Source organism: Streptomyces sp. NBC_01198, from assembly GCF_036010485.1.
GTDB lineage: Bacteria > Actinomycetota > Actinomycetes > Streptomycetales > Streptomycetaceae > Actinacidiphila.
Genome location: NZ_CP108568.1, coordinates 7668520 through 7780093, shown reverse-complemented (window position 1 = coordinate 7780093; position 111574 = coordinate 7668520). Strand labels below are relative to the sequence as shown.

Genomic DNA, 111574 nt, shown 5'->3' with positions numbered 1-111574 from the left:
CCGTGCTGCCGTCCCGTCGATGAGCTTCCCCCGGACCGGGCCGGCGGCGGTGCGAGGCGTACGCACTTGCGAGTCGCAGCCCGCCCCATGCCTCGCAGAGGCCGGACAATAGGCAGTTGCGTGCTTGCATCTGCGTTTGTGCAATTGGTGCGGATGGGTACCCGTCAGGTGGGGAGGTGGTAGCCAGTGACGCAGTCTCTTGCGGCCGGTCCGCTGGCCGAGGTCGCGCTGTCCGGCGACATCGCCCGCCCGGCCCGGCTCACCGTCGCCGGTCTGCGCCGGTGGCCGCAGCGGCGGGTGCGGGTCGGGTTCGAGTGCGCGACCAGCGGAGCGCAGCGCCATCGCTTCGAGGGCCCGCTGCTGTACGACGTCCTGTCGGACGCCGGTCCCGGCTTCGACCCGGCGCGCCGCAAGGACCGGCTGCGGTTCCTGATCGCCGTCACGGGTGCGGACGGGCATCACGCGCTGCTGACCTGGGCGGAGATCGATCCCGACTTCGCCCGCGCCCCGGTGCTGCTCGCGGTGCGTATTGACGGCACGCCGCTGGACCTGGCGGGCCCGCAACTGGTGCTGCCCCAGGACCGCTGCGGAGCACGGCACATCAGCGCCATCACCACCATCGCGGTCGACGGCGGATACGGACGGCGGAGGTAGCGGCGCACCAGCAGGTCAGCCGGTCCCCTACCGCGCCTCGACACCGGCGGTCACCAGCGCTGACGTCCGCGGATCCCGGGCCGGCGACGGCCGATCGCCGGCGACATTTCCGCTGAAATGAGGTGTTCCCGGGAGCCGTAGGGGTCGCCCCGCCGAGAGTAGGGGCAGACTTCCCGTCATGACCTCTCTAGCATTCACGACATGACGGTTCTGCCCGACGACAGGATCTCACCGGCCGCCGAGTTCCCGGGCGCCACGCGTGAACAGTGGCAGCAGCTGGTCGCGGGTGTGCTGCGCAAGTCGGGCAAGGAGGTGTCCGGGCCCGAGGCGGAGCAGGCGCTGTCGACGACGGTGGACGGCGGGCTCCTCGTCCGCCCGCTCTACACCGCCGAGGACGGCGCCCCCGATCTCGGACTGCCCGGCTTCCCGCCGTACGTGCGCGGCAGCAGGCTGCTCGGCGGCTGGGACGTGCGCCAGAGGCACCTTCTGCCGGACCCCGCACGGACCAACGAGGCGGTCCTCGCCGACCTGGAGGGCGGCGTCAGCTCCCTGTGGCTCGCGGTGGGCGGCGCCGGTCTGCCGGTGGCCGACCTCGGACGCGCCCTGGAGGGGGTCTACCTCGACCTGGTGCCGGTGGTGCTCGACGCCGGCCCCGACACCGGCGCCGCGGCCCGCGAGCTGCTGCGGCTGTACGGGGACCGGGGCGTGGAGCCCGGGCAGGCCCGCGGCAACCTCGGCGCGGACCCGCTGGCGTACGCGGCCAGGACCGGCACGGTCCCCTCCTACGACGACGCCGTCGCGCTGGCCGGCCTGGCCCGCGAGCAGTACCCGGGGCTGCGCGCCCTGACCGTGGACGCGCTGCCGTATCACCAGGCCGGGGCGTCGGCGGCCCAGGAGCTCGGCGCCTCGCTCGCCACCGGGGTCGCCTACCTGCGCGTCCTGACGTCCGCCGGTCTGGACGTCGAAGCGGCGCTGGGACAGCTGGAGTTCCGTTACGCCGCCACCGCCGACCAGTTCCTCACCATCGCCACGCTGCGGGCCGCCCGCCGCCTGTGGTCGCGGGTCGCCGAGGTCACCGGGGTCCCGTCGGCGGGCGGGCAGCGCCAGCACGCCGTCACCTCGACGGTGATGATGACGCGCCGCGACCCGTACGTGAACATGCTGCGCACCACCCTCGCAGGCCTGGCCGCCGGGGTGGGCGGCGCCGACGCGCTGACGGTGCTGCCCTTCGACGAGGCGCTGGGACTGCCGGACGCCTTCGCGCGCAGGATCGCCCGCAACACCTCCGCGATCCTGCTGGAGGAGTCGCACCTGGGGCGCGTCGCGGACCCGGCGGGCGGCTCCTGGTACGTGGAGCGGCTGACCGAGGAACTCGCCCGCGCCGGCTGGGCGTTCTTCCAGGAGCTGGAGGCGGCAGGCGGCCAGGAGAAGGCGCTCGGCTCGGGCCTGGTCGGCGAGCGGATCGCCGCCACCTGGCAGGCGCGCACGCGCGAGCTGGCCACCCGCCGCGAACCGGTCACCGGGGTCAGCGAGTTCCCGCAGCTCGCCGAGCGCCCGGTCCGCCGGGAGCCCGCTCCGGCCCGCGCCGCGGGCGGCGGCCTGCCGCAGGTGCGGCGCGACGAGGCGTACGAAGCGCTGCGGGCCCGGTCCGACGCCCACCTGGCCACCACCGGTGTCCGCCCGAAGGTCTTCCTCGCCGCGCTCGGACCTGCCTCGGCGCACACCGCACGCGTCTCCTTCGCCTCGAATCTCTTCCAGGCGGGCGGGGTCGAGCCGGTGCACGACCCGGTGACGGTGGATGCGGAGACCGTCGCCTCGGCCTTCGCCGCGAGCGGCGCCGACGTCGCCTGCCTGTGCTCGAGCGACGCGCTCTACGCGGAGCAGGCCGAGGCGGTGGTCGGAGCGCTGCGCTCGGCCGGGGCGAGCTGGGTCTGCCTGGCCGGACGGCCCGGCAGCCTGCCGGGCATCGACACGTTCGTGTTCCTGGGCTGCGACGCCGTCGCCGTCCTGTCCACCGTCCTCGACCGCGCGGGAGTGGCGGCGTGATGCAGATCCCGGACTTCTCCCGGATCCCCCTCGGTCCCGGCACCCCGGTGGAGGTGGCCGAGGACCAGTGGCGCTCCGCCGTGAAGGAGACCACCGGCAGCAGCGAGGCCGACCTGGTGTGGGAGACCCCGGAGGGCATCGGGGTCAAGCCGCTGTACACCGGGCGCGACCTGGAGGGCCTGGACTCGCTCGGCACCTACCCGGGCATCGCGCCCTTCGTGCGCGGTCCCTACCCGACGATGTACGTCAACCAGCCCTGGACGATCCGGCAGTACGCGGGATTCTCCACCGCCGAGGAGTCCAACGCCTTCTACCGGCGCAATCTGGCCGCGGGCCAGAAGGGCCTGTCGGTCGCCTTCGACCTGCCCACGCACCGCGGCTACGACAGCGACCACCCGCGGGTGACCGGTGACGTCGGCATGGCGGGCGTCGCCATCGACTCGATCTACGACATGCGCCAGCTCTTCGACGGCATCCCGCTGGACCGCATGACGGTGTCGATGACCATGAACGGCGCGGTGCTGCCGGTGCTCGCCCTCTACATCGTGGCCGCCGAGGAGCAGGGGGTGCCGCCGGAGAAGCTCGCGGGCACCATCCAGAACGACATCCTCAAGGAGTTCATGGTCCGCAACACCTACATCTACCCGCCGCGGCCCTCGATGCGGATCATCTCCGACATCTTCGCCTTCACCTCGCACAAGATGCCGCGCTACAACTCCATCTCCATCTCGGGCTACCACATCCAGGAGGCCGGGGCGACGGCAGACCTGGAGCTGGCGTACACCCTTGCCGACGGTGTGGAGTACCTGCGGGCCGGGCAGGGCGCGGGACTCGACGTGGACGCCTTCGCCCCCCGGCTGTCCTTCTTCTGGGGCATCGGGATGAACTTCTTCATGGAGGTCGCCAAGCTGCGGGCGGCCCGGCTGCTGTGGGCGAGGCTGGTACGGCAGTTCGACCCGAAGAACCCCAAGTCACTGTCGCTGCGCACCCATTCGCAGACCTCCGGCTGGTCGCTGACCGCGCAGGACGTCTTCAACAACGTCACCCGGACCTGCGTGGAGGCGATGGCGGCGACCCAGGGCCACACGCAGTCCCTGCACACCAACGCGCTCGACGAGGCGCTCGCCCTGCCCACCGACTTCTCGGCGCGCATCGCCCGCAACACCCAGCTGCTGCTCCAGCAGGAGTCGGGCACCTGCCGGGTGGTCGACCCGTGGGGCGGCAGCGCCTACGTCGAGCGGCTGACGCACGACCTGGCGCGGCGGGCCTGGCAGCACATCCAGGAGGTCGAGGCGGCCGGCGGCATGGCGCAGGCCATCGACGCGGGCATCCCGAAGCTGCGGGTGGAGGAGGCCGCCGCGCGCACCCAGGCGTGGATCGACTCGGGCCGGCAGCCGGTGATCGGCATCAACAAATACCAGGTGCAGACGGACGAGAAGATCGACGTGCTCAAGGTCGACAACTCCTCGGTGCGTACCCAGCAGATCGCGAAGCTGAGGCGGCTGCGCGACGAGCGGGACGAGAGCGCCTGCCAGGGGGCGTTGCGGGCGCTGACCGAGGCGGCCGGGCGCGAGCCCGGGACCGGTCTCGACGGCAATCTGCTCGCGCTCGCGGTGGACGCCGCGCGCGCGAAGGCCACGGTCGGCGAGATCTCCGACGCCGTGGAGCAGGTCTACGGACGGCACGCGGGCCAGATCCGTACCATCACGGGTGTGTACCGCAACGAGGCCGGCCGGTCGACGGCCGTGGACGGCACCCGCGCGCTGGTCGAACGGTTCGAGGAGGCGGAGGGGCGCCGGCCGCGCATCCTGGTGGCCAAGATGGGGCAGGACGGGCACGACCGCGGTCAGAAGGTGATCGCCACGGCGTTCGCCGACCTCGGATTCGACGTGGACGTCGGCCCGCTGTTCCAGACGCCCGCGGAGGTGGCCAGGCAGGCGGTCGAGGCCGACGTGCACATCGTCGGTGTCTCGTCGCTGGCCGCCGGGCATCTCACGCTGGTGCCCGCGCTGCGCGAGGAGCTGGCAGCGGAGGGCCGCGAGGACATCATGATCGTGGTGGGCGGTGTCATCCCGCCGCAGGACATTCCCGCGCTGCACGAAGCGGGCGCCGCGGCCGTCTTCCCGCCGGGCACCGTGATCCCGGACGCGGCGCACGACCTGGTGACCCGGCTCGGTGCGGCCCTCGGCCACGGGGAGCTGTAGCCGCGGCATGCCCAAGGATGTCGGCGACTACGTGAAGGGCGTGCTGGACGGCCGGCGGGCCCTGGTCGCGCGGGCGATCACCCTGGTGGAGTCCACCCGCGCCGACCACCGCGCTCAGGCACAGCAGGTGCTGACCGAGTTGCTGCCGCACAGCGGCGGGGCGCGGCGGATCGGCATCAGCGGGGTGCCCGGCGTGGGCAAGTCCACCTTCATCGACGCCTTCGGCACGATGCTCACCGGCCTCGGGCACCGCGTCGCGGTGCTGGCGGTGGACCCGTCGTCGAGCAGGACCGGCGGCTCCATCCTGGGCGACAAGACCCGGATGGAACGGCTCGCCGTGGACCCGGCGGCCTTCGTCCGCCCGTCGCCGAGCGCCGGCACGCTGGGCGGCGTGGCGAAGGCGACCCGGGAGTCCATGGTCGTCATGGAGGCCGCGGGCTACGACGTGGTGCTGGTGGAGACGGTGGGTGTCGGGCAGTCGGAGACCGCGGTGGCCAGGATGGTGGACTCCTTCCTGCTGCTCACCCTCGCCAGGACCGGCGACCAGCTCCAGGGGATCAAGAAGGGCGTGCTGGAGCTGGCCGACGTGATCGCGGTCAACAAGGCCGACGGCCCGCACGAGCGGGACGCGCGCGGGGCCGCCCGCGAACTGGCGGGGGCGCTGCGGCTGATGCACCCCGCCGACGCGTCCTGGACGCCGCCGGTGCTCAGTTGCAGCGCCCGCGAGTCCACCGGGCTGGACGCGGTATGGGAACGCCTGGAGCAGCACCGGGGAGTACTGGAGGCCGCGGGCCGGTTGGCGGCCAAGCGGCGCGACCAGCAGGTCGACTGGGCGTGGGCGATGGTCCGTGACGAGGTGCTTGGCCGGCTGCACGGCCATCCGGCCGTCCGCGCGCTCGCGCCGGCCCTCGAGGAACAGGTACGTACCGGGACCATGACGGCGGCGGTGGCCGCGGAGAGCCTGCTGAACGCCTTCGACGGCGGCGGGACACCGCCACCGCGGTGAGGCGGGCCCGGGCCGCCGTACCGGGTCACCGCAGCCCGGTGCGCGCGGCCCGCGTCACAGCAGCCGGTGCGCCTCCGTATCGGAGACCGGCGCGCCTGCGGTGATCCCGTGCAGGACGTGCGCCAGGACCTCGGCGCCCCGCACCACCCGTGGTCCCGGCCTGTTGAAGTAGGCCGGGCCGTCCAGCACCCACACCTGCCCGGCCCGGACGGCCGGCAGGTCGTCCCAGGCCGGATGGTCCGCCAGCAGGCCGGCCTCCTTCAGAGTGCGCTCGGGCGGGAAGCCGCACGGCATCAGCACGATCACCTCCGGCGCGGCCTCGATCAGCGACGCCCAGTCCATGGAGCCGGTGTGCTCACCCGGCTCGGCCAGCAGGGGCTCGCCGCCGGCGCAGCGGATCTGCTCGGGCACCCAGTGCCCGGCCGGCCACAGCGGGTCGAGCCACTCGATCGCGGCCACCCGCGGCCGCGGCCGGCCCGACACCTGGGCCCGCACGGCGGCGAGGCGCCTGTGCAGTTCGGCCACCCGGTGGACCGCGACCTGCGGCACGCCCAGCACGTCGCCGACCTGCTCCACGCAGGCCAGCACGTCGGCCAGCGTCCGCGGTTCCAGGCTGAGCACCCGGGGCCCGTCGCCGTCGAGCACCCGTACCGAGTCGGCCGCCGCCCCGTAGGAGACGGCACAGACCTGGCACAGGTCCTGCGTCAGCACCACGTCGGGCGCCAACTCGCCGAGCAGGCCGGCGTCCAGGGTGTAGAGGGAGGACCCCTGGTGGGCCGCGCCGCCCACCGCCTGCGAGATCTCGCGGCTGCTCAGCGCGTCCGGGTCGAACTCCGCGGCCGTCACCACCGGCACCCGCGCGACCACCTCGGGCGGCCAGTCGCACTCGTGGGTACGTCCGACGAGGCGGTCGCCGAGGCCGAGTTCGGCGACGATGTCGGTCGCCGCGGGAAGCAGGGAGACGATACGCATGCCCGAACGTTAGACCGCCCGTGTCCCCCTCCGCAGCGGTGAGGCGGCATCCCGCCGGCCGCCCTCGCGATACTCTGCAGGCGAACGCGAGTTCGTCGCAGAGGGGGGCCCGCAATGAACCGGCTATGGGGACTTCGCGGCACGGAGGGCCTGTACGTCACCGCCGTGGGCTGCCTGGCGGTGCTCGGCGGCGTCCGTGGCACGGGCCTGCCCTACGGCGTGGCGATCCTCCTGACCCTGCCCTGCGCCATCCTGGCGGTCGTGGGCATCTACGGCGGCTACGCGTTGCTCAAGGCGGTGGGCGGCCTGTGGATGCCGGTCACGCGCGGCGACGGCAGTGACGCGGCCTGGCTCAGCGCCGGGAGCGCCACGCTGAACGCCGTCCTGCTGGTCGCCGCGGCGCTCGCCAACGTCTTCCTGATCGAACTCTTCCGCCGGCGCCGTCGCCGTCTCGCTCAGGGGTGAGATCGCCGCGGCCGCCCCTGGCGGCGCTGTCTAGGCTGCGGGGATGACCTCGCAGCGTTATCTCTCCGACCTGTTCTCGCTGGACGGCCGCGTCGCCGTGGTGACCGGCGGCAGTTCCGGCATCGGCCGAGCCGTCGCGGAAGCTCTCGCGCGGGCGGGGGCGAGCGTGGTGATCGTGGCACGCAGGAAGCCGGAACTGGTCGCGGCGGTGGACGAGTTGACGGCGGCCGGCGGCCGGGCGGCCTGGGTGAGCGCGGATCTGGGCACCCGCGCCGGGGTGCGCGCGGCCGCCGAGCAGGCGGCCGGGGTCTTCGGGGAGCCCGACATCCTCGTCAACAGCGCCGGAATCAACCTGCGGCCGCCGATGGACGAGCTGGACGACGACGTGTGGGACGCCACCATGGCGGTGAATCTGGAGGCGCCCTTCCTGCTGGGTCAGCGGTTCGGGCCCGGCATGGCCGAGCGGGGCTTCGGCCGGATCATCCACATCACCTCCCAGCAGGCGCACCGCGCGTTCGTCCAGAGCGGCGCCTACGGGGTCTCCAAGGGCGCGCTGGAGTCGCTGGCCCGCTCGCAGGCCGAGGCGTGGTCACCGCACGGTGTCACCTGCAACACGCTGGTGCCCGGCTTCGTCATGACCCCGCTCAACGCCAGGCTGTGCGCCGACCCGGAGAGGGTGGCGGCGCTGGCCGCCCGCACGCTGACCGGACGCAACGGCCTGGCAGCGGACTTCGCCGGCGCCGCGGTCTTCCTGGCCGGCCCGTCGTCCGGCTACGTCACCGGGCAGGCGATCTTCGTCGACGGCGGGCTGTCCGTCCACTGAGCGCGCCACGGGACGGTCGGCGGAATACATGATCCACCCCCGGCGCTGAGGGAGTTCATGACATCCCTGCGCACACTCGGCTCCTCCGACCTCAAGGTCTTCCCGCTCGCCCTCGGCGGCAACGTCTTCGGCTGGACCGCCGACGAGGCCGCCTCCTTCGCCGTCCTGGACGCCTACGCGGCGGCCGGCGGGAACTTCGTGGACACCGCGGACTCCTACTCCGCCTGGATAGACGGCAACGCGGGCGGCGAGTCGGAGACCATCATCGGCAAGTGGGCCAAGGCCCGCGGCAACCGGTCCGACATCGTCATCGCGACCAAGGTCAGTCAGCACCCGGACTTCCCCGGCCTGTCCGCGGCCAACATCAAGGCCGCCGCCGACGCCTCCCTGCGCCGTCTGGACACCGACTACATCGACCTGTACTTCACCCACTTCGACAAGACCGAGGTGCCGGTCGAGGAGATCGTCGGCGCCCTCGACGAGCTGGTGAAGGCCGGCAAGGTCAGGCACATCGCGGCGTCCAACATCACCCCCGAGCGGCTCCAGGCGTCGCTGGACTTCTCCGACCGCGAGGGCCTGGCCCGTTACGTGGCGCTCCAGCCGCACTACAACCTGGTCTCCCGGGACACCTACGAGGGCCCGCTGCAGGACCTGGCCGCGCGCGAGGGCCTCGCGGCCGTCCCGTACTTCGCGCTCGCGTCCGGATTCCTCACCGGAAAGTACCGTCCCGGCGCGACAGTCGACAGCGCCCGCGCCGGGTCGGCCGCCAAGCACGCCGGCTCCGAGCGCGGCCGGCGGGTCCTGAGCGCGCTGGACGAGATCGCCGCCGCCCACGAGGTGCAGGTCGCCACGGTCGCCCTCGCCTGGCTCGCCGCCCGGCCCACCGTCACCGCGCCCATAGCCTCCGCCCGGATCGCCGACCAGCTCCCGGCGCTGCTGGGGGTCGCGGACCTGACCTTGACGCAGCAGGAGCTCGACCAGCTCACGCAGGCCTCCGCCTGACCACGTGCCGGGGCCGGAGCGGGGTCACGCCCCGCTCCCGGCCCCGAGGCCGAAGGGCCACGCCTCGATGTCCTGGTAGCGGATCGGTCCACGGCTGCGGCCGAAGTCGCTGCCGACCAGGTGGAGCCGCCCGGCGAGCCAGCGGCGGCCGCTGAAGTCGGCGATCCCCTCGGCCAGCTCGCCCACCGAGGCCGCATCCCCCCGGCGGGCCCGGGCGAGCGTCAGATGGGGGCGCAGCGGCCGGTCCTCGAAGGCGACACCGCAGCTGCTGACCACGGCCCGTACGTCGGCGGCGAGCAGGTGCAGCTCGTCGAGGTCCCCGTCGACCCCGCTCCACAGCACCCGGTCGTCGAAGCTTCCGCTGCCGCGCAACGCCAGCCGCGGTGCCCGCCGGTCGGCGGCGAGGGCGGATAGCGGCGGGCACAGCGCCGGGACCACCTCGGCCGGCAGCTCCCCGAGGAAGGCCAGGGTGATGTGCCAGTCCTCGACGCGGTTCCACCGCACGTGCGGATGGCTGTCATAGGCGGGGCGCAGGGCGCGGGCCAGTTCCTCTTTCGCGTCGTCGGGCGGCGCGAGCGCCAGGAACACCCGAAGGGTCGCGGGCCGGGTCTCTTCGTTCACACCGCACTTCGTACCGCACCGGGCGGGCATGTGCGGCCCGCGGGGGTCAGGCCAGGGCGCCCTTCGCCGAGTTCCACAGCACTCCGCGGTTCACGCGGTCGGGGTAGCGGGCGAGCATCGTCTCGTACAGCTCGCCGAAGTCCTTCGCCTCGTCCGCCGCGGCGGAGAAGTCCAGGATGTAGCGGCGCGTCAGCTCGATGTCCTCGGGCTGTCGGGGTCCCCGTCCCGCTTGTGGCCCGACACCAGATACGTCGGGTCCAGCCCGGCGACGGTGTCCAGGGCCTTGAGCCAGCTGTCGCGCCCGGCGCCCCTGGACTCGGCGAGGTACATGTGGACCTGCCCGTAGACGGCGTCGCCGGCCACCACCAGGCCGAGCGAGGGGACGTGCAGGGCGCTGGTGCCGTCGGTGTCGGTGTGGCCGAGCTCGATCGCCCTGAGCTGCTCGCCTTCGACGTCGATGGTGCCGTCCGCAAGTGCCTCCGCGACGATGTGCCGGTCGGAGATCTGAGCGGGGAAACGCGGCTCCCAGAAGGCGTCGAACCACTTGGGGCCCCACTGGGCGCCCATGAACTCGGCCACGCCCTCGGCCGCCACGAACTTGGCCTGCGGGAAGCGGTCGAGGACCGCGGGCGCGCCGAAGAAGTGGTCCCCGTGCGCGTGGGTGACGAAGACGGTGGTCACGTTCTTGCCCTGCGCGACGACCCAGTCGGCCAGCAGGCGGGACTCGTCGACGGTCATCAGGGGGTCCACCAGGACCGCGTCCCGCTCGCCGTAGATGAGGGTGGACGCGGTCGGCGACCACATCCGCTGGTCCTCGCCGGGTGGCAGGTCGTCCGAGACGGCCGGCTTGGACGGGGCGACGTAGACGGAGTAGGCGAGTCCTGTCATGGGCGAACTCCCGCGGTCGGAGTCGAAGGGGGCGGCTCACGGACGCGAGTGCCCCGTACTCAGCAAAACGCCTCTTCGAGGCCGCTGCCACCGCAGCGGAACGGCCCCGGCCGTCGTGCGCCGACGCCGAGGGGGCGCCGGGTCACCGCTCCGCGACGGGCTGCTGGGCCCAGACCGTCTTGCCCTCCATGTTGTACCGCGTGCCCCAGTTGTCGGCGACGCTGGAGACGATGAAAAGACCGCGGCCGGTCTCCTCTATGGTGCGGACGTGCTTGACATGCGGGGAGCTCGAGGCGGTGTCGCTGACCTCGCAGGTGAGCAGGCGGTCCATGATGAGCCGCAGCCGTATCGGGGCGGCGCCGTAGCGGACGGCGTTGCTGACGAGTTCGCTGGCGATGAGCTCGGTGGTGTAGGCGGTCTCCTCGTCGATGCGCCAGGCCTCCAGCTGCCGCCGGACTTCGGCACGCGCCATGGGGGCCGCCTCGGGGTCGACAGGCAGCGAACGCGTGAGGATCTGCTTCTGCGGCAGCGCCTCCGGGCGCGCCAGCAGCACGAGCTTCTCCTTGTCCTCCGGGTTCAGGAGCGCGTAGGCGATCTTGTCGCACAGGTCGCCGAGCGGCCGCGAGGCGCTCTCCCCCAGCAGCTCGGCCACCGACGTCGACTTCACGTCGATCTCCTCGTTGGCGATCGCCAGGGTGCTCCCGGCCGGCAGTCTGACGGTGGTGGCAGGAAACGGGGCGCTGCCCGGCGGGGCCAGCGGCGGACTCCCCGAGACGGGCAGGCTGACCGCGGTGCCGTCGGGGTGGACCGCGAGGGGCTTCGGAAGCCCGGCGCGGACGATCGTGCACTCCTGCTCGACGGAGTCGTACACCGCGATCAGGCAGCCCGCGCTCAGCGGCTCGCTGTGCAGGGGGTCCCCCGCCGGCAGTGCGGCGCGCTCCTCCGCGAGACGGGCCGCGGTGTCGCTCAGCCGCGCCATCAGCTCGTCCGGCTCCAGATCCAGCGCCGCCAGCGCGTGCAGGGCGGTCCGCAACTGCCCCATGGTGGTGGCGGTGGCCATGCCCCGCCCGGAGACGTCGCCGACGATCAGGGCGGTGCGCGCCCCCTCCAGCTCGATCACGTCGAACCAGGCGCCCCCGCCGCCGAGCCCGGGGATGTGCAGGCGGGCGATGTCCACCGTGGACGGCGAGGCGGGCCGCTGGGGAAGCAGCCGGCGCTTCAGCGTCCTGGCGATGGTCCGCTCCTGGGTGTAACGGCGGGCGTTCTCGATGCACAGCGCGGCATGGGCGCAGACATCGGACGTCAGGTCGATGTCCTCCTCCTCGAAGAGCTCCTCCCCGTCGGCCCGGTAGAAGCTCACCAGACCCAGCGCCTGGCCCCGCACGGCAAGCGGGGCGACGATCAGCGAGTGGACCTCGGAGTCGCTGATGGCCTGGGCGCGCGCCTGGTCGGCCGCCAGCCAGACGCTGTCCGCGTCGACCGGGACGAGCCGCGGACGCAGGTCGGCCAGCACCCGGGAGAAGGGAGTCGCGTACGGCAGCCTTCCCACCTCCCCCACCGGGTGCGCCGACACCTTGCCGATGAAAGCGGCCCGCCGCACGGGTATGTCCCGGGCGACCGGGACCAGCGGCGGCTCCTCGCCCCGCACGACGTCCTCGATGACCTCGACCACCACGATGCCGCAGAAGGCGGGCACCACCGCGTGCGCCAGCTCCTCGCAGACCGCTGTGACGTCCAGTCGCTCCCCCACCTGTTTGCGTACCTGTTCCAGAATCTTCAGCCGCTGGAACGCCCGATCGCGGTCCGTGACGTCCAGGGTGGACGCGACCAGACCCAGGATCTCGCCGTCGTCGTCCTCCAGCCGCGCGTAGGAGACGGCGTAGACCCGGTGCTTGCCGTTGCCGCCGCCGGTGGCGGAACGGACGATCCGGTCGGGCTCCGCCTCGCCGGTCGCCAGCACCCGGCGGGCCGCCGCCTCCTCCTTCTCGGGTTCGGCGAACCGATAGGCCTCGGTGAACACCCGGCCCAGCGGCGATCCGGAGTCGGAGTCCCACAACCTGCAGGTCTCGGTGTTGGCGCGGACGATGCGCAGCTGGTCGTCGAGCACGTGCAGACCCATCGGCGAGTGGGTGAACATGACCCGCAGGATCGCCAGGTCGGACGCCGAGATGGTGTTCGGACGGGCGGCGCGTACCTCCCACACCACAGAGGACCCGGACAGCACGGGCTTGACCAGCGCATGGTCCACGACGCCGCATCCGCGCTGCTGCTCCTCGCCCACCGCTTCGCGCACCAGTGGGCCCACCGGCCGGCCGACGATGTCCTCCGCCGGGCGCCGGAACATCGCGCAGACCGACGGAGCGCACTCCAGTACCAACCCGGTGTCATCGATCCGCATGAGCAGGTCACTGTTCGCCATTGCTGCACCTCGCTCCTCTCCCCCGGGTATGAGCAGCAGGGCCGCCCAGCCACAGGGACGGACGCCGAACGGCACAACGAACCCACCTACCCATGGTGCAATCGGCGGGTGCCGCACCGCCAACGCTCAGCGAGCCCTCCGCCCCGGCCGCACGCCTTCGGGCGGCCGGGGCGGTTACCAGGGCAGGGGTGCGCCGCGGTCGGCGAACGTGCCGGTCGGGCCGTCGGGGCCGATCGTGGCGTACCGGACGATGGCTTCGGCGCCCTCCTCCGGGCTCTGGATGCCCTGCCCGGTCATGCCGTGCAGGTCGGTGGCGCTGAAACCGGGCTCCACCGCGTTGACGCGCAGCTGCGGCAGGCCCTTGGCGTACTGCGCGGTGAGCATGTTCACCGCCGCCTTCGAGGCGGAGTACACCGGGGTGACGTGGTGGGACTCCGGCCGCCCGCTGTCGGTGACCACGCCGAAGGAGCCCAGCGAGCTGCTGACGTTCACGATGACCGGCGCGTGCGACTCCTGGAGCAGCGGAAGGAAGGCGTACGTCACCGCCATGAGGCCGACGACGTTGACGTCGAGGACGGCCCGCAGGTGGGTGGCGGCCGCGGCGCCGATCACGCCCTCGAAGACGCCGGCGTTGTTGACCAGCACGTCGAGCCGTCCTTCGCGGCGCCGCAGCTCCTCGGCCGCCGCGGTCACGGACGCGTCCTCGGTGACGTCGAGCACCAGCAGTCCGGCGCCGAGTTCCGCGGCGGTCACCCGGCCGCGTTCGGCGTCACGGGACCCGATGTAGACGGTGTGGCCGAGCTTGATCAGGCGGCGGGCGGTCTCCCTGCCGAGGCCCTTGTTACCGCCGGTGACGAGCATGATGGTCATGAGCATGATCCTTACATGGCGAGCGCGACGTGCCCGGGGGCGCGGCGCTGGGGGTGATGCCCACCGTGTGCGGCCGCCGCGGGAGGTGGCAGTACCCCCTCGTTCCTGGGGCCGGCAGGGACACCCACCGCCGGCCGGAACGGAACCACGGTGGGAGGCATGGACGGCACGAACGCGCTCGGCGACTTCCTCAGGGCCCGCCGCGAGCTGGTGGGGCCGCAGGAGGTGGGCATTCGCGGCGGCGGCGGACTACGACGGGTGCCTGGCCTGCGCCGGGAGGAGGTCGCGACGCTGGCCGGCATCAGCCCCGACTACTACCTGCGGCTGGAGCAGGGCCGCGACCGCAACCCCTCGGCCCAGGTCCTCGACGCGCTGGCCGAGGTGTTCCGGCTGGACGCCGACGCGACGGCCTATCTGCACCGGCTGGCGCAGCCCGCTCCGCGGCGGCGCCGGGCACCCCGGCAGGAACGGGTGCCGGTCAGCATCCGCCGGCTCATCGACGGCTGGACGGCCAACCCCGCCTACGTGCAGAACAAGTTCTCCGACCTGCTCGCGGTCAACGCCCTGGCGGCGGCACTGTCGCCGAACTACGCCCCAGGGGTGAACCTGCTGCGGGCGGCCTTCCTCGATCCCGCGGAGCGCGAGCTGCGACGGGACTGGGAGGAGGCCACCAGCGAGGGCGTGGCGAGCCTGCGGGCCCATGCGGGGCCCGACGTGGACGATCCGCGGCTGGTGGAACTGGTCGGGGAGTTGTCGGTGCGCAGCGAGCGGTTCCGGCGCCTGTGGGGCCGCCACGACGTACGCCCCAGGGTGGGCCGGGTGAGCAGGCTGACCCACCCGCAGGTCGGGGAGCTCGACCTGCGGGCGGACAAGCTCACCGTCGGCGGCACCGGCGAGCTGGTCCTGGTGGTCTTCCAGGCCGAGCCCGGAAGCCGCAGCGCCGAACTGCTCGCCCTGCTCGGCAGCCTGAGCGCTTCCGGTCGCGCCGCTGACCCGCCGCTCGGTGGGCGCGAGGACCGGGGGCCCGCGGGATCCGGCCCGTCGCGCGGCGGCGGGCAGAACGCCTCCGGCAGGAGCTGACGCGGGCGGCCCCTCGCCGGGGGAACGGCCGGCGGCCACACCGCTCTGGGGCCCCGCGTGGCAGGGTGGAGGCATGTGCGGCCGATACGTCTCCACCCGAAGCCCCGCCGAGCTCACCGGGCTGTTCGATGTCACCCGCGAGCCGGAACCCGAGCAGCTGCTCGAGCCGAGCTGGAACGTCGCGCCGACCGACGGGGTGTGGGCCGTGCTGGAACGGGCCGACCGCGACACCGGCGAGGTGCTGCGGCAACTGCGGGCACTGCGGTGGGGTCTGGTGCCGTCCTGGGCGAAGAGCCTCGACATCGGCGCGAAGATGATCAACGCCAGGGTGGAGACGGTGCACGAGAAGCCCGCCTACCGGCGCGCGTTCGCCAAGCGACGGTGCCTGCTGCCCGCCGACGGCTTCTACGAGTGGCAGACCGAGCCCGCGACCGGCGACCGCAAGGCCCGCAAGCAGCCGTATTTCATCGCGCCCGAGGACGGCGGTGTGATGGCGCTGGCCGGGCTGTACGAGTTCTGGCGTGACCCCGAGGCCGCCGAGGACGATCCCGACGCCTGGTGGCTGACCTGCACGATCATCACGACCGACGCCACGGACGCGGCCGGCCGCGTCCACCCGCGGATGCCCCTGGCGGTGAACGCGGAGGACTACGACGCCTGGCTGGACCCCTCCCACCAGGACGCCGACGACCTGCGGGCCCTGCTGACCTCCCCCGCCGAGGGACGTCTGGACGCCCGCGCGGTGAACACCGCGGTCAACAACGTCCGCAACAACGGCCCCCACCTGCTGGACCCCGCCCCGGACAACGGCTGAGCTCCCGCCGCGGAGGGGCCGGCAGATGGGACGGCGGGGTCACCCGGACCCTTTCCGTGCGCGGGTGTACCGGGCGATCTCCTCGTCCAGCAGACGGCCGACCAGGGCGCCGCCGAAGACCACGACGCCGACCCCGACGAGCCAGGACTGCAGGACCAGGACCGTGCCGATCGGCCCGTAGGCGACGGCGTTGGACGCGATCAGCGGGGAGAAGACCAGCCGGGAGAAGACCCGCAGCCCCAGCAGCCCGAGCAGGGTGGCGACCGCGCCCGGCAGCAGCGCCCCCCAGCGGACCCGCCCGCCCAGCAGCACGTGCTGGGACCACCACAGGAACACCACGGCGCCCAGCGACGCACCGACCCCACCGCCCGGGGACCGGCGCGCCAGCGTGGTGGTGGCGGTGACGAAGAGGAAACCGGTCAGCACGGTGAGCCACACCGCGTGCCGCCACACCGCGTGCCAGCGGGCCGGGGCCAGGTCCCAGACCTTCTCGTAGCCGGTCTGCACCGCCCCGCCGAACGTCAGACCGAAGACGGCCAGAGCCGCGATGCCGAATCCGGTGGTGGATCGCAGCGCCTGGCTCGGCCGGCTGAACAACCGCTCGACCTGGGTTCTGGCGTCCCCGGAAACCCCCAGCCCCTCCCCCAGCCACTGGGCGAACCCCCGTCCGCGCTCGGGCTCGGCCGAGGCGACGATGATGAGCAGCGGCACCAGCGTGAGCAGTCCCAGCGCCGCGAAGCCCAGCGAACGCTGTCCCAGCTCCATGTCGCTGCCACGCCGCCATCCGCGCCCCACCGGCGAGTGCCCGACCGCCCGGCGCAGCCGTGCGATCCGGGAGGGGCGGCCGGGGGCACCGGAGGATTGCATCGCCATACAGGTGATCTACCACCGCCGACGACCCCTCCCGGGGAGGGCACGACGTCGAAGTCCGCCCAATCCCCGGACCGCCGTTCAGTACAGTGAGGTGATGGAACCGGCTGGTCTTGAGACGTTCGACGTTCCGTTACCCGCACTGACCTTCACCGAAGTGCCGCTCGCACCGCGGCCCGTACTGCACGGCGTGCCGGGGCACCATCTGGTCCACGGGCGCGTCTATCTCGGAAACATCCACGTCACCCCGCTCAACGCCGCGGGAGTGGAACGCTGGAGCAACGAGGAGATGGCCACGCACGCCCGGCATCTGTCCGGGCAGGCCCGCTTCTGCCTGCTGAGCACGGCAGTCAACTTCCACCACCACGATCACCACCCCGTGCTGCAGGCCTGCCTGAACATCCAGCTCCGGGAGGACCCGCCGGCCGGTGGCGGGACACCTGTGGTGTTCGACCTGTATCCACCTGTCATGACGACACCGGTGAAGTCGACGTCGTCGTCGAGACTGCGGACCGACTTCAAGTTCGCTGCGTACGAGCGCACCGACGGGACCGAGGCCGAGGCCGCGACACCGTACGTGGATGCCGAAGGCCAGGGGTGCAGTGACGCGCTGTGGAATTTCACCCGCCGGTCGAATCAGCCCCTCGCAGGCCACTGCCCGGTGCGGATGGTGATCCAGATTCCCCCGCACGGCTCGTACCGGGCCTTCCTCGGGCTCACGGCCAACGTGCTGAGCAACAGGATCACCAAACACGACGGAGAGATGCCGCCCGAATTCAGGTCGGTCGAGCTGCACGGGTGAGGAACGGCCGCTACAACCCGCCGATGAAGGTGAAGGCACCCCAGTCGCCGTACCCGGGGAATGCGGCCCTGGTCGTCTGCTGGGCGGACCGGTAGGCGTCCCGTTTCGACGTCCCCCGGCGCAACTCGGCGTAGAGCTGTCCGAAGAAGGTGTCGGCGACGTCGGGGGCGATGGGCCACAGGGCCCCGATCACCGTCGCCGCACCGGCCAGCATGAAGGCAGCGGGCAGGCCGCGCAGGCTGTCGTTGCGGTCGAAGCGCCCCATGGCCGACTCGCAGGCGCTCAGCGTCACCAGCGAGACGTGCCGCAGGTCGCACTGGACGATGTCGTGCGCGTAGAGCCGTCCGTCGTCGCCGTCGGAGCCGTCCAGGTACAGGCACTGGAACCAGGCGGCTTCCGCGTCGTGCGAGCCGTGCGCGGCGATGTGCAGATACGTGGCGTCCGACAGTTCTTCGAGGACCCCGCGCGGGGTCGCGCGGTCGCCGCCGAGCAGATGGGATTCGGGGTAGTTGCGCGCCAGCGCTCGCACGTGATCCTTGATGAGGGGCTGGGGTGCGAAGCCGAGCGCGGCGCCGCCCCGCTCCGGTCCGACGATGAGCAGCCGGGCCTGCCCCGCCGGTTCCACGGTGGCGGCGCGCTGGAACACCGCGTCCGAGGGGACCGTGGTGACGATCCAGTCGTCGGCGAGCGGCCTGCCGCCGTTCTCCAGCACGGCATAGGGGAGGTAGTGCAGCGGCCCGTGCGGCCAGATGCACAGGTGCCGGCAGCCCTTCTCGTACCAGTGGTCGAGGAAGTCCCGGTTCGGGCCTCCGAGCTCTCGGTACAGCGAGTTCAGGAGCCGTCGGGTCCGCTGGGTGGCCGGTCTGCCGAAGGCGTCCTCGCGGACCGCCTCGCGGACGGTGGCGACCGACCACGCGGACATGTGCAGCGTCTGGGACGAGCCGGATTCGGGGTCGTAGTAGGAGAACGCGGACCCCGGCTCGTCGAGGTCGGCTCTCCAACAGCCCCACTCCTCGCGGGTGATCCACATACCCACGGTGCGGGCCTCGGGGAAGGCAAGGTCCCCTGGCGGTGCCGCGTTCCGCTCGCCGAGGAAGAGCGAGATGAGGACCGTGTCCTCCGGAAGGCTCCGTTGCAGGAGGTGCGGGTGCTCGACGGCCTGCCAGGGAGTTCCCCGGCGGATCGCCGTTTCCTCGATGGACCGCGTGAGCGCGTGATCGACGGCCCGCCGCAGCCGGCTGGCCCGCGCCCGGGGCAGCACCCGGCCGGAGGTCTCATGGCCTCCGGCGTAGGCGAGGTCGGTGAACTCGGCCGGGAAACCCTCGCGAAGGGCTCCGGCCGTCGTGGAGTCGACCCCCGCCACATACGGCCCCTCGCGCCGCTCCAGCTCCCGCAACTCGCCGAGCATGCGGGCGGTCGGAGCAGGGATCGGGAAGGGGCCCGGGGTCATGGCGGCATACGAGAACTCGAGGCCCTTGAACAGATGGTGGTGAGCGAGACCGGGCCAGCTGTCGAATCCCCGCCACATCAGACGCTCGACCACGACACCCAGCGACCAGTACAGTCCCGCCCGGTTCTCGTCGAAGACCGCAGGCAGGATGGGCACGAGATCCGCGGCCAGCGCCGTTCCATGGATCGCGGCGGTGCCCGGCTCGTCCCCGCTGTAGTCGCGCACGCAGCGCAGGGCACGCAGGAGGAGGTCCGAGACGATCTCCGGCCAGCTCCAGCTCCGCGCCAGACGTGCGATCACCACCGCGGCGTCCGAGTAGATCCACAGCGCACCGAGGAGGTCTCCTGCCTCCTCCCGGCTCTTCCCGTAGTCCAGCGACACGTTCGCCTCGGCGTAGTCGACGCAGTCGAAGTGTTCCGCGGAGAAGGCGGGATCGAGGTCCCGGCTCCGGGACAGGATGCTCCTGGCGAGGTCGCAGGACTCGGTGTCCAGATGCACGGCGAGATGGACGAGAGTGGCTGCCCGCTCGCGCGGCGAGTGCTCCTCGCCGGAGACGATCCGCTCGGCCAGCACCTCCGCCTCCGGTGCCGACACCGACCCACTGCCCGGGCAGCTCGCGAAGTTCTCCGCGAACGCGTGGATGACGCGCTCGCACACCGCGATGCGGCGCGGCACGTTCCCGTTCTGCCCGGTCAGTTCGCCGACCCGCGCCCACAGCTCCGCCAGCAGTTGCCGCGGGAGGCCCGGTCCGGCCCAGGGCAGCAGCGAGGCAAGCAGGTCGTCCACGTCGTCCTCCGACCGCGGAGGACGTTCGAGAACACGCCGCACGAGCAGTTCGCGGACCGACGCGTCGCTGCGGTTCTCGCCGAACGCCAGGTGGAAGTAGAGCGAGCGGGCATACAGGCCGGGCGCCCTGTCCTCCTCCAGGTGCACGAGCGCCCGGGAGGCCAGGGCGCTCAGCAACCGGCCCCGATCCGCCGGCTTCCCGGACAGGACGGCCTGGACGTGATGGCAGGTGGCCAGATACGCGAGGCACAACCCTTTGACATGTCCCTTGCCGAGGCGTGCCCCGCGCTCGAAGGAGTCCATCGCCGCGGCAAGTGCCGACGAGGGAGCGGGCATGACCGCGCTCTGGCCCGCCAGGTACTGCGTGGGGTCGGTCAGCGCGGCCGTGTTCTCGTGGCTGAGCCACTGGTTGAGCGACGGCCATCCCCGTGCGCTGTTCTCGATGTAGGGCGTTGCCAGCAACTGACCCGCCGCGTTGAGGGTTTCTGCGAGTTCCTCCACTTCGCGCGGTCTGGCCGCGCGGGCCACCCGCGAGCGGCACCGGCCATCCAGGATCTCCCGTTGCCGCTCGACGACGGCGACCGCCTCGGCCAGCCGGCGGCCGTCCGGTCGTCGGCACAGGATCCTTCTGGTGAGCTCCACCAGGATGTCGGCCGCCTGCCACCACGGAGAGGCCAGCGAGGCGCCGGCATGCTCACGTGCTCCGGCCTCGGCGAGCTTGGCCATGGTCCAGGCCACGTCGTCGTTCCCGCGCCCCATCTCCATGTCGGCCACGGACCACAGCACAAGCCGCTGGTCGGCGTCCAACACCGCGCCGCCGGCGAGCCACTGCTGGACGGCCTCGTCCTCGGGGACGACACGCTGGGAGACGTCCACCGCCAGCACGAACAGGTCGCTCACCGGCGGACCGATCCGGACCGGCTCCGTCTCCCCGGCAGATCTCCGCGCCTGCTCCGGGACTTCCATGACGGACCCCCACCCGTGTCGCCGCCGACTCCTGTACCGGCAGCCGGGCACGACTCGCCCAGCGCAGCCTTACATGAATACGTTTGTCCCTCATTGACGGTTCCCGGGCGCCGCCGGCCCCTATCATGCACGTATGTTCGATTCCTTCCCTCCCCCGGCCCGCTCGCGCCACGAGGAGCTCCCCGCGGACTGGCCCTTCCGCCTGACCCGCGCCGAACCGCCCGGGGAGGGCGACCCGTGCTCCACCAGGCGGCGGGACGTGGTGGTGGCCACCCGTGACGGCGGTTGGGAGGAGGGCGTGGTGTGGGCGTGGAGCGGCCAGGGCCGTCCCCCAGTGCGGTGGCGGTGCCAGCTGGAAGTCGGCGGCCACATCAGCTGGTACGTGCACGACGAACTGCTGATCCACCCGGTCGAGCGGGGCCGCTGATGAGCCACCTCGCGGGTGGCGCTCCCGACGGGGCGCGGCCGCGGCCCCGGGCTACAGACCGATCCAGTAGCGGCGCTTGAGGCCCGCGTCGGTGGTGCGGACGTCCTCCAGGACGCCGCCGTTCCGTTCGATCGTGCGCGCCGACCCGGTGTTGCCGTCGTCGCAGGTGAGCAGGACCCGGTCGAGGCCGAGCGCACGGGCCTCGGGCAGCACCGCAGCGAGGGCCCAGGTGGCCAGGCCGCGCCCGCGGGCGGACGGGCGGACGCTGTAGCCGATGTGGCCGCCGAGGTCGAGCAGGTAGGCGTTCAGGTAGTGCCGCAGATCGATGGCTCCCAGATACCTGTCGCCTTCCACGATCCACCAGTGGGTCGCGTGAACGCGACCTTCCCCCACCGCCAGCGAGGTGTCCGACTGCCGCTTCAGCCGCTCGACCCAGATGGCGAAGACCTCGGGGCTGCCGAGGTCTCCGTCGGGCGCCAGGCGCAGACCCGTGCCGTCCTGGTGGGCACCCGGCGGCCACTCGGCCAGGGCGGCGAGCCACGAGGCGTGAAGTGCGCAGGCGGGGGTGATCAGTTGGGGCACGCGGGCGACGCTAGCAGCCCTCCCGCCGCCGGTTGCCGAGGGGTTCAGAAACCGAGGTCGGACAGACCCGGGTGGTCGTCTGGCCGGGTGCCGAGGGGCCAGTGGTAGGCGCGTTCCGACTCCTTGATCGGGAGGTCGTTGATCGAGGCGATGCGCCGCCGCATCAGTCCGTTCTCGTCGAACTCCCAGTTCTCGTTGCCGTAGCTACGGAACCAGTTGCCCTGCTCGTCGTGGCACTCGTACGCGAAGCGCACCGCGATGTGGTTGCCGTCGAAGGCCCACAGCTCCTTGATGAGGCGGTAGTCGAGCTCCTTGGCCCACTTGCGGGTGAGGAAATCGACGATCTCGTCGCGGCCGGTGACGAACTCACTCCGGTTGCGCCACTGGCTGTCGGGCGTGTAGGCCAGGGAGACCTTCGCGGGATCGCGGGAGTTCCAGCCGTTCTCGCCCTGGCGTACCTTCTCCACGGCGCTCTCGTGGGTGAAAGGGGGTACGGGAGGTCTCGCTGCCATGAGGACTCCAAGCGTCGACGGACTTCCTCCGGGACCGGCGCACCGGACGTACGAGGACGCCCTCCACGGCACCGGATCCCACCATACCCAGGAGTCACGTGGCGGGCGCGTCGACCGGAATCCGTGATTCCGGACAGGCCCCTGGCTGACAGGGGCTTTTCTCCGACCGCCGCCGGCGCTACTGTCGTCCCCGATCCGATCTTCGATCCACTCAACGTTATCTGCCGGCGCTGGAGCCGACGCGGACGCGGAGCCCTACTCCGCCCCTTCCGCGTCACCTGGACGACTCCTGACGGCGGGAGCGGCGCCCGCACGCGGCGTCGCGCTCCCGGACCGTCCCACCGCGCAGCGGAAGGTCCACCGTGACACCGCGACACCGCTTTCGTCGCATCGCACCACCTCTCGCCCCTACCCCCCGGGGGTATCACCGCAGCACGCCTGCGCAACCGGATGGCCCCTCCTACCGTTCGGCCCTGCGCACCCCAGGGGCAAGGGCCTTCTACCTGGCTGCGGCACCTGCCCGGGTCGGGATCGCCATGGCCGGCCTCGGAATCGTCTGGATGGTCCACGCCGAGACCGGGTCCTTCGGGGCCGCCGGCCTGGTCACCGCCTCCTTCGCCGTGGCGGAGACCCTGATGGGCCCGCAGACGGCGCGGCTCATGGACCGCCGGGGACAGTCGCGTGTCCTCGTCCCCCTGCTGTGCGCCCATGCCGTGGCCGTCGCCGCCCTGGTCGCCCTGGCCCTGGCGGGGGCGCGCACACTGCCGCTGATGGCCGCCGCCCTCGCTGCCGGCGCGACCATCCCGCAGATCGGAGCGCTCGCCGCCGCCCGCTGGTCGGCCTTGCTGCGCGGCAGGGCCGAACTCAGGGCGGCCTTCGCCCTCGAGACGATCGGCAACGACACCGCCTACCTCCTCGGTCCGGGCCTCGCGGTGCTGGCGGCAACCCGGCTGCACCCGGCCGCGGGTTCGGCCCTGGCCGGCGTGCTGGTCGTCGGCGCCGGGCTGGTCTTCGCGGCGCTGCGCGGTACGGCCCCGGCGCCTGCCGCCGCTCCGCGGGCGGACCGTACGGCCGCCCGCGGGCCGAGGACGCTGCTGACCCGGAACTTCGCCACGCTGCTGGCCGTCAATCTGGCGCTGGGCGTGTTCTTCGGCTCGATGCAGGTCTCGGTGAGCGCCTTCGCCGACGTCCACCACGCCCCCGCGGCTGCCGGCTTCCTGTACGGGCTGATGAGCGCGGCAAGCCTGCTGGGCGGCCTGGCGTACGGGCGGCGCCGCCCGCGCACCCCGCCCGCCGGCCAACTGCCGCTGATCCTGACCTTCCTGGCCTGCGCGTCGCTGCTGCCGCTGGCGGCCGGCGCCCCCTGGCAGCTCGGTCTCGCCCTCCTGCTTCCCGGTGCGGGCGTCGCTCCGCTCATCATCACCTCCTCGACGCTCGTCGAGTCGGTCATGGACCGGTCAGTGCTGACCCAGGCCTTCACCTGGGCGAACTCCGCGAGCGCGGCCGGTATCGCCCTCTCGGCCGCCGCGGTCGGCCGGCTCGTGGACGGCCCTGGCGGCCCACGAGCCGGCTTCGCCGTCCCCCTTCTCGCCCTGACCGCGACGGCGGCCCTGACCTGGTCGACCCGTCACGCCCTCACCGCGGCCGCCACGGCGTCCTGACCGCCGGCGCCGCAGCCCGTTCCGACCGGCTCCCGCCGGCCGGCCGGGCCGGCGAGGCCGGCCGTGACGGCCGCGGGTAGCCGCGCGGCGCCGCGTCAGCGAGCGGCTTCGCCGGGATCCGCCGACGTGGCGGCTGCGTCCCGCGTCTCGGCCTCGCGCTGGATCCGCTCCGCGATCCGGCGAATGCGCTGGAGCCGGGCGTCCCAGTCATGGCTGACCTGGCCCAGCTGCACCACGGCGACGCCGAGCTGCGCCTGGTCGACGTGGTAGAGCTTCTCCCGCCCCGCGACCGTCGGGTGCACCAGGCCGGCCCGTTCGAGAACCGCGAGGTGCTTGGCGATCGCCTGCCGAGTCACCGGCAGTTGCTCGCTCAGGCTGGTGGCGGTGCCGCGCCCGTCGGCGAGCAGCAGGTCGAGCATGCGCCGGCGGGTCGGGTCGCCGATCGTCGACCACAGCTCGTCGTCCATCGTCGCGCTCACGCGCCCGCACTGACCCGCTCGGCGTACGCCGGCAGCCGCGGCAGGAAATGGTCCCAGCCCTTGGTGTGGTCGGCATGCCACACGGCGGCCTGCCGCGCGTCGCCGGCCCGCTCGCGGAAGCCGGTCTCGGTGAAGCGCAGGCGGGTGCCGTTGCCGGACGGTTCCAGCTCGATGACCACGAGCAGGGAGTTGCCCGGCGACGCCGTCTCCCCCTCCCCGTGGGTCCACCTGAAGGAGAAGCGCCGGAAGGGCTCCACCTCGGCGACGGTGAACCGCTCCCGCTTGCCCTCGACGGGATCGCCGAAGCCGACCCACCCGGGATCGCCTGGGGTCGGCGTGAACTCCGCCTCGTCCGTCCACCACTGCGCGACGTGCTGCGGGCTGCTGACCACATCGAAGACCACCTCGGGCGGCGCCTCGATGTACAGCTCACGTTCGATCCTGTCGTAGTCCACGACGGCATTCCTTTCCGTACGTATGCGGTTCGCGGCCCGGTTCGCGCTCAGCAGGCCGGTGCCAGGCGCTATTTTCCGGTGCCCGCCGACTTGACCTCGACCAGGACCACGTTGACCTCGCCCGCCAGCAGCTCCCAGGCGTGATCGAAGGCGTCCTCCTGCCAGACGACCGCACCGGGGTTCAGATCCACGATCTGCGCCGTCCCGTCCGGCCAGGTCACCTTCTGCCGCCCGGAGCCGAGATTGACCACGACCATCGGCGCGTGCGAGTGCATCGCACTCTCCCAGCCGTGCGAGGCGCGCGCCTGGATCACCCGGACGTGTTCGTTCTCGAACAGGATCTGGTGCGCGTCAGGATCCACGACCGTCGCGTGCTGGGGCTGCCGGTCCGAGGACGGGGGTGGTGCGGAAAGGGAGGTGTCCACGATTGCGCTTCTCCTCGCGCTTGGTGCAACCATCGGTTGCCTAAAGGTATCCCGAGCCCCGGGGATGCGCAACCAATCATTGCACTCGGCGGCGCTCCGCCCGCCGAGCCGCCACAAGCGGATCATCTAGGGTGATCACATGGCCACTACCAGTGCGCGCCGGCGCCCGGTCCGGTCGTGGTACGTCCTGGCTGCGGTGGTGTTTGCCGTGGTCATGGCCGGGACCACACTTCCGACCCCGCTGTACGGGCTCTACCGGCAGGAGATCGGATTCTCCGAATTCCTCGTGACGGTGGTCTTCGCCGTCTACGCGGGCGGTGTCATCGCCGCGCTGCTCCTCGCGGGCAACTTCTCCGACGTCGTGGGCCGGCGCCCGGTGCTGCTGGTCGGGGTGGTCCTGTCGATGCTCAGCGCGGTGTGCTTCGTGTTCGAGGGCGGACTGGGGTGGCTGTTCGTCGGGCGCCTGCTCTCGGGATTCGCCGCGGGACTCTTCAGCGGCGCCGCGACCGCCGCCATCACCGAACTGGCCCCTGCGGGGCAGCACGGACGGGCGGCGCTGACCGCGACCGCCGCCAACATGGGCGGTCTGGGATGCGGGCCACTCATCGCCGGGCTGCTTGCGCAGTACGAACCGCACCCGCTGCGGTTGCCCTTCCTGGTCCACCTGGCACTGCTCGTCCTGTGCGGCGGCGTCCTCCGGGCGATACCGGAGACGGTGGACGTCCGCCGCCCGAGGCCGCCGCTGCGCCCCCAGGGCATGGTCGTACCCGCGCAGGTCCGCGGTGTCTTCTTCCCCGCCGCTCTGGCCGCCTTCGCCGGCTTCTCGGTGCTCGGCCTGTTCACCGCGGTCTCCCCGGCCTTCGTCGCCAGGTATCTGAACGTGCACAACCTCGCCGTGTCCGGCGTGATCGTCCTGACGGTCTTCCTCTCCTCGATGGCAGGGCAGGTGCTGATGGGCCGCACCGGACCGGTACGCGCCCTGCCGCTGGGCTCCGCGGTCCTGACGGTGGGGCTGTTCCTCATCGGTGCCGCGCTGCTCGCGAAGCTGCTGGCCGTGCTCATCGTCGGGGCGGTGGTCACCGGCCTCGGCCAGGGTCTGGCGTTCCGGGCGTCGGTGACGAACGTGAGCCGGGTCGCCCCCGAGGAACAGCGCGGCGCCACCCTCTCCGCGCTGTTCGTCGCGGCCTACGTCGGCATCTCCCTACCGGTGGTCGGCATCGGCGCGGTGGCCGTCGCGGTGGGCCTGCGCACCGCCGGCGTGATCTTCGTGGCCTGCGTGATCGTCCTGTCGACCGCGGTCGCCGCACACCTGCTGCGGCACCCGATGCCGGCCGCCTGACATCGCGGGTCGCCGTGGCCGGCCCGCCGGGGGTCACGAGCAGGGTGCGGACCAGGGCGCGGCGGCGCGCGCGGGTCGGCCGGTGGCGCGGTGCCGTCCGTCACGGCCTGGTCAGCGGGGCGGTCCTGGCGGCTTCGAGCGTGGGATACACCTGGAGAACGCGGTCGAATCCGACCAGCTCGATCAGCCGCCGCACCGCCGGCTGCGGCCTGGCGACGCGCAACTCGGTGACACGCTGCACTTCGAGCAGCACCCGCAGCAGGCTGGAGTCACCGAAGGTGACCTCCGCGGCGTCGATGATCAGGCAGGGTGAGCCGGCTGCGGCGGCGCGCAGTTGCCGGGCCAGCGGTTCGAGGTTCTCGATGTCGAGATCCCCTTGCGGGGCGACGACCGGGATCCCGGACGGGAGGCCGTCGACGGCGCTGTGGCGTTCCATCGTCATGGCCCGCGTCTTTCCCCTGCCGCGGCGCTCATGCACCGCGGCAGGAATCCTGCGGGGCGTCCAGGACGGCCTGACGCGGGGTCAGGCGGCCCTGATGAGTTCGGCCCGGCCGAAGAGCAGCGCGTAGCCCGCGGGCAGACCGGCCAGGAGGCGGTCGAGCGTGTCGGGGCCCGCGAGGCCGGCGACGGCGGCGAGCACGCTGCCGGTGTTCCAGCGGGCGACCGCCGGGCCTGCGCCGGTGCGCTCCGCGAGATCCATGACGAACTCCCGGCCGTTCAGCCTGGCACCGCCGGGCTCCTGACGGGTCAGCACATCGGCGGCCGCCGGGGGAAGGCAGGCTGCCAGCTCCGTACGCTCGCTCGCGGTCAGCATCCGTCCCAGCGCGGCGAGCACGTCGCGGACGACGACCTCGGCGCTCTCGCGGGAGGGGTAGGCGCCGTCGTAGCGGACTCTCTCCAGGAACTGGCCGAACGTCATCTCGCGCGCGGACCCGGTCAGTGCGCTCTGGTGCATGTGGCGCTGCCTCTCTGTCAGGCGTGATTCGTGGAGCCAGGGCCATGTCCCTGGGAGCCCGCGGCGCTGCGGGACGCGGTCAGGACGCGGAGCGATCGGGCCGGGCAGGAGCTCCCGGCCGGCCTCCGCCTGAGGTCGCACTGAGCCGTCTTCCCCGGCTGTCGCGGGTCATGCCCCCGCGCCCGCGGTTTTCCAGAGGCGTACGGCCGGACGGTCCTGACCCCGGGCGCGGGCGGAGCGGTGCCGCCGGAAGGCCGGCCGCTGCGCTGGGGTATCCGGGGTAGCCGCCCGCTATGACAACAGGCGTGACGCTCGGGGTGGAAGAAGAGTTCCTGCTGCTTGACCGCCGGACCGGGCTGCCCGTGCCCCGCGTCCGCCAGGTGCAGGAAGCGGCGGAGCACGAGCGGGGCGTGCGGCGCGAAGAGGTCGACAGCGAACTGCTGCAGGCCATGGTGGAGGTCGCCACGCCGGTGTGCTCCGAACTGGACGAGGTCGCCGCACATCTCGTCAGGTTCCGCCAGGCGGTGGCCCGCGCGGCAGGCGACGCGCACTGCCGGCTCGCCTCGACCGGCGGTGCGCCGACCGCAGGCCGGGCGGCGGTGCCGGTGACCGGTGAGCGCCGTTACCAGGAGATGCGGGTGGACGCGGCGCGGCTGGTCGACGAGCAGCTGATCTGCGGCATGCACATCCACGTGGCGGTGCCCGACCGCCACGCCGGTGCCGCCGCGCTCGGCCGGCTGCGGCCCTGGCTGCCGGTGCTGGTGGCGCTGGGGGCCAACTCGCCCTTCTGGGAGGGGCGCGACACCGGGTTCGCCAGCTGGCGCACGGTGGTCTTCGGCCGCTGGCCGGTGAGCGGCGCGCCGCCGTTCTTCTCCGGCGCCTCGCACTACGAGGAGCGGGTGGCCGCGCTGCTCGGCACCGGCGTGGTCGCCGACCGCCACCAGCTCTACTGGCACGCCCGGCTGTCCGACGACTACCCGACGCTGGAGGTCCGCGCGCCCGACGTGCAGCTGGACGTCGGCAGCGCGGTCACCCTCGCCGGAATCGCCCGCGGTCTCGTGGTGACCGCGCTGCGCGAGGGCCGCCGGGGCGCCCGCCCGCTGGACCCGCCGGCCAGCGTGCTGCAGGCCGCGGGGTGGCACGCGGCGCGCCGCGGGCTGAGCGCCGACCTGGTCGACCCGCGCACCGAGACCCCCTCCCCGGCCGCCGACGTGGTCGGCGCCCTGGTGGAGCGGATCACACCGGCGCTGAAGGAACTCGGCGACGTCGACCGGGTGACGGCGGGCGCCCAGCGGCTGATCACCGAGGGGACGGGGGCGGCGCGGCAGCGTGCCGCGTTCGCCGCGGGCGGCACGAAGGCACTGCTCGACCTGATCGCGCCCGAGCCGCAGGAGTCGCGGGACTCGCGGGAGCAGGCGCCGGGAGTCCCGGACCAGCGCCCGGAAGCCGATCGCGAGGCCCGCGTCCAGTGATCGCAGGCCGCCAGGCGGCGACGTCCGGAACCTCGCGACGTTTGTGCCCGGCGGCTGCGGACAGCCGAACGAGCGACGAATCCGCCAACAGCTGTCGAAGGAGCCGGTCATGAGTGCTTCCACTGGATCGATCACAGCGGCGCAGCTGCCCGATGGCGACGTCGTGGCGCTGCTGCTCGAGCAACACACCCGTATACGGAGCCTGTTCGGCCGCGTCTCGGCCGCGCAGGGCGAGGAGCGCAAGCACGCTTTCGACGACCTGCGCGCGCTGCTGGCCGTCCACGAGGCGGCCGAGGAGCTGGTCATCCGTCCGGTGGCCAAGAAGGCCGCGGGCCAGGAGGAGGCCGACGCCCGCAACGCCGAGGAGAAGGAGGCGGGCAAGGTCCTGAAGAAGCTCGAAGGCATGGACCTGTCCAGCTCCGAGTTCGAGACGACCCTCGCCGGGTTCGAGCAGGCCGTCAACGACCACGCCGACCACGAGGAGCGGGAGGAGTTCCCCGCGCTGGTGGCCGGATGCACCGTCGAGCAGCGGCAGACCATGGGGGCGCGGCTGCGCCGCGCCGAGCACCTCGCGCCGACGCACCCGCACCCGGGGGTGGCCGGCAACCCCACGGCGATGAAGCTGACCGGCCCGTTCACCGCGATGATGGACAAGGCCAGGGACGCCATCGGCCGCTGACGCCGCTCCGCCGCCGCGGGCCCGACCGGATTCCGGTCGGGCCCGCGGCGCGTTCCGCCGGCGGCCGTAGCGGCCCGTGGCGCCTGACGCCCGGCTCCCGACGCTCGGCTGCGGCGGAGGTTCACGCCCGGCGGCGGCTCGCGCGTGCCATGATGCGCGGCGCCAGCAGCGCCTCGGGACGGCGGTTCAGCGACAGCACGGCGAAGAATGCCTCGGCCACCACCGGATCGGTGTTGGCGACGGCCAGCACCCGGGCCAGGTAGTCCTGTTGCACACGTCCCAGCCGGCCGCGCGGCGGCGCGTCGGTACTCGGACAGCGGCAGTCCTCCCCGGTGGCGATCGCCCATGCCGCCCGCGGGCACTTGGCCACAGCCCGCTGCAACTCCCGTGCGCGGGCGGCGATCTCCGCCGGTGCGCGCAGCGAGATGCGGTCGGCGATCACCTGGGCCTGCAGCGCCGCGACCGTCATCCCGTGCCCGTAGACCGGGTTGAACCTGCACAGCGCGTCGCCGACGACGAGCAGCCCGCGCGGCCACCGCCGCGCGCGCTCGAAATGCGTCCACTCGTTCGCCGTGGCCCGGAAGGCCACCGCGTCCGACAGTGGCTCCGCCCGCGCGAGCGCGTCCGACAGCTCCCCGGAACGCAGCGACGAGGCGAAGGCCAGCCGTCCTCCTCGACCGGCGGCTGGTGGTCGCCCTGCCCGATGAGGGTGACCAGCCACCGTCCACCGTCGATCGGCACGATCACCCCGCCGCGCGGCACCTCGGGATTCCCCTGCAGATACATCGCCTTCCAGCCGCCCTCGGCGGCGGGGCGCCGGTAGTAGCGGGAGGAGTAGCCGAGCCGGGCGTCGATCCGCTCGGCGGCCGGCGTGGGGTAGCCGAGTCGCAGCAGCCACTCCGCGGCGCGGGAGCTGCGACCCGCGGCGACGACCACCAGCCCGGCGCGCATCGCGAACTCCCCTCCCGCAGAGCCCCGTCGGCGCACCAGCACACCGCCCACCGTCCCGTCGCCGTGTCCCGGCACCAGCCCCGTCACCTCGTGCCGGGCCAGCGCGGTCACGCCCGGCCCGCCGGCGATCCGGCGCCGGAGGGTGGATTCCAGCAGCTCGCGCGAGACCGACAGGTAGTGCGTTCCCGGCACGCCGCCGAACCACCGGGCAGGGGAGAGCAAGCGCATCCGCGAGGCGCGTCGATGAGGGCGCCCCCGGCGGCTTCCGGGTCGGCGACCACGCCGGGCAGCAGGTCGTCCAGTGCCGCCACGCCGCGTGACCACAGGATGTGCACGTGCCTCGACTGCGGTGCGCCGGGGCGGAATTCGGGTGCCCCGGCGGAGAGGGCGTCCCTCTCGATCACCGTGACCCGCTCGAACCGCCTGGCCAGCACGTGGGCGGCGAGCAGGCCGGACAACCCGCCTCCCACCACCACGGCACCGCTCGTCTCCTCGGCCGCCGGCACGCGCCCTCCTCCGGTGACGTCGCTCCGTATTGTCCCGCGCACCGCGAGTGGCCGGCAGGGCGCGTGAGGCGGCGCCTTTCACCGGGCCCACGCGCCAGCGCGCGCCTCGCGGCGTGGCCGGGCCGCCGGATCAGACGACCGGGTGCCCCGTGGGTCGCCCGTTCGGCCCTGGAGGAGATGCGTGACGGCCGGAACCGGGCACCGATCTGCTGACCGGCGGCCCGGCCCGCCGCAGGGCCGTCCCGCCCGAGGACCACGGGGACGCGCTGTGACCGACCGGCCCGGCCGCGGCTACGCCGGGGCGCCCGCCCCCACCAGCGAAAGGAATCACACCGTGACGGCATGGACCGATGACGAACTCTCCCGGATCGAGGGCGCCGACGAGCTGGAGATCTCGCCCCTCGACGGCAACGGCAAACCGGGCAAGGCGACGACCATCTGGGTGGTGCGCGACGGCGATGACCTCTATGTCCGCGCCTACCGCGGCCGCGGCGGTGTCTGGTTCCGCGCCGCCACAGCGCACCACGAGGGCCGGATCAGCTCCGGCGGTGTGACGAAGCACGTCAGCCTCTCAGAAGCTGACGACCCGGCCCTCGGTGAGCGGCTGGACGCGGCCTACCGCTCCAAGTACGGGCACTACAGCGCCGCTTACCTCGACCCGATGGTCGCGGAGAACGCCCGCGACGCCACCCTCAGGCTGCTGCCCCGCTGACCCGGGACACCGGGACTTCCCCGGAACCCAGGCCGGGAAACGCGACGGGGCCGGGTGCCAGACTGGCCGGGTGAACGAACTCGCCGACGTCCGCGGGTCGCGGGCGCCGGCGGGGGTCCCGTGTCCGCCTCCCGCTCCCTTCGAGGTACGCCATGCGCATCCGCCCTGCTGAGGAAGCCGACCGCGACCGCTTCGTCGCCGCGATCCTCACCGCGTTCGGCACCGCCCCTGAGGACCCCGTACCGGACACCGGCCACTGGTGGTCCGCCTTCGAGATGGACCGCGGCCTGGTCGCCGAGGCGGACGGCGCCGTGGTGGGCACCGCCGCGGCCTACAGCTTCGAGCTGACCCTTCCCGGCGGCGCCGCTGTCCCGGTCGCCGGGATCACCTCCGTCGGGGTCCTGCCCTCCCACCGCAGGCAGGGGATCCTCACCGCGATGATGCGCCGCCAGCTCACCGGGCTGCGCGAGTCGGGCGAGGCGATGGCGGTGCTGCTGGCGTCGGAGGCCGTCATCTACCGGCGCTTCGGCTACGGCCCCGCCACCTTCACCCAGCAGCTGACCGTGCAGCGGCATCGCGCCGCAATACCCGGCGGACCCTCCGCGGGAGCCGTCGGGGTACGGACCCGGGCGGAATGCGGGGAGCTGCTCCCCCGGCTCTACGACGACTACCGGCGCACCCAGCCCGGCGCGATCTCCCGCCCGCCCTTGTGGTGGGCGCGGGGAGCGGGACGCCCGCCGGTCGCCCACACCCCGCGGCTGATCGCGGTGCACCACGGACCGGGCGGCCGGCCGGACGGCTACGCCAGCTACCAGGTGGGCACGCCGGACCCGCGGACCCGGGCCAGGGTGCTCACCGTGGACGAAATGATCGCGTCCGACCCGGCCGCCGCCGGGGCGCTCTTCAGGTTCTGCGTCGAGCACGACCTGGTCACCGAGGCGGTCTTCACCACCCTGCCACCGGACACCTGGCTGCGGTGGCTGCTGGCCGACTGCCGGGCGGCCGCGGTGACCAGGGACCAGGACTGGCTGTGGGTGCGCCTGCTCGACATCCCCCGGTCGCTCACCGCCCGCGGGTATCCGGTGGACGGCGAGCTGATCATCGAGGTCGGCGACGCGCTCTTCGCGGACAGCTCCGGCCGCTACGCGCTGTCCGTCAGCGGCGGGGAGGCGACGTGCGTCCGCACCGACCGTGAGCCCGACCTCGTCCTGGACGTCGGCGATCTCGGCTCGCTCTACCTCGGCGGCTTGACCGCCACCGCGCTGGCCCACGCCGGACGCGTCCGGCCGGTGGCCGGGGACGCGCTGGAACGGGCGGACAGCCTCTTCCGCTCCCCCGTGACCCCGCACACCGTGCACTGGTTCTGAGGACGTCAGACCGGCTGTTCGGACTCGCGGGCCCGGCGGCGCGAGCCGGTGCGGTGGTCGGCGTAGGCGACCACGGCCACCACCACGGGGCCGGCGACGGCGAGGATGGCGATCCGCAGCCACTTCGCCGGTATGAGCGCCACCGGCAGGAACAGCAGCATGCCCACGACGAGGACCGCGCGCCCCAGCAGGTAGCGGGGCAGCAGGCCTTCCCGGCGTTCGGCCGGCTGCCGGTGGCGGGCGTCGGTCCACACCTGGTGGGCCGGGCGCTCGGCGCCGGCGCGGCGGTTGGCGGCGTAGGCGAGCAGGAACCGCACCAGCAGGTAGAACGCCACGATGGCCGCGGCCCAGAGCCATCCGGTCACGCCGTGCGGCGCGCCCCTGCTGCCTGCCAACTCCGTCGCACCCATGGCTTCCATCACGCGTTCCCCCTCCCCGGGGGCGCCTGCCCGCCCGCCGCCCGCTCATGCCGGGGCGGACGGCGCTGTCCCGGGCGAGGGGTCACACGACGATGTGCGGGATGAAGCGCGCGTACTCGTCCGTGATCAGGCCCGCCGACTCCCGGATGCCGAGCCCTGCCGCTTCGTCGCCGACCACCCAGGCGCCCAGCACCACCCGGTTGCCGTCGACATCGGGCAGCGGGCACAACTCCTGGTAGCAGTAGGCCTCCTCGCCGTCGGCCTGGCTGTCCGGTACGGGCTCACCCGGCCGGTGAACGGTGATCCCAGCGCCCTCGCGGCCCAGCAGGGGCTTGGCCACGTAGCCGGTCGTGGCGGCGAGTTCGCGCGGCCCGTCCAGGTAGGCGGGCAGCAGGTGGGGATGGCCGGGGTTGCGTTCCCACAGGATCGCCAGCAGTGCCTTGTTGGACAGGAGCATCTTCCAGGCGGGTTCGATCCAGCAGGTCGTCCCGCTACCGCCACCGTTGTCGAGGGTGTCGAGGACGTGCGGGCCGAACCGGTCGGTGGCCAGCCATTCCCACGGGTAGAGCTTGAAACACGTGCGGATGAAGCCCAGTTGCAGGTCGACGAACCGGCCGGAGAGCCGGTCCCAGCCGATGTCCTCGACGGACAGTGCGACGGTGGACAGCCCAGCCTGCTCCGCGGTCTCGCGCAGATAGGCGACGGTCATCAGGTCCTCGCCCAGCTCGTCGGCCTGCGTGTGGGCGAAGTGCACGGGTCCAGGCTGCAGGAGGGGCCGCTGCTTCCGCCAGGCCTCCACGAGCCGTTCGTGCAGCGAATTCCACTGGTCGGCGCCGGGGAAGCGGTCCTCCATCCAGAACCACTGGGCGCTGGCGGCCTCGACCAGAGAGGTCGGGGTGTCGGCGTTGTACTCAAGCAGCTTGGCCGTGCCGCCGTCCGTGCCGGACTCCGGCTCCGTGCCGCTGCCGTATCTGAGGTCGAACCGGCCGTACAGCGACGGCACTTCGTCCCGGCGCCGCCAGGAGTCGGCGACGAGTCCGGCGAGCTTGCGGTCGGTGATGCCGAAGTCGGCGAAGCGGTCCTCGGCCACGATATGCGCCGCGGCGTCCAGGCAGAGCCGGTGCAGCTCCTCCACGACGGCTTCCAGAGCCTCGACTTCGGCGAGGGTGAAGGAGTAGTACGCGCTCTCGTCCCAGTACGGGCGCAGGGTGTCGTCCGGATGCCGGGTGAGGGGATAGACGACCCCCTGCTCCTCGACGATCCGCTGCCAGTCGTGCCGGGGTGCGATGGTGTGTCGGCGCATCGGCGGCTCCCCCCTCTTCCGGTCCCCGCTCAGCTGCTGCCGGAGTCGTGCCCGCCCAGGCCGCCCCGGCCGACCGCGGCCTTGTCGAAGCTTCCGCCGGACGCCTTTCCGTCATGGACGGATCCGCCGTAGTAGTAACGGCCTGGGCCGCCGTCGTGGCAGTCCTTGTCGTTGAGCTTCTTGTACGTGCCCGGATCCACGCACCGCTTGTCCGGGTCCGAGGAACACGAGACCAGGGCTGCCGCCAGCAGCCCCACGCTCCCCAGGACCACTGTCGCCGACCGGAGACTCCGCTGATTCGATGACACCTGACCCCCCTGCTTGGCTGTTCGCCTGTACCGGCGGACGAGCCTAGACGCCGTGTCCGCACGTCGCGTACCCGGGGCCGGTACCCCCACGCACCTCGGCGCCCTGCGGGCCGGGATCAGCCGGCACCCGGCACCCGGCACCCGCACCCCGGCCCGGCCGCGTGTTGCGGCCGGGCCGGGGTGCGGTGGGAACGGGTCAGACCTCCTCGCCGGCCGCCGGGGGGCGGCGGCCGCGGAGCAGGCCGACGGCGGCCAGGACGAGGATCAGCAGGGCCGGTCCTGTGCAGGCGGCCTGCGCGGCGCCGGAGCCGGCCAGCGCGCTGCCGGCGCTGTGCCGCAGGATGTCGGCGGCGCCGAGCACCGCGGCCAGCGCGTGTGCCAGGACTACCGCGACGGCCACCGCCGCCACCAGCGCCCACACCCACAGGGTGGCGACGACGGCGAGCAGCAGGGCGAGCGCGACGCAGACCACGGCGAGCACCGCGCAGACGCTGCCGACCCGCAGTCCCGCGGAGTCGGCGGGCAGCTGGATCAGGCCCATGAGCAGCAGCAGCCCGGCGGTTGCCCACCGCGGGACGGAACCGGCGCTCCGCCGGGTCTCGCTGCCGGCCCGGGCGGCGACTTCGGACAGCGGTCCGGCCGTAGCCGCTGTCCGCGAGAGGGTACGTACGGGTTCCTCGCGCTTGGCGGTGGCGGGTTCCCCGTCGCCGCCGGGGTGGGATGGGGATGACATGGCGCGGCTCCCTTTGCCGACATGCCACGGGTGAGCACACACCGTGCAGGGTCACTGTGCGATCCGAGGAACGCACGCTTTGTTACATGGCACCCCCTGCCGGCGCTCTCCGCCATCCGCGGCGGCCCAAAAGGGCCACCCGGTATGCCATGCCGCGGCACCGGGGCTGCGCACCCCGGTGCCGCGGCATTCCCCCGTTCGCCCCAGTGGTCAGGGTGTCGTGTCGTGGACCGCCCAGCCGATCTCCAGGCGGTTGCCGGGGTGGCCGGGAGCGCCGCACCAGCGGTGGTAGATCTCCTGGGCCGGGCCGTCGAACGCGAAGCCGTGCGCGGAGATCCAGGCCGCCACGGCGTCGTAGGCCGACTGGATCCTGGGGTAGGCGGCGTCGTCCCCTTCGACCACGGTGCTGGCGAAGGGCGTCTCGTCGAGCTGGACGAGGTGGATGCCCTCGGCCGGCTCGCCGGGCGGGGTGGCGTCGGGCGCGTACGGCAGGCAGGCCTCGACCTCGGTCGGGCTGTCCTCGGTCATCGGGGCGTGGTAGCGGATGAACGCCGGTGCGGGCAGGGTGAGCGGGCCCTTGCCGCCTCGAGGGTCCGGTAGGCGGCACGCGCGAAGGCGTCGAGGCCGGCGGCGTCCAGCGAGGCTCGGCAGGCCAGAGCCTGCACCGCGCCGCGCCGGCTCAGGGTGATCTCAGGGCTCATGCCCATTCCTTCGGTCAGGGCGGCGGTCAGGCCGCGCAGGATGATCTGCTGGTCGCGGACCCGCCGGTCGGCGGCGCGGACGCGGGCGTCGAGGTCGGCGACGATGTCGGCTCCCCCGGCGTGGCGGTCGAGCAGGCTGCGGATCTGCTCGACGGGGACGTCGAGTTGGCGCAGGGCGCGGATCAGCTGGGCCCGGCCTACCTGCGAACGGGTGTAGTAGCGGTAACCGGTGGCGGAGTCGATGGCGTCGGGTGGCAGCACGCCGGTGGTGTCGTAGTGCCGCAGGGTCGTCACCGACAGGCCGGTGGCCTGGGCGAACTGCCCCATCGGCAGAAGGTCCTTGGTGTCCACGAGGACCAGGGTGGGGTCTCGGGCAACCTGAGAGTCAAGGGGGTACGGCCGGGCGCCGCCCGGGGAATCCGGGGCGCGGCGGCGACGGCGGGGGTGAGCGCCCGCCGAGCACGACTGACGGACCGCCGGGCCGGCTGCGGAGCCGGACGGCGGCCTGACATGCCGCAGGCCCCGCGGACGGGGGCCGCTGCTTCCCTCGTGGCGGCGTGCTGCCGGCGGGCGTCCGGCCACGCCGGGAAAGGGGGGCACCGCCCGGGCAGAGGTGCGCACGACGCAGGCCGCAGCGGCGCCGGCGGGGTACGGGCTCCGGCGGGCTGCGGCCTGTGGTCAAGGGCGTGGCAGGGGACCGACCGCTGCCTGAGGGCGGGCCCGGGCATCGGACCGGGTCCGGGCGGCTCGACCGCGACGCCCGGCGCGCCACGGGAAACCCGACGGCCCGCGCCGGGGCACACAGCACGCCCCGGGGTGCGCCGACGCGGTGCGCCCGGTCCTGCTACGGCCGGGTCAGCGGACCCGGGACTCTTCCTCGTCGTCGTTCTCCTCGCCCGGGATGTAGACGTCGCGGACGTTGACGTTGATCTCCACGATCTCAAGGCCGGTCATGCGCTCCACCGCGTTCGCGACGTGCGAGCGGATCTGGGTGGCGGCGTCGGCGATCTCGGTGCCGTAGAGGACCACGACGTCCAGGTCGACGGCGGCCTGCTTCTCGCCGACCTCGACCTTCACCCCGCGGGTGAAGTCCGTGGAGCGCGAGACCGTGTCGCGTACCGCGCCCATCGCCCGGGAGGCACCGCCGCCCATGGTGTGGACCCCGTCGACCTCGCGGACGGCGACTCCGGCGATGACCGCCACGACGGAGTCGGCGATGGTGGTCTTGCCGCCGACGTCGCTGCGGCGGCTGGAGACGGACCTGGACGGGTTCTCGGTGTTCGCCATGGGAATACCCCTTAGCTGGAAAGGCTGTGTCGTCGTACCGGCCGGGCCGTTGCGGCCGCGCGGCGGTACCCTCGTGGGCCTCGCGCAAGGGCGCCCGGCGGGCGGGCGTCCGGCACGAACAGGGAGTTCGGCCCTCTCCTCCACTGTGCGGCCGCTGCTCCGGGTGCGCCATTCGGGGGGCGCGGGGCCCACGGAAGGGCTGGTGGAACGGGGGTCACGCCCCGCCGGTGGCCGGTGCGGCGTGTGGCTCAGGGCGGCCCGGGCCGCCGACCATGTGCACGGACGGGTGCGGGTGCATCAGGAAATCGTGGTGGGAGATGTTCCAGGCGTAGGCGCCGGCCATGGCGAAGACCACGCGGTCCCCGGCGCGGAGTCCGGCGGCCGGGACCGCGCGGGCCAGGACGTCTTTCGGCGTGCAGAGCTGTCCGGCGAGCGTCACGGGCCCCGGTCCGCCCGCCGGACGGAGCCAGGGGTGTGGCCAGCCCGCCACCGGCAGCACCGTGCAGGGCTGGTCGTGGCCGCGGGCCGCGGGGGTGCGCAGATGGTGGGTGCCGCCGCGGACGACGGCGAATTCCTCGCCGTGGCTGCGCTTCACGTCGAGCACGTCGGTGGCGTACCAGCCGCAGTACGCGGTCAGCGCGCGTCCCGGTTCGACACGCAGCCGCAGCCCGGGGCGGGCGCGGGCGACGCGGGCCAGGACGGCGCCGTATCCGGCCCAGTCGAAGCGGGCCGCCGGGTCTGCGTAGTCGACGTGCATGCCGCCGCCGACGTTGACCTCGTGCAGGGTGACGCCGTGCCGGTGCGCGAGCGCCGCCGCCCAGTCCGTCACCGCCTCGGCGACGGCGGCCAGCTCCGGTGCGCCCAGGCCGCTGGCGAGGTGGGCGTGCACGCCGGTGAACTCCAGCTGCGGGCAGGACCCGTCGGTGAGCATCCGCATCGCGGTGTCGGCCTCGCGCGGGTCGAGCCCGAAGGGTGAGGGACGGCCCCCCATCGCCAGCGCGCCGGCGGCCAGCAGGCCGCGCGGGACGGTCAGGTTGAAGCGCAGCAGCACCCGGGCCGGGCGGTCCTGGCCGCCCCCGCGGTGCGCCGCGAGGTGGGCGAGGGTGCGCAGTTCGTGGACGCTCTCGACATGGAAGCGACCCACTCCGCGCTCAAGCGCGGCGGCGATCTCGGCCGGGGTCTTGCCGGGGCCGCCGAAGGCCAGCGGATGCTCGGGCACGGCGGCGACCACGTGTGCGAGCTCACCGCCCGAGGAGACCTCGAAGCCGTCGGTGTGCGGGGCGAGGGCGGCCAGGATGCGCGGCTCCGGGTTGGCCTTGGCGGCGTAGTACAGGTCCACCTGTGGCGGCAGGGCGGCGCGGACGGCTGCCGCGTGGGCGGCCAGCGCGGTGAGGTCGTAGATGTAGGCGGGCAGCTCGGCGGACGGCAGGGCCAGGGCGAGGTCCCGTACGCGCGGGTCGGGGCCGGTCACCGTGCGGCGCCGCTCGGCAGGTCGTGGGCCCCTGGGCAGGTGGCGGGGGCGCCCGGCGGCGGTACCACCTGGTGCACGGTTCCGCCGCGGGTGCGGCCGGGCGCCAGCGGTGACGGCAGCCGCACGTAGGACGCCTGCCGGTCCGCGGCCCGCTCCCAGCGGGTGAGGAGGTTGGCCTTGGCGGGCAGCGGCTCGCCCGCGAGCAGCGCGTCGAGCCGGGGATGGCGGCCGTGCCGGGCACCGTACGCGGTCAGGGTGCGGCGCACGGCGGACCACAGCGTCGGCTCGGCGCCCGGGCACAGGTCGGCGAGCGCCGCGAGCATCTCGCCGATGTTGTTGACCAGCAGGCAGTAGACGAGCCGGGTCCAGCCCTGCTCGGCGTCGTAGGTGAGCGGCCCGGCCACGTGCTCGGGCAGGGCGGCCAGCGCGGCCCGGTGGTGTCCGGGGAGCAGCTTGGTGCCCTCCAGGTCGCGGAAGAGGACCTGGCGCGGGAGGCCGTCGTCGCCGACGCAGACCAGGACGTTCTGCAGATGGGGTTCGAGCACGACCCCGTGGTCGAGGTAGGCGGCCAGCACCGGAGGCACGAGCAGGTCGAGATAGGCCTGCCACCAGCCAAGCACCGCCACCGGCCCGGCGCCGGCGGGCAGCAGGCGGGAGATGTGCGCGGGCCCTGTGGGGTATTCGTCGGCGACGGCCGCGGCCAGCAGCGCGGTGGTGTCGGGCCCGGTCCGGCCGGCCAGGCCCTCCCTGACGATCACCCCGAAGCCTTCGAGCAGGTCGACGTCCGGCGCGCCGCCGGCGTCCGGCAGCGCCAGGCTGCGGTAGGCGGGCTCGCGCAGGACCGCGCTGCCGGGGAAGCGCGCGGCGAGGTCGGCGGCCACCGGGCCGAGCAGCCGGGTCAGGGCGACGGCGCCGGACAGTTCGTAGCGGGCGTTCTTGCGCAGGCAGTTGGTGATCCGCACGTTCAGGCTGAACTTCAGGAACGTCTCGCCGTCATAGAGCGTGCGCACCGAGGCGGTGGCCGCGAAGCGGGTGCCGCCGGCGCCGAGGTCCCGAACGTCCCCGCGGCGCAGGGCGGCCACCAGCGCGGGGCGCTCCCGCAGCAGGTCGTACTGCCAGGGGTGCACGGGCAGCAGGCGGTATCCGTCGGGCGCCCGGCCGAGGCGGTCCAGCGGCGCGGTCGCCCCGGGCGCGGCGTACTCCTCGACGACCAGTTCGTCCCGGACGGCGAGCAGCCGCACGGGGAAGGCGGCGGCCGCCTCCGGCGCGTGGTCCTGCCAGGCGGCGGGGCCGGCGTCGCGGGCCTTGGGGGCGGGGTGGAAGCGGTGCCCGAGGACCAGGGACCGCTCGGAGGCCAGGTAGAAGGCGTGCGGGTCGCTGCCGCGATCCGGCCGCGGCTGGGCGAGCCCGGCGGTGACGCCCCGGTGGCTGGCGGCGACCTGGGAGACGAACTCGTCGTTGGCCAGGCCCGTGCGGGCGGCGAGTTCGGCCCGGATGTGCTCCGCGAGCCGCCGCCAGCCGATCGGCGACCACCGGCCGCCGGCGTACTGACCGGCCGGGCCGGTGAAGCGGTGGGCGCCGAGCAGCGAGGTGCGCCGGACCGCCACCCGCAGCAGGGTCCCGTCGTGGGGCAGCCGCAGCACCAGGTGGTGGTGGGCCAGCGCTGCCGACTGCTCCGGCCCGGAGACCTCCCGCAGCAGGCAGTTGAGGAGGGTGTGGGCCACCGCGTCGTCGGCCGAGGGCAGTTCGCGGGGGGTGGCGGAGGGTGGGACGGAGGACCAGGTCATCAGTGCGCGCGCCGAAGGTAGTTGGGGCCGGTCGTGTAGTGCTTGTTGATGTCGGAGGCACCCGAGCGGCGCTTGGTGAGCAGCGTGCCTGCGGTCACCATCGCCTTGACCGGCAGCCGGTCCGCGTCGAGCACGGCGGTACGCAGCGCGCGTCCGGGCCCGCCGGGGCGGTCGCCGAGCCGGTCCACCGCCTCGGCGAGGCGGTCACGGACCAGCCGCAGCAGCCGGGGCAGCGGGGCGCGGCCGGGTCCGGACAGCGCGACCGCCAGGGCTCCCGCGCACAGGTGGACGGTGATGGTGGTGAAGACGTCGAGCAGCGGCGCGTCGTCGTCGGTGACGATCCGGGGGTCGTCGAAGCCCGCCACCGCGGTGGCCCCCCGGGGGTCCTCCGCCAGGGCGGCGGCCAGCCGGCGGCGGTTGATCCGCAGCCCGTCGTCGTCCTTGAACAGCAGGCGGACCCGGGTGGACCCGGTGCTGTCGTCCAGCAGCAGCGAGACGTTCTGCTGGTGGGACTCCAGCGCGATGCCGTAGCCGAACAGCGTCGTCTGCCAGTCCAGCAGCACGGTGAGGACGGCGTCCAGCAACGCCACCGGATCGCCGCCGGTGTAGCGGTCGGCGAGGTGGTCGGCGACGAGCCGGCCGTCGGGTGCGGCGGCGGGCAGCGCCGCCAGCGGCAAGGCGGTGCAGTCGTCGAGTCCGGCGGGCTGCCGGCGGACCAGCACGGCGATCAGCTCGTGGCCGGCGTGCGCCCAGCGGGTCTCGTCGCTGTGCAGGACGCGCCCCGCGAACCGCGGTTCGCGCGCGGTCATTTCGGCCAGCAGCCGCTGGGCGGCGGCCCCGTCGGCCAGCGTGCCGGGCTTGATGGTGCGGCGGTTGAGCAGGCCGAGCGTGGCGGTGGGCAGCGGCAGCTTGAGGTGGAGCCCGGGGTGCTCGGGCAGCGCCACCGTACGGGTCGACAGGGTGGGTTCGGCGGTCAGGTACGGCGGCTCGGCGAGCACCGCATGACCAGCCAGGCCCGTGGCGCGCAGGGCCTGCTCCAGCGGCCCGCCGGCGGTCAGCGGGTGCACGGGCAGCGCGACATGGCTGCGGTCGAGCCCGGCGAGGCCCAGGTCGGAGGGCGCGGGCCAGAAGGCGGTCAGCGGTCCTTGCGCCGCCGGGGGGCTCAGCGTGAGCGAGGTACGGGGCAGGGCGAGCCAGCGCAGCGCGAAGGACGGTGCGAACTCGGGCGCGTGGTGGAGGATCTGGTCGGCGGTCAGACCCGGGAAGGCCGCGGAGGTCGGGTAGAGCGGGTGGCCGAGGCGTGCGGCGAGGGTGTCGAAGGCGAGGGATGCGGCCTGCCCGCGCCACGTCGCCGGATCGGGGCCGTGGCGGGCGGTCAGCCGGGCCATGGTCTGCGCGCGGGTGCTCTGCTGGAGCCGCAGCGAGGTCAGCGCGTCGCGGTACTCGGCCGCGAACGCCGCGAATCCGGCCGCGTCCTCGGCCGCGGCGTGCCGGGCCAGGGCGGCGATCACGTCCTCGCCGGCCGTCACCTCACGCCCGCCGGACGCGGGTCGCGGGCCGGGCGTCTCGGCGCGCAGCAGCGGCAGCCGGGCCGCGTACTCGCACTGGAAGCCGTCGTCCTCGACCGGCAGCAGCAGGTCGTCCTCCCCCGGCCCGCGGAGCCGCAGCCAGCGGCCGTCCGCGCGGTCCTCCGCGACGCCGCGGGTGCGGAGGCCGCACACGTCCTCGCGCAGTAACGTGCTCAGCACCCGCAGCAGCAGCGCGGCCTCGGTGGCGTCCTGCCGGTGCTTCGCACGGGGCCGGCTCACGCGGTGATCTCCCAGGTCCTGGCAGCCACGAAGGCGTCCACCGTGCGGTCCACGGCCTGCTGGTCGGGGCCGCTGGCCCGCACGACGCCGAGCAGGTCGCGGTTGGTGTGGTGCAGCGGCCGGTGGCTGCCGACGGCGCGCAGCGGCCGGTAGGCCAGCCGTACCCCGTCGAGCTCCAGGTCCTCGGCGGCCGGTGCGGCGGTGAGCGTGCCGGCCTCGCGGGCGTAGGGGTAGGCGAGGCAGGCGGCGCGCCGGGACGCCGGCCACGGGCCGGGCGGCAGTGGTTCACCCAGGTGGACGCGCAGGACGAGCTCGAACAGCGGGACCTGGAGCAGATCGGCCAGCAGCAGGTCGCACTGGTCCCCGATGGCCCGGTAGTTGACCTCGACGAGCCTGGCCCGGCCGCGGTCCAGCACGAATTCGGTGTGGCAGGCGCCGAACCCCACGCCGAGGGCGTCGAGTTGTGCCAGCACCTGGGCCACGACGGGCGCGGGCAGGTCCGGGTCCCACGTCAGCCGCTCCTCGATGAAGTACGGCGGCGGTGACAGCCGGGTGCGGAATCCGCCGAGCACCCGGCGGGTGGTGCCGTCGCCGACGGTCTCCAGCGTGCACAGGTCGCCTGGCAGGAACTCCTCGACGACCAGGGCGTCGCCGGGGCGACGGGCGCTGATCTCCGCCCAGCGGGCGGCCAGTTCGGCCCGGTCGCGCACCAGGACGACGTCCTCGCTGGCGACCCCCTCCCGCGGCTTGAGCACGCTCGGATAGCGGATGTCCTGCTGGTCCCGCGCCGTCGCCGGATCCTGCCCCGCGGGCAGCTCGACGGCGTGGACCGCGGTGCCCGCGGGCAGGCCGGCCGCGGCCAGCCGGCGGCGCATCTCGGCCTTGTCCTTCGTCCGCAGCGCGACCCGCCAGTCCTTGGCCGGCAGGCCGAAGTACGCGGCGGCCAGCGCCGTCTGGACCTGGAGGTGGTCGCTGTTGCTGAACACGATGCCGGGCCGCCGGTGGGCGGAGATCCGGGCCACGACCGCCCGGAAGTCGCGCACCGGGCACTCCAGCACCTCCACGCCGTCGTAGGCGTCCCCGGCCACCGCGCGGTGCGCATCCGGCTGGTCGGTGAGGACGGTGACGGTCAGGCCGAGGCGACGCGCGGCCGGCAGGAACCCCTCGGTGACGGAGTCCGTCGGGTTCAGGGCCAGCAGGTACATCTGCACAGGGGTCAGCTTCCGCGCGGAGGGGACGGGCCGGGCCGCCCGGTTCAGGCGGGCGGCAGGTCCACAGCGCGCTGAGCCTAGGTTAGGCATACCTAAGGCTGTCAATTCATCCCTGGGCGAGTCGAGTTGCCCACCGGACGAAGATCATGGTTAGGTCAGCCTTACTTCAAACTCAGCAAGCCGAGGGGAGCGTCCGTGAGCCTGGTCCTGGCCTACCGGCGGCTGGCCGCGCTCTGTCCCGAGCTGGGCCTCGACGCCGCCGCGCCGGGCAGCCCACCCGGACCGGGCCGGACCGCGCCGGGCTGGGTCGACGGCGCCCGGCTGGTGGACGACGCCGCCGCCCGGCAGTCCTGGCTGGCGGCCGAGGCCGCCGAGATCCGGGTCTGCTACGCGGCGGAGGCGCGCGACGACGTGGTCGCCTCCCGCGCCCTGCACGGCTACCTCTGGTCGGTCTGCCTGCTGATCAGCGGACCCTGGTACCTGGAGCGGCGAGTGCCGCTGCTGCGCCCTGCCGACGTCCTGCTGGGGCCCGGCGGCTCAGTGCGGGTGGTGCCCGGCCCCTTCGCCTGCCTGCCAGGTGACCCGGCGGCCGGCAGCGGGCAGGCGCGGGTGCTGGACTGCGAAGAGGCGCTGGGCGCGGAGCTGCGCCGGGCGGTCGCCGACCACGTCCGTCCGCTGCTCGGCGTCCTGCGGCCCGATCTGCGGCGCGGCACCCGCGCCCTGTGGGGCATGGTGGGCGACGACCTGATCTCCGGGCTGTGGCACCTGGGCCGGGCCCTGGGCGAGGAGGACCACGCGGCGGACCTGGCGACCCGGCTGCTCCCCGCGCCGACCCCGCCCTTCCCCGGCGGCGCCCGCTTCCGCCCGCTCCCCGACGGCCACCCCGGGCCCGAGCGGCTGACCCGTACCCGGATCGGCTGCTGCATGCACTACACGATCCGGCCCGAGGAGACCTGCTCCACCTGCCCTCGCCTGCGGGCCGCGACCCGGGCGCCCGTCGCAGCGGCCCCCGCCGGCGCGTGACCCGACCGGCCCGACCGGCCGGCGTCAGCCGCCCGCGGTCTCCAGCTCGGCGAGGGCGTCCAGATACCGCGGGGCCCACTTCAGTTCGCGGCGGGCGCGGGCGCCGGTGAGCTGCTGGTCGAGCGCGAAGGCCTCGGCGATCGGCCCCATCCGCTCGATGGCCTGCTCCAGGGTGATCGTCTCGATGCTGCCCGGGCGGCCGATCGCCACCGAGAGCGCCTGCGAGATGTCGGCGATCCGGACGTTCTGGTCGCTGACGGCCGCGTAGACCGAGCCCGGGGCGGCGTCCAGCGCCTTGACGTACAGCTCGGCGAGATCCTCCACGTGGATGAGCGACCAGTGGCCGCTGCCGTCGCCGATCTGCGGGACCGCGCCCGCGGCCCGGCCGGGGTCGGTGAAGAACGCCTTGATCAGGTGGCCGCCGTTGCCGTAGACGAGGCCCGGCATGACGAGTACCGGGCGGCCGCCGCGGTCCGCGTCGGCCAGCACCGCCTCCTCGTTGGCCACGCGCCACGCGGTGATCGGCGGCGGGGCCTTCGGCGCGTCCTCGTCCACCACGCCGTCGGTGTCGCCGTACACCCACACCCCGCCGGTGTGGACGTAGGCGCCGCGGCCGTCGAGACCGGTCTGCATCGCACGGGCCGCGGCCAGGTCGACGGCCGCGGCGTCGCCGCTGCTGATCGCGCCGAGGTGGATCGCGCCGTCGGCCTGCGCCGCCGCGCCGCTGAGCACCTCCGCGTCGGTCAGATCGCCGCGCACCGGGGTGGCGCCGAGCGCCGCGAGCGCCGCGGCGGAGGACTCGCTGCGGGCGAGCGCCGTGACGTCGTGGCCGCCGCGGAGCAGAGCAGGTACGACGGACGCGCCGACGTAGCCGGAACCGCCGGTGAGGAAGACGCGCATGACGGGTCCTTTCACAGCTGACGGGGACAGCCGCGGTCCTCCCGCGGAAGGCCGGGCCCTACCCTCACTGTCCGGGTCATCGGCGCGGGTTCCCAGTCCTGTACCGCCGACCGTGGCGGTGCCGGTGCGGACCGCCGATGATTCCCCGGCTCCGGGGCAGTCATGACAGCCGGACCCGCCATCGCAGGAGGAGCGGCATGCGCAAGCTCGCGATCACACAGAACGTCACCGTCGACGGCTCGGTGGAGATGCTCACGGACTGGTTCAGCCCGCAGAATCAGCAGGGCGCCGACATGGGCGACGTCCTGGAGGAGATCAGGCGGCAGGACAGCGCCTCGGACGCGCTGCTCCTCGGCCGGCGGACCTTCGAGGACTTCCGCGGCTACTGGCCGCTGCAGACCGACGACACCTCAGGTATCACGGCCTACCTCGACCAGGTGAGCAAATACGTCGTCTCGGGCACCCTCACCGACCCGCGGTGGGGGAACTCGACGGTGCTCTCCGGCGATCCGGTCGAGGAGGTGACCGCCCTCAAGGCGCGCGACGGCGGCAAGGAGATCGTCCTCACCGGCAGCATCACCCTGGCCCACGCGGTGATCGCCGCGGGCCTCGTGGACGAGTACCGCATGTTCGTCCACCCGGCAGTGCAGGGCCGCGGGCGGCGCCTGTTCCCGGAGGGACATGAGATCCCCCGGCTGCGCCTGCTCGCGGCACGGACCTTCCGCAGCGGCATCACCCTGCAGCGCTACGCCCCGGCCTGAGCCGGCGCGGCTAACGCCTCAGCCGGCCCCCCGGCGGCCCGCCGGGCCGTCTGCGCCGCTGGCGGCGGTACACCGACCAGCACGCCACTCCGCAGAGCGCCGCGACCGTGGCGGCGGCCAGCAACCCGGCCGCCGACAGGGCGAGCGCCCCGCACAGCAGCGTGATCGCCACGGCTATCGACCAGACGGTGAACCGCCCGGCGCGTCTGCCGTCGCCCCGTTCCGCGGGCGCCTGCTCGACGGGCGGAGGCGGCCGGGTCGGTTCTGGGTATGTCCGGCCGAAGTCCGCGAGCCGCTGCGACAGCCGCGGATCCTCCTGGGACAGGGACCGTTCCATGTCCGCGATCACTCTTCGCTCGTGAAGGGAAAGGACCATCGCGTACCTCCTTGCCCCGAGAGGCCGAGGGCCGTCACGGGCCCTCACTCGCCGTGGCGATGGCTCGGACCGGCCATATCGGCCGACTACCCGGTGCGAAACGGGGCATTCCTGGACATCTCTCCCAGTTTCCCGCGAACTGCTCCTCGGCGCTCCCGGGCGGGTCCCGATCCGGCCGCGCGATCAGTCGATGTCCACCTGGCCGTCGGTCTTGCCGCGGCCGCGGCCGGGGCGGTGGAGTTCGACGGCGCCGGACGGCGAGCCGGTGGGGCTGCCGTCGGGGCCCAGGTTCTTGCGGACCGAGTCCAGGATGGTCAGCCCCTGGCTGACCAGGCCGGCGGCGATCTCGCTGAGGCCGTCCGCGCCGTTGAGGACGTTGACGTTGGCGCCGGACAGCCCGGCGGCCGCCTCCTTCACGATCTGCGGGAGCTGGTCGATGATCATCCGGTCCAGGGCGACCCGGTCGTGGGAGGCCGCCGCGGCGGCCTGGATCCGCATCCGCTCCGCGTCGGCGACGGCGAGCACCCGGATCCGCTCGGCCTCCGCCTCCGCGGGCTTGACGATCTCGGCGACCAGCTGCTGCTGACGGAGCTCGGCGGCCCGCAGCGCCAGCTCGGTCTGCGCGGCCAGCACCTCCTGCTGGGCGTGCGCCTGTGCGAGCGGGCCCGCCTGGGCGGCCTGCGCCTGAGCGCGGTCCACCTGGGCGGAATACTCGGCCTGCACGACGGCGGTCTGCCGGGCGTACTCGGCCTGGTTGCGGGCGGCGACCTGCTGGGCCTCCACCGAGGCCTGGGTGGCCTGAGCCTGGGCGATCTGCGCCTGCCGCTGGATGGCCGCCTTGTGCGGGGCGGACATCGCGTCGATGTAGCCGGTCTCGCCGTCGTCGATGGACTGGATCTGCAGCGAGTCCACGCTCAGGCCGATCTTGGCCATCTCGGTCTTGGAGGTCTCCAGCACCTCGGTGGCGAGCTTCTGCCGCTCGGTGACGATCTCCTCGACGGTCATCGAGCCGATGATCGAGCGCAGGTGGCCGGCGAAGATCCGCCCGGTGAGGATCGACATCTGGTCCTGGTCGGACAGGAAGCGCTGGCCGGCGTTGACGATGCTCTCGTGGTCGTTGCCGACCTTGAAGGCGATGACGGCCTTCACGGTCAGCGCTATGCCCTGCCGGGTCACACAGGTCTCAGCGACCTCGGACTCGCACATCGCCAGGGTCAGGAACCGGGTCTTGCGGAAGATGGGCAGGACGAACTTGCCGTGCCCGGTGACCACACGGAACGGCGCACCGCCCAGTCCACGGCGACCGCCTGAGATCAGCATCGCCTCGTCGGGTGCGGGTACGCGATAACCGAACATCCTTGACTTCTCCTTCGTCTGCGCGGCTCAGCCGGCCGGGGCGTCCAGCGGGTCGGCCCACTCGATCACGTCGACCTGGCGTGTGCCGCGGGAATCCACCACGAGCACCGTGGTGCCCTTCGGCAGCGGATCGTCGGACCAGGCGAGGAAGGCCTCGGTGCCGCCCCTGACCCGCACCAGGACCTCGCCGGGCCCCAGCGTGCCTCGGGTACCGATCAGCAGCTCCCCGGTGCGGCCGATCACGGCATCGTCCCGCGCCACCACCGGCCGCCCCCCTGTCGTCGTCCAATGTCCGGCCGTGACCATCCTCCCACCAGCGGGCGTCCGGCGGATGCCCGGCGTCACACCTGGTACGTACGGCGTTCCCCCGCTGTTCAGCCGGGGGCCCGTCCGGTGCTCCGGCGGCGGCCGGGAGGTGGCCGTCCGGGCGACAGCGGCGCGCACCGGGCGGAAGTGAACGTGTCCACGAACCGGTTCGACGCGCCGCACGGGGTCGGCTCGTGCCAGGGTGGCGCTCATACACCGAGTACGGGAGGTTGGATGTTCCGGGGCTTCAGTACGCCCTTGACGGGTCAGACCGAGCGGGACAGTTCCGGGGTCTCGTCGCCGTGGGCGTACATCCGGACCGAGACCGGCAGTGCGGCCGTGCTGCTGGCCGCGACGCTGGCCGCGCTGGCGTGGGTGAACATCGGGCCGGGCAGCTACGTCATGGTCTGGGACACCACCCATCTGTCGGTGCGGCTCGGGTCGCACGGGATCAACATGGACCTGCGGGAGTGGGTGAACAGCGGACTGATGACGCTGTTCTTCCTGGTCGTGGGGCTTGAGGCACGCCGTGAGTTCGACCTGGGCGAGCTGCGTGACCGGCGGCGGATCCCGCTGCCGCTGCTGGCCGGGATCAGCGGGATGGTGGTCCCGGTGGCGATCTACCTGGCGCTGAACTCGGGCCGCTCCTCCGGGCACGGCTGGGGCGCCGCGATGTCGACCGACACCGCCTTCGCGCTGGGCATGCTGGCGCTGCTCGGGTCGCGCTTCCCGCGGCGGCTGCACACCTTCATCCTCACCGTGGCGGTGGTCGACGACTTCGTGGCGCTCGTGGTGATCGCGGTCGCCTACAGCGAGGACCTGAGGTGGACGCCGCTGCTGATCGGCGTCGGGGTGCTGCTGCTGGTGGGGGTGCTGCGCTGGACCGGGACGCGGCGCGGGCCGCTCTACGCCCTGGTGGGGATCGTCGCCTGGGTGGCGTTCCTGAAGTCCGGGGTGGATCCGGTGGTGGTGGGCCTGATCATGGGCCTGCTGTCGTACGCCTACCCGGCGTCGCGGGACGCGCTGGAGCGGGCCAGCGGGCTCTTCCGGTCCTTCCGCGAGCAGCCGACCCCGGAACTGGAGCGGGAGGCGAGGCAGGGCATCGCCTCGGCGCTGTCGCCCAACGACCGCCTGCAGCGGCTGTTCCACCCGTGGAGCAGCTACGTGATCGTGCCGCTGTTCGCGCTGGCCAACGCCGGCATCCAGATCAACGGGTCGCTGCTCGCCAGCGCCTTCACCTCGCGGATCACGCTGGGCATCCTGCTCGCCTACGCGCTCGGCAAGCCGATCGGGATCGTCACGGCCTCGGTGCTCGCCACCCGGCTCAGCGGCGGCCGGATGCGGCCGCCGGTGGGCTGGGGGGCGGTGACCGGCGGCGGCACCATCGCCGGGATCGGCTTCACGGTCTCGCTGCTGATCGCGACGCTGGCCTTCCACGGGCGCGAGCTGGACATGGCGAAGATCGGTGTGCTCACCGCGGTGGTCTGGGCGATGGTCTCCACCTCCCTGGTGGCGCTGATCACCTCCCGGCTGCCGAAGGAGCTCAGGGCGCGGGCGCTGCTGGGCACCGCCGAGGCGGTCGTCGACCTCGCCGAGCCGGTGGACCCCGAGCACGACCACTTGCGGGGGCCGATGAACGCGCCGGTGACGGTGGTGGAGTACGGCGACTTCGAGTGCCCCTACTGCGGCCAGGCGGAAGACGTGGTGCGCGAGCTGCTCTCCGACTTCGGCGACGTCCGCTACGTGTGGCGGCACCTGCCGCTGACCGACGTGCACCCGCACGCCCAGCTCGCCGCGGAGGCCTCCGAGGTCGCCGGACTCCAGGGGGCCTTCTGGGAGATGCACGACCGGCTCTTCGAGCACCAGGACAAACTGCAGGTCAAGGATCTGCTGGCGTACGCGAAGGACCTCTCGCTCGACGTGGGCGCCTTCCACGAGGCGCTGCGTGGCCGCAAGGGCGCGCCCAGGGTGGAGCGCGACGTGGAGTCGGCGGATCTGAGCGGGGTGTCCGGCACGCCGACCTTCTTCATCAACGGGCGGCGGCACCACGGGGCGTACGACATCCAGAGTTTGTCGGCGGCGGTGATCGCCGCACGCGACCGCGCGGTGCTGATCGACGGGGCGGACCCCGGCACCCGGTGATGCCGGGGTCCGCCGCGTCCGGGTCTCAGCGCGGGACGCAGCGCACGGACAGCGGGGTGTCCGGTGACTGGTGGCCGCCGCTGGCGACCATGCGGACCTCGCCGTCCGCGCTGATCTCGGCGCGGACGATGCCGGTCTCGTCCTGGTAGATGGGGTAGCCGCCGGCGCCTGCCTGGTCGGTGCGGTGCACCAGTACCGCGTCGTCCTCGACGGCGGCCGCGTGGAACACCAGCTCGTATGTTTCGGGATAGTCCATGACTGCCTCCCGGCCTGGGCTGCTGCCGGTCCCCCTCATCATCCCCCGGGTACGGCGCGGGCGCCTGTCAGGGGATCCGCGGGCCCGGCGGGGCGGCCGTCAGCCCAGCAGGCCCGCCTTGTACGCGGCGGCCACCGCGGCGGCGCGGTCGCGTACGCCGAGCTTGGCGTACAGGTGCAGCAGGTGGGTCTTGACGGTCGCCTCGCTGATGAACAGCCGGCGGGCCGCCTCCTTGTTGGTGGTGCCCGCGGCGACCAGGCGGAGGACCTCCAGCTCGCGGTCGGTGGGGGTCGTCTCGGGCGCGGCGGGGGCCGGGGTGCGGACGTGCCCGAGGATCCTGCTGGCCACGGTCGGGGCCAGGACGGCCTCGCCGCGGTGGGCGGCGTGCACCGCGCGGACCAGTTCCTCGCGGGGCGCGTCCTTGAGCAGATAGCCGGTCGCACCCGCCTCGATCGCGGGCAGCACGTCGGCGTCGGTGTCGTAGGTGGTCAGGACCAGCACGCGGATCGCGGGCGCCCGCCCGGCCAGCAGCCGGATCGCCTCGACGCCGCCCATCCGCGGCATCCGCAGGTCCATCAGCACGACGTCCACCGCCAGCGCCACGGCCCGGTCGACGCCCTCGGCGCCGTCGGCGGCCTCCCCGGCGACGGTGAAGCCCGGGTCGCCGTCGAAGACGCCGCGCAGGCCGTCGCGGACGACGGGGTGGTCATCGACGATGAGCAGGCGAATGGTCACGCGCCATTGTCCCCTGCGGCTCGGGCCGGGAAGCCGGTCGGGGCCGCCGTTCCCGCGCCGCCCGCGGCGGCCGGGTCCACGGCCGCTCCCGCGGGTCCCCGCGGGGCCGGCGCCGGTCCGCAGGCGGCGGTCGCCGCTGTGACCGCGGGGACGCTGGCGCTCAGTGCGGTGCCCTCGCCCGGGCCGCTCTCGATCTCCAGCCTCCCGCCGACCTGGCGCAGCCGCTGCCGCATGGCGGTGAGGCCGTAGCTGTCCCGGCCGGGGGCGGCCTCGAAGCCGGCGCCGTCGTCCAGCACGTCGAGCATCACCACCTCGTGGGTGTAGGAGAGCGTCAGCCCGGCGCGGGAGGCGGCCGCGTGCTTGGCGATGTTGGCCAGGCCCTCCTGCGCGGTGCGGAAGAGCACCACCTCCACCGGCGGCGGCAGCGGCACGGGGTTGCCGGTGACCTCGACCCTGACCTTTACGCCCGAGGTCTGCGACCAGCGCCGTGCCAGGTCGTCCAGGGCGCCCGGCAGGTGCGGCGCCTCGTCCAGCGGCCCCGGACGCAGCGCCTGCACCGAGCGGCGGGCCTCGGCCAGGCTGTCCCTGGCCAGCGCCCTGGCCAGTTCGCGGTGCCTGGCGCGGCGGGCGGGGTCGGCGTCGAAGCGCTCGGCGGCCTCCAGTTGGGTGACGATGCCGGTCAGGCCCTGGGCGATGGTGTCGTGGATCTCGCCGGCCATCCGCTGCCGCTCGTCGAGGATCCCGGCCTCGCGGGCCTGGGTGACCAGCTGGGCGTGCAGTCCGGCGTTCTCCTGCATCGTCTCGCGCAGCCGCCGGTTGGCCTCGGCGAGCTCGTCGATCATCTCGGCGCGCCGCCTGCTGCGCTGGTCCTCCTCGATGCCCTGGAAGGTGATGACCCCGGCGAAGACCACGTTCACCACCATCAGGCCCGCGTAGACCCCGATGGTGCCGCCGTGCAGATTGCCGACGCCGCCGACCTGGGTGGTGGCCATCAGCGCGGCGTTGACCGTGATGGCCGGCGCCCACAGCACCCGCGGCAGCAGCGCCACCTGGAGGTAGCCGGTGAAACCGAAGAAGCCGAAGAACGGGCTGAGGACGATCAGCGCGGCGATCAGGACCAGCAGGCCGGCGACGAACACGATCGCCCGGCCGCGCTGCCGCACCGGGGCGGGGTAGGGCAGGTCCACGAAGCGCAGCCACAGCGCGGCCGCCGCGGACAGCCCGCACGCCGTCGCCCCGAAGGCCGCCGTGCGGGGTCCGAGCGTGAGCGCCAGCACCAGGGAGACCGCCAGCCCGATGTAGGGCAGGTAGTGCTGGAGTTGCTGGAACCGGTCATCGGGCGCGTCGCCGTCTCCCACTTTCACCCGCCCATCATTCCCAACGGAACAGCCGGGCGGCCAGCAGACCGCCGAGGACGGTGTACGCGGCGAGCACCGCCAGGTGCTGCCACAGGGCGCCCCGGCCGTCCCAGGCAGCCATCACGGCGCCGAAGGGGACGTACAGGCTGACCTGTTGCAGGACGTGCGGCAGTTCGGCAAGCGGCACGTACAGGCCGCTGAAGAAGAAGTTCAGCACCATCAGCGGCACGCCCATGCCGCTGGCGGCGGCCGAGGTGCGGGCGAGCGCCGAGACGACCAGGCCGAGGGCCAGCACGGCGGTGCTGCCGAGCAGGAAGGAGGCGACGACCGCGCCGGGGTTCGCCGGCGCCTTGACGTGGTAGGCCAGGCTGCCGACGGCGGTGACCGCGCCGACCCCGGCCGCGGTGAGGACGGCGATGACGGCCAGCAGCGCGGCGAGCATTCCGGCGGCGGGGACCGGGCTGACCGACAGCCGCCGCAGGAAGCCCTTCTCCCGGTGGTCCGCCATGGTCATGGGCAGCGCCGTGCAGGCCAGGAACAGCGGCACCATGGCGGCGATGGTGGGCACGTAGACGTCGAGGACGCTTCTGCCGCCGAGCCCGTCGGCGGTGTTCCGGAAACCCGGGATGCTGCCGAAGGCGATCAGCAGCACCGGCGGGAAGGCGAGCCAGATCAGGGCGGCCGGTGCGCGCAGCAGCAGCCTGGCCTGGGTGGCGGTCAGGGTGCGGAAGCCGTGGGCGGTCATCCGGGCGGGGGGTGTGACGAAGGTGGTCATGGCATCTCCTCTACGGAGTCGGGTGGTGGGTGGGCGGCCGGTCAGCGGGCGTGGGCGGGACCTTCGGCCGGCGGGTGCGGCCGGCCGGTCAGGGCGATGAAGGCGTCGTCCAGGGTGGCCTGGTCGACCCGCAGGTCGGCGGCGATGACCTGACGCCTGGCCAGCAGCGAGGTGACGGCGCCGACCAGGTTGCCGGTGCCGGTGAGCTCGATCTGCGGGCCGTGCCAGGTCAGCGTGCTGACCTCGGGCAGCGCCCGCAGCCCGCCCTCGTCCAGCGGGCCTGAGGGGCGAAAGCGCATCCGCTGCTCCTGCCCGGCCCGCCCGACCAGGGCCGCTGGGGTGTCGACGGCGACGAGCCGTCCGGAGTCGATCAGCGCGACCCGGTCGCACAGCCGCTCGGCCTCCTCCATGAAGTGGGTGACCAGCACGACGGTGACGCCCTCGTCGCGGATCTGCTCCACCAGCTCCCAGGTGGCGCGCCGGGCGTGCGGGTCGAGGCCGGTGGTGAGCTCGTCGAGGACCACCACCCGGGGGCGGCCGACCATGGCCAGCGCGATGGCCAGGCGCTGCTTCTGGCCGCCGGACAGGCTCTTGTGCCGGGCGCGGGCCCTGTCGGCCAGGCCGAGCCTGTCGAGCAGTGCGGGGACGTCGGCGGGGGCGGGGTGGAAGGACGCGAAGAGGTCGAGCGCCTCGCGCACCCGCAGCTTGTCCGGCAGCCCGCTCTCCTGCAGTTGGACGCCCATCCGGCGGCGCAGCGCGGCGCGGTCGGCGCGCGGATCGAGGCCGAGGACCCGCACCCGGCCGCCGTCGGCCGGCCGCAGCCCGGCCAGGCACTCCACCGTGGTGGTCTTCCCCGCGCCGTTCGGGCCGAGGATGCCGAAGATCTCGCCGTCGCCGACCGTGAACGACACGTCGTGCACCGCCACTTCGTCGCCGTAGCTCTTGTGCAGGTGCTCGACCTCGATGACCGCCATAGCCGTGGCCCTTTCCGGTGTCCTCGTGGCGGCGCCCCGCCGCCATGGACCGAGAATCCCGCGTGCGGGCCGGCGCGCGGATCGACCACCGGGGTGCGGTGCGGCGGCGGGCCGGTGGATACCGGGGTCAACCGATCGGTTGACCCCTTCCGCCGAAAGGCGGCGTTCCGTACGGCCCTTGGGCGTGCGGCGGGCGTGTCAGCGCAGCGCGCGCAGCCACCGCACGGCGGCGGCCGGGGTGGTGACAGTGGAGACGCCGGGGGCCGGGGCCGGGGGCGGGCGGCGGACGATCAGGACGGGCAGCGCGGCCTCGCGCGCCGCGGTGAGCTTGGCGGCGGTGTCCTGGCCGCCGCTGTCCTTGGTGACCAGGACGTCGACACGGTGCTCGCGGAGCAGCGCGCGCTCGGCGTCGAGGGTGAAGGGGCCGCGGTCGAGCAGGACCCGGAGCCGTGCGGGCAGCGGCGGGTCCGGCGGGGTGACGGAGCGGGCCAGGAAGTCCAGCGGGAGTCCGGCGAAGGCCGCGAGGTCCTGCCGGCCGGTGGTGAGGAACGGGCGCTGTCCGAGCGCCGGAAGCAGGGCCGCGGCCTCGGCGAGGCTGTCCGCCCAGTGCCAGCGGTCCCCCACCCCCGCGCTCCAGCCCGGCCGCCGCAGCGCCAGCAGCGGTACGCCGGTGGCCAGGGCCGCCTGCGCCGCGTGGGCGCTGATCGCCGCGGCGAAGGGGTGGGTGGCGTCGACGACGGCGTCGGCCCGCTGGTCGCGCAGCCACCCGGCGAGCCCCGCGGCGCCGCCGAACCCGCCGGTTCTGACCTGCCCGGCGAGCGGCCCGGGCTGCGGGGTGCGCCCGGCGAGCGACGTCGTCACGGCCAGCCCCGGGTCGCCGTCAAGCAGGCCCGCGAGGACGCGGGCCTCGGCCGTCCCGCCGAGGACCAGCACCCGCCGCGTCACGGCGGGTCGCCGCCCGCCATGGGAGGCGGGGAGGTCGCGGCGTCCGGCGCGGCCGGGGTTGCCGGCCCGGTCCTGCGCAGCAGGTAGGTGTCCATGATCCAGCCCTTGCGGGCGCGGGCATCGGTCCGCGCCGCCCGGATACGGTCGGCCATCGCCTCGTCCAGCGGGCCGGCCAGCAGGATCTCGTCGGGGGTGCCGAGGTAGGCGCCCCAGAAGATGTGCAGGCCCTGGCCGGCGAGGGCGCCGAAGGCCTGGCGGGCGTCGAGCATCACCACCACGTCGTCCACGCCGTCCGGCAGTCCGCCGGCGTCGGCGAGCCGCCGCCCGGTGGTGATCTGGACCGGGCGGCCCACCTGGTTGAGCCCGGTGCGGTGCCGGGCGGCCAGCGTCGCGACGCTGCTGATGCCGGGCACGACCGTCCAGTCGAAGTCGGCGCCGCCCCGGGCGTGCACGTCCTCCAGGACGGCCAGCGTGCTGTCGTAGAGCGCGGGGTCGCCCCACACCAGGAACGCGCCGCAGCCGTCCTCGGCCAGCTCCTCGGCGATCAGCCGCTGGTAGATGTCGGCGCGGCGGCGCCGCCAGTCGTCCACCGCCGGTGCGTACGCCCCGGTGGCGGCCGTACGGTCCCGGTCGGGGTCGCGGGCGACGACCACCCGGTGCGGGCCGGCCGCGTGGCGTTCGAGGATGTCCTCGCGCAGCCGTACCAGGCCCGCCTTGTCCTCGCCCTTGTCCAGCAGGAAGAAGACGTCGGCGCGGCCCAGGGCGTCGATCGCCTGGAGCGTGAGCTGCCGGGGGTCGCCCGCGCCGATGCCGATGACGTAGATCTGCCTCACCCGGCGGAGTCTGGCACAGCGTGTCCGGCGCCCTGGACGGCAGCCCCGCTCACGCGGTCGCACCGTGCAGGACGCAGTCACCGCACAGGGCGCCCGCCCGGCCGGGCGCGGCGCGGTAGATCAGGCAGCAGCTGCGCCGCCGGAAGGCGCCCGCCGGCGTACGGCCGCGCTGCGGGCGCAGCGGCGGCCGTTCCAGCAGCAGGGCGGTGAAGGCCCTTGCCCGGGCGGCCAGTTCGGGCCGGGCGGCGCCCAGCGCGGTCGCCGCGCCGTTGACGGCGGAGGCGGTGTTGCCCAGCAGGATGTGCGGGGAGACACCCGACGCGCCGAAGAGGCCGGCCAGTTCGGCGAGCGGGCCGTCGAGTACCCGCCGGGCGACGGCGTCGGCGAGCCGGCCGGCCGAGGGCGCCGCAGCGGGCGGGAGCAATGCGTCGTCCGGCAGCGAGAGCGGTACCGGGCCGCCGAGCGCGGGCTGCCAGCGGACCGCGCCCAGGTCGCAGCCGAGCACCCGCCCGTGCAGGACCGCGGCGGCCAGCGCGGGCGACACCAGCCGCGCGGCCAGGCCGAGATGGGCGACCGAGGCGGCCACCCGCGGCTCGACCGCTTCCGGCGGCTGCCCGCCGGCCGCGGCCAGATACGCCCTGACGCCGGCGGCGCGCTCGGCGAGCAGCGGCCCCGTCAGCGGTTGCCACGGCCCGGCGGGGGGTGCGCCGGCCGGGTGGGTGGCGACGGCGAAGAACGGACCGAGCGCGGTGATCTCCTCGATCACCGCGCCCGGTCCGGCCGTTCGGTGCGGCTGGTGCGTCACGCCGGTACGGGCGCCGCCCCTCGTGCGGTGGCGCCGTCGGTCCTGGGCTGCAGCAGGCGCTCGGCCAGCGGCGCGAAGACCAGGCCGATCGCCGACCAGAGCAGCAGTTGGGCGGCGACGGAGTAGGAGCGGAAGGAGAACAGCACGTCGGCCGGGAAGCCCGGGTAGACGATGCGCCCGTCGGTGTCGGTGAGCGGCAGCGGCGTCTCGGACGCGTGATTGCCGAAGTGCTCCTTGTTGTAGGCCAGATGACCCAGCGGGGGCAGGATCGCCATCACCACGCCGATGGCGACGACGAAGGCGGCGGCCGCCAGCAGGGTGGCGTTCCAGTTGCCGAACCTGGGTTGCAGCCGCCTGCCCAGCCAGGCCGCGCCGATCAGGAAGGCCACCGAGCACACCACCATGAGCAGGTAGAGGCCGCTGCGGGCCCTGATGGTGTCCTCATGGCCGATGGCCGGCGGGTTGGCCGGGTACTTCAGGAACGGCACCAGGTACATGCCGAGGAATCCGCCGCCCGCGACCAGCAGGGCCAGGCTGCGGGGCCGCAACCCGCCGACCCGGCCGAGGCAGATCGCGTAGGCGACGGCGAACAGCGCCCCCATCGCCATCCCGAAGACGATCATGCCGACGCCGATCCCGACGTCGGCCTGCACGGTGCGGCTGAACAGGTCGGGGTCGGCCGCCGCGGCCGGCAGCCCGCCGGCCTTGTCCAGCGCGGCCTGTGCGGCGTCCCGGCCGCTCTCGTAGTCGATCGCCCGGCCGATCTGCGGTTCTGCGAAGACCCGGGCGAAGAGGAAGGCGAGCAGCCCGGCGGCTGCGCCGGCCAGGATGCCGCGCAGGATGAGTTTCTTTTCCATGTCGAGTTGTCCGTACGTCCGGTTCCGGCGGTGTCAGTGGCAGGGGAAACCGAGGAAGTGGCGGGCGTCGTGGACGAACTCGTGGATGTGCATGTCCTTGCCGAAGACCGAGACGGCGCCCTGGTCGACACCGACGAAGTAGTAGGCGGCGAGCGCGAATATCGCCGTGCCGACCAGCCACAGCACGGCCTTCGAGACCGGCAGGACGACCGGCGTGGCCGTGGGGCGGGGTGCGGAAATGCTGCTCAAGGTGAGCCCTCCTTAGGGGATCGTGCGTCCCTCTTCCATGGGCGTCGTGATGAGCGGCTGTCTGACTCCCCGTATCGCCTGTTGCGGCGGCGGGATCACAGTGGCGCGACCGTGCTGGAATTCCACCAGCTTCCCCACATCATCACTACGCCTGGAGCGTAGGGCTCCGCTCTGCGGTGCGTCAATCAGGCCGGGCGGCGCCGGCCGCGCGTCTCCGGCCGTTCGCCGGCCGGTGACCGGCGGCCCGCTGGGGCGTGATTCGCGCTCCCGGCGCAGCGCGGGCGCGGTCGGGCACCGGGGCGCACGGCGGCCGCTGCCGACGCGCGCACCGCGCTGACCTCGGGCGGGTGTGAGCGGAGCGGCACGGGGGGAGGCTATTGCGAGTCATTCGCAACAAGTAGTCTGTTGCGGGAAGTGCCCAGCCGCTCCGACGGAGGACGCCGTATGACCACCACCACCGAGGCCGCCGTCCCCGCGGGGTCCCGCTGGCGCCGGATAGGCGGTTCGATGACGCGGGCGGAATGGACCCGGCTGGGCGGGATGGCCGCGTTCATCGTGGCTCTGCACGTCATCGGGTGGTTCACCCTGGTGGCGATCGTGGCGCCCGAGCACTACAGCCTGGGCACCAAGTCCTTCGGCATCGGTATCGGGGTGACCGCGTACACGCTGGGCATGCGGCACGCGTTCGACGCCGACCACATCGCGGCGATCGACAACACCACCCGCAAGCTGATGCACGAGGGCAAGCGTCCGCTGTCGGTGGGCTTCTGGTTCTCGCTCGGCCATTCCAGCATCGTCTTCGGGCTGGCCTTCCTGCTGTCGCTGGGCGTCAGGTCGCTGGCCGACCCGGTGGAGAACGACGGCTCGCAACTGCACAGCGTCACCGGCTGGGTGGGCACCACCGTCTCGGGCGCCTTCCTCTACATCATCGCCTTCCTCAACCTGCTGATCCTGGCCGGGATCTGGAAGGTCTTCCGGCAGATGCGCGGCGGCCACTACGACGAGGCCGCTCTCGAAGAGCACCTGAACAACCGGGGGTTCATGAACCGGCTGCTCGGCCGGGTGATGAAGTCGATCACCAAGCCGTGGCAGATGTACCCGCTGGGCCTGCTGTTCGGCCTCGGCTTCGACACCGCCACCGAGATCGCGCTGCTGGTGCTCGCCGGGTCCGGCGCCGCCTCCGGGCTGCCGTGGTACGCGATCCTGTGCCTGCCGGTGCTGTTCGCGGCGGGGATGTGCCTGCTGGACACCATCGACGGCTCGTTCATGAACTTCGCCTACGAGTGGGCCTTCTCCAAGCCGGTCCGCAAGGTCTACTACAACCTGACCATCACCGGCCTGTCGGTCGCGGTCGCGTTCATCATCGGCACCGTCGAACTCGTCGGCCTGCTCAGCGAGAAGGCAGGGCTGCACGGGGCGTTCTGGGACTGGGTGGCCGGGCTCGACCTCAACATCGTCGGCTACGTCATCGTGGGGCTGTTCTTCCTCACCTGGGCGGTGGCGATGACCGTCTGGAAGGTCGGCAACATCGAGGAGAAGTGGACGGCCGGCCTGCGGCCGGCCGAGCAGCAGGACTGAGCCGCCGGAACCGGCCGCCGCCCCGCCCGCTGCGCGGACCGGGGCGACGGCACGTCACCGGGCGGCTACCGCGGCCGGGTGCCGATGACGACGGTCGCCCCGAGGTCGTCGTCGGTGGCGACGCGCGGCCGCAGGCCGCCGCCGGCCAGGATGCCGGCGGCGGTGCGCGCCTGCCGCTCACCGGCCTCCACCAGCAGCGAGCCGCCGGGGGCGAGCCAGCCGGCGGCACTGGCCGCGACCCGGCGCATCACGTCGAGGCCGTCGTGGCCCCCGTCGAGAGCCATCAGCGCCTCGTGGTCGCGTGCCTCGGGCGGCAGCAGGCCGACGGCGGAGCTGGGCACGTACGGCACGTTGGCGGCCAGCAGGTCGACCGTGCCGCGCAGTTCGGCGGGCAGCGCGGCGAAGAGGTCGCCGCAGTGGACCCGCCCGCCGGCGGGGGCGAGGTTGCGGGCCGCGCAGGCGACGGCCGCCGGGTCGAGGTCGGCGGCGTGCAGCCGCGTACGCCCCAGGGCCGCGGCCAGCGCCGCGCCGACCGCGCCGGAGCCGCAGCACAGGTCGAGCACGACGACCTCGTGGCCCTCGCCGGCGGCCGCCCGGCCGAGCGCGACCGCCTCGCGCACCAGGAGTTCGGTACGCCTGCGGGGCACGAAGACCCCCGGGTCGACGGCGATCCGCAGGCCGCAGAACTCGGCCCAGCCGACGACGTGTTCCAGCGGCAGCCCGCCGGCCCGGCGGGCGACCATCGCCGCCAGCTCGTCCGGTGTGGTGGCGGTGGCCAGGATGATCCGCGCCTCGTCCTCGGCGAAGACGCAGCCCGCGGCCCGCAGTCGGGCGACGACGCCGGGGTGCGGTGCGGATTCGGGCAACGGTGTGACGGAGTCCGACATGTGAACCTCTCGGGAAGCCGGTAGGCGCTCCCCGGCTCCGGTCAGGAGGCCGCAGGCCTCGCGGGGCCGCACGGCGGGAGCGCCCGGTACGTACTGCTGGGAATCGGTCCCACCTCCTCGGCTGGTCGCGGTGTACTGCCGGTCGGCGCTCAACCTACCCCACCCCGGTGCCACGGCCGGCACGCCCTGCACGCGAACACCGTCGGGGATCGGGCCCAAGGGGGCCCGGGCCCGCAGTGCTCAGGGGGCGCGCCGGAGGGCCAGGGCCACGGCGGCGGCGGTGGCCGCGAGGGCCAGGGCGGCGGGGAGGCGGGACCAGGACGTGTGGGCGACCGGGGCGGTGGCCGCCGCGAAGACCACCGCGGCCGCCGCGGCGGCGGCCACCGCGGGGGTGGCGCGGTCCGTCCCCGGAGGGGTCGTCGCGCCCATCGTCCAGCCGTCGGTGACCAGTAGATAGGCCACCAGCAGGCCGACGACGCAGGCCGCCACCCACACCGCGGGACCGGTCATCGCGGCCAGCACGACGGCTCCGGCGGGCAGCAGCGTGTTGCGCCGGTGCGCCGCCACCGCGCCCCACCGCATCGAGCTGAGCACCGGGCGAGCGTCGACCATCGGCGCGGCCCACCAGGCGGCGCCGGCCGCGGCCAGGCCGAGGGCCCAGCCGATGAGCGGCCCGTCCAGGGTGCGCGGCGGATTGCAGGCGGCGACGGCCAGCGCCACCCCGAGGATGCGGGCGGTCAGCCGGTGGGCGTCCATCGCGCGGCTCATCGGCGTCCTCCGTGGATCCGGGTGCGCAGCAGCGGCGCGAGTGCCAGGTCGAGGGTCTCGCCCGGCCGGTGGGTGACGACGGCGACACCGCGCTCGGTCAGCGCGAAGCGCATGGCGTCGCGGTCGGCGCGCCACAGCCGCAGGGCGAGTTCCGCGGTGCGGTCGCCCGGTTCGACCGCCGGGTCCCCGGAGGGGATCTCGACCACCACCAGCGGGTTGGTCCGCGACCTGACCTGGTCGAGCACGTCGAGGATGCGCTGGTCGGTCAGCGGCGTGAAGACGTACACCAGCGCGCTCTCCGGCAGCGCGGGCGGCGGCAGCCTGCCGAGGCCCGCGGTCCGGTAGCCGAGGTCCTTGCGGACGTCGAGGACGCTCTCCACGATCCGGTAGAAGTAGCTCTGGCCGCTGCCGGGCTGCAGCCAGCGGGTGGTGCCGCCGATCGAGACCACGCCGATCCGGTCGTGGGTGCGCAGGTAGGCGCGGACCAGGCCGGCCGCCGCGCGGAAGGTCTCGTCCAGCGAGGACGTACGGGTGACCGGGTCGCGGACGTCGGCGAGCACGTCGAGCAGCACGACGGTGTCGGCCGCCCGTTCCGCCGCGAACTGGTGCAGTTGCAGCTCGCCGCGCCGGGTGGTCGCGGGCCAGTGGATGCGGCGCTGCCGCTCGCCGCGTACGTACGGGTGGACGCCGGTGACCTCGACGCCCTCGCCGCGCTGGGCGGAGGTGTGCTCGCCGAGCCGCTGCGGCAGCCGTACCGGGATCGGGGTGACGGCGGTCCCGGTGGGGACCGGGAAGACCGCGACCTCGCCGAGGTCGACGCGCAGGGTGCGGCGGGCGGTGCCGCCGCTGTCGTAGACGTCGAGGTCGACCGTGCCGACCGTCCAGCGGCCCCAGCGCTCGGCGGTGAAGGTCAGCCGGAGGCGCCCGCCGTCGACGTGGAGGTCGTCGAGCCGGACGCCGGGGCCGAGGGTGATCCCCGGGTCCAGCCGCCCCGCGGTGCCGTCGTGCGCGAGCGTGACGGTGGCGGTGACCCGCTCGCCCTCGAAGCAGCGCCGCGGCTGGACGTCGACCGTGGGCGCGAGGTGCTGCGGCCTGCTGCCGGTCGGCAGGGCCAGCGCGAGCAGCGCCAGCGGGGCGGCGGCCGCGGCCAGCAGCCAGGCGTGCCCGGTGACCAGGGCGGCGGCCACCGCGACCGCGGCGACCGTGCCGTAGCGCAGGGTGCGCTCGCCGGCCCGCCAGCCCGGCGGCGGGGCGGGCGGCGGCTCGGTGGGCGCGGCGGTCGCCCCGCCGAGTGCCCGGTCGAGGGCGGCGGGTCGCTCCGTCATGACGCGACGGGGCTGCGGGGCAGGGTCTGCGGCGCGGCCACGGACTGTACGATCTCGGCGATGACGTCGTCGGCGGCGATCTGCCGGACCCACAGTTCGGGCTTGAGGGTCACCCGGTGGGCGAGGGCGGCGACGGCCACGTCCTTGACGTCCTCGGGAGTGGCGTAGTCGCGCAGGTCCAGCACGGCCCGGGCGCGGGCGAGCTGGACCAGTGCCAGGCCGCCGCGCGGCGAGGCGCCTACCTGGATGTGCTGGTGGCCGCGGGTGGCGCCGACCAGCGCGACGACGTAGTCGAGCAGGTCGTCCTCGACCTCGACCTGTTCGACCGCGGCGCGCATCGCCAGCACCTCCTTGGGGCCGCTGAGCGTGCGCAGCACCGCCTCGGGCGCGGCGCGGGCGATCCGGGCGCGCAGCATCCCGGTCTCCTCGGGCGCGGTCAGGTAGCCCATGCGCACCCGGAGCAGGAAGCGGTCGAGCTGGGCCTCGGGCAGCGAGTAGGTGCCCTCGTACTCGATCGGGTTCGCGGTGGCGATGACCACGAAGGGGTCGGGCAGCGGCCGGGTGCTGCCGTCGATGGACACCTGGGACTCGGCCATCGCCTCCAGGAGCGAGGCCTGCGTCTTGGGCGGGGTGCGGTTGATCTCGTCGGCGAGCAGCAGGTGGGTGAAGACCGGTCCCGGCCGGAAGACCATGTCGGCGGTGCGCTGGTCGTAGAAGGGCGCGCCGGTGACGTCGGAGGGCAGCAGGTCGGGGGTGAACTGGATACGCCGGAAGTCCAGGCCCAGCGCGGTGGCGAAGGACCGGGCGAGCAGGGTCTTGCCCAGTCCTGGCAGGTCCTCGATCAGCACGTGCCCGCCGGCCAGGATGCCGAGCATGACCATGTCCAGCGGCCGGGGCTTGCCGACGACGGCGGTGCGGACCTCGGCCAGCACTTCCGCGGCTCGCCCACCGGCCTGCCGCGGGGTGAGGGTGTGGTGCTCGGTGATGTGGTCTTCGCTGGTCACTGCGGGTCCTCACTGTGCCTGGTGGTGGTGCGGAGGCCGGTCGACGGGTCCTTCGCCGCGGGTTCGCCCGGCGGTCGCCCCGGCTCGCCGAGGGGTGGCCCCGCCAGCGCCTCCAGCCGGTCGAGCAGGGCGCGCAGCACCCGCTCCGGGTCGTCGGGGCGGTGCGCGGGCCGGGTCCGCGGGTCGATCCACGGCCACAGGTCGGCGCCGATCAGGGCCTTGGCCCGCTCGGGGCTGCGGTGGAGCTCGACGCCGTGCCGCTCGGCGAGCCGGGCGGCGAACAGCCGCTGCAACTGCGGCCTGAGGGTGGCGACGAAGTGCACGTCGCTGCGCTCACCGATCGACTTGTCGACCACGCGCTGCCACTCGCCGAGGGCGGGCGCCCGGGCGCCGAGCAGCCGCACCGAGCGGCGGAAGCCGCTGTCCTGGGCGCCCGCGCCGGAGACGTATCGGGCGATGCCGAGGCCGGCGACGGTACAGAGGGCGAGCCCGGTGGCCGCGCCCGGCAGCCCCTCGGTGAGCCCGAGCAGGACCACGGCGACGGCGCCGACCGCGGTCAGCAGGGTCAGCGAGTGGCGTACGGAGCCGGGCGCGCCGGGCTCGGGGGGCTCGGTCACCGGCGGACTCCCGCGGTCGGTTGCGTCCCCTGCGCGCCGCCGCCGGGGCCGTCGCCGGGCTGCGGATCGTCCGCCGCCGCGCGCTCGGCGAGCTGCGCGGCGATGGCGTCCAGGGCGGCGGCGGCCCGGTCGCGGTGGGTGCGGTCCATGGGGTGGGTGGAGTAGCGGGCCTCGCGGAACAGCGCGGTCAGGTCGGTGGCGTGCGGGCCGGTCAGCAGGCCGCTGCCGGCGGCGCGCTCCAGCAGGTCCTGCGGGCTGTCGGAGGCGCGGCGGGCGACGCCGGAACGGGCGAGCGAGGTCTCCATGGCGGCATAGCAGGCGATGACGGCGGCGCGGGCGTCGGCGCCGTCGAGCAGCGCGCGGCGGCCGGAGTCGACGGCGTCGGCGAGCACCTCCTCCTCGGCGGGGCGGTACGGGTCCGCGTCCGCCGCCGCGGCGGTGCGCCGCAGCTGGCGCCACAGCCGGTATCCGGCGATGAGCAGGGCGACGACCAGTGCGGCGATGCCGAGCACCACCAGCAGGTGCGGCAGGGTGAGCCGGCCGGCGGAGCTCGGTCCGGTCACGCGGTGCGGCGGGATCGGGCGCTGGGTGTGGGGGAAGAAGTCGTCGCGGGTCTGCACCGGCTGCGGCTCGGCGCCCCCGGCGGGGAAGTGGTGCATGGCGAGCAGCAGGACCGGCACCAGCACCGCGGCGGCGACCAGCGTCACCCGGACCACGTCGGCCAGCCGCTGCTCGAAGGGCGGCAGGCTCTGGTCGTAGCCGAGGCGGGCACGGTAGCGGCTGCTGAGCATCAGCCCGCCGACCAGGCAGGCCACCGCGAGCAGCACGACGACGGCGGTGTTGTCCAGCGGGCCGCCGCTCTCGGCCAGCAGCGATCGGTCGGGGCGCAGCAGCACCGCGGCGAGCGCGGTACCGGCGACGGCGACGACGGCCAGCGCCGTGCCGGCCGCTCCCGCCCGGCCCCGTCCGGCCCGGTCGCGCCCTTGCGCGCCCGTTGCCGGTGGTCCTGCGGTCCCCTGGTGCTCTCCGGCCCCTCGCGGCCCGGCTGTGGCCTCCCGCTCGCCCACCGCCGCCTCCCCTCGTCGCGGTCGGCAGCTTCGCATATGGTCCTGTGGCTGTCAGCAGCGGCCCCGGCGGCGCGGGGCGTTCCGTTTTCCGCGCGGGCCGCGGGCCGGAGAGGCGGCGGCGGGCCGGGGTCGCCCGTGGTGGGCGGGCCGCGCGGACACGAGCTGCGGCGGGCCGGACATTGATATATCCATGAAGAGACAAAAGGACGCTCCGGGGGACGTCACCGGCACGCGATGCCGCCGCCGAAAGGGCCCTGCCATGCATGCGCCGATCAGCCCCGCAGTCCTTGCCGAGCTGCGCCGCCCGCGACCCTACCCGGCCGTCTCGGTCCTGCTGCCGACCCACCGCCGCGAGCCCGCCAACTCGCAGGACCGGGTGCGGCTGCGCAATCTGCTGGAAGAGGCCAAGGACGCGGTGCACAACGACCCGGAGGTCTCGCGGTCCGACCGGATCGACGTGATCGGCCAGCTCGACCAGGCGCTCGGCGAGGTGGACCTGGTGCACGCCGAGGACGGCCTGGCGATCTTCGCCGCGCCCGGCGAGCACCAGGTGTGGACGATGGCGCGGACCGTACCGGCCAGGGTGCTGCTCGCGCAGACCTTCCTGACCCGGAACCTGGTGGCCGCCCATGTCGCCAACCAGCCGTTCTGGGTGCTGGCGCTGTCCGCGGACGTCGCGACGCTGTGGAGCGGGTGCAAGGGGCGGGCGCCGGAGCAGGTCACGGACACCTTCCCGCTGCGCCGGGCGGCGGGGGACGTCGACCCGCAGCGCGAGGAGCGCGCCGGTGACACTGCGAGCACCTTCCGCGACGAGCGGACCCGGCAGTTCCTGCGGGAGGTGACCGAGAAGGCGGGGGTGGTCGTCGCGGCCGATCCGCGGCCGGTGTACGTGGCCGGCGAGGCGGCGGCGCTGGCCGCGCTGGACGAGGCGGGCAGGCTGGTGAAGGAGTCCGCCGGGCGGATCGTCCAGGGCGGTCTGGCCGAGGGCCCGGGCGAGGCGCTGCGCGAGGCTCTTGCCGCCGCGGCGGAGCGGCAGGCCGAGGAGGAGGTCGCGGGCGTGCTGTCCGAGCTGGACGAGGCGCGCGGCCGCAAGGCCTTGGCGGGCGGTGTGGACGAGGTGTGGCAGTCGGTCGCCGAGGCGCGGGTGGCGCTGGTCGCGATCGAGGACGGTTACCGCACGACGGTGCGGGACGACGGCGACCACCTGGTGCCGGCCGCCGCCGGTGACCGGGGGGCGCGGGACGACATCGTCGACGAGATCGCCGAGCAGGCGCTGGACATCGGGGCGAGGGTGCGTTTCGTCCCCGACGGCGAGCTCGCCGACGTCGGGCATGTGGCGGCGGTGCTTCGTTACTGACACCTTGCCGGCGGTCGTCCCCTCGGCGGCGGGTGGGCCGTGCGGACCAGCAGGGTGAGGGAGGTGACGGCGGCGACGGCGCACCAGGTGGAGATGAACTCCAGGCGCCAGAGCGCCGCGCAGACGACGGCGCCGGTGGCGGTGAGGGCGCCCAGCAGGCGCAGGGTCCGGTCGGGGGTGAGGAGGAGCGCGCCCACCGTGGCGAAGAGGTAGCCGGCGATCAGCCACGAGGCGTGCGGGACGTGCACGGAGTAGCCGACCGTGTGGCCGTGGATCTTCGCGGACGGGGGACGGGCCGCGACGCGCACGGCGAGGACGGTCGCGGTCACGGCGCCCACCACCGCCGGGGCGAGCAGCCGCAGGCGGGCGCCGGGCGAGGCGGACAGGACCGCGAGCGGCACCCAGAGCGCGAGCAGTGGCAGGGCGATCACCGTCCACGCGGTGGTGGCGGCGCCCGTGCCGCCGTCACCGTGCCAGACCGCGGCCTCGATCAGCTGGTGCGCCCCCAGCAGCAGGGGCAGCGCGGCCAGCGGCAGGTCGCGGACCCGCCGGGTCCGTGCCACGCAGGCCACGCCGAGCGCGCAGATCGCGGACCCGGCCGCAAGATCGGCCGTGGCGGACCAGCACATGGCGTCCTCTCGCGTCGGGGCCGGCCGGCGGTCTCTTCGGCCGCCGCTCGCCTCAGACCTTCCAGAGACCTTTCTTGTGGTACGCACGCTGCCACAGCACCGTGTTCGCCACCCTCACCGGCGGCGGAAACGCGCCCAGGAACTCGCGCCGCTCCTGGGCCGAGGCGCCGTCGATCACCCACGGGACGTAGACGGCGACGCCCCTGACGCCGAGGTTCCTGGCGTTGGCCAGCCCGAACTTCTGCCATTCTGCCCGGGTCAGCACCTCCTGGATCAGCGGCAGCGCGGCGTTCTCCTCGTGCGCGAAGTGGTGGTCCATCACCTCGTACAGGTCCTGGACGCGGGCCGGGAGGTCGTCAGCGCGGGAGCGGAGCGCGGTGTCGACCGCGTCGAGCCGCGGGCCGAGCTCCGCGTGCTCCTCCTCCATGGCCGCCATCAGCTCCAGGTCGCCGGGCCGGCCCTGGATCCTGGCCTCGACCTGCGGCCAGAGGGCCGCGTCCTCGACGGAGTGGTGGTTGTGCAGCTGGTGGCTGAAGTTCTCCCAGCCGGCCAGGATCTGCGGGGCGCCGGCGTGTCCCGCCCCCACGGCGGCGGTGAGCCGCCGCAGGTCGCGCCGGAAGGCCCGGTGGGTCGCGTACATGATGGTGAAATCGATGTCCTGCTGCGTGTCGGCCACGGCGGACCACTTCCTTCGGCACGTCGTCGTATCCCGCCGCCCCGGTCGGGGCGGGGCCGGGGCGCTGCGACGGACCGGCGGCCCCCCTCCTGCACCCGTTGCCGGGCTGCCGCCGGGCCGTCGTCCACGCCCCGCGCAACAAAGAGCACCGGCGCGGCCCGGATGTGACAGCGGCGCCGCGACCTCCCGCCGGGAGAACCGGACAAAACCGTCTCATCAGGCACAATTTCCCGCCGGCGCGAGACACACATCACATACCGGCCGCACGATGTCACGCTGGAGGCAGGCCGGGCCCTCGTGGGGCCGACGGGAAAACGCACCGCAGGAGGATCCATCGTGTCCGACACTCCGACCCGGCATGCCGCTGCGGCCGGCGACCGGGCGACCGCCGAGTTCGTCAGCCACCGGGAGCTGCTGTTCTCGGTCGTCTACAACATGCTCGGCGGCGTCGCCGACACCGAGGACGTCCTGCAGGAGACCTGGCTGGCCTGGACACGCCGCAGCGCCGGGACGCTCGGCGAGGACATCGACAACCCGCGGGCGTATCTGGTGAGGATCGCGGTCAACCAGGCACTGGCACGGCGGGCCGGCATCAGCCGCCGCCGCGAGACCTACGTCGGCCCGTGGCTTCCAGAGCCGCTGGCCACCGGGGCGCCGGAGACCGCGGGGTCGCCGCAGGCGGCGCTGTCGGCGGACGCGGCCGAGCCGGCGCTGCGCAACGAGTCGGTGTCGATCGCGATGCTGGTGGTGCTGGAGACGCTGACCCCGCTGGAGCGGGCGGTGTTCGTGCTGCACGAGGTGTTCGGCTACCCGCACACCGAGATCGCCGCGATCCTGGACCGCAGCCCCTCGGCGGTCAGACAGCTCGCGCACCGGGCGCGGGAGCACGTGCAGGCGCGCCGGCCGCGCTACCAGGCGGACCGGCGGTTGCAGCGGCAGGTGACCGAGCGGTTCATCGACGCGGCGCTGGGCGGCGACCTGGCGGAGCTGATGAGCCTGCTCGCCCCCGACGTGACGCTGTGGACCGACGGCGGCGGCAAGGCGGACGCCGCGTCGCGGCCGGTGTCGGGCCGGGAGAAGGTGGCGAAGCTGATCAGCGGTTACGCGGCCAACCGGCTGCCCGCGGCGGTCGACATCCGCTACCGGCAGGTCAACGGCGACCCGTCGGTGGTCGTCTTCGCGGACGACTCCCCCACCGCTGTCATGGTCGTGGACCTGGACGCGGACGACGACAAGGTCACCGGGATCTACCTGGTCACCAACCCGGACAAGATGTCCGGGGTCGCCCCGCAGGACGCGCCGGGCGACGCGGAGCGCGCCGCCCGGTGACCGTTCAGTAGCGGGTGACGTCCAGCGTGCCGCCGTCGGTGCCGATCGCGATGTGCGGATGGGCCGCGGGCTTGAGCCAGGCCAGCACGCGGCCCAGCGCGTCCGCCGGGATCGACACGCAACCGGCGGTCGCGCCACTGCCGTTGACGTGCAGGAAGATCCCGGCGCCGCGGCCCTTGACCGGCGCGGTGTAGTTGAAGTCGATGAGCACGGCGCGCGCGTACTGCGTCGGATAGTCGGCCAGGTGCTCCGACTCGCTCGCCCGGCAGTCCTTCGGCAGCGGGCTGACCCAGCGGTTGTACGAGGTCGAGGCGGTGTCCTCGCACCACCAGGAGGACGCGGTGACGCGGCGGTAGGACAGCGTGGTGCCGGCCGGCGCGGCGCTGTTGCCGAAGGCCAAGGGAAGCCCGTACAGGCCGGCGGGGGTGGTGCCGGTGTTCTGCTTGCGGGTGGTGCCCGCGGTCAGGCCGTGGCTGCCGAAGCGGGCGGGTGCGGTGCCGACCGCGATCCAGGTGCTACCGCTGCGCTCCCACCAGGTGAGGGTGCCCGAGGTGGCGCCGGCGGTGGGCGCGGTCGCGACGATCAGCTGGCTGCCGCCGCCGTCGTTCACCATGGTCAGCGGCAACGGCAGCGGCTTGGGCCGCGACGGGGTCCTGGCCACCGCGCTTCCCGCGGTGGTGACGGTGGCGACCAGTGCGAGTGCGGCACTGACGGCCACGGCGGCGGGGGTGGTTCTGCGCAACGTCGGCTCCTTGCCGGGGCGGTGACGGTGGGTCGCCGCAAGCCTGCCACGGGCGGCGCCGCCGCGCAGGCCCGCCGCAGTACCGGAGCAGTCCCCGGGCGACGGGGCCCGGAGGGTGGAGGGACCCCGGACATGCGGGAGCCCCGGCCGGGACGGGGGGACCTGGCCGGGGCGGTCACGCATGACGGGCTCGGGGGCGCCGCGTCACCTTGTTAGTTTAACACTCAATGAGCGTAGTCGAAGCCACCGGGTGCCGGTGAGGTGCGCAGCGGCGTCGCAGCGGGGGGACCGGGGTCGGCTGACCCCGTCGCGGGCGCGGGCGGGCCGTGCAGCGGAGCGGGTGCGGCAGCCGGGCCGCCGAGCAGGTCGCAGAACTTGCGGGCGTCGGCCGGCAGGTCGCGCCGCCATGCCATCGCGACGACCGGGGCGAGCAGCAGCAGCGCGGCACTGAGGCAGCTGGTCACCGAGAGCCGGACCATCGTGCCGTCGCCGTGCGGGATGAGGTCGAAGCCGTAGACCGGCACCTGGGTGCCCAGCGGGCTCCACATGCGCTGCCCGCGGAAGACTATGCGGCGGCAGGGTTCGAAGTGGTCGCACACCAGCCGGTGCGGCCGGCGCCGGCCCGGGTAGCGGTAGCGGTACGCCGCGTCGCGGCCGGGAACCACGGTGGCTGCGTCGACGGAGGTCACACCGGAGCTCCACAGGGCGAGATTACGGGCGTCGGCGAGAAAGTCGAAGACCTCGGTGTCCGGCTTCGACACGAATACGCTCGTGGACACGCTCGGCATGACAAACCTCCCCGGTAGCGGCGTGGGCGGCGAGCCGGAGCACGGGGCGCGGACCTGACCGTGGTGCGCGTGCCGGGCGGAAGGACGCTGCCTGTTTCACTCCTCCCGAAAAGCGTGCCCCCCAAAGGAGCGCATGTCGTGGCAATACACCCATTGGGGTGAGAACGCTGCGTGCTCGGGGATGAAACCGCAGGCCGCAGGCCGATAGCCTGACCGGGTGGACGAGCAGAAATCCCCCCCGCTCTTCGAACGCGGCACCGACGGGCCGAAGGTGATCCTCGCCGGTATCGACGGCTCGGACTCGTCCTGGCGTGCCGCCGCCTACGCCGCGGGTATGGCCCGCCGGCAGAACGCGCTGCTCGCCCTGGTCTACGTGCAGCCCTACCTGCCGGGCGGCGCCGCGCTCGGCGTCCCGGTCTCGGAGATGGACACCGGGATCGCCGCGCAGCTGGTGGCCGAGGTCCGCGCGTCGGTCGAGCGGCTGCGCGGGACCTTCCAGGTGCGGTGGGAGTTCCACACCTTCCGCGGCGACCCCTACGGCGGGCTGGCCGCGGCCGCCGACCAGCTGACCGCGGACGCGGTCGTGGTCGGCGCCTCGGAGCGGGCCGGCCACCGGCTGGTGGGCTCGGTGGCCGTCCGGCTGGTGAAGGCGGGCAAGTGGCCCGTCACCGTCGTTCCGTAGCTCCCTGCTGCGCGCGGTCGCCCTGGGCCGGGGCGTACTTGTAGCCGACCCGGCGCACGGTCACGATGCTGCCCCGGTGGTCGGCGCCGAGCTTGCGGCGCAGCCGGGCGATGTGCACGTCCACCGTGCGGCCGTCGCCGACATGGCCGTACCCCCACACCGTGGTGACCAGCTGGTCGCGGGAGTGCACCCGGTGCGGGTGGGCCACCAGGTGCGCCAGCAGCTCGAACTCCAGGTAGGTCAGGTCCAGCTGACGGTCGTCCACCGCGGCGGTGCGGCGGTCCTCGTCGATCCGCACGCCGGTGGCGGGCGCCGGGTCGGCGGCGGGCACCGGCTGGAGGGCGGCGGCCGGGTCGGCGGGCACGAGCACCAGGTAGCCGACCATCGGGGCGCCGCCGGCGACCGCGGGCAGCACGTGCCCCGGGGCAGGCAGCCAGGTGGCGCCCGGCGGCAGGAAGTCGGGGGCAGGCGGCACCTCGTCGGGGCGTACCGCGCGCAGCCGCTGCCGGTGGGCGGCGGCGGAGTGGGCGGGCAGGGACGTGACGGAAGGCAGGTTCGACATGGATTCGGCTCTTTCGCGCGAAGGGTCGTGGGACTCCGTTGTGCGCGGGACCGGTTACTGCCGCAGGGCCGCCGGTGGCCTTCGGGGGCGGGGCTGCCGGCAGGTCAGCGAGGGACGCGGGTCCGCGCGGGGATCGCGCGGCAACACCAGCGGTCGAAGTGGTGCTCCTGCCGGGACGGCCAGAAGGGCTCGAGGTCGCTGCGACCCGTCCCGGTGTCAGTAGTGCTGGCCATGCCCCCATTGAAGCAGACCGCGGCGCGCAGGTGTGAGGGTGCGGGCGGGCCGCGGAGTGGGCGCCGTCACGCCGAGGCCGGCGGATGTCCCGTATCGGCTGGTCCGGGGGCATCGCCCGGGCGCCCCGGGGTTCGACCTTCTGCCTATTCTCTGCACCATGACGTGGTTGCGTGCGCTGCGGGAGACCGCCAGGTCCGGCCTGCGGGTGGAGCGGACCCGTCTTGAGCCGCTGGTCGCGCTGCGTGCGGCCGGCGGCGTGGCGGTGGTCGTCGGGCTCGCGCTGTGGCTGTGGTCGCCGGCGGTCGCGGCCTCCTCGGCCTTCGGGGCCTTCGCCGCCGGGATGGCCACCTTCCAGCGCAGCTGGCGGCCGCGGGCGGTGCTGGCGCTCGCCGCCGGCGCGGGGCTGGCGGTGAGCACCTTCCTGGGGTATCTGGCGGCGGCGCACGTGGGGCTGTTCGTCCTGCTGCTCGCGGTGTGGGCGTTCGCCTCGGGCATGGCGTGGGCGCTCGGCCCGACCACCGGGCTCGTCGCCTCGCTGACGGTCGCGGTGATGCTGGTGACGGTCACCCTGCCGACCTCGATGATCGGCGCGTTGCAGCACGCGGCGCTGGTGGGGCTCGGGGCGGCCGTGCAGGCGGCGCTGATCGTGATCTTCCCGATCCGCCGCTGGGGCGCGCAGCGCGACGCGCTGGCCGACGCCTTCGCGGCCGAGGCGGACTACGCGCGCCGGCTGCGCCACGACCCGGTGGCGCCCTTCGACCCGGTGCCGCTGATGACCGCGCGCAGCGCGGCCGTGGTGACCGCCCGTCAGGCCAGGCGCCGGCCCGAGGAGTTGCACGGCAGCCGGGTGCTGGCCGAGCGGATCCGCCCGGTGCTCGCGTCGCTGGCGGACCCGACGGTGGGCGCCGCGGCCGAGGGCCCGGAGCGGGAGCGGGCGCGGGAGGTGCTGGCGGTGGCCGCGGCCGTCCTGGACTCGGTCGCCAAGGCGATCAGGAACGGCGACCAGGTCCGGGTCACCGAGCGGGCCGACGCCCTGCTGCAGGCCGACGCCCCGGGCGCGGACCTGACCGGCGCGGCCCGCAGGTCGGCGACCCGGCTGGTGTCGCTGCTGAGCGCGGCGGTGGAACGGGCCGAGGGCTCGGGGCCCTCGGACGCCGCCGGCGCCGCGCACCTGCTGCGCCCGTCGGTCGGCGAACTGCTGCCGACCGCGGTGCGGACCGTACGCCGCCAGATGCGCTGGCACGCGCCGGTCCTCCGGCACGCGCTGCGGGTCTCCGCGGTGGCCTCGACCGGCTATCTGGTGGGCACCGCGCTGCCGTTGGGGCACGGCTACTGGGCGCCGCTGGCCTCGGTGATGGTGATGCGGCCCGACTTCATCCAGACCTACGAGCGCGGGGTCGGGCGGTTCGCCGGGACGCTGGTGGGGGTCGCGCTGGCCACCGCGATCACCCAGATCGCACACCCGGGCACGTACACCTTCGCCGCGCTGGCGGTGGTCAGCGTCGGGCTGATGTATCTGCTGCTGCGGACCGGCTACGTGGTGGCGCAGGTGTGCGTCGGTGCCTACGTGGTCTTCCTGCTGGGCATGGGCGGTACGCAGCTGGAGCAGACGGTGCGCGACCGGGTGCTGCTGACGCTGCTCGGCGGGGCGCTGGCCATGGCCGCGTACGCGCTCTTCCCGTCGTGGGAGACCCCGCGGCTGCGGGACCGGCTGGCGGAGTGGACCGAGGCGACGGCCGGCTACCTGGCGGCGGTGATGGAGGCACACGCGGACCCGTCACGGCGGCGGCCAGGTGCCGTGCGCGGGGCGCTGCTCGATCTGCGGGCCGCGGGCGCGGCCTGGGACCAGGCGGTGACCAGGGCCGACGCGGAGCCGGTGCGGCACCGCGGCATGTCGCGCAGCGCGGTGCGGGACGCGGACGCCGCGCTGTCGGCGCTCGGGCGGGTGGGACTGGTGATGGAGGCGCACCAGCCGGCGACGGACGCGGCCCCGGTGCCGGAGGCGGCACGTTTCGCCGCGGCGCTGCGGCAGGCCACGGCGGTCGCGGCCGCCGGGATCACGGCGCGGCGGGCGCCGGAGTGGAAGGCGCTGCACGCCGAGCTGGACGCCTGGCCCGCGGACCCGGCGGGCGACCGCGTCGTACGCCGCTGCGCCGCGCTGCTGGTGGACACCCTGGACGAGCTGGCCGAGGCGCTGCGCCCCAGATCGACCGGGCAGCGCCACCCGGCCGGCGGCTAGGACCCGCCCGGCACCCGGGCCGGGCGGGATCGGTCCGGCCGGCCCGGCGCACCCGGGGAGCGACCCGCGGTCCTGGTGGCCCGGACTGCGGGTCTAGGCTGGTGAGCCGGACCAGAAGGAGCCCCCCATGCACATCGGCGCGATCCATGACGTGACGAACCTGGCGCTGTCGAACTCGCCGGGTCCAGGGCCGGTGATGCGTACGGTCATCGTCGTCACGGTGGTCGGCGTGGCGCTCACCGCGTGGTTCCTGCTGCGCGGCTACAGCAACGACAAGTGAGCCGGCGGCCCGCCGGCCCGCCGCGGCGGGGCCGCGGTCAGCGGATCGGCACGCCGGACAGCGTCCTGGCGATCACCAGCCGCTGGATCTCGCTGGTGCCCTCGAAGATCGTGTAGATCGCGCTGTCCCGGTGCATCCGCTCGACCGGGTACTCGCGGGTGTAGCCGTTGCCGCCGAGGATCTGGACGGCCTGGGCGGTGACCTTCTTGGCCGTCTCGCTGGCGAACAGCTTGGACATCGACCCCTCGGCCGAGGTGAACGGCTTGCCCGCGGTGGCCATCCAGGACGCGCGCCACACCAGCAGCCGGGCCGCGTCGATCTGGGTGCGCATGTCGGCGAGCTGGAAGGCGACGCCCTGGTTGTCGATGATCGGACGGCCGAACTGCTCGCGCCCGGTGGCGTATTCGAGGGCGTATTCGTACGCGGCCCGGGCGGTGCCCACCGCCATCGCGCCGACCGCGGGGCGTGAGGCCTCGAAGGTGGCCATGGCGGCGTTCTTCACCCTTTCCCGGCTCTCCGTTCCGCCGCCCGCCGCCGCGGCGCGCTCCCTGGCCCTGGCCAGCCGCTCGTCGAGCTTGTCCTTGCCGCCGAGCAGGCAGTCGCCGGGGACTCGTACGTCCTCGAGCACCACCTCGGCGGTGTGCGAGGCCCGGATGCCGTGCTTTTTGAACTTCTGGCCCTGGGACAGGCCCGGCGTGCCGGGCGGCACGATGAAGGACGCGTGGCCGCGGGTGCCGAGGCCGGGGTCGACCACCGCGACCACGACGTGCACGTTGGCGATGCCGCCGTTGGTGGCCCAGGTCTTGGTGCCGTTGAGCACCCACTCCCCGGTGGCCTCGTCGAACACCGCACGGGTGCGCATCGCGCCGACGTCGGAGCCGGCGTCGGGCTCGGAGGAGCAGAAGGCGGCGACCTTGACGTCGTCGGCGTCGCCGTACATCTGCGGCACCCAGGTGCCGATCTGCTCCTCGGTGCCGTTGGCCAGCACGCCGACCGCGGCCAGTCCGGTGCCGACGATGGACAGGGCGATGCCCGCGTCACCCCAGAACAGCTCCTCCATCGTCAGCGGGATGCCGAGGCCGGTGGGGTCGAAGAACTGCTGGGCGTAGAAGTCCAGCGAGTACAGGCCGATCTTGGCGGCCTCCTGGATGATGGGCCACGGCGTCTCCTCGCGTTCGTCCCATTCGGCCGCGGCGGGGCGCATCACGTCGGCGGCGAAGCCGTGGATCCAGTCGCGCACGGACCGCTGGTCATCGTTGAGATCGAGCGTGAAGTCGCCCATCGTCCCCTCCACATGCTAGTTACTTGCGGTAACAGCAGTCTGTTACCGTCGGGTAAGGGATGTCAACTCGCCAAACCGCGCGTGAGCGCTCGTGCCGGGGGTGTTACGTTGCGCAGACCACCGGCAATCGAACAAGCGGGAGGCGCGGTGGAGACCGGCCAGCGGGAGGACCAGCGGACGGCCACGCAGCGGCGGCGTACGGAACTGCTGGAGGCCGCCGAGCGGGTGGTCCTGCGGGACGGCCCCGAGGCGTCGATGAACGCCATCGCGGCCGAGGCCGGGATCACCAAGCCCATCCTCTACCGGCACTTCGGCGACAAGAGCGGTCTGTACCGGGCCCTGGCCAAGCGCCACACCGACGCCCTGCTGGCCACCCTGCGCACCGCGCTGGACTCCCCCGGCGACCGCAGGGACCGGGTCGAGGCGACGCTGCACGCGTATCTGTCCGCCATCGAGACCCGGCCGCAGGTCTACCGCTTCCTGATGCACCCGGCGGAGACCCCCTCCGACGAGAAGGGCTTCGACGTCGGCCGGCACTCCGTCCCGCTGCTGCGCCGGATGGGCGAGGACCTCGGCGAGGTGATAGCCGAGCGTCTCGACCTGGGCCCCGACACCCGCCAGGTGGCACGGGTCTGGGGGCACGGCATCGTCGGGATGATGTACGCCGCCGGCGACTGGTGGCTCGGCGAGCAGCCGCTGTCACGGGATCTGCTGGTGCGTCATCTGGCCGATCTGCTCTGGGGCCGGCTCGCCGAGACCGGTGACCGGGCGGGCAGCCGGGGCCTGTGACCCCCGCCCGCCACCGGGCGGCGCGGTGCCGGTCCACGGCGCGGAGTCGATAGGCTGACCTCGACCGGAACTTGCCGGCCGCCGCAGCGGCCGCCGCAGGGACGGATTACCGGCCACCGCAGGCGGCATCGCGGCCGGAGTCGAGGAGGAAGACAGACGATGGCAGGCAACTCGGAGCCGCTGTCGCCACGGGCGAAGCTGGCCGTGACGGCGGGCAAGGCGGCGGCGGCGGTTTCCCGCGCGGCGGGCAAGGGCAGCGGGTCGGTGATCGGCGGCAAGGTCGCGCTGCGTTTCGACCCCGACCTGCTGGCCAGGCTCGCGCGGCACCTCGACGTGGTGCTGGTGTCCGCCACCAACGGCAAGACGACCACCACCCGGCTGCTCGCCGAGGCGCTGCGGGCCGGCGGCCCGGTGGTCTCCAACGCGCTCGGCGCCAACATGCCGGCCGGCATCACCTCCGCGCTGGCCGGCGGTTCCGACGCCCGCTTCGGCGTGATCGAGGTGGACGAGAAGTACCTGGCCGGCGTCGCCAGGGACGTCGCCCCCAAGGCCATCGCCCTGCTGAACCTGTCCCGCGACCAGCTCGACCGCGCCGCGGAGACCCGGATGCTCGCCGAGAAGTGGCGCGAGGGCCTGGCCGGGTCCGAGGCGATCATCATCGCCAACGCGGACGACCCGCTGATCACCTGGGCCGCCTCCTCCAGCCCCACCGTGGTGTGGGTCGCGGCCGGCCAGTCCTGGAAGGACGACGCCTGGTCCTGCCCGTCCTGCGGCGGGGTGCTGCAACGCCCGGGCGACGACTGGTTCTGCGCCGAGTGCGGCTTCCGCCGCCCCACCCCGACCTGGGCGCTGTCCGGCGACCACGTCGTCGACCCCTACGGTGTCGCCTGGCCGATCCACCTCCAGCTGCCGGGCCGGGCCAACAAGTCCAACGCCGCCGTGTCGGCCGCCGTCGCCGCCGCCTTCGGCATCGACCCCAAGGTCGCCCTGGAGCGGATGTACAAGGTGCAGGCGGTCGCCGGGCGCTACGACGTGGTGTCCTTCCAGCAGCGCGACCTGCGGCTGCTGCTGGCGAAGAACCCGGCCGGCTGGCTGGAGACGTTCTCGCTGATCGACGGCCCGCCCACCCCGGTGATCCTGTCGGTGAACGCGCGCGGCGCCGACGGCACCGACACCTCCTGGCTGTGGGACGTGGACTACACCCGGCTGGCCGGCCACCCGATCATGGTGATCGGCGACCGCAAGCTCGACCTCGCGGTACGCCTGGAGGTCGCCGGCCTGCAGTTCACCGTCTGCACCAACCTGGACGAGGCCGTGCGGACCGCGCCGCCCGGCCGGATCGAGGCGATCGCCAACTACACCGCCTTCCAGGACCTGCGCCGCCGCGTCGGCAACTGACCCGGCCGTCCGCGGGCGACGCACCGCCCGCCGCCCCCCGCCGCTGCCGCTGCCCCGCCGCTGCCGCCCGACAAGGAGAAGCACGTATGAGTGAGTCCAGCCTCCGCCTGGTGTGGGTCTACCCCGACCTGCTGAGCACCTACGGCGACCAGGGCAACGCGCTGGTGGTGGAGCGCAGGGCGACGCAGCGCCGGGTGCCGGTGACCCGGGTGGACGTCCGCTCCGACCACGCCATCCCGACCTCGGGCGACATCTACCTGATCGGCGGCGGCGAGGACCGCCCGCAGCGGCTGGCGGCCGAGCGGCTGCGCCGCGACGGCGGGCTGAACCGGGCGGTGGCCAACGGCGCGATCGTCTTCTCGGTGTGCGCCGGCTACCAGATCCTCGGCCACGAGTTCATCAACGACCTGGGCCGCCCCGAGCCGGGCCTGGGCCTGCTGGACGTGGTGAGCACCCGGGGCGAGGGAGAGCGCTGCGTCGGCGACGTGCTGGCCGACATCGACCCGCACCTGGCGCTGCCGCCGCTGACCGGCTTCGAGAACCACCAGGGGATCACCCACCTCGGCCCGAGCGCGCGGCCGCTGGCCCGGCTGCGGGTCGGCAAGGGCAACGGCACCGGCGACGGCACCGAGGGCGCGTTCAACGACACGGTCTTCGGCACCTACATGCACGGCCCGGTGATGGCCCGCAACCCGCACATCGCGGACCTGCTGATCAAGCTGGCCCTCGATGTGAACGCGCTGCCGCCGGCCGACGAGCAGTGGTACGACGCGCTGCGGGCCGAGCGGATCGCGGCGGCGGTGCAGCCCGCCTGACCGGCGGGGCGTCACGCTGCGGAACCGTCGCCAGGAGTTCGGGTAATCGTCAGGTGTCCGCAGTGCGGTCGGCGTGGAGGCGTGCACGCCCGGCTCGGTAAGCTGGGCGTGATCCATCCGGACGACGGGGTCCGGCCGTCCGGTCGAGTTGCGGGAGTATCGAGAGCATGCGTATTGGTGTACTGACCAGCGGCGGCGACTGCCCCGGGCTGAACGCCGTCATCCGGTCCGTGGTGCACCGCGCCGTCGTGGACCACAACGACGAGGTCATCGGCTTCCACGACGGGTGGAAGGGTCTCCTCGAGTGCGACTACCGCAAGCTCGACCTGGACGCGGTCAGCGGCATCCTGGCCCGCGGCGGCACCATCCTCGGCTCGTCCCGGGTGCAGCCCGCGCATCTGCGCGGCGGCGTGGAGCAGGCCAAGGGGCATGTGGCGGACCTGGGTCTCGACGCGATCATCCCGATCGGCGGTGAGGGCACCCTGAAGGCGGCCCGGCTGCTGTCCGACGCGGGTCTGCCGATCGTCGGGGTGCCCAAGACCATCGACAACGACATCTCCTCGACCGACGTCACCTTCGGCTTCGACACCGCCGTGACGGTGGCCACCGAGGCGCTTGACCGGCTCAAGACCACCGCCGAGTCGCACCAGCGGGTGCTGATCGTGGAGGTCATGGGGCGGCACACCGGGTGGATCGCGCTGCACTCGGGCATGGCGGCAGGGGCGCACGCGATCGTGGTGCCCGAGCGGCCGTTCGACGTCGCCGAGCTGGCCGCGCTGGTCGGCAAGCGCTTCGAGGCGGGCAAGAAGTTCGCCATCGTGGTGGTCTCCGAGGGCGCCAAGCCGCGCGAGGGCACCATGGAGTTCTCCTCGGGCGCCACCGACGTCTACGGCCACGAGCGCTTCAGCGGGGTCGCCAACCAGCTGTCGGTCGAGCTGGAGGAGCGGCTGGGCAAGGAGGCGCGTCCGGTGATCCTCGGCCATGTGCAGCGCGGCGGCACCCCCACCGCGTACGACCGCGTGCTGGCCACCCGATTCGGCTGGCACGCCGTGGAGGCCGTGCACCACGAGCGGTTCGGCATGATGACCGCGCTGCGCGGCACCGACATCACCCTGGTGCCGCTCGCCGACGCGGTCCAGCACCTCAAGACCGTCCCGGCCGACCGCTACACCGAGGCCGAATGCGTCCTGTGAGCCGCTGAGCCGCACGGCGCGCACACCCGCCCCCGCCCGGAACGCCGGACGGGGGCAGTTCTAGTCTGGAGCGGGCACAACGGTCGAATCGGCCTGTTGCCGGCAGGTGCGACGGAGGAGTGACGGATGGACCACGGTGGACCCGGCATGCACATGGACCTGCCGCCGTTCACCCTCGGCCGGGGGCTGGCCTTCAGCAGCGGCGACCCGTTCTTCCTGATCGGCTGCGCGCTGCTGCTCGCGCTCTACGGCGTCGCGGTGCTGCGCCTGCACCGGCGCGGCGACCGCTGGCCGGTGGGGCGTACGGCGGCGTTCGTCCTCGGCGTGCTGACCGTCGGGGTGACGATGTGCACCCGGCTCAACGACTACGGCATGGTCATGTTCAGCGTGCACATGGTGCAGCACATGATCCTCAGCATGCTCTCGCCGATCCTGCTGCTGCTCGGCGCCCCGGTGACCCTGGCGCTGCGCGCGCTGCCGACGGCCGGCCGGGGCCGGATCGGGCCGCGCGAGCTGCTGGTGAAGCTGCTGCACAGCAGGTTCATGCGGATCGTGACGCATCCCGCCTTCACCATCCCGCTGTTCATCGCCAGCCTGTACGCGCTGTACTTCTCGCCGCTGTTCGACTTCCTGATGCGCAGCGAGGTCGGGCACCAGGCGATGATGGTGCACTTCCTCGCGGTGGGGCTGCTGTTCTTCTGGCCGATCATGGGCGTCGATCCCGGCCCGCACCGGCCCGGGTACGTGATGCGGATGCTGGAGCTCTTCGCCGGTATGCCCTTCCACGCCTTCTTCGGCATCGCGGTGATGATGGCCAGCGAGCCGCTGGTGACCACCTTCAAGCACCCGATGGCCTCCCTGGGGATCGACGCGCTGGACGACCAGACCGCGGCGGGCGGTATCGCGTGGGCGTTCAGCGAGATCCCGTCGGTGATCGTGCTGGTGGCGCTGCTCTTCCAGTGGTACACCTCCGAGCAGCGGCAGGCCCGCCGCCAGGACCGGGCCGCCGACCGGGACGGCGACGCCGAGCTGGTGGCGTACAACGCTTATCTGGCCTCGCTGGAGGCGCGCGGGCGCGGCTGACCCGGGCGGGCCGGCTCCGGCGCCACGCCGGGCGCGCCGGTTCGGCCGCCTGCTGGTCGCGGCCGGTTGCCTGGCACTACTCTGCCGGGGCGCGGGTGGACCGGCGCAGCGCGGCCCGGGCGTGCCGGGACTGTCCAGGGGGAGGCGGCCCGTGTTCTACCGGGTGCTCAAGTACGTGATTCTCGGGCCCTTGCTGCGGCTGCTGTTCCGGCCGCGGATCGAGGGCATGGAGAACATCCCGGAGACCGGTGCCGCCATCATCGCCGGCAACCACCTGTCCTTCTCCGACCACTTCGTGATGCCGGCCATGCTGCCGCGCCGGATCACCTTCCTCGCGAAGGCCGAATACTTCACCGGCCCCGGGCTCAAGGGCCGGCTCACCGCGGCCTTCTTCCGCGGGGTGGGCCAGATCCCGGTGGACCGCTCGGGCGGCAAGGCCTCGCAGTCGGCGATCGACGCGGCCCTTGAGGTGCTGGGCCGCGGCGAACTGCTCGGCATCTACCCCGAGGGAACCCGCTCGCACGACGGGCGGCTCTACCGCGGCAGGACCGGGGTCGCGGTGATGGCGCTGCGGGCGCAGGCACCGGTGGTCCCGTGCGCGATGGTCGGCACCTTCGAGCTGCAGCCGCCCGGACGGAAGATCCCGCGGATCGGCCGGGTGACCATCCGCTTCGGCGCCCCGCTGGACTTCAGCCGCTTCTTCGGCATGGAGGGCGAGCGGCTGGTGGTGCGGGCGGTCACCGACGAGATCATGTACGAGGTGCTTGCGATGTCCGGGCAGGAGTACGTCGACCGCTACGCGGGCGAGGTGAAGGCCGAGCAGGCGCAGCAGAAGGGCGTCTCCGGGCGGCTGCGCCGCTCGTCGTCCTGACCGCCGCGGGGGGCGGTCAGCGGCCGTCCCGCCAGGGGTACTTGAAGTCCCGCATCACCCTCACGTGGCCGAAGACCGAGCGCCCGGTGATCCGGACCACCGGCCCGTCGGCTCCCTTGCCGTCCGCGTCCCCGCCCTGGCGGCCGCCGAGTTGTGAGCGCTTGCCGAACAGCGCGGTGCCCATGTCGTAGACGTGGGCGTCGTCGGGCACCACGATCTCGACCTTGCCGCAGAAGGAGTCCGCCTGGATCTCCACCTCGCGCCGGGTGAACAGCGCCTGCCGCAGGTCGATGACGACCGCGCCGAAACTCGCCCGGGCGGTGGTGTGCGGCGGCACCGGCCACTGCCCGCCGCGGCGGACCTTGCTGAACAGCGCCCGCACCGGGTCGAGGTCGGCGGGCGAGCCGAGCCGGGCGCCGGGCGCGGGGGCCGGCAGGTCGGCGGTCAGCGGGGCGAGCTCGCCGCGGGTGCGGGCGGCGTAGACCGCCTCCAGCCGCTCGAAGTGCTCCTCGACGGTGATCCGCCCCGTCCCCAGCGCGTCACCGAGCAGCGCGGCGACATGGTCGCGCTCGTCGTCGGAGGCGCGCACGGCGGCGCCGGCGGGCTCTTCCCGCGGCGACAGTTCGGACACCGGCAACGACCTCCTGGGAGCGGTGGGACGCGCACACGATATATCGCGTCTGTGCCGCGCGGCAAGGCACCCTCCCTGCGGCGAAAACGCCTGGCACCGCCGGCCGCCGCCCCCCTAGCCTCGCCCCATGAGCGCGCGTCTGCGGAACATCGCCCGGGAGAACGAACGGATCGTCAGCGAGGGCGGCTACCTGGGCCCCGGCCGGCAGTGGGTCGACCTCGGTGCGGCCGTCGCGGCGGCCGCCGACGGCACCCGGCTGTTCGGTCCCGACCCGGTGTCGGCGCCCGCGCAGGCCGCCGGGCCCGGCGCGCGGTGCACGGTCACCGCGGAGGACAGCATCGGGGCCGCGCGACGGCTGACCGCCGCGGACCGCGCACCGGTTGCCGTGCTGAACTTCGCCTCCGCCCGCAATCCCGGCGGCGGCTACCTCAACGGGGCGCAGGCGCAGGAGGAGGCGGTGTGCCGGTCGTCGGCCCTCTACACCTGCCTGCTGCGGGCGCCCGGCTACTACGACCACCACCGCACCCACCGGGACGCCTTCTACTCGGACCGGGTGATCCACTCCCCCGCGGTGCCGGTCTTCCGTGACGGCCGGGACACCCTCGTCGACGAGCCGTGGACGGCCGGCTTCCTCACCTCGCCCGCACCCAACGCCGGAGTGATCGCCCGCACGCAGCCGGAGCGTGTCGCCGAGATCGGCCCCGCACTCGACGCGCGCGCCGAGCGGGTGCTCGAAGTGGCGGTCGCGCAGGGCTACCGGCGGCTGGTGCTCGGCGCGTGGGGCTGCGGCGTCTTCATGAACGACCCGGCCAGGGTGGCGGCGGCCTTCGCCGCGCTGCTGCGACCCGGCGGGCGGTTCGCGTCCGCCGTGGACGAGGTGGTCTTCGCGGTGCTCGACCGCCGCCCCGGCTCCCCCGTCAGGGCCGCCTTCGCCGCTGCCTTCCCCGGCGCCGCGTCCCCCGCCTGACCCGCCACGGGGCCGCCGCCCGCACCCGGGTCGGGTACGGGCGGCGGCCCCGTCGGACCGAGGCGCACGGCGGCGCCGGATCGGCGTCCGCTACGGCACGGGGGTGGCATGCGGCCCGCACACCACGTCGTGCCGGTCGAGCGTGCCGTGCAGCAGGTAGTCGTCGACGCGGGAGTTGATGCACGGGTTCACCAGGTTGGTGACGCCGTGCGAGCCCGCGCCCTGCTCGGTGATCAGCCGCGAGCCGGCCAGCCTGCGGTGGGTCTCCAGCGCACCGGGATACGGGGTTGCCGCGTCGTTGGTGCTCTGCACGATCAGCACGCCCGGCAGCCCGTGGTGCGAGCGCACGTCGACCGGGGTCTGCCGGCGGACCGGCCAGGTGGCGCACGGCAGGTTCATCCACGCGTTGGACCAGGTCAGCAGCGGGTATTTCGCGTTGAGCGCGGTGTTGTCGCGGTCCCACTTGCGCCAACTGGTGGGCCACGGGGCGTCGGTGCACTCCACCGCCGTGTAGACGGCGGTGCCGTTCTCCGCGGTGATGTTGCCCGCGGTGTCCGACAGGTCGGGGCCCGCGGCGTCGACCAGCGCCTGGGTGTCACCGGACGCGTACTGGCTCCACACGCCGGCCACGGTGGCCCAGGTGGAGTCGTAGTAGGGGGCGTTGGTGAAGAAGTTCAGCAGTTCCAGCGGGCCGACCACGCCGCCGATCGGGTGGCCCTTGGCCGACGCCCGCAGCGCCTCCCATTTCGCCTGGACCCCGGCCGCGGTGCTGCCGAGGTGGTAGACGGAGTCGTACGTCGCGACCCATTTCTCCCAGTCCTGCCAGCGGGCCTGGAAGGCGACGTCCTGGTCGAGGTTGTTCTGGTACCAGATCTGGTCGCGGGACGGGTCGACCACGCTGTCGATGATCATCCGTCGCACGTGGGTCGGGAAGAGCGTGGCATAGACCGAGCCGAGGTACGTACCGTAGGACACGCCCAGGTAGTTGAGCCGGTCCTCACGCAGGGCCGCCCGGATGACGTCCAGGTCGCGGGCGGTGTTGGGGGTGGTCATCTGGGAGAGCATCGCCGCGCCGGTGCGCTCCAGGCAGCCCTGGGCGTATTCGGCGGCCAGCTTGCGCTGCGCCTGCTTGTCGGCGTCGGTGTCCGGCACCGGGTCGGCCTTGGGCGCCGAGACGTACTCCGTCGGGTCCTCGCAGGAGATCGGCGCCGAGTGGCCGACGCCCCGCGGGTCGAAGCCGATGAAGTCGTACGCCTTGGCCGTCTTGGTCCACAGCGGCGCCGCGCTGGTGCTGCGCACCGGGAAGCGCAGGCCGGAGCCGCCCGGCCCGCCCGGGTTGTAGACCAGGGCGCCCTGCCGCTCCGCGGCGGTGCCGGTGCTGGCCGCGCGGTCCACGGCGAGCTTGATGGTGGCGCCGAACGGCTTGCGGTAGTCGACCGGGACGGTCACCCAGCCGCACTGGACCGGGGCCGCCAGGCCCCAGCCGTCAGGACAAGCGGCCCACTTTATGCCGGTGCGCCGGGCGTTGACCGCGGCGATGGTCTCGCCGACGGACTCCGGCACGGTCACCGCCCGCGGGTGGTGCGCGCTGCCGGCCCCGGCAGTGGCGGCCGGTGCCGCGGCGATGGCGCCCGCGATCAGGGCGCCGGTGGAGACGAGCACGATCGTGCGTCTCACGTCGAACCTCCCCCTCTGGACCGTGGCTTGTGGCCACGGTTGTCACAGTGATGAGGTGCGAATCCTTTCCCCTGTGTGGCCGCTGTGAACAGGCCAGCCGGGTGATTCTTCATCAAAGCGTGATTCGGCGCGGGAGTTGGCCTGCGCCGCCCGGGTGACGGCGGCGCCCCGCCCGGCGCGGGTGCGGGTCCGCGGGTCGTGGCGGGGCACCGCGGTGACCTTGGCCAGCGCATCCTTACTTAGGCTAGCCTTACCTAAATTCGACTGGCTGGTAGGGAAAGGGCGACCCGGTGGGGAGCAGTGAGGCACGCGGCGTCCTGGCACGGACCGTCGCGCGGCAGCGGCGGGACGTCCTTGCCGGGGCCGTCCTGGGAGCCGGGCACCAACTGGGCGAGGTCCTGGTGCCGGTGCTGATCGGCGTGCTGATCGACCGGGCCGTGGACGGCGGCGACACCAGGGCGCTGGTGATCTGGCTGGCCGTCCTCGCCCTCGTCTACGTAGGGCTGTCCGCCAGCTTCCGCTACGGCGCCCGGGCCGGGGAGCGGGCCGCGGAACAGTCGGCGCACCTGCTGCGGATCGGGGTCGTTCGGCGGGTCCTCGACCCCCGCGGCGGGGCGGAGGCCGGACGGCTGCCGGGCGAGCTGACCAGTATCGCCACCGAGGACGCCAAGCGGGTCGGCGCCGTCACGATGGCCCTGTCGACCGGGATCGCCGCCTGCGCGGGCATCGTGGTGAGCGCGGTGGTGCTGCTGGCCGTCTCAGTGCCGCTCGGCCTCACGGTGCTGCTGGGCACCCCGGCCCTGTACTTCCACAGCCTCTTCCGGCCTATCAACACGGCGCTCGTCCTGCTGGACGACGCCCAGTCCGCTTCCGCTGGGCTGGCCCGGCTGGTCGGGGTGGTGGACGAGCCGGCGCCGCGGGTGCCCCCGGCGCTCCCGGCGCCCGCTGTGCCGCGGGAAGCCGCGCCGCGGTCCGCCCCGGTGGTCACGCTCACCGGCGTCGGCCACGCCTACCTGCCGGGCCGGCCCGTACTGCACGACCTGGACCCGCTCCCCCGCTTCCCGGGACGGTCCTAGCCGGCCACGGCGGCGGCCGCCGCGGTGAAGGCCGGGCGCGGGGCGGTGGAGGTCAGAAGGACGCCGGGGCCCGCCAGCGGGGTGATGGAGGTGAGCGGCGGCAGGGGCACCGGGCCGGGCAGGTCGGGCGGGGGGACCACGAGGAGCTGGCCGAGGGTGCGGTGGCGGCCGAGAACGGCGGGCCCGTCCCAGCCCGGCGCCGCCCCCGGGCCGAACGCCAGGGCCTGGTCGAGCAGCGTACGGCCGTCGTGGTCGACGGTGAGCCGGGTGGTGAGGTGCCCGGACGCCTCACCGTGCCGCCCGAGCACCAGCTCCTCCCGGAGCACCAGCCGCGCCCCGGCGGCCAGCTCGACCCGCGTGGTCATCCGCAGATCGCTGCCGCGGGCGGCGATCACCGGCTCGGGGAGCCAGCGCAGTTCGGCGCCCTCGCCGACGGTCAGCCGGACGTCGTAGCAGGCCGGGCGCCCTTCGCGGTCGGGCAGCGAGACGGTCGCGGCGGACGAGTCCACGGTGAGCCGCGCTCCGGCGGCCACGTCGACGTCGATACGGAGCCGGTCGCCGCCGAGCGGCGCGCTCATGGCTCCCACCACGGTGACGCGGGCCCAACCCTCCCGCGCCGCACGGGTCCTGCGCAGGGCCAGCGGCCCCGAGCCGGCCAGCACCGGCAGCGCCGTACCGCCGGCGCGGTCGCGCACGGCCCCGATACGGGCGGCCGCGGCGACCGTCATGCGGTCCAGGCCGCGAGCCGCTCGCCGATCCAGGCGGCGACCGGCGCGATCCCGTCACCGCGGGTGACGGCGGTGAAGACCACCGGCAGCGCCCCGCGCTGGGCGGCGGCGTCACGTGCCATGCGGTCGAGGTCGGCGCCGACGTGCGGCGCCAGGTCGGTCTTGTTGACCACCAGCAGGTCGGCGGTGGTGACCCCGGGGCCGCCCTTGCGCGGGATGTCGTCGCCGCCGGCCACGTCGATCACGAAGATCTGCGCGTCGACCAGGCCCTTGGAGAAGGTCGCGGTGAGGTTGTCGCCGCCGGACTCGACGAGCACCAGGTCGAGCGGCCCGACCGCGTCCTCCAGGTCCTCGACGGCTTCGAGGTTCGCCGAGATGTCGTCGCGGATCGCGGTGTGCGGGCAGGCCCCGGTCTCGACGCCGACGATCCGCTCAGGCGGCAGGACGGCGCTGCGCAGCAGGAACTCCGCGTCCTCGCGGGTGTAGATGTCGTTGGTCACCACCCCGATCGCCAGCCGGTCGCGCAGCTCGCGGCACAGCGCGGCGACCGTGGCGGTCTTGCCGGAGCCGACGGGACCGCCGAGTCCGATCCGCAGGGCCCGGCGGCGGCCGTCCGGCCCCACCTCGGCGGAGGAGTGCGCGTAGCGCTCGGGGAAGACCTCGGGGTGGTCACGGTGCATGTCGGGCTCCGTCGGTCATGAGGCGAACAGCCGTACCGGCCAGGCCGCGTGGTGCTCCGCGCTGATGTCGAGCAGCGGGGCGGAGGCGGCGGGCAGGGCGGTGAGGCCGTGGGTGAGGGCGCGGGCGGCGGCGTCGGCGGCGGCGCGGGCGGTGCTGTCGATCTGCGGGGCGAGCCGGGCCAGGACGGCGGCGGCGTGGAAGGGGTCGAGGCTGAGCAGCCGGACCGCCGCGGTGGCCGGCCCCGCGGCGGACTCGTACGCGGCGGCGTGGGCGGCGTCCAGCGGGCGCAGCCCTGCCGCGCGCGCGGTCAGGCCGAGGACCACCGGCTGGTGGGCGCCGCGCGGGCGGGCCGCGGCGAGCTCGTCGAGGGCGGCGGACGGCCAGGTGGCGCGGGCCGCCCGCATGAGCTGGCGGCCGAGCCGCCGGGAGACGGTGCGCAGCGCGAGCGACGGCGTACGGGCGTCGGCCGCGTCGTCGAGCGCCCGCGGGTCGGCTCCGGCGGCCGCCGCCGCGGCCAGTGCGGCGGCGACCAGTCCTGCGGTGTGCAGCCGCCCGCGGCAGAAGTCCGCGAGGCCGGCGGCGTCCTGGATCCGCCCGTCGGCGACCGCGGCCTCGGCGCCCCCGGAGTGGGCGTGCCCGCCGGCCGGGAAGCGCCCGTCGGACAGCAGCAGCAGCGCGGCCAGCGCCCCGGAGCCGGGCGCGGCAGCGGGCTCGGTCCCAGGCGCGGCATCGGGCTCGGGCCCAGGCGCGGCATCGGGCTCGGGCCCGGTATCCGTGGCGAGGTCGGGGCCGGCGATGTCCAGGTCCGTGGTCGTCATCCGCGCCTCAGAAGAGGAAATACCGCTGGGCCATCGGCAGTTCGGTGGCGGGGGCGGGCTCCACGACCTCGCCGTCGACGCGGACGGTGAAGGTGTCGGGGTCGACCTTGACCTCCGGCAGCGCCGTGTTCTCGCGCATGTCCGCCTTGGTGACGGCCCGGGTGTCCTGGGCGGCGGTGAACTGCTTGCCGAGGCCGAGGCGTTCCGGCAGGCCGTCCGCGAGTGCCGCCGGGCTGGTGAAGTTGACCGAGTTGGCGGCGGGGGCCGCGCCGACCCCGCCGAACATCGCGCGGGGCAGCACGGGTTGCGGAGTGGGGATGGAGGCGTTGGCGTCGCCCATCTGGGCGTAGGCGATCTGCCCGCCCTTGATGACCAGTTGCGGCTTCACGCCGAAGAAGGCCGGGTCCCAGAGCACCAGGTCGGCGAGCTTGCCGGGCTCCACCGAGCCGATCTCGTGGTCCAGGCCCTGGGCTACCGCCGGGTTGATGGTGTATTTGGCGACATAACGCCGCGCCCGGTGGTTGTCGGCGGCGCCGTCGCCGGGCAGCGCGCCGCGGCGGCGCTTCATCACGTGCGCGGTCTGCCAGGTGCGCAGCGCGATCTCGCCGATCCGGCCCATGGCCTGCGAGTCGGAGCTGATGATGCTGATGGCGCCCAGGTCGTGCAGGACGTCCTCGGCGGCGATGGTGGAGGGGCGGATACGGGACTCGGCGAAGGCGAGGTCCTCGGGCACCGCCGGGTTGAGGTGGTGGCAGACCATCAGCATGTCGAGGTGTTCCTCGACGGTGTTCACGGTGTGCGGCCGGGTCGGGTTCGTCGACGACGGCAGCACGTTGGGGTGCGAGACGACGCTGATGATGTCGGGGGCGTGCCCGCCGCCCGCGCCTTCGGTGTGGTAGGCGTGGATGCCGCGCCCGGCGATGGCGGCGAGGGTGTCCTCGACGAAGCCGGCCTCGTTCAGGGTGTCGGTGTGCAGGGCCAGCTGCGCCCCGGTCTGCTCGCACACCCCGAGGCAGGCGTCGATCGCGGCCGGCGTCGCGCCCCAGTCCTCGTGGATCTTGAAGCCGAACGCGCCGGCCCGCAGCTGGGCGTGCAGCGCCTCGGGGTTGACGGTGTTGCCCTTGCCGAGCAGCCCGACGTTGACCGGGTAGGCCTCAAGCGCGGCGAACATCCGTGCCAGGTGCCAGCCGCCGGGGGTGATGGTGGTGGCCTTGGTGCCCTCGGCGGGACCGGTGCCGCCGCCGAGGACCGTGGTGACGCCGGAGGCCAGGGCCTCGTCCATCAGGGTCGGCGAGATGAAGTGGACGTGGGCGTCGATGGTGCCCGCGGTGAGGATCTTCCCGTTGCCCGCGATGACCTCGGTCTCCGGGCCGATGACCAGGTCCGGGTGGACGCCGTCCATGGTCTCCGGATTGCCGGCCTTGCCCAGCGCGGTGATCCGGCCGTCGCGCATACCGACGTCGGCCTTGACGACGCCCCAGTGGTCCAGGACGACCGCCCCGGTGATCACGGTGTCCGGCGCGCCCTCGGCCCGGGTGGTGCGGCCCTGGCCCATGGACTCGCGGATGACCTTGCCGCCGCCGAAGACGGCTTCGTCGCCGGCCAGGCCCGGGCCGCCGGCGAGGTCGCGCTCGACCTCGACGAGCAGGTCGGTGTCGGCGAGCCGGATGCGGTCGCCGGTGGTGGGGCCGTAGAGGTCGGCGTAGACCGGACGGGTGAGTTCAGCCATCGAGGGCTCCCGCGGTCTCGCCGCGCAGGCCTGCGACCACCCGGCCGCCGGCGATCGGCACCAGTTCCACCTCGGCCGGGATGCCGGGCTCGAAGCGTACGGCGGTGCCTGCCGCGATGTTCAGCCGCAGGCCGTGCGCGGCGGCGCGGTCGAAGCTCAGGCCGGGGTTGGCCTCGGCGAAGTGGTAGTGGGAGCCGACCTGCACCGGGCGGTCGGCGGTGTTGACCACCGCCAGCCGGGTCACCGCGCGGCCGTCGTTGAGTACGACCGGCGTGTCGGCGTACACGATTTCTCCGGGAATCACGCGGCCCCCTCAGACGATCGGCTCATGGACGGTGACGAGCTTGGTGCCGTCCGGGAAGGTCGCCTCGACCTGGACGTCGTGGATCATCTCCGGGATGCCGTCCATGACGTCGTCGCGGGTCAGGACGCCGCGGCCGGACTCCATGAGTTCGGCGACGCTCCGGCCGTCGCGGGCGCCCTCCAGGATGTGCGAGGTGATCAGCGCGACGGCCTCGGGGTGGTTCAGCCGCAGCCCGCGGGCGCGCCGCCGCTCGGCCACGTCGGCCGCGACATGGATGAGCAGGCGTTCCTGCTCGTGGGGGGTCAACCGCACAGTCGCACCTCACAGTCTCCGGCCATTCTCGGGCCTGGTCCGTGAGATTAGTTCGGCGGCGTTTCCGCTGCGTTAACGGCTGTTACGGGCGGCGTTCGCCGGGGGCGGGGTCGCGGTGTTCGGCGGCGATGCCGAACCTGCGGCGTTCGCCCGTGGCGGACGACCTGCTGCCGATCGTGGACACCGTACTGATCACCTGCTCCTCGGGCTGCTCGTCGAGTTCGCGCAGTCGTTGCAGGTCAGCGGCGGAGACCAGGGCGACCAGCGGCTTGCCGTGCCGGGTCAGCACCACCTGTTCGCCGCCGTAGACCACGCGGTTGATGAGATCGGCGAGCTCGGCACGAGCTTGTGTCACCGGGACGTCGTAGGTCATGCTCCCCATCATAACGAGATGTACGTCCTGTACATTTTGAACAGAGGAGGTGCTTGCCATGTTCCGACCCACCGCCCGCTACGTGCTGCCGGAGTTCACCGAGCGCAGCAGCAACGGCATCCGCACCATGGACCCGTACTCCAAGCTGCTCCAGGAGCGGATCGTCTTCCTGGGCACCCAGATCGACGACACCTCGGCCAACGACGTGATGGCCCAGCTCATCCACCTGGAGAGCGCCTCCCCCGAGCAGGACATCCACCTGTACGTCAACTCCCCCGGCGGCTCCTTCTCGGCCATGACCGCGATCTACGACACGATGCAGTTCGTCACCTGCGACGTCGCGACCGTGTGCATCGGGCAGGCCGCGTCGGCCGCCGCGGTGCTGCTGACGGCCGGGGCGCCGGGCAAGCGCATGATCACCCCGGGGGCGCGGATCCTCATCCACCAGCCCTCGATGAGCGACGTGGTGCAGGGCGATGTCTCCGACCTGGAGATCCAGGCCAACGAACTGCTGCGCACCCGAGAGCAGTTGGAGACGCTGCTGGCCCGGCACACCGGCCAGGACCTGGACCGGGTGCGTACCGACATCGAGCGGGACAAGGTCTTCGACGCCGAATCCGCGGTCGCGTACGGCCTGGTGGACCGGCTGACCACCAGCCGCAAGGCCAACGGCCCCTCCTACGGCCTGCGGTGAGGCCCGGTGGTGCCGGAACTGCCGCCGCTGCCGGCGCTCACCCGTTCCGAGGGCGAGCTGATCGACTGCTACCTGGAGGTCGTTGACCTGCTGGGCCGGATCAACCCGTCGCGGACCACCGACACCTACGCGGCGCTGCGGGCCGCCCAGGCGCTGGTCGGGCGGGCCGTGGCACTGCGGGAGGCGCTGACGGTGATGCATCTGCGCGGCGAGACGGACCTGCATCACGCCACGCTGGGGCGGGCGCTGCGGGTGCTCGACGGTGAACGCCGGTCGTCACTTGCCGTGGTGCCGCCCGAGACGGCTCCGCCGCCGGTGGCCGACTGACCCGGCGGACCGTCCGCGGCCGGACCGGGGACGCGGCTCGTCACCCAGCGGCGCGACCGCCCCCGATTCGGCCGAACATCGGCTCAGCCCATTGGCGGATCGGCAACCCGGCGCGGACGGCCGGCGCGGTTGCGTACCCGTTTGCCGATGATCGACAAGCCCGCAGGTCACACGGGCCGCCGGCGGCGCAGTCCACCCGGAAGGCCTAATGCCGTCACCCGGATGGCAGCAGTGTGACGAGAGTCACATCGGGCGTTTCCCAGCCGGTGCCGGCGTGCGCGGTGCGTCACGATCCGTGGTGACGACAAGCCCCCGCCGCCGTGGCGGGGCGGTCCGCACGGAAGCCGAATCCCGCCGGCGTGCGGATGTCAGGTCGACACGAGTGCAACGGCGGGAGCGGAGGACCCAGGCACGACGGGGCAGGCCAGGAGCAGGTAAGGGCCGCCTCTTGGGGTGAAGCCGCTGCATGCGGCCGGGCATCTTCGCCTGCTCGAACCCGACAGGTCATCCTTCGCAGGCTGACGACGAAGGGTTGCGCATGACCGCGCCTATCGCACTGTCCGCCAGGCTGTCCCGGATCGGGGCCGCCTCGGTGCTCACCGCGGCGGCCGTCGCCGTACCGGCGCTGCTGCCGGGCGCCGCACAGCAGGCGGACGCCGCCACGCTCGCCGCGAGAGCCCTCGGCGTGGCGGCCTCGAAGCAGGGCTCGCCCTACCAGTGGGGCGCCGCGGGGCCCAGCCGCTTCGACTGCTCGGGCCTGACGCTGTACTCGTTCAAGCAGGCGGGCAGGAAGCTGCCGCGCACCGCGGCGGCGCAGTACGGCAGCACCAGGCACATCTCGTCATCCGCGCGCCGGGCGGGCGACCTGGTGTTCTTCCACACCGGCTCGTCGAGCTCGTCGGTCTACCACGTCGGGATCTACGCGGGCGGCGGCGCGATCTGGCACGCCCCGAAGACCGGCGCGCGGGTCCGGCTGGAGCACATCTGGACCAGGAGTGTGTGGTACGGCCGGGTGTGACGCCCGGGGAGCCCCCGGGGACAGGCGCGGCGGCCGGCACGCAGCCGGCGGCCGGGACCGCCGGTCAGCCGACCGGGACCGCCCACGGCAGCATGATCCACACGGTCTTCCCCCCGGCGTCGGTCGGCGTGACCTGCAGGCTGCCGCCGGACTCCGCCGTGAGGTGGCGGACGATCACCATCCCCCGCCCGCTGTCCTGTTGCAGCGCGGCGGCGGTCTCCTGCCGTGGCCAGCGCGGATGGCTGTCGGTGACGCCGATGTGCAACTCCTCCAGGCGTTCGAGGCGTACGTCGACGGTGAAGGTCGGCGACAGCCCCGAGGTGTGCAGTACCGCGTTGGTGGCCAACTCCGACACGATCAGACGGACCGCGTCGACAGCGGGGGCCCCGGCGGGCAGCCCCCAGTCGGCGAGTAGACCGCACACGTAGCGCCTGGCCGTCGTCACCGACGCGGGGTCGCTCGGCAGGGTGATGGATGCTTCCTGAAGATCTGCCATGGCGACGCTTCCCTTTCCCGCCGTGACCTGGCTCCGGTACGTACCTGCGCCGGAGCGGGACGCCCCGGGAATTGGGCCGCCTCGCTTACGTCGGGTTCGCGCCAGAATGACACTCATCGTGCCGCCTATACGGACCTTCCACGGGTGTCTGCATATATCTGTCGCTCAAAACGGTGAACTCTGCTACGTGAGAGCGCATTTGGTCGGCACACTGTCGTATCGGGTGAATAGGGCGGCATGCAGGGCGACATGCCGCACACCGAGGAGGCGCGAGAAACGATGGAAAGAGTGCCCGCCGTACGCCGGCGCAGACTTGGCGCCGAGTTGCGGCGCCTGCGCGACCTGGCAGGACTCACCAGCGGCGAGGCCGCGGACCGGGCCGGCTGGCACCAGTCGAAGGTGAGCAGGATCGAGACCGGCCAGAGCAGCGTACGGGCCGAGGACGTGAACCTGCTGCTCGACATCTACACGGTGCGCGACCGGGACGTCCGCGACCTGCTGCGCACCCTCGCCGGCTACGGCCACCAGCGCGGCTGGTGGCACGACTTCCGCGAGGTCCTGCCGGTGGAATACCGCGACTTCATCAGCCTGGAGACCGGCGCGAGCCGGGCCAGGACGATGGAGACCAGCGTGGTGCCCGGCCTGCTGCAGACCCACGACTACGCCCATGCCCTGACCAGGGACGTCATGCCGCAGCTCGCGCCGCGCGAGGTGGACGCGCTGGTGGACGTGCGGATCGCGCGGCAGGCGGTGCTGCACCAGGATCCGCCGCTCGAACTGACCGCGGTGCTCGACGAGGCGGTGCTGCGCCGCGAGGTCGGCGGCCCTGAGGTGATGGCGGGTCAACTGCGGAGCCTGGTCGAGGCGGCGGAGCTGCCCCAGGTGTCGCTGCATGTGCTGCCATTTGCCGCGGGCGGGCACATAGGGGTGACGGGGTCTTTCGTTGTCTTCTCTTTTCCGCGCATTGCTGATCTGGATGTGGTTGTTCTCGACCATCTGACGAGTAGTCTCTGTGTCGATCGGAAAGAGGACATCACCGCTTACGCCGCCGCGTTCGCCCGATTGCGTGATCGTGCGCTCCCCTGTGCGGAATCGGCTGCGATGATCGCTGGAATCGGTTCCGAGTTCTCGCGCATGTCGCGGCTCACGAAGGAGGCACTATGACCGCGCTGTCCCCCTCGCCGTCACGGCACATTTCCTGCAGTGCGACGCTCGCCGGCGTCGCCTGGCGGCGCAGCAGCCACAGCACGGCGGCGAACAACTGTGTCGAGGCGGCCGCGTTGCCGTCCGGTCGGGTCGCGGTGCGCGACTCCAAGGATGTGATGGGCCCGGCCCTGCTCTTCCCACCGGGGGCATGGTCCAGCTTCGTCCAGGCACTCAACGCGGGAGCGTTGGCCTGCGACGGCACCCCATAGGGCAGGTCAGCGCGGGGCGGCCGCCACGATGGCGGCCGCCGCCGCGGCGATCTGCCCGTCGGTCAGTGCGGCGTTGGCCGTGATGCGCAGCCGGGAGACGCCGTCGGGGACGGACGGCGGGCGGAAGCAGCCCACCGACAGCCCGGCCGAGCGGCATGCCGCGGCCCAGCCGACGGCCGCGGCCGGCGACGGCGCGCGGACCGAGACGACGCAGGCGTCCGGCGGCGTCGCGTCCAGGCCCGCCGCGGTGAGCAGCCGGTGGAAGGTGCGGGCCGCGGCGAGGGCGCGCCCTGCCCGGCCGGGTTCGCGGCGCAGCAGCCGGAGCGCGCCCAGGGCGGCGCCGGCCGCGGCCGGGGCGAGGCCGGTGTCGAAGATGAACGTGCGGGCGGCGTTGACCAGGTGGTCGATGACGGCGGCCGGGCCGAGGACCACGCCGCCCTGCGCGCCCAGCGCCTTCGACAGGGTCGCCGTGCACACCACGTCGGGCGCCCCGGCCAGCCCGGCCGCGTGGGCGGCGCCGCGCCCCCCGTCGCCGAGCACGCCGAGGCCGTGGGCGTCGTCCACCAGCAGCCCGGCGCCGTGGTCGCGGGCCGCGGCGGCGAGCCCGGCGAGCGGTGCCGCGTCGCCGTCCACCGAGAAGACCGAGTCGCTGACCACCACGGCGGGCCCGGTGTGCCCGGCGAGCGCCTTGCGGACGGCGTCGGTGTCGGCGTGCGGCACGACCTCGGTGCGGGCCCTGGACAGCCGGCAGCCGTCGATCAGCGAGGCGTGGTTGGCGGCGTCGGAGACCAGCAGCGTGCCCGCCGGGGTGAGGGCGGTGACCGCTGCGAGGTTGGCGGCGTAGCCGGAGGCCAGCACCAGCGCGGCTTCGAAGCCGGTGAAGCCGGCCAGCTCCGCTTCGAGTTCCGCGTGCAGCTCGGTGCTGCCGGTGACCAGCCGGGACCCGGTGGCGCCGGCGCCCCAGCGCAGGCAAGCGTCCGCGCCGGCCCGGGTGACCTCCGGATGCCGGCTCAGTCCGAGGTAGTCGTTGCCCGCGAGGTCCAGCAGCGGCGACTGCTCCGGCCTGGGCCGCAGTTCGCGGTGCAGCCCGGCGGCGGCGCGGACGGCGAACTGCACCGCGATCCAGCCGAAGGGACCGTGCGGCGCGGCGTGCGGTGTGCTGTTCACTGCTGTCCCCGGGGGTCGTGGCGGTCGGGCGGCCGGCGGGCCGACCGCTTCCACCTGCAACGTACTGGCCTGCAATCGTGCACAGGGTGTGGTGATGCACACACCAGGGGCCACGCGTGTTGTGCGGTCCGTCATTGGCTGCGGGCCCTCCGGTAGGCGAGGATCCCCCCATGGATCTGCTGACCGCACTGGTGGACAAGGGGCTGCGACGCGAGCTGCCCAGCCGTGACGAGGCGCTGGCCGTCCTGGCGACCTCCGACGATGACCTGCTGGATGTGGTGGCCGCGGCGGGCCGGGTGCGCCGCCAGTGGTTCGGCCGCAGAGTGAAGCTGAACTACCTGGTGAACCTCAAGTCCGGGCTGTGCCCCGAGGACTGCTCGTACTGCTCGCAGCGGCTCGGCTCGCAGGCCGGCATCCTCAAGTACACCTGGCTCAAGCCGGACCAGGCCGCCGCGGCGGCGAGCGCCGGGGTGGCGGGCGGTGCCAAGCGCGTCTGCCTGGTGGCCAGCGGGCGCGGCCCGACCGACCGGGACGTGGACCGGGTCTCGGAGACCATCGCGGCGATCAAGGGCCAGAACGAGGGCGTCGAGGTGTGCGCCTGCCTGGGCCTGCTCTCCGGCGGCCAGGCCGACCGGCTGCGGGCGGCGGGCGCGGACGCGTACAACCACAACCTCAACACCTCGGAGAACACGTACGGGTCGATCACCACCACGCACACCTACGCCGATCGGGTGGACACCGTGCAGCGGGCGCAGGCGGCGGGGCTCTCCGCGTGCTCCGGGCTGATCGCCGGCATGGGCGAGAGCGACGAGGACCTGGTCGACGTGGTGTTCGGGCTGCGCGCGCTGGACCCGGACTCGGTGCCGGTGAACTTCCTGATCCCCTTCGAGGGCACGCCGCTGGCCGAGGAGTGGAATCTCACCCCGCAGCGGTGCCTGCGGATCCTGGCGATGGTCAGGTTCGTCTGCCCGGACGCGGAGGTGCGGCTCGCCGGCGGCCGCGAGGTGCACCTGCGCACCATGCAGCCGCTGGCCCTGCACCTGGCCAACTCGATCTTCCTGGGCGACTACCTGACCAGCGAGGGCCAGGCGGGCCAGGCCGACCTCGACATGATCGCGGACGCGGGCTTCGAGGTGGAGGGCGCCGACACCGTGACGCTGCCCGGCCACCGCAGGGCCGGGGTGTGCGGTACGCACGACGGCGGCGGCTGCCACGACGGCGCGGACCAGGACAGCGGCGGCTGCGGCGGCTGCCACGACGGCGCCGCCCACGGGGAGACGGGCGCCGAGACCGTACCCGCCGCGCGGACGGACCTGGTCGCCGTACGCCGCCGGGGCGCGGGCACGGATCTGCCGCCCAATGCCTGACCCGTACGCGCGCGGGCCCCTGCCTGCCGACGTGCTGCTCGACCTCGACCGGCAGCACGTCTGGCATCCGTACGGCCCGATGCCCGGCCGCCAGCAGCCGCTGGTGGTCGAGTCGGCGTCGGGCGTGCGGCTGCGGCTGGCGGCGCCCGCCGAGGGGCGTCACGAGCTGGTCGACGGGATGTCCTCGTGGTGGTCGGCGATCCACGGCTACCGGCATCCGGTGCTGGACGCGGCGGTACGCGACCAGCTGGGCCGGATGAGCCATGTGATGTTCGGCGGGCTGACGCACGAGCCGGCCGTACGCCTGGCGGCGCGGCTGGTGGAGATCACGCCGGAGCCGCTGCGGCACGTCTTCCTGGCCGACTCCGGTTCGGTGTCGGTCGAGGTCGCCGTCAAGATGTGCCTGCAGTTCTGGCGTTCGCTCGGCCGGCCGGCCAAGCGGCGGCTGCTGACCTGGCGCGGCGGCTACCACGGCGACACCTGGCAGCCGATGTCGGTGTGCGACCCGGACGGCGGCATGCACGAGCTGTGGTCGGGGGTGCTGCCCGAGCAGGTCTTCGCCGACGCGCCGCCACCGGGTTTCGACGCCGAACCGGATCCGCGGTACGCGGCACATCTGCGGGAGCTCATCGGACGGCACGCCGCCGAGCTGGCGGCGGTGATCGTCGAGCCGGTCGTGCAGGGCGCCGGCGGGATGACCTTCCACTCCCCCGCCTGTCTGCGGGTGCTGCGGGAGGCGTGCGACGAGCACGACGTGCTGCTGGTCTTCGACGAGATCGCCACCGGTTTCGGCCGGACCGGCCGGCTCTTCGCGGCGGAGCACGCCGGGGTCAGCCCGGATGTGATGTGCGTCGGCAAGGCCCTGACCGGCGGCTATCTGACGATGGCGGCGGCGCTGTGCACCGGCAGGGTCGCCGAGGGGATCTCCCGCGGCGAGGTGCCGGTGCTCGCCCACGGGCCGACCTTCATGGGCAACCCGCTGGCCGCGGCCGTCGCCAACGCGTCGCTCGACGTGCTGCTCGGCCAGGACTGGGGTCAGCAGGTCAAGCGGATCGAGGCCGGGCTGCGCGACGGCCTGGCGGAGGTGGCCGCGCTGCCGGGGGTGCGCGACGTGCGGGTGCTCGGCGCCATCGGGGTGGTCCAGCTGGACCACCCGGTGGACATGGCGGCGGCGACCGCGGCGGCGGTACGGGCCGGGGTGTGGCTGCGGCCCTTCCGTGACCTGGTCTACACGATGCCGCCATATGTGACCGACGACGCGGATGTGGCGCGGATCTGCGCGGGCGTCAGGGATGCCGCGCTGGCGGCGTGAGCATGGCACGGTGGGGCAGGGCCCCGCGGCGCCCTGCCGCGGGACGCTCGGCAGCGGGCAGGCACGACGAAGAGGAACGGAGCGACACCCATGGCCATCGTGGTCATCACCGGTACGGGCACCGAGGTCGGCAAGACGATGGCGACCGCCGCGGTGGCCGCCGCGTCGCTGGCCCAGGGGCTGAGCGTGGCCGTGCTCAAACCCGCGCAGACCGGCGTCGCCGACGGTGAGCCCGGTGACGCGGCCGAAGTGGCACGGCTGGCGGGCGCGGTGACGGCGGTGGAGCTCGCCCGCTACCCCGAGCCGCTGGCGCCGGCCACCGCCGCCGCGCGGTCCGGACTGCCGACCGTGGGCCCGGAGGAGATCGCCGAGGCCGCCGCGAAACTCGCCGCTGTCCACGACGTGGTGCTGGTGGAGGGCGCGGGCGGGCTGCTGGTGCGCTACGACGCCCAGGGCTCGACGCTGGCGGACGCCGCCCAGATGCTGCGGGCCAGGGTGCTGCTGGTGGCGCCGCCCGGGCTCGGCACGCTCAACGCCACCGCCCTGACCGCGGAGGCGCTGAGCAGCCGGAAGATCAGCTGCGCCGGGGTGATCTTCGGCAGCTGGCGCGGTGACCCCGATCTGGCGGAGTGCTGCAACATCACCGACCTGCCGGAGGTCGCCGGCGCGCCGCTGCTCGGCGCGCTGCCGAGGGCCGTGGCGGGCCTGTCCCCGGCCGCCTTCCGGACGGCGGCGCCGGACTGGCTGGCGCCGCAGCTGGGCGGCACGTGGGACGCGGAGGCCTTCGCGGCGGCATACGCACCGCCGGCGTTCGGCCGTTAGGGCACGGGGCGGCGCCCCGGGCTTTCGGCGCGGGGACCTTCGGGCGCCGTCGGGGTGGTACGGCCCTGGTTCCGCCCGACCGGGGTCAGACGGTGACGGTCCAGGCGCGCAGTTCGTCGGCGATGCGGTCGACGCTCACCGAGCCGTCCCGCACCAGCCGGGCGAGGTCGCGGACCTGTTCCGGTGTGGTGGTCACGCGCAGGCCGCCGGCCACCAGATACGCGTAGGCGACCGCGGAGGCGAAGAGCGCGTTGGCGCGCTCCAGGGCGGGGACGTGCAGCAGCAGCTGCAGCAGGGCGGCCGCGCGGGTGTGGTCGTCGGGATAGACCGGCCGGCCGAATATCTCGGCGTCGTGCCGGGCGACCGCGGCCACCAGCGCGCCCCAGTCGGTGACCAGCGGGTCGCCGGGGGTGTTGTGCTCGGCGACCATGAGCAGCCAGGCGAGATCGATACGCAGGCTCAACGGGTGCCTTCACCCCGGGTTTCCTCCCGGGTGCCGAACTCCTCGGCGAAGACCTCCTCGTACTGCCTCATGAAGTCGGCCGCTGCCTGGACGAAGGCCCGGCCGTTCTCGCCCTCGTCCTGCTTGACCAGTTCCTCGATGTAGCGGTTCACGCTGATGCCGCGCTGCGAGGCGCGTTCCCGCGCGGTCTCGGCGGTGGCTTCGTCCACCCGCACGTTCAACTGGGTCTTCGCCATACTCCCAAGCTAGCGCCGATCCGCTAGTAGCGGCAAGAGCGCGGCCGACGGCTGTCTCGTATCCCGGAATTGCGGGCCACGTGCGGCATGGCGGTGGTGGGATGGCCGGCATGTCCAGTCCCCGTATCAGGGCCGCGGGCGCGGCGGCCGACATCAGGGCCGCGGGTCCGGCCGACGCCGGCGCCGTCCTGGCCTTCTGGCGGGTGGCCGCCGAGGGCACCAGCATCAGCGACGACGAGGCGGGCTTCGCCCGGCTGGTCGGCACCGACCCGGGCGCCCTGCTGCTCGCCGAGCGGGACGGCGCCCTGGTGGGCACGGTGATCGCCGGGTTCGACGGCTGGCGGTGCCACCTCTACCGGCTGGCCGTGCACCCCGAGGCCCGCCGCCAGGGTGTCGCGCGGGCGCTGCTGGACGCGGCCGAGGCACGGTTCGCCGCGCTGGGCGGCCGCCGCGGCGACGCGATGGTGCTTGAGGGCAACGAGCGTGCCCACCTCGCCTGGCGGGCCGCGGGTTACGCACCTGAGCCGCAGTGGCGGCGCTGGACGAAACCGCTGCGCGGGGCCTGACCGGTCCCGCGCCGGCTGCTCGGGAACGGGCGGTGGGCGCGTCATGGGTGCGCGCGGGCGGCCGCTGCCCGATCATGGGACCGAGGTGTCCGATGACCGAAGCGCTGCTCCTGATCGTGGCCCTGCTGCTCAGTCTCGCCTGCGGTGTCTTCGTCGCGGCGGAATTCTCGCTGACCACGGTCGAACGCGGCGAGGTGGAGCGGGCCGCGTCCCGCGGTGAGCGGGGGGCGGCCGCGGCGCTGTCGGGGGTGCGGTCGCTGACCGTGCAGCTGTCCGGGGCCCAGCTGGGCATCACCGTGACCGGCCTGATCATCGGCATGCTGGCCCGCGGCTCGATCGCCGAACTGCTGCGCGGGCCGCTGCGCTCGGCCGGGGTGTCGCGTTCCACCGCCTCGCCGCTGGCGCTCGTGCTGGGGACGGCGCTGTCCACGGTCGTGCTGATGGTGGTCGGCGAGCTGGTGCCGAAGAACTGGGCGATCTCCCGGCCGCTGCAGGTCGCCAAGGCCGTCGCGGGCCCGCAGCGCGCCTTCACCGCGGCCTTCGGGCCGCTGATCCACCATCTGAACAACGCCGCCAACCGGGTGCTGCGCCGGATGGGCCTGGAGCCGGCCGAGGAGCTGGCGTCGGCCCGCGGGCCGCAGGAGCTGGGGGCGCTGGCCCGGCGCTCGGCGAAGGAGGGCGCGCTGGAGCCGGACACCGCCGAGCTGTTCGTCCGGACCCTGAGCCTGGCCGATCTGACCGCGGAGAACGTGATGACGCCACGGGTCCAGGTCACCGCGCTCGACGCGCTGGTGAGCGCCGCGGACGTCGCGAACGCCACCCGCGCCACCGGCCTGTCGCGCTTCCCGGTCTACCGCGGCACCCTCGACGCGGTGATCGGCACGGTGCACATCAAGGACGTCCTGGCGGTGCCCGCCGAGCGCCGGGCCCGTACCCCGGTGACGGCCCTGCTCAAGGACGCGCTTCTGGTGCCCGAGACGCTCACCGTCGACCGGCTGCTCGACCGGCTCTCGGAGTCGCGGTCGATGGCGGTGGTCATCGACGAGTACGGCGGTACGGCCGGCGTGGCGACGCTGGAGGACATCGTCGAGGAGGTGGTCGGCGAGGTCACCGACGAGCACGACCCCCAGCAGCTGCCCGACCTGCTGTTCGTCCGCGAGGATCCGGACGGCCGGCGGTTCTACGACGCGGACGGCGCCACCCGGACCGAGGACCAGCTGCGGCGGATCGGCCTGCGGGTGCCCGACGGCCCGTACGAGACGCTCGCCGGGCTGGTCGCGGACCGGCTCGGCCGGATCCCGGTGCGCGGCGACTCGCTGCGGCTCGCCGGCTGGCTGATCGAGGTCGCCGACGACACCGGGCACCGGGCCGCCCGGGTGCGGCTGGTGTCGCCGTCGCCCGGCCGGCGGGAGCCGCACGCATGACCGTGGTCGAGCTGCTGGTCGGGCTGCTCACCCTGGTGGTGAACGCCTTCTTCGTCGGCGCCGAGTTCGCGATGATCTCGGTGCGGCGCGGCCAGGTGGAGTCCGGCACGGAGCCGGGTGACCGGCGGGCCGGGCGGGTGCTGTGGGGCCTTGAGCACCTGGCGCCGCTGCTGGCCGCCGCCCAGCTCGGCGTCACCGCGGCCACCCTGGTGCTCGGCATCGTCGCGGAGCCGGCCATCGCGCACCTGCTGGAGCCGGTGCTGCACGCGGTCGGCCTGCCGGACGGGGCGATCCATGTCATCGCCTACGCGGTGTCGCTCGCGGTGGCGACGTATCTGCACATGCTGCTCGGCGAGATGGTGCCGAAGAACATCGCGCTGGCCGACCCGGTGCGTTCGGCACTGCGCCTGGGACCGCCGCTGGTGGCCTTCACCCGGGCGCTGCGGCCGGTGATCTTCGGGATCAACGCGCTGGCGAACGGGCTGCTGCGGCTGCTGCGGGTCGAGCTGCGCTCGGAGGTGACGTCGGTCTTCTCCGACGACGAGCTGTCCCGGATGGTCGGGGACGCCGGCGCGGCCGGGCTGCTGGACGAGCGGGCCGCCGACCGGCTGCGGGACGCGCTGGTGCTGGGCCGCCGGCCGGTCGGCGAGATCGTGCTGCCGGCCGACCGGGTGGTCCGCGCCCCGCTGGGCATCACCCCCGGCGGCCTGGAGGCGCTGGCGTCGCGGTCGGGTTTCTCGCGGTTCCCGGTCGCCGACGGCGACGGGCGGGTGCTCGGCTACCTCCATGTGAAGGACGCGCTGGACGCCGAGCCGCGTGAGGCCGCCTTCCCGCGCGCCGCCCTGCGCCCCATCACCCGGGTCGGCGCCGCGACGCCGCTGGACGACGTGCTCACCGCGATGCGCGCGGCCAGCGCGCATCTGGCCGCGGTGGTGGACGAGGACGGGCGCGCGGTCGGCCTGGTCACCATGGAGGACGTGCTCAAGCAACTGGTCGGCCCGGGCCGGCCCGACGAGTGACGCCCCCTCAGCGACCCCGGGCGCGCCCGCCGTCCGTCACCAGGGCAGCGGTCCTTCGGCGGTGAAGAAGCCGCCGGTGGGCCCGTCCGGGCCGAGCCGCGCCATCCGTACGATGATCTCCGCGCCCTCCTCGACGCTCTGGTGGCCGGTGTTGCCGTTCAGGTCGGTGCTGGTGAAGCCGGGCTCCACGGCGTTGATCCGGAAGCCGGGGTAGGCCTTCGCGTACTGCACGGTGAGCATGTTGACCGCGGTCTTGGACGCCGGATACGCGATGCCCGGGTAGTCGTACGCCGGGGTGCCGGGGGTGCTGAGAAGGGCCAGCGAGGCCAGGCCGCTGCTGACGTTGACCACCACCGGGGCCGTGGAGCGCCGGAGCAGCGGGAGGAAGGCGTGGGTGACGCGGACCATGCCGAACACGTTCGTCTCGAACGTCGCCCGCATCAGGTCGGCGGTCAGTTCCGCCCCCACCGTGGTGCCGTCCCCGGCCATTTCCCGCTGAATACCGGCGTTGTTGATCAGCACGTCCAGGCCGCCGTCCGCCGCGACGGTCCGCACCGCGGCGGCGACGGACGCGTCCTCGGTGACGTCGAGCAGGACCGGTCGTGCGCCCAGCCGCTCCGCGGCCCGGCGGCCGCGCCCGGCGTCCCGGCAGCCGAGGTGGACGGTGTGGCCGGCGGCGACGAGCCGCCGGGCGGTCTCGTAACCGAGACCCTTGTTCGCTCCGGTGATCAGTGTTGCTGTCATGCCCTCACGGTGTCCCCGGGCCGAGCCGCGCCACCAGTAGTCCGGTCTTCCTGGGACCGGCAGTACCAGGACGTTCCGCGGTGCCGCGGTGCACAGTGGTGTCATGGCGACCACGGAGTTCGGGCACACGCTGCGGCGCTGGCGGGACCGGGTGTCCCCGGAGGCGGCCGGGCTGCCGCCCGGCGGGCAGCGGCGGGCCGCCGGGCTGCGCCGGGAGGAGTTGGCGCTGCTGGCCGGGATCTCGGTGGACTACGTCACCCGGCTCGAACAGGGGCGCGCGGCCAACCCGTCGGAGCAGGTGGTCGAAGCGCTGGGCCGGGCACTGCGGGTGTCGCCGGCCGAGCGCGAGCACCTCTTCCACGTCGCCGGGCTGGTCCCGCCGGGGCTGGGCACGGTGCCCGCGTACATCCCGCCGAGCGTGCAGCGGATGCTGGACCGGCTCGCCGGGACCCCGGTGGCGGTCTCCGACGCGACCTGGACGCTGCTGCTCGCCAACCCGATGTACACGGCGCTGATGGGCGAGCGGCACGGCAGGGAGCGCAACGCGGTGTGGCGCACCTTCCTCGGCTCGGGCAGCCGGGTGCGCCACACCCCGCGCTCGCTGCGCAAGCTGGAGGCCGGACAGGTCGCCGGGCTGCGGGCGACCGCGAACCGCTATCCGGCCGATCTGCGGCTGCGGGGGCTCATCGCGGAACTGCGCGCGAGGAGCGAGCGCTTCGCCGAGCTGTGGGACACGGGAACGGTGGAGCGGCACGACGTGTCCCGCAAGACCGTCGACCACCCCCAGGTCGGCACCCTGACGCTGGACTGCGACCTGCTCAGCGTCGCGGGCAGCGATCTGCGGATCATGGTCTACACGGCGGACCCCGGCACCGAGGACGCCGAACGCCTGGCGCTGCTCGCGGTGCTCGGCACCCAGACACTCGTCGGATAGCCGCGCGGTCCCCCGCCGTGCGCGGGGCTGCCGATAGGATCACCGGGCGATGGAGAACGATCTCACTTACACCAGTTTCGTCGCCGTCGGCGACTCCTTCACCGAGGGAATGTCGGACCTGCTGCCCGACGGCACCTACCGGGGCTGGGCCGATCTGCTCGCCGCCCGGCTGGCGGCGCTGCCCCGGGCCGCGGACGGCGCTGAGGGCTTCAGGTACGCGAATCTCGCGGTGCGCGGCAAGCTGATCCGGCAGATCGCCGAGGACCAGGTGGACCTGGCGGCGGCGATGGACGCCGACCTGGTCACGCTGGTCGGCGGGCTCAACGACGTGCTGCGGCCGGGCTGCGACGTGGACGTGGTCTGCGAGCACCTGCGCAGCGCGGTGGAACGGCTCGCGCCGTCCTGCCGGCAGCTGGTGCTGATGCGCAGCCCGGCCCGCCGCGGCCCGGTCGCCACCCGCTTCCTGCCGCGCATGGAGCAGCTGTTCGCCTTCATCGACGACCTGGCCGCCCGGCACGGCGCCATAGTGGTGGACCTCTACGGGGCCGAGGTGCTCGGCGACCAGCGGATGTGGGCCGACGACCGGCTGCACCTGACCGCGGAGGGCCACGAGCGGGTGGCCGAGGCGGTCTGGCAGGCCCTCGGACTGCCGGCCCGAGCGGACTGGACGCTCGCGCTGCCGCCCGCGGTCCGCCCCGGCTGGGCCGCCCGCCGCGGCGCCGACCTGCGCTTCACCAGCCGCCACCTGCTGCCGTGGATCGGCCGCCGGCTGACCGGCCGCTCCTCGGGCGACGGCCGCCCGGCCAAGCGCCCCCAGCTGCTGCCGTACCAGCAGGAGCCGTGCGAGCCGGGGCCGGTGCCCTCCGAGGTCGGCGGCTGACCTGACGGCTGTCACCGGACCGGTGGCACCGCCGCGACCAGTAGAATCTGCACGTGACAGCCAAGCCGCGTATCCCGAACGTCCTCGCCGGCCGCTATGCCTCCACGGAGCTGGCCGCCCTGTGGTCCCCCGAGCAGAAGGTGGTGCTGGAGCGCCGGCTGTGGCTGGCGGTGCTGCGGGCGCAGAAGGACCTCGGGATCGAGGTGCCCGAGCAGGCGGTCGCCGACTACGAGCGGGTGCTCGAACAGGTCGACCTGGGCTCGATCGCGGAACGCGAGAAGGTCACCCGGCACGACGTGAAGGCCAGGATCGAGGAGTTCAACGCGCTCGCCGGGCACGAGCAGATCCACAAGGGCATGACGTCCCGCGATCTGACCGAGAACGTCGAGCAGCTGCAGATCCGGCTGTCGCTCGACCACGTGCGGGACCGCACCGTCGCCGTGCTGGCCCGGCTCGGGCAGCTGGCAGGGCAGTACGCGGAGCTGGTGATGGCCGGGCGCTCGCACAACGTGGCGGCACAGGCCACCACGCTGGGCAAGCGTTTCGCGACAGCCGCGGACGAGCTGCTGGTCGCCTACGAGCGGGTCGAGGACCTGCTCGGCCGCTATCCGCTGCGCGGCATCAAGGGCCCGGTCGGGACCGCGCAGGACATGCTGGACCTGCTGGGCGGCGAAACCGGCAAGCTCGCGGAGCTCGAAGCGCGGATCGCGGAGCACCTGGGCTTCGCGCGGGCCTTCACCTCGGTCGGCCAGGTCTACCCGCGGTCGCTGGACTACGACGTGGTGACCGCGCTGGTGCAGCTGGCGGCCGCGCCCTCGTCGCTGGCCAGGACCATCCGGCTGATGGCCGGGAACGAGCTGGTCACGGAGGGCTTCAAGCCCGGGCAGGTCGGCTCGTCGGCCATGCCGCACAAGATGAACACCCGGTCCTGCGAGCGGGTCAACGGGCTGATGGTGGTCCTGCGCGGCTACGCCTCGATGACCGGCGAGCTGGCGGGCGACCAGTGGAACGAGGGCGATGTGTCGTGCTCGGTGGTGCGCAGGGTCGCGCTGCCCGACGCCTTCTTCGCCTTCGACGGGCTGCTGGAGACGTTCCTGACGGTGCTGGACGAATTCGGTGCCTTCCCCGCGGTCGTCGCCCGCGAGCTGGACCGCTACCTGCCGTTCCTTGCCACGACCAAGGTGCTGATGGGCGCGGTGCGCGCCGGGGTGGGCAGGGAGATCGCCCATGAGGCGATCAAGGAGAACGCGGTGGCGTCCGCGCTGGCGATGCGCGAGCAGGGCACCGAGCGCAACGAGCTGCTCGACCGGCTGGCGGCCGACGAGCGGATCCCGCTGGACCGCGCACAGCTGGACGCGCTGATGGCCGACCGGCTGTCCTTCACCGGTGCCGCGGCCGGCCAGGTCGCCGAGGTCGTGCGGCGGATCGAGGACGTCGTCAAGGCGCACCCGCGGGCGGCGGCGTATCGGCCCGGGGCGATCCTCTGACCCCGGACCAGCTGGCCGCGGCCCGCGGGCGCACCCTCGACGACCTGCTCACGGACGGTCTGCGGGTGGTCTTCTGCGGCATCAACCCGGGCCTGATGTCGGCGTACACGGGCCATCACTTCGCCCGGCCGGGGAACCGCTTCTGGCCGGCGCTGCACGCCTCGGGATTCACCCCGCGGCGTTTCGCGCCGGCCGAGCAGGAGCAGTTGCTCGGCCTGGGGCTCGGGGTGACCAACGTGGCCGCGCGGGCCACCGCCCGCGCGGACGAGCTGAGCACCGAGGAGCTGGTGGAGGGCGGCAGGCTGCTCGCGGCGAAGGTCGCCCGGTACCGTCCTGTGTGGCTCGCGGTGCTCGGGGTGACCGCCTACCGGGTCGCCTTCGCGGACAAGCACGCGCAGGTCGGTCCGCAGCAGCGGACGCTCGGCCCGACCAGGATCTGGGCGCTGCCCAGCCCCAGCGGGCTCAACGCGCACTGGTCGCCGGCGGCGCTGGCCGAGGAGTTCGGCAGGCTGCGGGCAGCTGCCTCCGGCCTGCCCCGGCAGGCGGCTGACGGGTCGTCAGCAGGGCCTGCGGGGAGCGGCCGGCAGGGTCCCTGACGCTGCCGCACAAACGTAACGGGGCCGCGCTCGCCGCGAGACCGCCGGACGGGTACGATCCGCCACACACAGGCACAGTCTGGGAGGACATACGTGGGGCGACTCACCGGCGGGGACCCGTCCCTGCTCAGGCGGATCAACTCCGCGGTCGTCCTGGATGCCCTGCGCGGGGCGCAGACCCCCACCCTCACCGAACTGGTCCACAGCACCGGCCTGTCCCGGCCGACCGTCGAGGGCGTCATCGAGGGGCTGACCGAGTCCGACCTGGTGGTGGAGGTCGGCCCCGAGGCCGGTGACGCGCGCAAGCAGGGCAGGCCGGCCCGCCGGTTCCGCTTCCACGCCGAGGCCGGGCATCTGCTCGGGATCGAGATCGGCGCCCACCAGGTGCGGGTGGTGCTGTCCGACCTGAGCGGGCAACTGCTGGGCTCGCACGGGCGCGAGGTCGACGAGGCGGCGTCCGCTGACGACCGGCTCGACCGGGTCCGCGGCACGGTCGCCGAGCTGCTGCGCAAGGCCGGGGTGGCCCGCAGCACGCTGTGGGCGGTCGGGGTGGGCAGCCCCGGGATCGTGGAGGCGCACGGCGAGGTGCGGCTGAGCACCGCGCTGCCCGGCTGGACCGGGCTGCCGCTGGGCGAGCGGCTGCAGCGCTCCTTCCGATGTCCGGTCCTGGTGGAGAACGACGCGAACGTCGCCGCGGTGGCCGAGCACTGGAAGGGCGTGGCGGTCGGCACCGACGACGTGGTCTTCGTCCTGGCCGGGCTCAGCCCCGGCGCCGGGTCGCTGATCGGCGGGCGGCTGCACCGCGGGTTCGGCGGCGCCGCCGGTGAGATCGGCGCGCTGCACCTGCTGGGCCGCGAGGTCACCCCTGAATATCTGCTGTCCACCACGGGTGAGCCGCTGCACCCGCTTGACGAGCCCGCCGTCGAGCGGGTCTTCACCCTGGCCAAGCAGGGCGACGCGCAGGCCAAGGACGCCGTGGAGCGGTTCCTGCGCCGGCTGGTGCACGACGTGGCGGCACTGGTACTGGCGATCGACCCGGAGCTGGTGGTGATCGGCGGCTGGGCGGCGGGCCTGGACGGCGTACTCGAACCGCTGCGGACCGAGCTGACCCGCTACTGCCTGCGGCCGCCGAAGGTGGAGCTGTCGGCGCTGGGCCAGGAGGCGATCGCCACGGGCGCGCTGCGGCTGGCCCTCGACCACGTGGAGCAGCAGCTCTTCGCCGTGGAGCAGACGTCGATGGCCCGCCGCTGACCGGCAACGCGGCGAGCGTGCGTGCCAGGCGCCGCGGGCCAGGCGGGATTTGTCAGACACGGCCGAGGCCCGTCCCTTCCGGGGCGGGCCTCACGAGTGCGGTGCTGCCGGGTCAGGAGGCCTGGCGGGTGCCCTGCTGGTGGTGGGTGACCTCGAAGGCGCCGGCGTCGCCGAAGGTCAGCCGGCAGGTGTCCGCGCGGTAGGTGGCGACCGACGCGGCGGCCACCCGGCCGCCGGCGTAGTAGCGCGAGGTGACCACCAGCACGGGCGCCCCCGGCAGCCGGTCCAGCTGCTTGGCGTCGTCCGCGCGGGCCGAGCCCAGCTCGACGGCGCGGTCCTCGCCCTCCAGTACCAGCGCGTGCAGCTCGCGCAGCACGGCGGGCGCGTGGGCGGCGGGTGTCAGGTCGGTGGACAGACCGGGCACGGAGGCCGGCGGTACGTACAGCAGCTCGGCGGCGACCGGCTGGCCGCGCATCACGCGGCCCCGGCGGATGGTGTGCACCGCCTGGTCGGGCCCGGTCCCGAGCAGCGCGGCGATCGCCGCGGGGGCGACGGCCTCGACACAGCCGACGGTGTCCCACGCGTCGAGGCCCGCGCCTGGCCAGGTGTTGGCCGACGGGCCGACGGAGACACCCATCCGCGGCGGCGCCACGGTGGTGCCGACCCCGCGGCGGCGCTGCAGCCGTCCTTCGAGCTCCAGCTGTTCGAGCGCCTGGCGGAGCGTCGCCCGGGCGACGCCGAAGCGGGCGGCGAGATCGCGCTCGTTCGGCAGGATCTCACCGACCTCGAACTCCGAGTCGAGGGCGTCGTTCAGCACGGTCTTGAGGTGCCAGTACTTCGGCTCAGGCACCGATTCGAGCTGCGTGGTCCCCACCCTGTCCTCGCAATCAGCTCAAGGCTTGTTCAGCCTTGTTTCCTAACCAGTC

117 protein-coding genes, 1 pseudogene and 1 riboswitch are annotated in these 111574 nt (G+C 73.8%); of the genes and pseudogenes, 50 read left to right on the top strand and 68 right to left on the bottom strand.

All coding sequences use genetic code 11. From position 1 onward, the window contains the following. The first annotated feature begins 186 nt into the window (after positions 1–186). The 4 genes from OG702_RS34650 to meaB all read left to right on the top strand — a co-directional run bounded on the left by OG702_RS34650 (position 187) and on the right by meaB (position 5910). Positions 187–654, top strand: coding sequence for a molybdopterin-dependent oxidoreductase (locus OG702_RS34650; protein ID WP_327292931.1), 468 nt, complete (start codon positions 187–189; stop codon positions 652–654). A gap of 201 nt (positions 655–855) precedes the next feature. Next, on the top strand, positions 856–2700 hold the full coding sequence (locus tag OG702_RS34645; RefSeq protein ID WP_327292930.1) for a methylmalonyl-CoA mutase family protein: 1845 nt from the start codon (positions 856–858) through the stop codon (positions 2698–2700). After that, positions 2700–4904: a methylmalonyl-CoA mutase gene (gene scpA, locus OG702_RS34640; RefSeq protein WP_327293478.1), complete on the top strand. Its 2205-nt coding sequence runs from the start codon at positions 2700–2702 to the stop codon at positions 4902–4904. The genes OG702_RS34645 and scpA overlap by 1 nt, the downstream gene beginning before the upstream one ends. Before the next feature lie 7 nt (positions 4905–4911). Beyond that, positions 4912–5910 carry a methylmalonyl Co-A mutase-associated GTPase MeaB gene (gene meaB, locus OG702_RS34635; RefSeq protein ID WP_327292929.1) on the top strand — a complete coding sequence of 333 codons (999 nt, stop codon included), beginning with the start codon at positions 4912–4914 and terminating at the stop codon, positions 5908–5910. A 54-nt stretch (positions 5911–5964) separates the two neighbouring features. Here the strand turns inward: meaB and OG702_RS34630 are convergent, their stop codons facing one another. Then, complete coding sequence (locus OG702_RS34630; RefSeq protein WP_327292928.1) at positions 5965–6882, bottom strand: cobalamin-binding protein; 918 nt, start codon at positions 6880–6882, stop codon at positions 5965–5967. Between the two features lie 114 nt (positions 6883–6996). On the opposite strand from OG702_RS34630, the gene OG702_RS34625 reads away from it, so the two are divergent. From OG702_RS34625 to OG702_RS34615, 3 genes are read left to right on the top strand one after another with little or no spacing between them, the layout of a single operon-like run. Next, a complete protein-coding gene (locus OG702_RS34625; RefSeq protein WP_327292927.1) occupies positions 6997–7347 on the top strand; it encodes a hypothetical protein in 351 nt (116 codons plus the stop codon). Between the two features lie 43 nt (positions 7348–7390). Beyond that, positions 7391–8170 carry an SDR family NAD(P)-dependent oxidoreductase gene (locus tag OG702_RS34620; protein WP_327292926.1) on the top strand — a complete coding sequence of 260 codons (780 nt, stop codon included), beginning with the start codon at positions 7391–7393 and terminating at the stop codon, positions 8168–8170. Positions 8171–8227: 57 nt separating this feature from the next. Further along, positions 8228–9172 carry an aldo/keto reductase gene (locus OG702_RS34615; RefSeq protein WP_327292925.1) on the top strand — a complete coding sequence of 315 codons (945 nt, stop codon included), beginning with the start codon at positions 8228–8230 and terminating at the stop codon, positions 9170–9172. Between the two features lie 24 nt (positions 9173–9196). On the opposite strand, the gene thpR is transcribed toward OG702_RS34615, so the two are convergent. The 4 genes from thpR to OG702_RS34595 form a co-directional block, all read right to left on the bottom strand. Then, entirely contained in the window at positions 9197–9793 is a 597-nt protein-coding gene (thpR, locus tag OG702_RS34610) for an RNA 2',3'-cyclic phosphodiesterase (protein ID WP_327292924.1), read from the bottom strand. A 189-nt stretch (positions 9794–9982) separates the two neighbouring features. After that, positions 9983–10681, bottom strand: a complete 699-nt coding sequence (locus tag OG702_RS34605) for an MBL fold metallo-hydrolase (protein WP_327292922.1) — start codon at positions 10679–10681, stop codon at positions 9983–9985. A 142-nt stretch (positions 10682–10823) separates the two neighbouring features. Continuing rightward, positions 10824–13100 carry a SpoIIE family protein phosphatase gene (locus OG702_RS34600; protein WP_327292921.1) on the bottom strand — a complete coding sequence of 759 codons (2277 nt, stop codon included), beginning with the start codon at positions 13098–13100 and terminating at the stop codon, positions 10824–10826. A 174-nt stretch (positions 13101–13274) separates the two neighbouring features. Further along, positions 13275–13970 (bottom strand): SDR family NAD(P)-dependent oxidoreductase, encoded by a 696-nt coding sequence (locus OG702_RS34595; protein ID WP_327292920.1) that lies wholly within the window; start codon positions 13968–13970, stop codon positions 13275–13277. Positions 13971–14129: 159 nt separating this feature from the next. On the opposite strand from OG702_RS34595, the gene OG702_RS34590 reads away from it, so the two are divergent. Continuing rightward, positions 14130–15050, top strand: a complete 921-nt coding sequence (locus tag OG702_RS34590; RefSeq protein ID WP_327292919.1) for a helix-turn-helix domain-containing protein — start codon at positions 14130–14132, stop codon at positions 15048–15050. Between the two features lie 73 nt (positions 15051–15123). Beyond that, on the top strand, positions 15124–15864 hold the full coding sequence (locus OG702_RS34585; RefSeq protein WP_327292918.1) for an SOS response-associated peptidase: 741 nt from the start codon (positions 15124–15126) through the stop codon (positions 15862–15864). A gap of 39 nt (positions 15865–15903) precedes the next feature. Here OG702_RS34585 and OG702_RS34580 read toward each other — a convergent pair whose 3' ends face one another. Next, positions 15904–16737 (bottom strand): ribonuclease BN, encoded by an 834-nt coding sequence (locus tag OG702_RS34580; protein WP_327292917.1) that lies wholly within the window; start codon positions 16735–16737, stop codon positions 15904–15906. 94 nt (positions 16738–16831) lie between these two features. Here OG702_RS34580 and OG702_RS34575 point away from each other — a divergent pair, with 94 nt between their 5' ends. Further along, positions 16832–17536 (top strand): hypothetical protein, encoded by a 705-nt coding sequence (locus OG702_RS34575; RefSeq protein ID WP_327292916.1) that lies wholly within the window; start codon positions 16832–16834, stop codon positions 17534–17536. 10 nt (positions 17537–17546) lie between these two features. Here the strand turns inward: OG702_RS34575 and OG702_RS34570 are convergent, their stop codons facing one another. Next, entirely contained in the window at positions 17547–20672 is a 3126-nt protein-coding gene (locus OG702_RS34570; protein ID WP_327292915.1) for a CHAT domain-containing protein, read from the bottom strand. A gap of 199 nt (positions 20673–20871) precedes the next feature. Here OG702_RS34570 and OG702_RS34565 point away from each other — a divergent pair, with 199 nt between their 5' ends. Continuing rightward, positions 20872–21165 carry a hypothetical protein gene (locus OG702_RS34565; RefSeq protein WP_327292914.1) on the top strand — a complete coding sequence of 98 codons (294 nt, stop codon included), beginning with the start codon at positions 20872–20874 and terminating at the stop codon, positions 21163–21165. A gap of 51 nt (positions 21166–21216) precedes the next feature. Here OG702_RS34565 and OG702_RS34560 read toward each other — a convergent pair whose 3' ends face one another. Together OG702_RS34560 and OG702_RS34555 are read right to left on the bottom strand one after the other, a co-directional pair. Beyond that, the gene (locus tag OG702_RS34560) at positions 21217–21747 is read right to left on the bottom strand and encodes a GNAT family N-acetyltransferase (RefSeq protein ID WP_327292913.1); all 531 of its coding nucleotides are present in this window, start codon (positions 21745–21747) and stop codon (positions 21217–21219) included. 44 nt (positions 21748–21791) lie between these two features. Then, the gene (locus tag OG702_RS34555; RefSeq protein WP_327292912.1) at positions 21792–22259 is read right to left on the bottom strand and encodes a nuclear transport factor 2 family protein; all 468 of its coding nucleotides are present in this window, start codon (positions 22257–22259) and stop codon (positions 21792–21794) included. A gap of 473 nt (positions 22260–22732) precedes the next feature. On the opposite strand from OG702_RS34555, the gene OG702_RS34550 reads away from it, so the two are divergent. Continuing rightward, complete coding sequence (locus OG702_RS34550; RefSeq protein ID WP_442814761.1) at positions 22733–23920, top strand: MFS transporter; 1188 nt, start codon at positions 22733–22735, stop codon at positions 23918–23920. Between the two features lie 95 nt (positions 23921–24015). Here OG702_RS34550 and OG702_RS34545 read toward each other — a convergent pair whose 3' ends face one another. From OG702_RS34545 to OG702_RS34535, 3 genes are all read right to left on the bottom strand, one after another. Further along, complete coding sequence (locus tag OG702_RS34545; RefSeq protein WP_327292910.1) at positions 24016–24399, bottom strand: ArsR/SmtB family transcription factor; 384 nt, start codon at positions 24397–24399, stop codon at positions 24016–24018. Then, entirely contained in the window at positions 24396–24854 is a 459-nt protein-coding gene (locus OG702_RS34540) for an SRPBCC domain-containing protein (RefSeq protein ID WP_327292909.1), read from the bottom strand. The genes OG702_RS34545 and OG702_RS34540 overlap by 4 nt, the downstream gene beginning before the upstream one ends. A 68-nt stretch (positions 24855–24922) precedes the next feature. Next, entirely contained in the window at positions 24923–25279 is a 357-nt protein-coding gene (locus tag OG702_RS34535; RefSeq protein WP_327292908.1) for a hypothetical protein, read from the bottom strand. 139 nt (positions 25280–25418) lie between these two features. On the opposite strand from OG702_RS34535, the gene OG702_RS34530 reads away from it, so the two are divergent. Next, positions 25419–26618, top strand: a complete 1200-nt coding sequence (locus OG702_RS34530) for an MFS transporter (protein WP_327292907.1) — start codon at positions 25419–25421, stop codon at positions 26616–26618. Positions 26619–26718: 100 nt separating this feature from the next. Here the strand turns inward: OG702_RS34530 and OG702_RS34525 are convergent, their stop codons facing one another. Continuing rightward, positions 26719–27060 carry an STAS domain-containing protein gene (locus tag OG702_RS34525; RefSeq protein WP_327292906.1) on the bottom strand — a complete coding sequence of 114 codons (342 nt, stop codon included), beginning with the start codon at positions 27058–27060 and terminating at the stop codon, positions 26719–26721. Positions 27061–27141: 81 nt separating this feature from the next. After that, positions 27142–27573, bottom strand: a complete 432-nt coding sequence (locus OG702_RS34520; RefSeq protein ID WP_327292905.1) for a DUF2267 domain-containing protein — start codon at positions 27571–27573, stop codon at positions 27142–27144. Between the two features lie 293 nt (positions 27574–27866). On the opposite strand from OG702_RS34520, the gene OG702_RS34515 reads away from it, so the two are divergent. Together OG702_RS34515 and OG702_RS34510 are read left to right on the top strand one after the other, a co-directional pair. Further along, positions 27867–29045 carry a carboxylate-amine ligase gene (locus OG702_RS34515; RefSeq protein ID WP_327292904.1) on the top strand — a complete coding sequence of 393 codons (1179 nt, stop codon included), beginning with the start codon at positions 27867–27869 and terminating at the stop codon, positions 29043–29045. Between the two features lie 109 nt (positions 29046–29154). Further along, entirely contained in the window at positions 29155–29724 is a 570-nt protein-coding gene (locus tag OG702_RS34510; protein WP_327292903.1) for a hemerythrin domain-containing protein, read from the top strand. A gap of 121 nt (positions 29725–29845) precedes the next feature. On the opposite strand, the gene OG702_RS34505 is transcribed toward OG702_RS34510, so the two are convergent. Further along, entirely contained in the window at positions 29846–30445 is a 600-nt protein-coding gene (locus tag OG702_RS34505; protein ID WP_327292902.1) for a hypothetical protein, read from the bottom strand. Positions 30446–30782: 337 nt separating this feature from the next. Then, on the bottom strand, positions 30783–31181 hold the full coding sequence (locus OG702_RS34500) for an FAD-dependent oxidoreductase (protein WP_327292901.1): 399 nt from the start codon (positions 31179–31181) through the stop codon (positions 30783–30785). 334 nt (positions 31182–31515) lie between these two features. Between OG702_RS34500 and OG702_RS34495 the strand changes: the two genes are divergently transcribed. Both OG702_RS34495 and OG702_RS34490 read left to right on the top strand, forming a co-directional pair. Continuing rightward, entirely contained in the window at positions 31516–31893 is a 378-nt protein-coding gene (locus tag OG702_RS34495) for a DUF2255 family protein (protein WP_327292900.1), read from the top strand. 152 nt (positions 31894–32045) lie between these two features. Beyond that, complete coding sequence (locus OG702_RS34490; RefSeq protein ID WP_327292899.1) at positions 32046–33260, top strand: GNAT family N-acetyltransferase; 1215 nt, start codon at positions 32046–32048, stop codon at positions 33258–33260. 5 nt (positions 33261–33265) lie between these two features. On the opposite strand, the gene OG702_RS34485 is transcribed toward OG702_RS34490, so the two are convergent. The 11 genes from OG702_RS34485 to OG702_RS34435 all read right to left on the bottom strand — a co-directional run bounded on the left by OG702_RS34485 (position 33266) and on the right by OG702_RS34435 (position 44288). Further along, complete coding sequence (locus tag OG702_RS34485) at positions 33266–33679, bottom strand: hypothetical protein (RefSeq protein ID WP_327292898.1); 414 nt, start codon at positions 33677–33679, stop codon at positions 33266–33268. A gap of 82 nt (positions 33680–33761) precedes the next feature. Beyond that, on the bottom strand, positions 33762–34982 hold the full coding sequence (locus tag OG702_RS34480) for a glutathionylspermidine synthase family protein (protein ID WP_327292897.1): 1221 nt from the start codon (positions 34980–34982) through the stop codon (positions 33762–33764). A 29-nt stretch (positions 34983–35011) separates the two neighbouring features. Next, positions 35012–35254: a hypothetical protein gene (locus tag OG702_RS34475; RefSeq protein ID WP_327292896.1), complete on the bottom strand. Its 243-nt coding sequence runs from the start codon at positions 35252–35254 to the stop codon at positions 35012–35014. A gap of 232 nt (positions 35255–35486) precedes the next feature. Beyond that, a complete protein-coding gene (locus OG702_RS34470; protein WP_327292895.1) occupies positions 35487–36023 on the bottom strand; it encodes a hypothetical protein in 537 nt (178 codons plus the stop codon). Positions 36024–36233: 210 nt separating this feature from the next. Continuing rightward, positions 36234–36551, bottom strand: a complete 318-nt coding sequence (locus tag OG702_RS34465; protein ID WP_327292894.1) for a hypothetical protein — start codon at positions 36549–36551, stop codon at positions 36234–36236. Next, positions 36548–37075: a MerR family transcriptional regulator gene (locus tag OG702_RS34460; protein WP_327292893.1), complete on the bottom strand. Its 528-nt coding sequence runs from the start codon at positions 37073–37075 to the stop codon at positions 36548–36550. The genes OG702_RS34465 and OG702_RS34460 overlap by 4 nt, the downstream gene beginning before the upstream one ends. Positions 37076–37579: 504 nt before the next feature. After that, complete coding sequence (locus OG702_RS34455) at positions 37580–38011, bottom strand: Asp23/Gls24 family envelope stress response protein (protein ID WP_327292892.1); 432 nt, start codon at positions 38009–38011, stop codon at positions 37580–37582. 214 nt (positions 38012–38225) lie between these two features. Next, complete coding sequence (locus OG702_RS34450; protein ID WP_327292891.1) at positions 38226–39482, bottom strand: type III PLP-dependent enzyme; 1257 nt, start codon at positions 39480–39482, stop codon at positions 38226–38228. Continuing rightward, a complete protein-coding gene (locus OG702_RS34445) occupies positions 39479–41269 on the bottom strand; it encodes an IucA/IucC family protein (RefSeq protein ID WP_327292890.1) in 1791 nt (596 codons plus the stop codon). Before OG702_RS34445 ends, OG702_RS34450 begins: the two co-directional genes overlap by 4 nt. After that, positions 41269–43077, bottom strand: coding sequence for an IucA/IucC family siderophore biosynthesis protein (locus OG702_RS34440; RefSeq protein ID WP_327292889.1), 1809 nt, complete (start codon positions 43075–43077; stop codon positions 41269–41271). Before OG702_RS34440 ends, OG702_RS34445 begins: the two co-directional genes overlap by 1 nt. After that, positions 43074–44288 (bottom strand): ATP-grasp domain-containing protein, encoded by a 1215-nt coding sequence (locus OG702_RS34435; protein ID WP_327292888.1) that lies wholly within the window; start codon positions 44286–44288, stop codon positions 43074–43076. The genes OG702_RS34440 and OG702_RS34435 overlap by 4 nt, the downstream gene beginning before the upstream one ends. 195 nt (positions 44289–44483) lie before the next feature. On the opposite strand from OG702_RS34435, the gene OG702_RS34430 reads away from it, so the two are divergent. Continuing rightward, positions 44484–45311: a (2Fe-2S)-binding protein gene (locus OG702_RS34430; protein WP_327292887.1), complete on the top strand. Its 828-nt coding sequence runs from the start codon at positions 44484–44486 to the stop codon at positions 45309–45311. A 24-nt stretch (positions 45312–45335) separates the two neighbouring features. Here the strand turns inward: OG702_RS34430 and OG702_RS34425 are convergent, their stop codons facing one another. Further along, positions 45336–46211 (bottom strand): NAD-dependent epimerase/dehydratase family protein, encoded by an 876-nt coding sequence (locus OG702_RS34425; protein WP_327292886.1) that lies wholly within the window; start codon positions 46209–46211, stop codon positions 45336–45338. Positions 46212–46408: 197 nt separating this feature from the next. Between OG702_RS34425 and OG702_RS34420 the strand changes: the two genes are divergently transcribed. After that, entirely contained in the window at positions 46409–46972 is a 564-nt protein-coding gene (locus OG702_RS34420) for a dihydrofolate reductase family protein (RefSeq protein WP_327292885.1), read from the top strand. 10 nt (positions 46973–46982) lie between these two features. Here OG702_RS34420 and OG702_RS34415 read toward each other — a convergent pair whose 3' ends face one another. From OG702_RS34415 to OG702_RS34405, 3 genes are all read right to left on the bottom strand, one after another. Continuing rightward, positions 46983–47348, bottom strand: coding sequence for a DUF3040 domain-containing protein (locus OG702_RS34415; protein ID WP_327292884.1), 366 nt, complete (start codon positions 47346–47348; stop codon positions 46983–46985). 183 nt (positions 47349–47531) lie between these two features. Continuing rightward, on the bottom strand, positions 47532–48704 hold the full coding sequence (locus tag OG702_RS34410; RefSeq protein WP_327292883.1) for an SPFH domain-containing protein: 1173 nt from the start codon (positions 48702–48704) through the stop codon (positions 47532–47534). 27 nt (positions 48705–48731) lie between these two features. After that, positions 48732–48965 (bottom strand): hypothetical protein, encoded by a 234-nt coding sequence (locus tag OG702_RS34405; RefSeq protein WP_327292882.1) that lies wholly within the window; start codon positions 48963–48965, stop codon positions 48732–48734. Between the two features lie 279 nt (positions 48966–49244). Here OG702_RS34405 and nhaA point away from each other — a divergent pair, with 279 nt between their 5' ends. Next, a complete protein-coding gene (nhaA, locus tag OG702_RS34400) occupies positions 49245–51152 on the top strand; it encodes a Na+/H+ antiporter NhaA (protein WP_442814676.1) in 1908 nt (635 codons plus the stop codon). 25 nt (positions 51153–51177) lie between these two features. On the opposite strand, the gene OG702_RS34395 is transcribed toward nhaA, so the two are convergent. The 10 genes from OG702_RS34395 to OG702_RS34350 all read right to left on the bottom strand — a co-directional run bounded on the left by OG702_RS34395 (position 51178) and on the right by OG702_RS34350 (position 58939). Beyond that, positions 51178–51408, bottom strand: a complete 231-nt coding sequence (locus tag OG702_RS34395; RefSeq protein ID WP_327292880.1) for a DUF6296 family protein — start codon at positions 51406–51408, stop codon at positions 51178–51180. 99 nt (positions 51409–51507) lie between these two features. After that, positions 51508–52143, bottom strand: a complete 636-nt coding sequence (locus OG702_RS34390; RefSeq protein ID WP_327292879.1) for a response regulator transcription factor — start codon at positions 52141–52143, stop codon at positions 51508–51510. Next, on the bottom strand, positions 52140–53507 hold the full coding sequence (locus OG702_RS34385; RefSeq protein WP_327292878.1) for a sensor histidine kinase: 1368 nt from the start codon (positions 53505–53507) through the stop codon (positions 52140–52142). The genes OG702_RS34390 and OG702_RS34385 overlap by 4 nt, the downstream gene beginning before the upstream one ends. Positions 53508–53514: 7 nt before the next feature. Next, positions 53515–54276, bottom strand: coding sequence for an ABC transporter permease (locus OG702_RS34380; protein ID WP_327292877.1), 762 nt, complete (start codon positions 54274–54276; stop codon positions 53515–53517). Positions 54277–54317: 41 nt separating this feature from the next. Continuing rightward, the gene (locus OG702_RS34375; RefSeq protein WP_327292876.1) at positions 54318–55250 is read right to left on the bottom strand and encodes an ABC transporter ATP-binding protein; all 933 of its coding nucleotides are present in this window, start codon (positions 55248–55250) and stop codon (positions 54318–54320) included. Positions 55251–55448: 198 nt separating this feature from the next. Beyond that, the gene (locus tag OG702_RS34370) at positions 55449–56195 is read right to left on the bottom strand and encodes a cobalt-precorrin-6A reductase (protein ID WP_327292875.1); all 747 of its coding nucleotides are present in this window, start codon (positions 56193–56195) and stop codon (positions 55449–55451) included. After that, a complete protein-coding gene (gene cobF, locus OG702_RS34365) occupies positions 56192–57028 on the bottom strand; it encodes a precorrin-6A synthase (deacetylating) (protein WP_327292874.1) in 837 nt (278 codons plus the stop codon). Before cobF ends, OG702_RS34370 begins: the two co-directional genes overlap by 4 nt. A 49-nt stretch (positions 57029–57077) precedes the next feature. Then, positions 57078–57833 (bottom strand): (2Fe-2S)-binding protein, encoded by a 756-nt coding sequence (locus OG702_RS34360; protein WP_327292873.1) that lies wholly within the window; start codon positions 57831–57833, stop codon positions 57078–57080. Beyond that, a complete protein-coding gene (locus OG702_RS34355) occupies positions 57830–58690 on the bottom strand; it encodes a CbtA family protein (protein ID WP_327292872.1) in 861 nt (286 codons plus the stop codon). The genes OG702_RS34360 and OG702_RS34355 overlap by 4 nt, the downstream gene beginning before the upstream one ends. A gap of 33 nt (positions 58691–58723) precedes the next feature. Continuing rightward, complete coding sequence (locus tag OG702_RS34350) at positions 58724–58939, bottom strand: CbtB domain-containing protein (RefSeq protein WP_442814675.1); 216 nt, start codon at positions 58937–58939, stop codon at positions 58724–58726. A 507-nt stretch (positions 58940–59446) separates the two neighbouring features. On the opposite strand from OG702_RS34350, the gene OG702_RS34345 reads away from it, so the two are divergent. Next, positions 59447–60517, top strand: a complete 1071-nt coding sequence (locus OG702_RS34345; RefSeq protein ID WP_442814760.1) for a HoxN/HupN/NixA family nickel/cobalt transporter — start codon at positions 59447–59449, stop codon at positions 60515–60517. A gap of 65 nt (positions 60518–60582) precedes the next feature. Here OG702_RS34345 and OG702_RS34340 read toward each other — a convergent pair whose 3' ends face one another. The 6 genes from OG702_RS34340 to OG702_RS34315 all read right to left on the bottom strand — a co-directional run bounded on the left by OG702_RS34340 (position 60583) and on the right by OG702_RS34315 (position 66185). Further along, the gene (locus OG702_RS34340) at positions 60583–61404 is read right to left on the bottom strand and encodes a putative protein N(5)-glutamine methyltransferase (RefSeq protein WP_327292870.1); all 822 of its coding nucleotides are present in this window, start codon (positions 61402–61404) and stop codon (positions 60583–60585) included. A 240-nt stretch (positions 61405–61644) separates the two neighbouring features. Beyond that, positions 61645–62172, bottom strand: coding sequence for a hypothetical protein (locus tag OG702_RS34335; RefSeq protein WP_327292869.1), 528 nt, complete (start codon positions 62170–62172; stop codon positions 61645–61647). Beyond that, positions 62169–63497 (bottom strand): DUF58 domain-containing protein, encoded by a 1329-nt coding sequence (locus OG702_RS34330; protein ID WP_327292868.1) that lies wholly within the window; start codon positions 63495–63497, stop codon positions 62169–62171. The genes OG702_RS34335 and OG702_RS34330 overlap by 4 nt, the downstream gene beginning before the upstream one ends. Then, a complete protein-coding gene (locus OG702_RS34325) occupies positions 63494–64501 on the bottom strand; it encodes an AAA family ATPase (protein WP_327292867.1) in 1008 nt (335 codons plus the stop codon). Before OG702_RS34325 ends, OG702_RS34330 begins: the two co-directional genes overlap by 4 nt. After that, entirely contained in the window at positions 64498–65118 is a 621-nt protein-coding gene (locus OG702_RS34320) for a hypothetical protein (protein ID WP_327292866.1), read from the bottom strand. The genes OG702_RS34325 and OG702_RS34320 overlap by 4 nt, the downstream gene beginning before the upstream one ends. Further along, positions 65115–66185 carry a DUF4129 domain-containing protein gene (locus OG702_RS34315; RefSeq protein ID WP_327292865.1) on the bottom strand — a complete coding sequence of 357 codons (1071 nt, stop codon included), beginning with the start codon at positions 66183–66185 and terminating at the stop codon, positions 65115–65117. The genes OG702_RS34320 and OG702_RS34315 overlap by 4 nt, the downstream gene beginning before the upstream one ends. 259 nt (positions 66186–66444) lie before the next feature. Here OG702_RS34315 and OG702_RS34310 point away from each other — a divergent pair, with 259 nt between their 5' ends. Then, positions 66445–67542: a baeRF3 domain-containing protein gene (locus OG702_RS34310; RefSeq protein WP_327292864.1), complete on the top strand. Its 1098-nt coding sequence runs from the start codon at positions 66445–66447 to the stop codon at positions 67540–67542. Here OG702_RS34310 and OG702_RS34305 read toward each other — a convergent pair. Continuing rightward, positions 67536–68171: a DUF6629 family protein gene (locus OG702_RS34305; protein WP_327292863.1), complete on the bottom strand. Its 636-nt coding sequence runs from the start codon at positions 68169–68171 to the stop codon at positions 67536–67538. The two genes, OG702_RS34310 and OG702_RS34305, sit on opposite strands and share 7 nt — an antisense overlap. A gap of 52 nt (positions 68172–68223) precedes the next feature. Next, the gene (locus tag OG702_RS34300; RefSeq protein WP_327292862.1) at positions 68224–68847 is read right to left on the bottom strand and encodes a hemerythrin domain-containing protein; all 624 of its coding nucleotides are present in this window, start codon (positions 68845–68847) and stop codon (positions 68224–68226) included. A gap of 336 nt (positions 68848–69183) precedes the next feature. On the opposite strand from OG702_RS34300, the gene sigJ reads away from it, so the two are divergent. Beyond that, complete coding sequence (gene sigJ / locus OG702_RS34295; RefSeq protein ID WP_327292861.1) at positions 69184–70176, top strand: RNA polymerase sigma factor SigJ; 993 nt, start codon at positions 69184–69186, stop codon at positions 70174–70176. A 4-nt stretch (positions 70177–70180) separates the two neighbouring features. On the opposite strand, the gene OG702_RS34290 is transcribed toward sigJ, so the two are convergent. Both OG702_RS34290 and OG702_RS34285 read right to left on the bottom strand, forming a co-directional pair. Then, the gene (locus OG702_RS34290) at positions 70181–70918 is read right to left on the bottom strand and encodes a L,D-transpeptidase family protein (protein ID WP_442814674.1); all 738 of its coding nucleotides are present in this window, start codon (positions 70916–70918) and stop codon (positions 70181–70183) included. 224 nt (positions 70919–71142) lie between these two features. After that, positions 71143–71697, bottom strand: a complete 555-nt coding sequence (locus OG702_RS34285) for an SRPBCC family protein (RefSeq protein WP_327292860.1) — start codon at positions 71695–71697, stop codon at positions 71143–71145. Between the two features lie 226 nt (positions 71698–71923). On the opposite strand from OG702_RS34285, the gene OG702_RS34280 reads away from it, so the two are divergent. Further along, complete coding sequence (locus OG702_RS34280; protein ID WP_327292859.1) at positions 71924–72388, top strand: universal stress protein; 465 nt, start codon at positions 71924–71926, stop codon at positions 72386–72388. On the opposite strand, the gene OG702_RS34275 is transcribed toward OG702_RS34280, so the two are convergent. After that, a complete protein-coding gene (locus OG702_RS34275; RefSeq protein WP_327292858.1) occupies positions 72372–72950 on the bottom strand; it encodes a winged helix-turn-helix domain-containing protein in 579 nt (192 codons plus the stop codon). The genes OG702_RS34280 and OG702_RS34275 overlap by 17 nt on opposite strands. Before the next feature lie 391 nt (positions 72951–73341). On the opposite strand from OG702_RS34275, the gene OG702_RS34270 reads away from it, so the two are divergent. Beyond that, on the top strand, positions 73342–75423 hold the full coding sequence (locus tag OG702_RS34270) for an FUSC family protein (protein ID WP_327292857.1): 2082 nt from the start codon (positions 73342–73344) through the stop codon (positions 75421–75423). A gap of 127 nt (positions 75424–75550) precedes the next feature. Then, positions 75551–75703, top strand: coding sequence for a hypothetical protein (locus tag OG702_RS34265; RefSeq protein ID WP_327292856.1), 153 nt, complete (start codon positions 75551–75553; stop codon positions 75701–75703). 37 nt (positions 75704–75740) lie between these two features. Here the strand turns inward: OG702_RS34265 and OG702_RS34260 are convergent, their stop codons facing one another. Further along, complete coding sequence (locus OG702_RS34260) at positions 75741–76985, bottom strand: acyl-CoA dehydrogenase family protein (protein WP_327292855.1); 1245 nt, start codon at positions 76983–76985, stop codon at positions 75741–75743. Between the two features lie 147 nt (positions 76986–77132). On the opposite strand from OG702_RS34260, the gene OG702_RS34255 reads away from it, so the two are divergent. The 6 genes from OG702_RS34255 (at position 77133) to OG702_RS34230 (ending at position 83134) form a co-directional block, all read left to right on the top strand. After that, a complete protein-coding gene (locus OG702_RS34255; RefSeq protein ID WP_327292854.1) occupies positions 77133–77774 on the top strand; it encodes a TetR family transcriptional regulator in 642 nt (213 codons plus the stop codon). A 159-nt stretch (positions 77775–77933) separates the two neighbouring features. Further along, positions 77934–79172, top strand: a complete 1239-nt coding sequence (locus OG702_RS34250; RefSeq protein WP_327292853.1) for a MurT ligase domain-containing protein — start codon at positions 77934–77936, stop codon at positions 79170–79172. Between the two features lie 86 nt (positions 79173–79258). Continuing rightward, a complete protein-coding gene (locus OG702_RS34245; RefSeq protein WP_327292852.1) occupies positions 79259–79987 on the top strand; it encodes a type 1 glutamine amidotransferase in 729 nt (242 codons plus the stop codon). 167 nt (positions 79988–80154) lie between these two features. Then, positions 80155–81180 carry a 6-phosphofructokinase gene (locus tag OG702_RS34240; protein ID WP_327292851.1) on the top strand — a complete coding sequence of 342 codons (1026 nt, stop codon included), beginning with the start codon at positions 80155–80157 and terminating at the stop codon, positions 81178–81180. Between the two features lie 126 nt (positions 81181–81306). Continuing rightward, positions 81307–82263 (top strand): cytochrome c oxidase assembly protein, encoded by a 957-nt coding sequence (locus tag OG702_RS34235; protein WP_327292850.1) that lies wholly within the window; start codon positions 81307–81309, stop codon positions 82261–82263. A gap of 151 nt (positions 82264–82414) precedes the next feature. Next, positions 82415–83134 carry a lysophospholipid acyltransferase family protein gene (locus tag OG702_RS34230; RefSeq protein WP_327292849.1) on the top strand — a complete coding sequence of 240 codons (720 nt, stop codon included), beginning with the start codon at positions 82415–82417 and terminating at the stop codon, positions 83132–83134. Positions 83135–83150: 16 nt separating this feature from the next. Here the strand turns inward: OG702_RS34230 and OG702_RS34225 are convergent, their stop codons facing one another. Then, positions 83151–83765 (bottom strand): DUF1707 SHOCT-like domain-containing protein, encoded by a 615-nt coding sequence (locus OG702_RS34225; protein WP_327292848.1) that lies wholly within the window; start codon positions 83763–83765, stop codon positions 83151–83153. Positions 83766–83892: 127 nt separating this feature from the next. Between OG702_RS34225 and OG702_RS34220 the strand changes: the two genes are divergently transcribed. Beyond that, positions 83893–84732 carry a TIGR02452 family protein gene (locus tag OG702_RS34220; RefSeq protein ID WP_327292847.1) on the top strand — a complete coding sequence of 280 codons (840 nt, stop codon included), beginning with the start codon at positions 83893–83895 and terminating at the stop codon, positions 84730–84732. Between the two features lie 90 nt (positions 84733–84822). On the opposite strand, the gene OG702_RS34215 is transcribed toward OG702_RS34220, so the two are convergent. Next, positions 84823–86409 carry an alpha/beta hydrolase gene (locus tag OG702_RS34215; protein WP_327292846.1) on the bottom strand — a complete coding sequence of 529 codons (1587 nt, stop codon included), beginning with the start codon at positions 86407–86409 and terminating at the stop codon, positions 84823–84825. A gap of 317 nt (positions 86410–86726) precedes the next feature. Between OG702_RS34215 and OG702_RS34210 the strand changes: the two are divergent. Next, positions 86727–87293, top strand: a pseudogene (locus OG702_RS34210) (ABC transporter transmembrane domain-containing protein); the annotation flags it as partial. A 188-nt stretch (positions 87294–87481) separates the two neighbouring features. Here OG702_RS34210 and OG702_RS34205 read toward each other — a convergent pair. The 7 genes from OG702_RS34205 to OG702_RS34175 form a co-directional block, all read right to left on the bottom strand. Then, positions 87482–88213 carry an urease accessory protein UreD gene (locus OG702_RS34205; protein WP_327292845.1) on the bottom strand — a complete coding sequence of 244 codons (732 nt, stop codon included), beginning with the start codon at positions 88211–88213 and terminating at the stop codon, positions 87482–87484. Continuing rightward, complete coding sequence (gene ureG / locus OG702_RS34200; protein ID WP_327292844.1) at positions 88210–88893, bottom strand: urease accessory protein UreG; 684 nt, start codon at positions 88891–88893, stop codon at positions 88210–88212. The genes OG702_RS34205 and ureG overlap by 4 nt, the downstream gene beginning before the upstream one ends. 15 nt (positions 88894–88908) lie before the next feature. Next, positions 88909–89712 carry an urease accessory protein UreF gene (locus tag OG702_RS34195; protein WP_327292843.1) on the bottom strand — a complete coding sequence of 268 codons (804 nt, stop codon included), beginning with the start codon at positions 89710–89712 and terminating at the stop codon, positions 88909–88911. A 7-nt stretch (positions 89713–89719) separates the two neighbouring features. Continuing rightward, positions 89720–91441 (bottom strand): urease subunit alpha, encoded by a 1722-nt coding sequence (locus tag OG702_RS34190; RefSeq protein WP_327292842.1) that lies wholly within the window; start codon positions 91439–91441, stop codon positions 89720–89722. Further along, positions 91434–91745 (bottom strand): urease subunit beta, encoded by a 312-nt coding sequence (locus OG702_RS34185; RefSeq protein WP_327292841.1) that lies wholly within the window; start codon positions 91743–91745, stop codon positions 91434–91436. Before OG702_RS34185 ends, OG702_RS34190 begins: the two co-directional genes overlap by 8 nt. 9 nt (positions 91746–91754) lie before the next feature. Next, complete coding sequence (locus OG702_RS34180; protein WP_327292840.1) at positions 91755–92057, bottom strand: urease subunit gamma; 303 nt, start codon at positions 92055–92057, stop codon at positions 91755–91757. A gap of 82 nt (positions 92058–92139) precedes the next feature. Then, positions 92140–92430: a type II toxin-antitoxin system Phd/YefM family antitoxin gene (locus tag OG702_RS34175; RefSeq protein ID WP_327292839.1), complete on the bottom strand. Its 291-nt coding sequence runs from the start codon at positions 92428–92430 to the stop codon at positions 92140–92142. A gap of 58 nt (positions 92431–92488) precedes the next feature. Here OG702_RS34175 and OG702_RS34170 point away from each other — a divergent pair, with 58 nt between their 5' ends. From OG702_RS34170 to OG702_RS34160, 3 genes are all read left to right on the top strand, one after another. After that, a complete protein-coding gene (locus tag OG702_RS34170; RefSeq protein WP_327292838.1) occupies positions 92489–93124 on the top strand; it encodes an ATP-dependent Clp protease proteolytic subunit in 636 nt (211 codons plus the stop codon). A gap of 6 nt (positions 93125–93130) precedes the next feature. Then, positions 93131–93451 carry a hypothetical protein gene (locus OG702_RS34165; protein ID WP_327292837.1) on the top strand — a complete coding sequence of 107 codons (321 nt, stop codon included), beginning with the start codon at positions 93131–93133 and terminating at the stop codon, positions 93449–93451. Positions 93452–93783: 332 nt separating this feature from the next. After that, a riboswitch (cyclic di-AMP (ydaO/yuaA leader) is annotated at positions 93784–93986 on the top strand. Positions 93987–93989: 3 nt separating this feature from the next. After that, a complete protein-coding gene (locus OG702_RS34160; RefSeq protein WP_327292836.1) occupies positions 93990–94469 on the top strand; it encodes a C40 family peptidase in 480 nt (159 codons plus the stop codon). A 64-nt stretch (positions 94470–94533) separates the two neighbouring features. Here OG702_RS34160 and OG702_RS34155 read toward each other — a convergent pair whose 3' ends face one another. After that, a complete protein-coding gene (locus OG702_RS34155) occupies positions 94534–94965 on the bottom strand; it encodes an ATP-binding protein (RefSeq protein WP_327292835.1) in 432 nt (143 codons plus the stop codon). Between the two features lie 279 nt (positions 94966–95244). On the opposite strand from OG702_RS34155, the gene OG702_RS34150 reads away from it, so the two are divergent. Both OG702_RS34150 and OG702_RS34145 read left to right on the top strand, forming a co-directional pair. Next, positions 95245–96129 carry a helix-turn-helix domain-containing protein gene (locus OG702_RS34150; protein WP_327293474.1) on the top strand — a complete coding sequence of 295 codons (885 nt, stop codon included), beginning with the start codon at positions 95245–95247 and terminating at the stop codon, positions 96127–96129. After that, the gene (locus tag OG702_RS34145) at positions 96126–96380 is read left to right on the top strand and encodes a DUF397 domain-containing protein (RefSeq protein ID WP_327292834.1); all 255 of its coding nucleotides are present in this window, start codon (positions 96126–96128) and stop codon (positions 96378–96380) included. Before OG702_RS34150 ends, OG702_RS34145 begins: the two co-directional genes overlap by 4 nt. Before the next feature lie 6 nt (positions 96381–96386). Here the strand turns inward: OG702_RS34145 and OG702_RS34140 are convergent, their stop codons facing one another. Beyond that, a complete protein-coding gene (locus tag OG702_RS34140) occupies positions 96387–97547 on the bottom strand; it encodes an aminotransferase class I/II-fold pyridoxal phosphate-dependent enzyme (RefSeq protein ID WP_442814673.1) in 1161 nt (386 codons plus the stop codon). A 170-nt stretch (positions 97548–97717) separates the two neighbouring features. Here OG702_RS34140 and bioB point away from each other — a divergent pair, with 170 nt between their 5' ends. The 3 genes from bioB to bioD all read left to right on the top strand — a co-directional run bounded on the left by bioB (position 97718) and on the right by bioD (position 101048). Further along, positions 97718–98914 (top strand): biotin synthase BioB, encoded by a 1197-nt coding sequence (bioB, locus tag OG702_RS34135; RefSeq protein ID WP_327292833.1) that lies wholly within the window; start codon positions 97718–97720, stop codon positions 98912–98914. Next, a complete protein-coding gene (locus OG702_RS34130) occupies positions 98907–100226 on the top strand; it encodes an adenosylmethionine--8-amino-7-oxononanoate transaminase (protein WP_327292832.1) in 1320 nt (439 codons plus the stop codon). The genes bioB and OG702_RS34130 overlap by 8 nt, the downstream gene beginning before the upstream one ends. A gap of 90 nt (positions 100227–100316) precedes the next feature. Continuing rightward, positions 100317–101048, top strand: coding sequence for a dethiobiotin synthase (gene bioD, locus OG702_RS34125; protein WP_327292831.1), 732 nt, complete (start codon positions 100317–100319; stop codon positions 101046–101048). Positions 101049–101133: 85 nt separating this feature from the next. Here bioD and OG702_RS34120 read toward each other — a convergent pair whose 3' ends face one another. Next, on the bottom strand, positions 101134–101511 hold the full coding sequence (locus OG702_RS34120; RefSeq protein ID WP_327292830.1) for a fic family toxin-antitoxin system, toxin component: 378 nt from the start codon (positions 101509–101511) through the stop codon (positions 101134–101136). Continuing rightward, complete coding sequence (locus OG702_RS34115; RefSeq protein WP_327292829.1) at positions 101508–101747, bottom strand: antitoxin; 240 nt, start codon at positions 101745–101747, stop codon at positions 101508–101510. Before OG702_RS34115 ends, OG702_RS34120 begins: the two co-directional genes overlap by 4 nt. A 110-nt stretch (positions 101748–101857) precedes the next feature. Between OG702_RS34115 and OG702_RS34110 the strand changes: the two genes are divergently transcribed. From OG702_RS34110 to OG702_RS34100, 3 genes are all read left to right on the top strand, one after another. Further along, complete coding sequence (locus tag OG702_RS34110) at positions 101858–102313, top strand: GNAT family N-acetyltransferase (RefSeq protein ID WP_442814672.1); 456 nt, start codon at positions 101858–101860, stop codon at positions 102311–102313. 92 nt (positions 102314–102405) lie between these two features. Then, positions 102406–103737, top strand: coding sequence for a hemolysin family protein (locus tag OG702_RS34105; RefSeq protein WP_327292827.1), 1332 nt, complete (start codon positions 102406–102408; stop codon positions 103735–103737). Further along, entirely contained in the window at positions 103734–104756 is a 1023-nt protein-coding gene (locus OG702_RS34100) for a hemolysin family protein (RefSeq protein WP_327292826.1), read from the top strand. Before OG702_RS34105 ends, OG702_RS34100 begins: the two co-directional genes overlap by 4 nt. Positions 104757–104792: 36 nt before the next feature. Here OG702_RS34100 and OG702_RS34095 read toward each other — a convergent pair whose 3' ends face one another. Beyond that, positions 104793–105500 carry an SDR family NAD(P)-dependent oxidoreductase gene (locus OG702_RS34095; protein ID WP_327292825.1) on the bottom strand — a complete coding sequence of 236 codons (708 nt, stop codon included), beginning with the start codon at positions 105498–105500 and terminating at the stop codon, positions 104793–104795. Positions 105501–105603: 103 nt separating this feature from the next. On the opposite strand from OG702_RS34095, the gene OG702_RS34090 reads away from it, so the two are divergent. The 5 genes from OG702_RS34090 (at position 105604) to OG702_RS34070 (ending at position 110648) form a co-directional block, all read left to right on the top strand. Continuing rightward, positions 105604–106434: a helix-turn-helix transcriptional regulator gene (locus tag OG702_RS34090; protein ID WP_327292824.1), complete on the top strand. Its 831-nt coding sequence runs from the start codon at positions 105604–105606 to the stop codon at positions 106432–106434. 49 nt (positions 106435–106483) lie between these two features. Further along, positions 106484–107314 carry an SGNH/GDSL hydrolase family protein gene (locus tag OG702_RS34085; RefSeq protein WP_327292823.1) on the top strand — a complete coding sequence of 277 codons (831 nt, stop codon included), beginning with the start codon at positions 106484–106486 and terminating at the stop codon, positions 107312–107314. Between the two features lie 53 nt (positions 107315–107367). Continuing rightward, positions 107368–108801 (top strand): adenylosuccinate lyase, encoded by a 1434-nt coding sequence (gene purB / locus OG702_RS34080; RefSeq protein WP_327292822.1) that lies wholly within the window; start codon positions 107368–107370, stop codon positions 108799–108801. Then, complete coding sequence (gene mug, locus OG702_RS34075) at positions 108798–109397, top strand: G/U mismatch-specific DNA glycosylase (RefSeq protein WP_327293472.1); 600 nt, start codon at positions 108798–108800, stop codon at positions 109395–109397. Before purB ends, mug begins: the two co-directional genes overlap by 4 nt. Before the next feature lie 93 nt (positions 109398–109490). Next, positions 109491–110648 carry an ROK family protein gene (locus tag OG702_RS34070; protein ID WP_327292821.1) on the top strand — a complete coding sequence of 386 codons (1158 nt, stop codon included), beginning with the start codon at positions 109491–109493 and terminating at the stop codon, positions 110646–110648. A gap of 112 nt (positions 110649–110760) precedes the next feature. On the opposite strand, the gene OG702_RS34065 is transcribed toward OG702_RS34070, so the two are convergent. After that, the gene (locus OG702_RS34065) at positions 110761–111522 is read right to left on the bottom strand and encodes a GntR family transcriptional regulator (protein ID WP_327292820.1); all 762 of its coding nucleotides are present in this window, start codon (positions 111520–111522) and stop codon (positions 110761–110763) included. Between the last annotated feature and the right edge of the window lie 52 nt (positions 111523–111574).

Bases quoted from the DNA above. Each gene is read 5' to 3' on its own strand.
- OG702_RS34645 (WP_327292930.1), top strand. From the start codon at position 856: ATGACGGTTCTGCCCGACGACAGGATCTCACCGGCCGCCGAGTTCCCG.
- scpA (WP_327293478.1), top strand. From the start codon at position 2,700: ATGCAGATCCCGGACTTCTCCCGGATCCCCCTCGGTCCCGGCACCCCG.
- meaB (WP_327292929.1), top strand. From the start codon at position 4,912: ATGCCCAAGGATGTCGGCGACTACGTGAAGGGCGTGCTGGACGGCCGG.
- OG702_RS34630 (WP_327292928.1), bottom strand. From the start codon at position 6,882: ATGCGTATCGTCTCCCTGCTTCCCGCGGCGACCGACATCGTCGCCGAA.
- OG702_RS34625 (WP_327292927.1), top strand. From the start codon at position 6,997: ATGAACCGGCTATGGGGACTTCGCGGCACGGAGGGCCTGTACGTCACC.
- OG702_RS34620 (WP_327292926.1), top strand. From the start codon at position 7,391: ATGACCTCGCAGCGTTATCTCTCCGACCTGTTCTCGCTGGACGGCCGC.
- OG702_RS34615 (WP_327292925.1), top strand. From the start codon at position 8,228: ATGACATCCCTGCGCACACTCGGCTCCTCCGACCTCAAGGTCTTCCCG.
- OG702_RS34605 (WP_327292922.1), bottom strand. From the start codon at position 10,681: ATGACAGGACTCGCCTACTCCGTCTACGTCGCCCCGTCCAAGCCGGCC.
- OG702_RS34600 (WP_327292921.1), bottom strand. From the start codon at position 13,100: ATGGCGAACAGTGACCTGCTCATGCGGATCGATGACACCGGGTTGGTA.
- OG702_RS34595 (WP_327292920.1), bottom strand. From the start codon at position 13,970: ATGACCATCATGCTCGTCACCGGCGGTAACAAGGGCCTCGGCAGGGAG.
- OG702_RS34590 (WP_327292919.1), top strand. From the start codon at position 14,130: ATGGACGGCACGAACGCGCTCGGCGACTTCCTCAGGGCCCGCCGCGAG.
- OG702_RS34585 (WP_327292918.1), top strand. From the start codon at position 15,124: ATGTGCGGCCGATACGTCTCCACCCGAAGCCCCGCCGAGCTCACCGGG.
- OG702_RS34580 (WP_327292917.1), bottom strand. From the start codon at position 16,737: ATGGCGATGCAATCCTCCGGTGCCCCCGGCCGCCCCTCCCGGATCGCA.
- OG702_RS34575 (WP_327292916.1), top strand. From the start codon at position 16,832: ATGGAACCGGCTGGTCTTGAGACGTTCGACGTTCCGTTACCCGCACTG.
- OG702_RS34565 (WP_327292914.1), top strand. From the start codon at position 20,872: ATGTTCGATTCCTTCCCTCCCCCGGCCCGCTCGCGCCACGAGGAGCTC.
- OG702_RS34555 (WP_327292912.1), bottom strand. From the start codon at position 22,259: ATGGCAGCGAGACCTCCCGTACCCCCTTTCACCCACGAGAGCGCCGTG.
- OG702_RS34530 (WP_327292907.1), top strand. From the start codon at position 25,419: ATGGCCACTACCAGTGCGCGCCGGCGCCCGGTCCGGTCGTGGTACGTC.
- OG702_RS34525 (WP_327292906.1), bottom strand. From the start codon at position 27,060: ATGACGATGGAACGCCACAGCGCCGTCGACGGCCTCCCGTCCGGGATC.
- OG702_RS34520 (WP_327292905.1), bottom strand. From the start codon at position 27,573: ATGCACCAGAGCGCACTGACCGGGTCCGCGCGCGAGATGACGTTCGGC.
- OG702_RS34515 (WP_327292904.1), top strand. From the start codon at position 27,867: ATGACAACAGGCGTGACGCTCGGGGTGGAAGAAGAGTTCCTGCTGCTT.
- OG702_RS34510 (WP_327292903.1), top strand. From the start codon at position 29,155: ATGAGTGCTTCCACTGGATCGATCACAGCGGCGCAGCTGCCCGATGGC.
- OG702_RS34490 (WP_327292899.1), top strand. From the start codon at position 32,046: ATGCGCATCCGCCCTGCTGAGGAAGCCGACCGCGACCGCTTCGTCGCC.
- OG702_RS34485 (WP_327292898.1), bottom strand. From the start codon at position 33,679: ATGGAAGCCATGGGTGCGACGGAGTTGGCAGGCAGCAGGGGCGCGCCG.
- OG702_RS34480 (WP_327292897.1), bottom strand. From the start codon at position 34,982: ATGCGCCGACACACCATCGCACCCCGGCACGACTGGCAGCGGATCGTC.
- OG702_RS34470 (WP_327292895.1), bottom strand. From the start codon at position 36,023: ATGTCATCCCCATCCCACCCCGGCGGCGACGGGGAACCCGCCACCGCC.
- OG702_RS34465 (WP_327292894.1), bottom strand. From the start codon at position 36,551: ATGACCGAGGACAGCCCGACCGAGGTCGAGGCCTGCCTGCCGTACGCG.
- OG702_RS34455 (WP_327292892.1), bottom strand. From the start codon at position 38,011: ATGGCGAACACCGAGAACCCGTCCAGGTCCGTCTCCAGCCGCCGCAGC.
- OG702_RS34445 (WP_327292890.1), bottom strand. From the start codon at position 41,269: ATGACCTGGTCCTCCGTCCCACCCTCCGCCACCCCCCGCGAACTGCCC.
- OG702_RS34425 (WP_327292886.1), bottom strand. From the start codon at position 46,211: ATGCGCGTCTTCCTCACCGGCGGTTCCGGCTACGTCGGCGCGTCCGTC.
- OG702_RS34420 (WP_327292885.1), top strand. From the start codon at position 46,409: ATGCGCAAGCTCGCGATCACACAGAACGTCACCGTCGACGGCTCGGTG.
- OG702_RS34415 (WP_327292884.1), bottom strand. From the start codon at position 47,348: ATGGTCCTTTCCCTTCACGAGCGAAGAGTGATCGCGGACATGGAACGG.
- OG702_RS34410 (WP_327292883.1), bottom strand. From the start codon at position 48,704: ATGTTCGGTTATCGCGTACCCGCACCCGACGAGGCGATGCTGATCTCA.
- nhaA (WP_442814676.1), top strand. From the start codon at position 49,245: ATGTTCCGGGGCTTCAGTACGCCCTTGACGGGTCAGACCGAGCGGGAC.
- OG702_RS34395 (WP_327292880.1), bottom strand. From the start codon at position 51,408: ATGGACTATCCCGAAACATACGAGCTGGTGTTCCACGCGGCCGCCGTC.
- OG702_RS34380 (WP_327292877.1), bottom strand. From the start codon at position 54,276: ATGACCACCTTCGTCACACCCCCCGCCCGGATGACCGCCCACGGCTTC.
- OG702_RS34375 (WP_327292876.1), bottom strand. From the start codon at position 55,250: ATGGCGGTCATCGAGGTCGAGCACCTGCACAAGAGCTACGGCGACGAA.
- OG702_RS34355 (WP_327292872.1), bottom strand. From the start codon at position 58,690: ATGGAAAAGAAACTCATCCTGCGCGGCATCCTGGCCGGCGCAGCCGCC.
- OG702_RS34345 (WP_442814760.1), top strand. From the start codon at position 59,447: ATGACGCGGGCGGAATGGACCCGGCTGGGCGGGATGGCCGCGTTCATC.
- OG702_RS34340 (WP_327292870.1), bottom strand. From the start codon at position 61,404: ATGTCGGACTCCGTCACACCGTTGCCCGAATCCGCACCGCACCCCGGC.
- OG702_RS34335 (WP_327292869.1), bottom strand. From the start codon at position 62,172: ATGAGCCGCGCGATGGACGCCCACCGGCTGACCGCCCGCATCCTCGGG.
- OG702_RS34330 (WP_327292868.1), bottom strand. From the start codon at position 63,497: ATGACGGAGCGACCCGCCGCCCTCGACCGGGCACTCGGCGGGGCGACC.
- OG702_RS34310 (WP_327292864.1), top strand. From the start codon at position 66,445: ATGCATGCGCCGATCAGCCCCGCAGTCCTTGCCGAGCTGCGCCGCCCG.
- OG702_RS34305 (WP_327292863.1), bottom strand. From the start codon at position 68,171: ATGTGCTGGTCCGCCACGGCCGATCTTGCGGCCGGGTCCGCGATCTGC.
- OG702_RS34275 (WP_327292858.1), bottom strand. From the start codon at position 72,950: ATGTCGAACCTGCCTTCCGTCACGTCCCTGCCCGCCCACTCCGCCGCC.
- OG702_RS34270 (WP_327292857.1), top strand. From the start codon at position 73,342: ATGACGTGGTTGCGTGCGCTGCGGGAGACCGCCAGGTCCGGCCTGCGG.
- OG702_RS34265 (WP_327292856.1), top strand. From the start codon at position 75,551: ATGCACATCGGCGCGATCCATGACGTGACGAACCTGGCGCTGTCGAAC.
- OG702_RS34260 (WP_327292855.1), bottom strand. From the start codon at position 76,985: ATGGGCGACTTCACGCTCGATCTCAACGATGACCAGCGGTCCGTGCGC.
- OG702_RS34250 (WP_327292853.1), top strand. From the start codon at position 77,934: ATGGCAGGCAACTCGGAGCCGCTGTCGCCACGGGCGAAGCTGGCCGTG.
- OG702_RS34245 (WP_327292852.1), top strand. From the start codon at position 79,259: ATGAGTGAGTCCAGCCTCCGCCTGGTGTGGGTCTACCCCGACCTGCTG.
- OG702_RS34240 (WP_327292851.1), top strand. From the start codon at position 80,155: ATGCGTATTGGTGTACTGACCAGCGGCGGCGACTGCCCCGGGCTGAAC.
- OG702_RS34235 (WP_327292850.1), top strand. From the start codon at position 81,307: ATGGACCACGGTGGACCCGGCATGCACATGGACCTGCCGCCGTTCACC.
- OG702_RS34220 (WP_327292847.1), top strand. From the start codon at position 83,893: ATGAGCGCGCGTCTGCGGAACATCGCCCGGGAGAACGAACGGATCGTC.
- OG702_RS34205 (WP_327292845.1), bottom strand. From the start codon at position 88,213: ATGACGGTCGCCGCGGCCGCCCGTATCGGGGCCGTGCGCGACCGCGCC.
- ureG (WP_327292844.1), bottom strand. From the start codon at position 88,893: ATGCACCGTGACCACCCCGAGGTCTTCCCCGAGCGCTACGCGCACTCC.
- OG702_RS34195 (WP_327292843.1), bottom strand. From the start codon at position 89,712: ATGACGACCACGGACCTGGACATCGCCGGCCCCGACCTCGCCACGGAT.
- OG702_RS34190 (WP_327292842.1), bottom strand. From the start codon at position 91,441: ATGGCTGAACTCACCCGTCCGGTCTACGCCGACCTCTACGGCCCCACC.
- OG702_RS34175 (WP_327292839.1), bottom strand. From the start codon at position 92,430: ATGACCTACGACGTCCCGGTGACACAAGCTCGTGCCGAGCTCGCCGAT.
- OG702_RS34170 (WP_327292838.1), top strand. From the start codon at position 92,489: ATGTTCCGACCCACCGCCCGCTACGTGCTGCCGGAGTTCACCGAGCGC.
- OG702_RS34160 (WP_327292836.1), top strand. From the start codon at position 93,990: ATGACCGCGCCTATCGCACTGTCCGCCAGGCTGTCCCGGATCGGGGCC.
- OG702_RS34155 (WP_327292835.1), bottom strand. From the start codon at position 94,965: ATGGCAGATCTTCAGGAAGCATCCATCACCCTGCCGAGCGACCCCGCG.
- OG702_RS34150 (WP_327293474.1), top strand. From the start codon at position 95,245: ATGGAAAGAGTGCCCGCCGTACGCCGGCGCAGACTTGGCGCCGAGTTG.
- OG702_RS34145 (WP_327292834.1), top strand. From the start codon at position 96,126: ATGACCGCGCTGTCCCCCTCGCCGTCACGGCACATTTCCTGCAGTGCG.
- bioB (WP_327292833.1), top strand. From the start codon at position 97,718: ATGGATCTGCTGACCGCACTGGTGGACAAGGGGCTGCGACGCGAGCTG.
- OG702_RS34130 (WP_327292832.1), top strand. From the start codon at position 98,907: ATGCCTGACCCGTACGCGCGCGGGCCCCTGCCTGCCGACGTGCTGCTC.
- bioD (WP_327292831.1), top strand. From the start codon at position 100,317: ATGGCCATCGTGGTCATCACCGGTACGGGCACCGAGGTCGGCAAGACG.
- OG702_RS34115 (WP_327292829.1), bottom strand. From the start codon at position 101,747: ATGGCGAAGACCCAGTTGAACGTGCGGGTGGACGAAGCCACCGCCGAG.
- OG702_RS34110 (WP_442814672.1), top strand. From the start codon at position 101,858: ATGTCCAGTCCCCGTATCAGGGCCGCGGGCGCGGCGGCCGACATCAGG.
- OG702_RS34105 (WP_327292827.1), top strand. From the start codon at position 102,406: ATGACCGAAGCGCTGCTCCTGATCGTGGCCCTGCTGCTCAGTCTCGCC.
- OG702_RS34100 (WP_327292826.1), top strand. From the start codon at position 103,734: ATGACCGTGGTCGAGCTGCTGGTCGGGCTGCTCACCCTGGTGGTGAAC.
- OG702_RS34095 (WP_327292825.1), bottom strand. From the start codon at position 105,500: ATGACAGCAACACTGATCACCGGAGCGAACAAGGGTCTCGGTTACGAG.
- OG702_RS34090 (WP_327292824.1), top strand. From the start codon at position 105,604: ATGGCGACCACGGAGTTCGGGCACACGCTGCGGCGCTGGCGGGACCGG.
- OG702_RS34085 (WP_327292823.1), top strand. From the start codon at position 106,484: ATGGAGAACGATCTCACTTACACCAGTTTCGTCGCCGTCGGCGACTCC.